102 protein-coding genes and 4 pseudogenes (2 of these 106 cut by a window edge) are annotated in these 113,370 nt (G+C 66.3%); 45 read left to right on the forward strand and 61 right to left on the reverse strand.

From position 1 onward, the window contains the following. From LMA02_RS34345 to LMA02_RS34375, 7 genes are all read right to left on the reverse strand, one after another. Window positions 1-247: the 5' end (the start) of a GntR family transcriptional regulator gene (locus tag LMA02_RS34345; protein ID WP_228910319.1), read on the reverse strand. The gene continues 434 nt to the left of window position 1, outside the view; 247 of the gene's 681 nt are visible here — the first part of the coding sequence; its start codon is at window positions 245-247; its stop codon lies beyond the left edge, outside the window. Window positions 248-740: 493 nt separating this feature from the next. After that, on the reverse strand, window positions 741-2,063 hold the full coding sequence (locus LMA02_RS34350) for an MFS transporter (protein ID WP_228910320.1): 1,323 nt from the start codon (window positions 2,061-2,063) through the stop codon (window positions 741-743). Between the two features lie 55 nt (window positions 2,064-2,118). Further along, window positions 2,119-3,333, reverse strand: coding sequence for a tricarballylate utilization 4Fe-4S protein TcuB (gene tcuB, locus LMA02_RS34355; RefSeq protein ID WP_324251324.1), 1,215 nt, complete (start codon window positions 3,331-3,333; stop codon window positions 2,119-2,121). After that, window positions 3,320-4,729: an FAD-dependent tricarballylate dehydrogenase TcuA gene (gene tcuA / locus LMA02_RS34360; protein ID WP_228910322.1), complete on the reverse strand. Its 1,410-nt coding sequence runs from the start codon at window positions 4,727-4,729 to the stop codon at window positions 3,320-3,322. Before tcuA ends, tcuB begins: the two co-directional genes overlap by 14 nt. A 74-nt stretch (window positions 4,730-4,803) precedes the next feature. Continuing rightward, window positions 4,804-5,745 (reverse strand): LysR family transcriptional regulator, encoded by a 942-nt coding sequence (locus LMA02_RS34365; RefSeq protein WP_228910323.1) that lies wholly within the window; start codon window positions 5,743-5,745, stop codon window positions 4,804-4,806. A gap of 130 nt (window positions 5,746-5,875) precedes the next feature. Next, window positions 5,876-6,679, reverse strand: coding sequence for a hypothetical protein (locus LMA02_RS34370; RefSeq protein ID WP_228910324.1), 804 nt, complete (start codon window positions 6,677-6,679; stop codon window positions 5,876-5,878). Between the two features lie 93 nt (window positions 6,680-6,772). Beyond that, window positions 6,773-7,639, reverse strand: coding sequence for an NmrA family NAD(P)-binding protein (locus LMA02_RS34375; RefSeq protein ID WP_228910325.1), 867 nt, complete (start codon window positions 7,637-7,639; stop codon window positions 6,773-6,775). 223 nt (window positions 7,640-7,862) lie between these two features. Here LMA02_RS34375 and LMA02_RS34380 point away from each other — a divergent pair, with 223 nt between their 5' ends. Further along, entirely contained in the window at window positions 7,863-8,795 is a 933-nt protein-coding gene (locus LMA02_RS34380; protein ID WP_228910326.1) for a LysR family transcriptional regulator, read from the forward strand. Between the two features lie 29 nt (window positions 8,796-8,824). Here LMA02_RS34380 and LMA02_RS34385 read toward each other — a convergent pair whose 3' ends face one another. Further along, window positions 8,825-9,211 carry an MAPEG family protein gene (locus LMA02_RS34385; RefSeq protein WP_228910327.1) on the reverse strand — a complete coding sequence of 129 codons (387 nt, stop codon included), beginning with the start codon at window positions 9,209-9,211 and terminating at the stop codon, window positions 8,825-8,827. Between the two features lie 382 nt (window positions 9,212-9,593). Then, complete coding sequence (gene abaF, locus LMA02_RS34390) at window positions 9,594-10,973, reverse strand: fosfomycin efflux MFS transporter AbaF (RefSeq protein WP_324251325.1); 1,380 nt, start codon at window positions 10,971-10,973, stop codon at window positions 9,594-9,596. Between the two features lie 590 nt (window positions 10,974-11,563). On the opposite strand from abaF, the gene LMA02_RS34395 reads away from it, so the two are divergent. Beyond that, window positions 11,564-12,505, forward strand: coding sequence for a dihydrodipicolinate synthase family protein (locus LMA02_RS34395; protein WP_105830193.1), 942 nt, complete (start codon window positions 11,564-11,566; stop codon window positions 12,503-12,505). Between the two features lie 290 nt (window positions 12,506-12,795). Here the strand turns inward: LMA02_RS34395 and LMA02_RS34400 are convergent, their stop codons facing one another. After that, window positions 12,796-13,050 (reverse strand): hypothetical protein, encoded by a 255-nt coding sequence (locus tag LMA02_RS34400; protein ID WP_228910328.1) that lies wholly within the window; start codon window positions 13,048-13,050, stop codon window positions 12,796-12,798. 269 nt (window positions 13,051-13,319) lie between these two features. Here LMA02_RS34400 and LMA02_RS34405 point away from each other — a divergent pair, with 269 nt between their 5' ends. Continuing rightward, entirely contained in the window at window positions 13,320-14,372 is a 1,053-nt protein-coding gene (locus LMA02_RS34405; protein ID WP_228910329.1) for an RNA-guided endonuclease InsQ/TnpB family protein, read from the forward strand. 123 nt (window positions 14,373-14,495) lie between these two features. On the opposite strand, the gene LMA02_RS34410 is transcribed toward LMA02_RS34405, so the two are convergent. Beyond that, window positions 14,496-15,206: a TetR/AcrR family transcriptional regulator gene (locus LMA02_RS34410; protein WP_228910330.1), complete on the reverse strand. Its 711-nt coding sequence runs from the start codon at window positions 15,204-15,206 to the stop codon at window positions 14,496-14,498. A gap of 52 nt (window positions 15,207-15,258) precedes the next feature. On the opposite strand from LMA02_RS34410, the gene shc reads away from it, so the two are divergent. Continuing rightward, window positions 15,259-17,313 carry a squalene--hopene cyclase gene (shc, locus tag LMA02_RS34415; RefSeq protein ID WP_228910331.1) on the forward strand — a complete coding sequence of 685 codons (2,055 nt, stop codon included), beginning with the start codon at window positions 15,259-15,261 and terminating at the stop codon, window positions 17,311-17,313. A gap of 24 nt (window positions 17,314-17,337) precedes the next feature. Here the strand turns inward: shc and ampC are convergent, their stop codons facing one another. The 3 genes from ampC to LMA02_RS34430 all read right to left on the reverse strand — a co-directional run bounded on the left by ampC (window position 17,338) and on the right by LMA02_RS34430 (window position 20,093). Next, complete coding sequence (ampC, locus tag LMA02_RS34420; RefSeq protein ID WP_228910332.1) at window positions 17,338-18,507, reverse strand: class C beta-lactamase; 1,170 nt, start codon at window positions 18,505-18,507, stop codon at window positions 17,338-17,340. A gap of 185 nt (window positions 18,508-18,692) precedes the next feature. Next, window positions 18,693-19,505: an alpha/beta fold hydrolase gene (locus tag LMA02_RS34425; RefSeq protein WP_228910333.1), complete on the reverse strand. Its 813-nt coding sequence runs from the start codon at window positions 19,503-19,505 to the stop codon at window positions 18,693-18,695. Window positions 19,506-19,634: 129 nt separating this feature from the next. Next, window positions 19,635-20,093 (reverse strand): hypothetical protein, encoded by a 459-nt coding sequence (locus LMA02_RS34430; RefSeq protein WP_228910334.1) that lies wholly within the window; start codon window positions 20,091-20,093, stop codon window positions 19,635-19,637. Between the two features lie 410 nt (window positions 20,094-20,503). Here LMA02_RS34430 and LMA02_RS35365 point away from each other — a divergent pair, with 410 nt between their 5' ends. After that, window positions 20,504-20,638 (forward strand): hypothetical protein, encoded by a 135-nt coding sequence (locus LMA02_RS35365; protein WP_006750603.1) that lies wholly within the window; start codon window positions 20,504-20,506, stop codon window positions 20,636-20,638. A 123-nt stretch (window positions 20,639-20,761) separates the two neighbouring features. On the opposite strand, the gene LMA02_RS34435 is transcribed toward LMA02_RS35365, so the two are convergent. From LMA02_RS34435 to LMA02_RS34450, 4 genes and pseudogenes are all read right to left on the reverse strand, one after another. Then, complete coding sequence (locus LMA02_RS34435) at window positions 20,762-21,949, reverse strand: YncE family protein (RefSeq protein ID WP_228910335.1); 1,188 nt, start codon at window positions 21,947-21,949, stop codon at window positions 20,762-20,764. Window positions 21,950-22,154: 205 nt separating this feature from the next. After that, window positions 22,155-23,414, reverse strand: coding sequence for a saccharopine dehydrogenase family protein (locus LMA02_RS34440; protein ID WP_228910336.1), 1,260 nt, complete (start codon window positions 23,412-23,414; stop codon window positions 22,155-22,157). Between the two features lie 25 nt (window positions 23,415-23,439). Next, a pseudogene (locus LMA02_RS34445) lies at window positions 23,440-24,344 on the reverse strand (acetoacetate decarboxylase). Between the two features lie 216 nt (window positions 24,345-24,560). Beyond that, the gene (locus LMA02_RS34450; protein WP_228910337.1) at window positions 24,561-25,391 is read right to left on the reverse strand and encodes an SDR family oxidoreductase; all 831 of its coding nucleotides are present in this window, start codon (window positions 25,389-25,391) and stop codon (window positions 24,561-24,563) included. Between the two features lie 109 nt (window positions 25,392-25,500). Between LMA02_RS34450 and LMA02_RS34455 the strand changes: the two genes are divergently transcribed. Continuing rightward, complete coding sequence (locus LMA02_RS34455; RefSeq protein ID WP_228910338.1) at window positions 25,501-26,454, forward strand: AraC family transcriptional regulator; 954 nt, start codon at window positions 25,501-25,503, stop codon at window positions 26,452-26,454. A gap of 147 nt (window positions 26,455-26,601) precedes the next feature. Here LMA02_RS34455 and LMA02_RS34460 read toward each other — a convergent pair whose 3' ends face one another. The 5 genes from LMA02_RS34460 to LMA02_RS34480 all read right to left on the reverse strand — a co-directional run bounded on the left by LMA02_RS34460 (window position 26,602) and on the right by LMA02_RS34480 (window position 32,106). Next, window positions 26,602-27,849: an MFS transporter gene (locus LMA02_RS34460; RefSeq protein WP_228910339.1), complete on the reverse strand. Its 1,248-nt coding sequence runs from the start codon at window positions 27,847-27,849 to the stop codon at window positions 26,602-26,604. A gap of 264 nt (window positions 27,850-28,113) precedes the next feature. Continuing rightward, a complete protein-coding gene (locus tag LMA02_RS34465) occupies window positions 28,114-28,443 on the reverse strand; it encodes an H-NS family nucleoid-associated regulatory protein (protein ID WP_006750598.1) in 330 nt (109 codons plus the stop codon). Between the two features lie 363 nt (window positions 28,444-28,806). Further along, window positions 28,807-30,156: a reverse transcriptase family protein gene (locus tag LMA02_RS34470; protein ID WP_228910340.1), complete on the reverse strand. Its 1,350-nt coding sequence runs from the start codon at window positions 30,154-30,156 to the stop codon at window positions 28,807-28,809. Window positions 30,157-30,580: 424 nt separating this feature from the next. After that, a complete protein-coding gene (locus tag LMA02_RS34475; protein WP_228910341.1) occupies window positions 30,581-31,531 on the reverse strand; it encodes a dTDP-4-dehydrorhamnose reductase family protein in 951 nt (316 codons plus the stop codon). 161 nt (window positions 31,532-31,692) lie between these two features. Then, a complete protein-coding gene (locus LMA02_RS34480) occupies window positions 31,693-32,106 on the reverse strand; it encodes a DoxX family protein (protein WP_011660963.1) in 414 nt (137 codons plus the stop codon). A 299-nt stretch (window positions 32,107-32,405) separates the two neighbouring features. On the opposite strand from LMA02_RS34480, the pseudogene LMA02_RS34485 reads away from it, so the two are divergent. Then, a pseudogene (locus LMA02_RS34485) lies at window positions 32,406-32,881 on the forward strand (error-prone DNA polymerase); the annotation flags it as partial. 306 nt (window positions 32,882-33,187) lie between these two features. Here LMA02_RS34485 and LMA02_RS34490 read toward each other — a convergent pair. From LMA02_RS34490 to LMA02_RS34515, 6 genes are all read right to left on the reverse strand, one after another. Beyond that, the gene (locus LMA02_RS34490) at window positions 33,188-33,487 is read right to left on the reverse strand and encodes a type II toxin-antitoxin system RelE/ParE family toxin (protein WP_228910342.1); all 300 of its coding nucleotides are present in this window, start codon (window positions 33,485-33,487) and stop codon (window positions 33,188-33,190) included. Next, entirely contained in the window at window positions 33,477-33,722 is a 246-nt protein-coding gene (locus LMA02_RS34495; RefSeq protein ID WP_175662181.1) for a type II toxin-antitoxin system ParD family antitoxin, read from the reverse strand. Before LMA02_RS34495 ends, LMA02_RS34490 begins: the two co-directional genes overlap by 11 nt. A gap of 319 nt (window positions 33,723-34,041) precedes the next feature. Continuing rightward, complete coding sequence (locus LMA02_RS34500) at window positions 34,042-34,524, reverse strand: hypothetical protein (RefSeq protein WP_175676112.1); 483 nt, start codon at window positions 34,522-34,524, stop codon at window positions 34,042-34,044. 268 nt (window positions 34,525-34,792) lie between these two features. Beyond that, window positions 34,793-35,251, reverse strand: a complete 459-nt coding sequence (locus LMA02_RS34505) for an MEKHLA domain-containing protein (RefSeq protein ID WP_228910343.1) — start codon at window positions 35,249-35,251, stop codon at window positions 34,793-34,795. A gap of 241 nt (window positions 35,252-35,492) precedes the next feature. Next, window positions 35,493-36,518 carry a lysozyme inhibitor LprI family protein gene (locus tag LMA02_RS34510; protein ID WP_228910954.1) on the reverse strand — a complete coding sequence of 342 codons (1,026 nt, stop codon included), beginning with the start codon at window positions 36,516-36,518 and terminating at the stop codon, window positions 35,493-35,495. A 206-nt stretch (window positions 36,519-36,724) separates the two neighbouring features. Beyond that, window positions 36,725-37,609: a LysR family transcriptional regulator gene (locus LMA02_RS34515; protein WP_166721721.1), complete on the reverse strand. Its 885-nt coding sequence runs from the start codon at window positions 37,607-37,609 to the stop codon at window positions 36,725-36,727. Between the two features lie 127 nt (window positions 37,610-37,736). Between LMA02_RS34515 and LMA02_RS34520 the strand changes: the two genes are divergently transcribed. Both LMA02_RS34520 and wrbA read left to right on the forward strand, forming a co-directional pair. Continuing rightward, entirely contained in the window at window positions 37,737-38,462 is a 726-nt protein-coding gene (locus tag LMA02_RS34520; protein WP_228910344.1) for a pirin family protein, read from the forward strand. Between the two features lie 66 nt (window positions 38,463-38,528). Then, the gene (gene wrbA / locus LMA02_RS34525; RefSeq protein ID WP_228910345.1) at window positions 38,529-39,131 is read left to right on the forward strand and encodes an NAD(P)H:quinone oxidoreductase; all 603 of its coding nucleotides are present in this window, start codon (window positions 38,529-38,531) and stop codon (window positions 39,129-39,131) included. A gap of 120 nt (window positions 39,132-39,251) precedes the next feature. On the opposite strand, the gene LMA02_RS34530 is transcribed toward wrbA, so the two are convergent. The 3 genes from LMA02_RS34530 to LMA02_RS34540 form a co-directional block, all read right to left on the reverse strand. Further along, the gene (locus LMA02_RS34530) at window positions 39,252-39,581 is read right to left on the reverse strand and encodes a hypothetical protein (protein ID WP_228910346.1); all 330 of its coding nucleotides are present in this window, start codon (window positions 39,579-39,581) and stop codon (window positions 39,252-39,254) included. A 244-nt stretch (window positions 39,582-39,825) separates the two neighbouring features. Beyond that, window positions 39,826-40,560, reverse strand: a complete 735-nt coding sequence (locus tag LMA02_RS34535) for an LrgB family protein (RefSeq protein WP_012372191.1) — start codon at window positions 40,558-40,560, stop codon at window positions 39,826-39,828. Further along, window positions 40,557-40,928, reverse strand: coding sequence for a CidA/LrgA family protein (locus tag LMA02_RS34540; RefSeq protein ID WP_228910347.1), 372 nt, complete (start codon window positions 40,926-40,928; stop codon window positions 40,557-40,559). Before LMA02_RS34540 ends, LMA02_RS34535 begins: the two co-directional genes overlap by 4 nt. 400 nt (window positions 40,929-41,328) lie before the next feature. On the opposite strand from LMA02_RS34540, the gene LMA02_RS34545 reads away from it, so the two are divergent. The 4 genes from LMA02_RS34545 (at window position 41,329) to LMA02_RS34560 (ending at window position 44,593) form a co-directional block, all read left to right on the forward strand. After that, entirely contained in the window at window positions 41,329-41,610 is a 282-nt protein-coding gene (locus tag LMA02_RS34545) for a hypothetical protein (RefSeq protein WP_228910348.1), read from the forward strand. A gap of 75 nt (window positions 41,611-41,685) precedes the next feature. Then, on the forward strand, window positions 41,686-42,357 hold the full coding sequence (locus tag LMA02_RS34550; protein ID WP_228910349.1) for a cupin domain-containing protein: 672 nt from the start codon (window positions 41,686-41,688) through the stop codon (window positions 42,355-42,357). A gap of 2 nt (window positions 42,358-42,359) precedes the next feature. Beyond that, window positions 42,360-43,553, forward strand: coding sequence for a flavin monoamine oxidase family protein (locus LMA02_RS34555; protein WP_228910350.1), 1,194 nt, complete (start codon window positions 42,360-42,362; stop codon window positions 43,551-43,553). Then, entirely contained in the window at window positions 43,550-44,593 is a 1,044-nt protein-coding gene (locus LMA02_RS34560; protein ID WP_228910351.1) for an alcohol dehydrogenase, read from the forward strand. Before LMA02_RS34555 ends, LMA02_RS34560 begins: the two co-directional genes overlap by 4 nt. A 27-nt stretch (window positions 44,594-44,620) precedes the next feature. On the opposite strand, the gene LMA02_RS34565 is transcribed toward LMA02_RS34560, so the two are convergent. The 3 genes from LMA02_RS34565 to LMA02_RS34575 all read right to left on the reverse strand — a co-directional run bounded on the left by LMA02_RS34565 (window position 44,621) and on the right by LMA02_RS34575 (window position 48,344). Continuing rightward, on the reverse strand, window positions 44,621-45,529 hold the full coding sequence (locus tag LMA02_RS34565; protein ID WP_228910352.1) for a LysR family transcriptional regulator: 909 nt from the start codon (window positions 45,527-45,529) through the stop codon (window positions 44,621-44,623). Between the two features lie 31 nt (window positions 45,530-45,560). After that, window positions 45,561-46,826 (reverse strand): MFS transporter, encoded by a 1,266-nt coding sequence (locus LMA02_RS34570; RefSeq protein WP_228910353.1) that lies wholly within the window; start codon window positions 46,824-46,826, stop codon window positions 45,561-45,563. Between the two features lie 195 nt (window positions 46,827-47,021). Next, window positions 47,022-48,344, reverse strand: coding sequence for a tetratricopeptide repeat protein (locus tag LMA02_RS34575; protein WP_228910354.1), 1,323 nt, complete (start codon window positions 48,342-48,344; stop codon window positions 47,022-47,024). Between the two features lie 167 nt (window positions 48,345-48,511). Here LMA02_RS34575 and LMA02_RS34580 point away from each other — a divergent pair, with 167 nt between their 5' ends. Beyond that, the gene (locus LMA02_RS34580; protein WP_228910355.1) at window positions 48,512-49,357 is read left to right on the forward strand and encodes an AraC family transcriptional regulator; all 846 of its coding nucleotides are present in this window, start codon (window positions 48,512-48,514) and stop codon (window positions 49,355-49,357) included. Window positions 49,358-49,379: 22 nt separating this feature from the next. On the opposite strand, the gene gcvA is transcribed toward LMA02_RS34580, so the two are convergent. Continuing rightward, window positions 49,380-50,291, reverse strand: a complete 912-nt coding sequence (gene gcvA, locus LMA02_RS34585; protein ID WP_228910356.1) for a transcriptional regulator GcvA — start codon at window positions 50,289-50,291, stop codon at window positions 49,380-49,382. 266 nt (window positions 50,292-50,557) lie between these two features. Between gcvA and LMA02_RS34590 the strand changes: the two genes are divergently transcribed. Together LMA02_RS34590 and LMA02_RS34595 are read left to right on the forward strand one after the other, a co-directional pair. After that, on the forward strand, window positions 50,558-51,331 hold the full coding sequence (locus LMA02_RS34590) for an SDR family NAD(P)-dependent oxidoreductase (RefSeq protein ID WP_228910357.1): 774 nt from the start codon (window positions 50,558-50,560) through the stop codon (window positions 51,329-51,331). 68 nt (window positions 51,332-51,399) lie between these two features. Continuing rightward, window positions 51,400-51,744, forward strand: coding sequence for a carboxymuconolactone decarboxylase family protein (locus tag LMA02_RS34595; RefSeq protein WP_228910358.1), 345 nt, complete (start codon window positions 51,400-51,402; stop codon window positions 51,742-51,744). A gap of 81 nt (window positions 51,745-51,825) precedes the next feature. Here LMA02_RS34595 and LMA02_RS34600 read toward each other — a convergent pair whose 3' ends face one another. Both LMA02_RS34600 and LMA02_RS34605 read right to left on the reverse strand, forming a co-directional pair. Continuing rightward, window positions 51,826-53,259: an amino acid permease gene (locus LMA02_RS34600; protein WP_228910359.1), complete on the reverse strand. Its 1,434-nt coding sequence runs from the start codon at window positions 53,257-53,259 to the stop codon at window positions 51,826-51,828. A gap of 310 nt (window positions 53,260-53,569) precedes the next feature. Next, complete coding sequence (locus LMA02_RS34605) at window positions 53,570-54,808, reverse strand: MalY/PatB family protein (RefSeq protein ID WP_228910956.1); 1,239 nt, start codon at window positions 54,806-54,808, stop codon at window positions 53,570-53,572. A gap of 310 nt (window positions 54,809-55,118) precedes the next feature. Between LMA02_RS34605 and LMA02_RS34610 the strand changes: the two genes are divergently transcribed. Next, complete coding sequence (locus tag LMA02_RS34610) at window positions 55,119-56,972, forward strand: ABC transporter ATP-binding protein (protein WP_228910360.1); 1,854 nt, start codon at window positions 55,119-55,121, stop codon at window positions 56,970-56,972. A 42-nt stretch (window positions 56,973-57,014) separates the two neighbouring features. Here the strand turns inward: LMA02_RS34610 and LMA02_RS34615 are convergent, their stop codons facing one another. The 9 genes from LMA02_RS34615 to LMA02_RS34655 all read right to left on the reverse strand — a co-directional run bounded on the left by LMA02_RS34615 (window position 57,015) and on the right by LMA02_RS34655 (window position 67,570). Further along, a complete protein-coding gene (locus LMA02_RS34615; RefSeq protein ID WP_228910361.1) occupies window positions 57,015-58,505 on the reverse strand; it encodes an aldehyde dehydrogenase in 1,491 nt (496 codons plus the stop codon). Window positions 58,506-58,535: 30 nt separating this feature from the next. Next, on the reverse strand, window positions 58,536-59,951 hold the full coding sequence (locus LMA02_RS34620; RefSeq protein ID WP_228910362.1) for an amidase family protein: 1,416 nt from the start codon (window positions 59,949-59,951) through the stop codon (window positions 58,536-58,538). A 46-nt stretch (window positions 59,952-59,997) separates the two neighbouring features. Then, complete coding sequence (locus LMA02_RS34625) at window positions 59,998-60,378, reverse strand: cupin domain-containing protein (protein WP_175696085.1); 381 nt, start codon at window positions 60,376-60,378, stop codon at window positions 59,998-60,000. 75 nt (window positions 60,379-60,453) lie between these two features. Beyond that, on the reverse strand, window positions 60,454-61,746 hold the full coding sequence (locus LMA02_RS34630) for an NAD(P)/FAD-dependent oxidoreductase (RefSeq protein WP_228910363.1): 1,293 nt from the start codon (window positions 61,744-61,746) through the stop codon (window positions 60,454-60,456). A gap of 26 nt (window positions 61,747-61,772) precedes the next feature. Continuing rightward, on the reverse strand, window positions 61,773-63,347 hold the full coding sequence (locus LMA02_RS34635) for a DUF3138 family protein (RefSeq protein ID WP_228910364.1): 1,575 nt from the start codon (window positions 63,345-63,347) through the stop codon (window positions 61,773-61,775). A 21-nt stretch (window positions 63,348-63,368) separates the two neighbouring features. Further along, complete coding sequence (locus tag LMA02_RS34640) at window positions 63,369-64,301, reverse strand: ABC transporter permease subunit (RefSeq protein ID WP_228910365.1); 933 nt, start codon at window positions 64,299-64,301, stop codon at window positions 63,369-63,371. After that, window positions 64,298-65,281: an ABC transporter permease subunit gene (locus tag LMA02_RS34645; protein WP_228910958.1), complete on the reverse strand. Its 984-nt coding sequence runs from the start codon at window positions 65,279-65,281 to the stop codon at window positions 64,298-64,300. Before LMA02_RS34645 ends, LMA02_RS34640 begins: the two co-directional genes overlap by 4 nt. Window positions 65,282-65,291: 10 nt before the next feature. Further along, window positions 65,292-66,437: an ABC transporter ATP-binding protein gene (locus LMA02_RS34650; RefSeq protein WP_324251326.1), complete on the reverse strand. Its 1,146-nt coding sequence runs from the start codon at window positions 66,435-66,437 to the stop codon at window positions 65,292-65,294. An 11-nt stretch (window positions 66,438-66,448) separates the two neighbouring features. Next, window positions 66,449-67,570 (reverse strand): polyamine ABC transporter substrate-binding protein, encoded by a 1,122-nt coding sequence (locus LMA02_RS34655; RefSeq protein ID WP_228910366.1) that lies wholly within the window; start codon window positions 67,568-67,570, stop codon window positions 66,449-66,451. Between the two features lie 241 nt (window positions 67,571-67,811). Between LMA02_RS34655 and LMA02_RS34660 the strand changes: the two genes are divergently transcribed. Then, a complete protein-coding gene (locus tag LMA02_RS34660) occupies window positions 67,812-68,645 on the forward strand; it encodes a helix-turn-helix transcriptional regulator (RefSeq protein WP_228910367.1) in 834 nt (277 codons plus the stop codon). Window positions 68,646-68,797: 152 nt separating this feature from the next. Beyond that, on the forward strand, window positions 68,798-69,970 hold the full coding sequence (locus tag LMA02_RS34665) for a porin (RefSeq protein WP_228910368.1): 1,173 nt from the start codon (window positions 68,798-68,800) through the stop codon (window positions 69,968-69,970). Between the two features lie 76 nt (window positions 69,971-70,046). Here the strand turns inward: LMA02_RS34665 and LMA02_RS34670 are convergent, their stop codons facing one another. The 4 genes from LMA02_RS34670 to LMA02_RS34685 all read right to left on the reverse strand — a co-directional run bounded on the left by LMA02_RS34670 (window position 70,047) and on the right by LMA02_RS34685 (window position 72,986). Next, the gene (locus LMA02_RS34670; protein WP_228910369.1) at window positions 70,047-70,520 is read right to left on the reverse strand and encodes a hypothetical protein; all 474 of its coding nucleotides are present in this window, start codon (window positions 70,518-70,520) and stop codon (window positions 70,047-70,049) included. Window positions 70,521-70,674: 154 nt separating this feature from the next. Beyond that, on the reverse strand, window positions 70,675-71,142 hold the full coding sequence (locus LMA02_RS34675) for a sodium:proline symporter (RefSeq protein WP_228910370.1): 468 nt from the start codon (window positions 71,140-71,142) through the stop codon (window positions 70,675-70,677). A 37-nt stretch (window positions 71,143-71,179) separates the two neighbouring features. Continuing rightward, the gene (locus LMA02_RS34680) at window positions 71,180-71,839 is read right to left on the reverse strand and encodes a hypothetical protein (RefSeq protein WP_006749736.1); all 660 of its coding nucleotides are present in this window, start codon (window positions 71,837-71,839) and stop codon (window positions 71,180-71,182) included. A 127-nt stretch (window positions 71,840-71,966) separates the two neighbouring features. Beyond that, window positions 71,967-72,986: a LysR substrate-binding domain-containing protein gene (locus LMA02_RS34685; protein WP_228910371.1), complete on the reverse strand. Its 1,020-nt coding sequence runs from the start codon at window positions 72,984-72,986 to the stop codon at window positions 71,967-71,969. 57 nt (window positions 72,987-73,043) lie between these two features. On the opposite strand from LMA02_RS34685, the gene LMA02_RS34690 reads away from it, so the two are divergent. The 3 genes from LMA02_RS34690 to LMA02_RS34700 all read left to right on the forward strand — a co-directional run bounded on the left by LMA02_RS34690 (window position 73,044) and on the right by LMA02_RS34700 (window position 76,097). After that, window positions 73,044-73,940, forward strand: coding sequence for a DMT family transporter (locus tag LMA02_RS34690; RefSeq protein ID WP_228910372.1), 897 nt, complete (start codon window positions 73,044-73,046; stop codon window positions 73,938-73,940). 612 nt (window positions 73,941-74,552) lie between these two features. Next, the gene (locus LMA02_RS34695) at window positions 74,553-75,707 is read left to right on the forward strand and encodes a branched-chain amino acid ABC transporter substrate-binding protein (RefSeq protein ID WP_006749739.1); all 1,155 of its coding nucleotides are present in this window, start codon (window positions 74,553-74,555) and stop codon (window positions 75,705-75,707) included. An 87-nt stretch (window positions 75,708-75,794) separates the two neighbouring features. Further along, window positions 75,795-76,097, forward strand: a complete 303-nt coding sequence (locus LMA02_RS34700) for an XRE family transcriptional regulator (protein ID WP_175697514.1) — start codon at window positions 75,795-75,797, stop codon at window positions 76,095-76,097. A gap of 253 nt (window positions 76,098-76,350) precedes the next feature. On the opposite strand, the gene LMA02_RS34705 is transcribed toward LMA02_RS34700, so the two are convergent. Both LMA02_RS34705 and LMA02_RS34710 read right to left on the reverse strand, forming a co-directional pair. Beyond that, on the reverse strand, window positions 76,351-77,181 hold the full coding sequence (locus LMA02_RS34705) for a thioesterase II family protein (protein WP_228910373.1): 831 nt from the start codon (window positions 77,179-77,181) through the stop codon (window positions 76,351-76,353). Between the two features lie 38 nt (window positions 77,182-77,219). Beyond that, the gene (locus LMA02_RS34710; RefSeq protein WP_228910374.1) at window positions 77,220-77,846 is read right to left on the reverse strand and encodes a hypothetical protein; all 627 of its coding nucleotides are present in this window, start codon (window positions 77,844-77,846) and stop codon (window positions 77,220-77,222) included. 512 nt (window positions 77,847-78,358) lie between these two features. On the opposite strand from LMA02_RS34710, the gene LMA02_RS34715 reads away from it, so the two are divergent. The 11 genes from LMA02_RS34715 to LMA02_RS34765 all read left to right on the forward strand — a co-directional run bounded on the left by LMA02_RS34715 (window position 78,359) and on the right by LMA02_RS34765 (window position 87,612). Then, a complete protein-coding gene (locus LMA02_RS34715; protein ID WP_228910375.1) occupies window positions 78,359-78,781 on the forward strand; it encodes a DUF4902 domain-containing protein in 423 nt (140 codons plus the stop codon). A 64-nt stretch (window positions 78,782-78,845) separates the two neighbouring features. After that, window positions 78,846-79,451, forward strand: coding sequence for an acyl-homoserine-lactone synthase (locus tag LMA02_RS34720; protein ID WP_228910961.1), 606 nt, complete (start codon window positions 78,846-78,848; stop codon window positions 79,449-79,451). Between the two features lie 79 nt (window positions 79,452-79,530). Continuing rightward, window positions 79,531-80,391, forward strand: a complete 861-nt coding sequence (locus tag LMA02_RS34725; protein ID WP_228910376.1) for an alpha/beta fold hydrolase — start codon at window positions 79,531-79,533, stop codon at window positions 80,389-80,391. Continuing rightward, window positions 80,388-81,905 carry an amino acid adenylation domain-containing protein gene (locus LMA02_RS34730; RefSeq protein ID WP_228910377.1) on the forward strand — a complete coding sequence of 506 codons (1,518 nt, stop codon included), beginning with the start codon at window positions 80,388-80,390 and terminating at the stop codon, window positions 81,903-81,905. Before LMA02_RS34725 ends, LMA02_RS34730 begins: the two co-directional genes overlap by 4 nt. A 16-nt stretch (window positions 81,906-81,921) precedes the next feature. Then, window positions 81,922-82,170, forward strand: coding sequence for an acyl carrier protein (locus LMA02_RS34735; RefSeq protein ID WP_105784895.1), 249 nt, complete (start codon window positions 81,922-81,924; stop codon window positions 82,168-82,170). A gap of 78 nt (window positions 82,171-82,248) precedes the next feature. Further along, a complete protein-coding gene (locus LMA02_RS34740) occupies window positions 82,249-83,175 on the forward strand; it encodes a chlorinating enzyme (RefSeq protein WP_228910378.1) in 927 nt (308 codons plus the stop codon). 18 nt (window positions 83,176-83,193) lie between these two features. Then, a complete protein-coding gene (locus LMA02_RS34745) occupies window positions 83,194-83,514 on the forward strand; it encodes an acyl carrier protein (protein WP_228910379.1) in 321 nt (106 codons plus the stop codon). 47 nt (window positions 83,515-83,561) lie between these two features. Next, window positions 83,562-84,383, forward strand: coding sequence for a hypothetical protein (locus LMA02_RS34750; protein ID WP_228910380.1), 822 nt, complete (start codon window positions 83,562-83,564; stop codon window positions 84,381-84,383). Next, the gene (locus LMA02_RS34755) at window positions 84,383-85,432 is read left to right on the forward strand and encodes a succinylglutamate desuccinylase/aspartoacylase domain-containing protein (RefSeq protein ID WP_228910381.1); all 1,050 of its coding nucleotides are present in this window, start codon (window positions 84,383-84,385) and stop codon (window positions 85,430-85,432) included. The genes LMA02_RS34750 and LMA02_RS34755 overlap by 1 nt, the downstream gene beginning before the upstream one ends. 24 nt (window positions 85,433-85,456) lie before the next feature. Then, a complete protein-coding gene (locus LMA02_RS34760) occupies window positions 85,457-86,278 on the forward strand; it encodes a hypothetical protein (protein WP_228910382.1) in 822 nt (273 codons plus the stop codon). Window positions 86,279-86,409: 131 nt separating this feature from the next. After that, window positions 86,410-87,612 carry a PLP-dependent aminotransferase family protein gene (locus tag LMA02_RS34765; protein WP_228910383.1) on the forward strand — a complete coding sequence of 401 codons (1,203 nt, stop codon included), beginning with the start codon at window positions 86,410-86,412 and terminating at the stop codon, window positions 87,610-87,612. Window positions 87,613-87,680: 68 nt separating this feature from the next. On the opposite strand, the gene LMA02_RS34770 is transcribed toward LMA02_RS34765, so the two are convergent. Continuing rightward, window positions 87,681-88,925, reverse strand: a complete 1,245-nt coding sequence (locus tag LMA02_RS34770; protein ID WP_228910384.1) for a cation:proton antiporter — start codon at window positions 88,923-88,925, stop codon at window positions 87,681-87,683. 211 nt (window positions 88,926-89,136) lie between these two features. Beyond that, complete coding sequence (locus LMA02_RS34775; protein WP_228910962.1) at window positions 89,137-89,979, reverse strand: LysR family transcriptional regulator; 843 nt, start codon at window positions 89,977-89,979, stop codon at window positions 89,137-89,139. Window positions 89,980-90,199: 220 nt separating this feature from the next. On the opposite strand from LMA02_RS34775, the gene LMA02_RS34780 reads away from it, so the two are divergent. Further along, entirely contained in the window at window positions 90,200-90,799 is a 600-nt protein-coding gene (locus tag LMA02_RS34780) for a LysE family translocator (protein WP_006756557.1), read from the forward strand. A gap of 584 nt (window positions 90,800-91,383) precedes the next feature. Then, a complete protein-coding gene (locus LMA02_RS34785) occupies window positions 91,384-92,070 on the forward strand; it encodes an autoinducer binding domain-containing protein (RefSeq protein WP_228910385.1) in 687 nt (228 codons plus the stop codon). A gap of 222 nt (window positions 92,071-92,292) precedes the next feature. Here LMA02_RS34785 and LMA02_RS34790 read toward each other — a convergent pair whose 3' ends face one another. Further along, the gene (locus LMA02_RS34790; RefSeq protein ID WP_228910386.1) at window positions 92,293-95,352 is read right to left on the reverse strand and encodes an FAD-binding and (Fe-S)-binding domain-containing protein; all 3,060 of its coding nucleotides are present in this window, start codon (window positions 95,350-95,352) and stop codon (window positions 92,293-92,295) included. 153 nt (window positions 95,353-95,505) lie between these two features. On the opposite strand from LMA02_RS34790, the gene LMA02_RS34795 reads away from it, so the two are divergent. Then, complete coding sequence (locus tag LMA02_RS34795) at window positions 95,506-96,396, forward strand: LysR substrate-binding domain-containing protein (RefSeq protein ID WP_228910387.1); 891 nt, start codon at window positions 95,506-95,508, stop codon at window positions 96,394-96,396. A gap of 24 nt (window positions 96,397-96,420) precedes the next feature. On the opposite strand, the gene LMA02_RS34800 is transcribed toward LMA02_RS34795, so the two are convergent. Further along, window positions 96,421-97,272 (reverse strand): LysR substrate-binding domain-containing protein, encoded by an 852-nt coding sequence (locus LMA02_RS34800; RefSeq protein ID WP_228910388.1) that lies wholly within the window; start codon window positions 97,270-97,272, stop codon window positions 96,421-96,423. A gap of 111 nt (window positions 97,273-97,383) precedes the next feature. Between LMA02_RS34800 and LMA02_RS34805 the strand changes: the two genes are divergently transcribed. Then, window positions 97,384-98,031, forward strand: coding sequence for a LysE family translocator (locus LMA02_RS34805; protein WP_228910389.1), 648 nt, complete (start codon window positions 97,384-97,386; stop codon window positions 98,029-98,031). 31 nt (window positions 98,032-98,062) lie between these two features. On the opposite strand, the pseudogene LMA02_RS34810 reads toward LMA02_RS34805, so the two are convergent. Continuing rightward, window positions 98,063-98,209, reverse strand: a pseudogene (locus tag LMA02_RS34810) (epoxide hydrolase); the annotation flags it as partial. Window positions 98,210-98,299: 90 nt separating this feature from the next. Continuing rightward, window positions 98,300-99,085: a sulfite exporter TauE/SafE family protein gene (locus LMA02_RS34815; RefSeq protein WP_105830247.1), complete on the reverse strand. Its 786-nt coding sequence runs from the start codon at window positions 99,083-99,085 to the stop codon at window positions 98,300-98,302. Window positions 99,086-99,363: 278 nt separating this feature from the next. Between LMA02_RS34815 and LMA02_RS34820 the strand changes: the two genes are divergently transcribed. Further along, window positions 99,364-100,707 (forward strand): PLP-dependent aminotransferase family protein, encoded by a 1,344-nt coding sequence (locus LMA02_RS34820; RefSeq protein ID WP_228910390.1) that lies wholly within the window; start codon window positions 99,364-99,366, stop codon window positions 100,705-100,707. An 84-nt stretch (window positions 100,708-100,791) separates the two neighbouring features. Here LMA02_RS34820 and sfnG read toward each other — a convergent pair whose 3' ends face one another. After that, window positions 100,792-101,895, reverse strand: coding sequence for a dimethylsulfone monooxygenase SfnG (gene sfnG, locus LMA02_RS34825; RefSeq protein WP_228910391.1), 1,104 nt, complete (start codon window positions 101,893-101,895; stop codon window positions 100,792-100,794). A gap of 29 nt (window positions 101,896-101,924) precedes the next feature. After that, entirely contained in the window at window positions 101,925-102,485 is a 561-nt protein-coding gene (gene msuE, locus LMA02_RS34830; protein WP_228910392.1) for an FMN reductase, read from the reverse strand. Window positions 102,486-102,997: 512 nt separating this feature from the next. Between msuE and LMA02_RS34835 the strand changes: the two genes are divergently transcribed. From LMA02_RS34835 to LMA02_RS34865, 7 genes and pseudogenes are all read left to right on the forward strand, one after another. Next, window positions 102,998-104,134 (forward strand): sigma-54 interaction domain-containing protein, encoded by a 1,137-nt coding sequence (locus tag LMA02_RS34835; protein WP_228910393.1) that lies wholly within the window; start codon window positions 102,998-103,000, stop codon window positions 104,132-104,134. A 455-nt stretch (window positions 104,135-104,589) separates the two neighbouring features. Next, the gene (locus LMA02_RS34840; RefSeq protein WP_228910394.1) at window positions 104,590-106,308 is read left to right on the forward strand and encodes a dihydroxyacetone kinase family protein; all 1,719 of its coding nucleotides are present in this window, start codon (window positions 104,590-104,592) and stop codon (window positions 106,306-106,308) included. Window positions 106,309-106,775: 467 nt separating this feature from the next. Next, complete coding sequence (locus tag LMA02_RS34845) at window positions 106,776-107,792, forward strand: AraC family transcriptional regulator (RefSeq protein ID WP_228910395.1); 1,017 nt, start codon at window positions 106,776-106,778, stop codon at window positions 107,790-107,792. A gap of 496 nt (window positions 107,793-108,288) precedes the next feature. After that, window positions 108,289-109,977, forward strand: a pseudogene (locus tag LMA02_RS34850) (tannase/feruloyl esterase family alpha/beta hydrolase). 383 nt (window positions 109,978-110,360) lie between these two features. Next, window positions 110,361-111,719 carry an MFS transporter gene (locus tag LMA02_RS34855; RefSeq protein WP_228910397.1) on the forward strand — a complete coding sequence of 453 codons (1,359 nt, stop codon included), beginning with the start codon at window positions 110,361-110,363 and terminating at the stop codon, window positions 111,717-111,719. An 81-nt stretch (window positions 111,720-111,800) separates the two neighbouring features. Further along, window positions 111,801-112,565 carry a nitroreductase gene (locus LMA02_RS34860; RefSeq protein WP_228910963.1) on the forward strand — a complete coding sequence of 255 codons (765 nt, stop codon included), beginning with the start codon at window positions 111,801-111,803 and terminating at the stop codon, window positions 112,563-112,565. A gap of 14 nt (window positions 112,566-112,579) precedes the next feature. Then, window positions 112,580-113,370 carry the beginning of an AMP-binding protein gene (locus LMA02_RS34865; protein ID WP_228910398.1) on the forward strand. Its footprint extends 862 nt past the window's final position, so only the first 791 of its 1,653 coding nucleotides appear in the window; it begins with the start codon at window positions 112,580-112,582; the stop codon falls past the right edge of the window.

Here is a 113,370-nt window from a genome sequence, read left to right on the forward strand (position 1 = left end):
TGTCCTCCGGGGACAGCTCCGAGACGATCGCGCCCTTGTGGGGCAGGATCTTCACGAGCCCTTCGCTCTCGAGTTGCACGAGTGCTTCGCGCAGCGGGATGCGGCTGATGCCGAGTTCGGTCGCCAGCGCATCCTGGCGAAGCTGGTAGCCGTCGACATACTCCCCTGTCAGGATACGGCGGCGCAATTCGTTCGCTGCGGCTTCGGCGCGCGTGGCGTAGACAAGAGCAGGGCGTTTCTCGTTCATGTTGCGGTTCGGACTGGGGGAAGGCGGGCAGGCACGCGCCGGTGCGGCGGCGGCGGATATTGCATATTTTCTACAATATTAGCAGAGCGGTCTTGGGGGGCTGCAGAGGACGCAGAGTGTCGCGCCGCCGTGCCCCTTCGGTCAGACAACAGAAGGTTTCTCCGCGGAATTCGGCAGATGTCGCTTGCCGCCCCCCTACCAGTCGTTCGAGAGTCGGCGCCTTCAATGGCGACTTTGGGCTTTCAGCCCATACCAACAAAGGCCGGAAGCCGCGATCAGCTTGGGCATCGAGCCGATGCCCACCTCCTCGCGGATCAGATGCCAACGGACTTCATCGTTCGATACTTCGATGCGCACACTCAAAGGCCGCTACAGACTCGCCGCTGCAAGCGAGAACAACGCCTCGTACGAGTGGCGCGGGAAATGGCCTACCAACAGACCATCGTTCGCCGCTTCGAGCGCGGCCTCATCGAGTGTGGCCAGCGGATGATCACTATCGGGCCGAGGATGCCACCGACGGGTTGCTACCCGCACGGCGGCGGTACAGTCCGAGCGTCGCGCACAAACCGCAGAACGCAGCGAAGCTCAGCCAGTAGCCGGGTGCGGCCTTGTCATGCAGGACCTGAATCAGATACGTCGATACCGCTGGCGTAAAACCGCCGAACAGCGCCGTCGCGAGACTGAACGCCAGCGAGAAGCCCGCGACGCGCACTTCGACCGGCATCACTTCGGTGAGCGCGGCGACCATCGCGCCGTTATACATGCCGAAGAAGAACGAGAACCACAGCAGCACGATCAGCATCCGCGCGAAGCTCGGTGCGTCGGCGAGCCAGGACAGCGCCGGATAAGCTGTGAAGATCGCCAGCACCGAAATGGCGAGCAGCAGCGGCTTGCGGCCGATGCGATCGGAGATCATGCCGCCGATCGGCAGCCAGACGAAATTCGATGCAGCCGCGAGCAGTGTCACCATCAAGCTGTCGGAGGTGGACAGCTTCAGCACCGACTTGCCGAAGGTCGGCGTATAGACCGTGATGAGATAGAAGGTGGTGGTAGTCATTGCCGTCAGCAGCATGCCGCCGACGACGATGCGCCAGTTGCCGAGCAGCATCGCAAAAATGTCGCGCGTCTGCGGATGATGCCGCCGCGCTTCGAACGCCGCGGTCTCCTGTAGCGAACGGCGCAACACGAACAGGAACGGCACGATCGCGCAGCCGATAAAAAACGGCACGCGCCAGCCCCATGCGGCGATCTGCTGTGCGGACAGCCACTCGTTCAGAGCGTAACCGATGGCCGCCGCCATGACGATGGCGACCTGCTGGCTCGCCGACTGCCAACTCGTGTAAAAGCCTTTGTTGCCGGGCGTCGCCATTTCCGCGAGATAGACGGACACGCCGCCGAGTTCGGCTCCCGCCGAGAAGCCCTGCAACAGACGCCCGAGCAGTACGAGCGCGGGGGCGAGCAGGCCGATGGTCGCGTACCCTGGCACGCAGGCAATCAGAATGGTGCCGCTCGCCATGATGGACAGCGTAACGATCAGCCCGGTGCGCCGTCCGACCTTGTCGATATACGCGCCGAGAAAGATCGCCCCGAGCGGACGCATGAGGAAACCCGCGCCGAACACGGCGAAAGTGAGCATCAGCGACGCGAATTCGCTGGTGGAAGGGAAAAAGATCCTCGAGATCGATGTCGCGTAGAAACCGAACAGAAAGAAATCAAACTGCTCGATGAAGTTGCCACTGGTCACGCGCAACACGGCGGCGGCCCTTGTCATGGGCGAAACGCCGGACGAAGCGGCGATCGGTTCGATACGGTTCATTGTGTCTCCTGCTTGTTATCCATGGTAATGCGCGCCCAAGGCGCCCTGGTGACTGCTAATCCGAACCGAGGTTCAATGTGTTGCGTTGCCGCTTCTCGATCGACGACTTGAGCAGCGCTGCAGAACGGAAGATGCCGTGCGCGAATTTGCCGTAAGGCAGCGTGACGAACAACGCCATCACGATGCCGAGATGAATCGCAAGCAGCGACGGCATTGCCGAAGTCGTGCGGAGCGCGAGCAACGCGAGACCGGATGCGCTCGTCAGCAGCAGGAGCGCGATGAAGCCGCGGTCCATCGGGCGCTGACGAGCATCGCCCCGCTCCGGAACGCGTTTCAGGTTCAGCCAAAGCAGTCCCGCCGGCCCCGCAATCAGTCCGATGCCGCCCGCCGTTCCCAACAGCACCGGCACGCTCAGAAACGGATACGGCGCTTCCAGACCGAATGCGTAGTGATAGAGCGTCGCGACCGCGGTTGCCGCAAAGCACAGCATGAAGCCGTAGAACGTCAGGTGATGGAAACGGCGCCGCGCCAGCGTGAAGGCATCGTTCTCTTCGTTGCAGCCGTCGCCGTGGCCGCCGTCCAGGTACTTGAGCGTCAGCGCATGCTTGGCCGCTTCCGCGACGGCTGGCGCGCTCGCCCTCTCCGTTCCTGCCGACACGTCGCGCCAGAAACGCGTGACGCCCAGTCCGAGCGCGAGACTGGCGAACAGGAAAACGATGCCGAACATCGCCGCGAGCAAGTTGTGCGGGAAGATCACGTAGAAGTTCGCTGGCGCGACATCGCCCGACACGCCGCCGCGCAACGCCGTGCCGAGCAGCAGAAACAGCGCGAGTCCGGCCGCCAGCGCAACCGACAAAGTCAGGCCGTTGCGCTTGTACAGCGCGCCGAACGAAGCAGGAAATGCATACTCGGTGTAGGTCTCGAGCCGGACTTCAGCCATCGCTTTCGGCACGTTCACGCCGAATTCGTGCGGCGGCGCGTATTGGCACGCGTGATAACACGCGCCGCAGTTGTGGCAGAGATTCGCCAAGTAGTTGACGTCGGCCTTGCCGAACTCGAGGCGACGCATCATCGCCGGGAATACGGCGCAGAATCCTTCGCAGTAGCGGCACGCGTTGCAGATCTGCATCTGCCGCGCCACTTCGGTTTCGCTGGCGCTCATCGGCACAATGGGGATCACGCGGGCCGTGCCGCCGTGTGAAGCTTCTGTCGCATCGCGCGATAACGTCGTGCGCGTGCTTTCGGGTGCGAGCGCGTCAGACTGTTGCACTGGTTGTCTCCGTTGTTTTGAGTGCCGCACGCGCGGCCTGCGTCCCGGCAATGCGCCCGAAGGCCGTGCCGATCGACATGCCGACGCCCGCCGTATAGCCCTTGCCGAGCACGTTGCCAGCCATCATTTCGCCAGCCACGAACAGGTTCTCGCTGGCTTTCCCGCCGAAGTGGACCTGCGCGCGATCGTTGGTTTCGAGACCGAGATACGTGAACGTGATGCCCGGCCGCAGCGCATAACCGTAGAACGGCGCCGTATCGATGCGCCGCGCCCAGTGCGTCTTGGGCGGCACGAGGCCCTCGGTGTGGCAGTCGTCGAGCGCGGTGTGGTCGAAGGTGCCGTCGCGACACGAATCGTTATAGCGCGTGAGCGTTTCCATGAAGCGCGCTTCCGGCAGCCCGAGCTTGCGCGCGAGTTCCGGCAGCGTGTCGGCCTTTTCGCCGGGAAACACCGGCGGCATGAAGCGGCCGCTTGCTTTCGAGTCGATGATCGAATAGCCGATCTGTCCCGGTTGGTGCGCGACGAGCCGTCCCCAGATTGCATAGCGCTTCGGCCAGAAATCCTCGCCTTCGTCGTAGAAACGCTCGGCATCACGATTCACCACGACGCCCAGCGACACGCAGTCGATGCGCGTGCAGATGCCGCCGTCATACAGCGGCGCGCGTGCATCGATGGCGACGCAGTGCGACTGCGACGGATCGCCGATCATGTCCGCACCGGCATCGGTCATGTGCTTGATGAGCACGCCCTTGTTGAAGCGCGTGCCGCGAATCAGGAAGTTGTCGGCAGGCCATTCGCCGCGTGCGTTTTGCCCCCACGCTTCGCGCAGCCATTCGCGATTCGATTCAAAGCCGCCCGCTGCCAGCACGCAGGCGCGTGCCTCGAAGCGCCGGCTGCCGCTGCGCGCCGCGATGAAGCGGCTGCCGTCGAGTTCGAGCGAATCGACTGGTGTTTCGTAGCGGATATCGACGCCGAGCGCTTCGGCGCTGCGGTAGTACGCGTTGACGAGCGCCTTGCCCCCGCCCATGAAGAACGCATTGGTGCGCGCTACGTGCAGCGCGCCGGAGAGCGGCGGCTGGAAGCGCACGCCGTGCTTCTGCATCCACGACCGGCACGACGACGACGCGCGGATCGTCAACCGCGCGAGATGCTCATTCGTGATGCCGCCAGTGACTTTCAGCAGGTCCTGCCAGAATTCCTCTTCCGGATAGGCATCGACGAGAACGTCTTGCGGCACATCGTGCATGCAGCGCAGATTGCGCGTGTGTTGCGAGTTGCCGCCGCGCCATTCGCGCGGCGCGGATTCGAGAAGCAGGACGGAGGCGCCAGCTTCTCGCGCCATCAATGCGGCGCACAGCGCGGCATTGCCTCCTCCAATTACGAGCACATCGACCATTAGACTTGTCTCCTTTCAGACGCATCGTAAAGATCGAGTGCCCGCTTCGCTACCAGCCGGCCATCAACGGGTCTTCATCTTTTGTGAACACCAGGGTCCCGCAGTCGCGCACCGGGCCAGCGGCCTTCCTGCACGAGTTGACGGGCGACATCGACGAGCACCACGCGCGCGGCGAGACCGGCGGGAGACAGCTCGTCGTCGGAGATGCTGGCGAGCATGTTGGGCCGCGTGGCGTATTTCTCCGCGACGGGAACGCTCTTTAGTATTACGTTCGCGGGCCTTGCGAGCGCAGCGCCCGGCTGTATCGTCGCGCCGATGCCGGCGCGGACGAAGTCCATCAGCAGCGCCAGGCCGTCGACTTCGGCGACGATGTTCGGCTGATATTCGGCGCGCTTGAACGCTGATAGCAGCTGCGAACGCAGCCCGTGCGTGCCGCTGGGAAGAATGAGCGGAAGCTTGCCGAGATTTTTCAGGCGGACGGATGTGCTGGTCGGCATGCCATCCAGATCGCTCGCGCCGATCAGAAACAGCCGCTCGTCCAGCAGCGGCAGCACGCTCCAGCGTTGCGCGGGTTCCTCGCGGAACAGCACGGCGAGATCGATCTGACGCGCGCTCAGCATGGATGCGAGATAGCCGGAGAGACTTTCGACCATGTGCAGCCGCACGTCGGGATAGCGTGAACGCATGGCCTGCATGAATGCGACACCCAGCACGCTCGCCGTGCTGGGCGCCATGCCGACGCTGACGTGGCCTGACAGACGTGCGGAGCGGGCCGCGAGCGCTGCATCGTCGATATGACGCAGCGCGAGCTGCGCCTGACGCCAGAACGCCAAACCCGCGTCGGTCGGAACGACGCCGGCCGAGGTGCGTTGGAGCAGACGCGTGGATAGTTCGCCTTCCAGACGGCTGATCTGCTGACTCAATGCCGAGGTCACCACGCCGAGCTCCAGCGCTGCCTTGCCCATGCTTCCGTGTTCGACGACGCTGAGAAAATAGCGTAATTGTCTGAGTTCCATTTCGCGCTCGGTCAAGGGGATCACATAGGCGCCATAACGCGTCCCGCCTGACGCGTCAATGGACTACCGCCCAACGGACTACCGCTCATCATCCATCCCCCGCCGACACTCGGCCTCCCGTCGACATCACTTAGGGCGTCCCCTCTCCTTCCCTGGCCCCCATAGCCGCAACCAGGCGACCTTGCACAGCAACGAGTTGATCATCCGTAGTCGCCACCAGCCACAGACGCGCCTGCTCCTCGATACGGCGGTTGTGGTCTTTCAACGGGCCCATCGTGGCAGCGGCCTTCCAGACGACCGGGCCGATTCGGCTTTTCCTGCCCGATGGCGCGCCGACCAGCAGGCAGTAAGGTCCCAGCGGCAGCGACACGAACGGAAGTGCCGGACTCGCGGATACGCGCCAGTCAATGAAGGGCGTATCGCCGATCAGCAGCGGCATCGGCAAACCGTAGAGCACAGTAAAATCGTACAGCGCAAGTTGCTCGCGCATGCCGACATAAACACGCCGGATGTCGTCGACAACCGCCGCGCGGATCTCGTCGTCGAACATGGGTTCCTGCGCGTATCGCGCAAACGCCTTGCGAGCCTCCCCTTGATACGCACTGAACAGGCCGATCTCCACGCAGTCCTGCACTGCGCGCTGCACCTCCGCTACAGAACCGGCTTCTTCCGGCTTACCCAACTGCGCAGCCCGCAAAAACCGGGCAAGTCCGGCCTCCTGAATTGCAGGGCCATCCACAGACGCATCGTCTTCAGTGCCGTTGCCAAGCGGCACATAGATATATTTCTCCGCTGCGAAATGCGATTTCTTGCCTTCATCAAACTTGATTTCGCAGTCAACGCAGTCCAGATAGCGCGTCCCGATTCGGCCATGCTCCCAAACCCAATTTTTCAGGAACGGACGTAGCGGATGCAGTCTGTCGTGATCAGTCATGGAACCCTCCAGGTTGCCCCAGTATAGTTCCAAGTTGTCGATTGCTCCGTGCAGGACATGGCGATCGATCAATCCGACGGATCGAGGCTCCGCTCAGACCGCACGCGACACTAGCTCGCGCAGCACTGTCTCCAGTTCGACGCGGCCACGCACGATTTCGTCAGGATTACTTTCGAAATCGATCCAGCCTTCGTTGAAGCCGTCCAGCATGCGCATCCGGGGCAGAGGATGCTTCATGCCCTGGCCGCGGAACAGCGCTTCCCACGTCTGCCTGTCGACAACTTCCGCACGTACCTGAGCGCCGAGCACGCGGGCGAAGGCCAATGCGAGATCATTGGGACTCACCCGGCGCGAGCCCTCGAGCTCGACCACACGCACACCGCGCCACGTCTGCTGGAGCAGTTCGGCCGCAACGCGGCCTACGTCCGCGGTAGCGACCATCGGCACGGGTTTGTCGAGCGGCTGCAGGTAACTGGCAATGACGCCATCGTCGCGCGCGGACGCGACATCCCATGCGGCGTTTTCCATGAACCAGCCAGGCCGCAGGAATGTCACCGGCATCGGCATCTCGCGCAGCGCCTGCTCCATCAGCGTGCGTTGAGTGAGCAGATTGATCTCGTCTGCCTGTGCGCCGATCGTCGACAGGCAAACGACTTTTTCGGGCCGCGCCTTCAGGAGCGCTGCGGATACAGCCTCGAACACCTTCTGCGCTTCGGGAAACCCGGGCGCCGGATCGAACTCCGAAGGCGGCAGGATGAAAACGCCGGTCGCGCCTTCGAACGCGGCGGCCAGCGACGAAGCGTCTTCCATGAAGGCCGTCGCGATCGCGCAACCTCGCTCTGCCCACGACGCTGCCCGCGTCGCGTCGCGCACGACCGCGCGCACCGGCTGACCACTGGCCAGTAGCTCGCGGGCCAGTGCGCCGCCGACCTTGCCGGTGATTCCTGTTATTGCATACATTGCTCGTTCTCCATATGTGGATACATCGGGTGGCTCGGTGACACGCATTCTGGACAAATGCCGACCAAAACAAAATGACATGGATGGCATCAGATCAGTGACAACGAGTCATCAATGCGGCAAGATCGACAGCGTTGTCCTGCGCTGCTGCATTGCGCAGCATTGGCGTGTTGGTCTTCGGTTGGTCGGTCGCGATCCACCGCCCGCATTCACTCGAGCAATCATGAGATCCAGTAGCGAGAAGCTGTCCGGCAGCATTAGCGTGTTCGCCGCCGTGGTGGACATGGGGACGTTCGCGGCCGCTTCGGAAGTCATAGGAATGACGCCGCCGGGCGTCAGTCGCGCGATTGCGCGGCTGGAAAAAAAGTTGAACATCCGGCTCTTCAACCGAACGACGCGCTCCGTCTCGCTGACTGAAGAGGGCCGCCGCTTTTACGAGCAGGTCATGCCCCATCTCGCCGGGCTGGAGGAAGCAGCCGCAGCAGCAGCAGGTAGCGCCTCCGCGGTGCGTGGAAAGCTGAGAGTCAATCTGGATCCTGTCGTGTACCGGACCATTCTCGGGCAACAACTCGATGCGTTCATGGACGCGCACCCCGAACTCGAAATCGAGCTCATCGCGCGAGACAGTCTTGGCGACCTCGTGATGGATGGCTTCGACATCGCCGTGCGATTCGGCGAGCCCCGAGCCTCTACGCTGATCGCGAGAAAGTTGCTCGATACCGGCATTGTTACGGTCGCGTCGCCCTCGTACGTCGCTCGCTGGGGACGGCCCGCAAAACCCGAGGACCTGGAAAGCCGAAGCCACCGATGCATTGAATTTCGCAACCCCGAGACAGGCAAGCCGTTCGCGTGGGAATTCCATCGCCGGCGAAAACGCATTGTGGTTGATACTCGAGGACGCCTCACGGTCAACGATCCGGGTGCCCTGCTCAACGCATGCCTCGCCGGTTCCGGAATTGCGCAGATGTTGCTGCTCGGTGCCGAGCCCCTGATCGCGAACGGCCAATTGATCAATCTGTTTCCCGAATGGACAGACGAGCGATTTCCCTTATACGCGTACTACCCATCCCGGCATCACCTGCCGGCAAAGACGCGGGCTTTTCTTGACTTCGTTGTTGAACTGATGGGCAACCACGAGCGCGTCGGCACGCGCTAAGCACACGCGATCTCGTCGTCAGTCGCATCTCAAAGCAGCAGCGACACACATAGCGCCATACCGGTCAGGTAGGTGCCCAGTGCGCCGACGAACCGGAACGGGTTGAACTTTGCCATCGTCGGCCATGCGATCAGCCCGACGACGAGCAAGCAGCGGCACGCGGTTGCCGCGACCATCAGCGACACCGTCGCCGTCGAAGGCGATCGTGCGCCAAGATAGAGAAACAGCAACGCGAGGAACGGCGCGTATTCGGCCGTGTTGGCATGAGCCCGGACGAGCTTGTGTAGCAGGTTTGCGGGGTCCGGCTTGCAGCCTGAGGCGGCGCCTTCGCGGAAACGCATCACCGAGATGGACAATCCGAGGCCGAACAGGAGTAGCCCTAGAACTACCACGCATGCGAGAGCAACGTTGTTCATTTGAACGAGCCTCCTTCGCAGGGGTCAACGAGCGCCGGTTTGGTGGGGTAAAGCTGGCATGACGGTCTGTCGATTACGATGCGCCCGTTTGCAGCGGATAGCACCGGAAACGCCATTTGAAGGCCCTGGCAAAGCCAGCGACCGCGAAGAAAATTGCAACCGGGTTGCTTATCCGGAAAGGGTGCGGCTCCGGCCGTGACTACCCGAGCGCAGTGTTCATGACTTGATGCGGATTGTCGATCATCCGGACGCGACTGTCGAATGCCTCTTCCTGGCCAAGCGCCGTCGTTCTCGCCCGCACTCCCCCAGACCCTGCGATACACCACAAAAAAGCCACCCTCCCGGGTGGCTTCCCATCAGCGATCACGCGATCACCCGCGCTTCAAGCATCCGTACGCCGGCTCGCCTCCGCATCCACATCGCGCAGCGACTTGCCGCGCGTTTCCTTCGCGACGCCCACGCACACGATCGAAATCACGGCCGCGGCAACCAGATACAGCGCGATCGGCGTCGACGAGTGATAGCGCTCGAGCAGCGACAGCCCGATCAGTGGCGCGAGCGAGCCGGCCATCAGCGGCGCGACCTGGTAGCACAGCGACAGCGCGGTATAGCGCACGTTGGTCGGGAACATCTCGGTCATCAGCGCCGAGTACGGCGAGTACGTCATCGATTCGATGAACAGCCCGAGCACGATCGCGGCCATGATGATCCAGTCGTTGCCGGTGTCCATCATCGGGAACGCGACGAAGCCCCAGCCGGCGGTCAGCACCGCGCCCGTCAGGTACACGGGCTTGCGGCCGACGAAGTCCGATAGCAGCCCCATCAGCGGAATGAAGAAGAAGTGGATCGCGTTGGCCGCGAACATCAGCTTCAGGATCCGCGTGGTGTCGGCCCCGACCACCAGCTTCAGGTAGGTCAGCGAGAACGTGACGACCATGTAGTACAGGATGTTCTCGGCGAACCGCGCGCCGATGCCGATCAGCACCTGCCGCCAGTGGTACTTCAGCACGTGCACCACGCCAAGCTGCTTTTCCTGCTTCTGCGCGCGGCGCGCCTGCGCTTCCTTGAAGATCGGCGCATCGTCGACCTTGCGGCGAATCCAGAAGCCGATCAGCACGACCACCGCCGAGAACCAGAACGCCGCCCGCCAGCCCCACGACAGAAAGTCGGCCTCGGACAGCGAACTCGACAGCACCAGCAGGATGATGGTCGCGACGAGGTTGCCGGCCGGCACGCCGGCTTGCGGCCAGCTTGCCCAGTAGCCGCGGCGGTTGTCGGGGGCGTGTTCACTGACCAGCAGGATCGCGCCGCCCCACTCGCCGCCGAACGCGAAGCCCTGAATCAGCCGCAGCGACACCAGCAGCACCGGCGCCCAGTAGCCGATCGCATCGAAGGTCGGCAGGCAGCCCATCAGGAAGGTCGTGATGCCGACCACGATCAGGCTGACCTGCAGCAGGTACTTGCGGCCGAACTTGTCGCCGTAGTAGCCGAACACCAGCCCGCCGATCGGGCGCGCGGCGAACCCCACCGCATACAGCGCGAACGCGGCGAGCAGGCCGTCGATCGGGTTGCCCGTCTTCTTGAAGAAGTGCGTGCCGAACACCAGCGCCGACGCCGTTCCATACAGGAAGAACTCGTACCACTCCGCCACCGACCCCACCATCGACGCCGCGACGACCCGCTTCAATTCCCGTTTCGACGCCGTGTCCTGCACGGCTGCTGCACTACCAGGCGAGACTGCCTCGCCGACCTGACTTGTCATCTCCGTATCTCCTCTCGTTGTCTTCCATTTCCCGTGACGGGGCGGTTCGCGAGTAAGCGCGCCGAAAGATTTTATACAATATCCAATACGCAATCCACGCAATCTCAAAAATGCTTTCGGCACAAATAAGACACGCCTAGCGGCGTCCGCCGACCGGGACGGAAGCCAGCGAGAGGAATGTTTTTGGTCGGAGGAGAGCGCGACGGGGACAAGCCTGCGGGACGCCAGTCGGGCTACCAAAGCCAGCAGGCGGAGCCGGAACGCGGCGTCGCCCAGCTTTGTCTAGTGCGCCCACCATCCTCGCCGAAGGCCGCCACGACGCGGTTCTCCACCCTCCCCCGCGCCCCGAAACGACGCCCCGCGTCACGCCCTTTTTATTTTATATTGTATAAAATATGCGAACTGGCTAGAATGCACTCGTCGATGGCTGACTCTCGGTCGAAACCGGAGGCAACGTTTCGGCACCGAGGCAAACAAGAGGCGGCCAGCCGCCGTCCGGGTGACGTGAAGCACCCACGAGACGGCGAGCGCGCGTACAGCCCAGGTTGCCAGCAATGGCAGTTGACCCTATCTGAATGTGAGGAAACGAGATGAGCGACAACATTTTTACCGGCACCATTCCGGCCCTGATGACTCCGTGCACCGCTGATCGTCAGCCGGATTTCGACGCGCTGGTAAAGAAGGGCAAGGAGCTGGTGGCACTCGGCATGCGCGCGGTGGTCTACTGCGGCTCGATGGGCGACTGGCCGCTGCTGACCGAAGCGCAGCGCCAGGAAGGCGTCGCGCGTCTGGTCGAAGCCGGCGTGCCGACGATCGTCGGCACCGGCGCGGTGAACTCGAAGGAAGCCGTGTCGCACGCCGCGCATGCCGCGAAGGTCGGCGCGCACGGCCTGATGGTGATTCCGCGCGTGCTGTCGCGCGGCGCGTCGCCGGCCGCACAGAAGGCCCACTTCGCCGCGATCCTGAACGCAGCGCCGAAGCTGCCGGCCGTGATCTACAACAGCCCGTACTACGGCTTCGCGACCCGCGCCGACCTGTTCTTCGAACTGCGTCGCCAGCACCCGAACCTGATCGGCTTCAAGGAATTCGGCGGCGCCGCCGACATGCGCTACGCAGCCGAAAACATCACGTCGCAGGACGACAGCGTGACGCTGATGGCCGGCGTCGACACGCAGGTGTTCCACGGCTTCGTGAACTGCGGCGCGGCGGGCGCGATCACCGGCATCGGCAACGCGCTGCCGCGCGAAGTGCTGCAACTGGTCGACCTGTGCAAGAAGGCCGCGCAAGGCGATGCCGTGGCGCGCGTGCGTGCGAAGGAACTGGAAGCGGCGCTGGCCGTGCTGTCTTCGTTCGACGAAGGCTGCGACCTCGTGCTGTTCTACAAGCATCTGATGGTGCTGAACGGCGACAAGGAATACACGCTGCACTTCAACGAAACCGATGCACTGAGCGACGCGCAACGCAACTACGCGGAAGCGCAGTACACGCTGTTCCGCAACTGGTACGCGAACTGGTCGAAGACCATCGCGTAAGCCGTGCGATACGCGGCCGTGACACGGCCGCGTGCATGAGAAAGGCAAAAGCCACGGAGCGATCCGTGGCTTTTCCTTTATCCGCGCACACTCGACAGGCGCTTGCCGAATCAGTGTCGCTGCACGGCCGCCCCGCTCGCGCGCTCCTGTTCCGTGATCTCCGTGCAGCCAATGGCCGATCGCATACAACGCACCGGCCGCGGCGAGCGCCGGCACCGCAATCAGGCTGAACACATCGCCGCAGCGCCAGCCGAGTCCTATCACGACATGCGCGGCGCGCGCCCGCACAGTCAGGGCTTCACCGTCCCCCGCCGCGCCTCGATCCCGTCGATTTTCGCGAGCAGCACGTTGCCGAGTTTCGTCACGTGGCGCGGCATGCCCGGAATCGCGAGCAGCACCTCGATCCGTGCGCGCCAGTAACCTGGACGACTCACGCGCATCGCGTACGGCATCGCCGCAGCGCCGGTATCCGCATCGCTTTCGAGCAGCGCGACCATTCTCTCGATATGAGACAGCTCGCGCTCCACGTAGTCTCTTGTCAGCATGTGATTGACACTCCCTCGTAACACCGCAGCCGGCCTGGCGTCGTCGGCGTGCCGCCGCATGGGCTATTGGCTCGACACGTCGTCGTTTCCCGTCACGGTACGCGCGTCGTGTGTCAGGAAATCGCCGGCACGCGCGAGGGTTCTCTTCATCAGAATTTGCTCCGAGAAACCCCGCCATTTCCCCCAAGGGGACTTCCTTCGGGGCGGATGGCGGGAAGGAAAGGAGTGCTGTTGACAGGCAGCTTCTTCCACGGGTTAGGATCACCTGCATGATTCTTGTCTACCGCTACCGCGTGAAGTCGCTCAACGGACTGCTCAACAAGCAGAGCCGTGCGGTGAACTACGTCTGGAACTTCTGCAATGACACGCAGAAGCACGCGCTCAAGTGGAGCAAGAAGTGGCCGACGGGATTCGATCTGAACGTGTTGACCACCGGCAGCAGTAAGGAACTCGGCATCCACTCCGGCACGATCAACGCGACGTGCGAGCAATATGCGAAGTCGCGCAGCCAGCACCGTCGGCCCTACCTGCGCTATCGCGGCAGGAAATCGCTGGGCTGGGTGCCGCTGAAGGGCCGTGACCTGAAGCGCGAGGGTGACGCGTTCCGTTTCGCCGGCAACACGTTTCGGGTATTCCACAGCCGGGCGCTTCCCGAAGGCAAGATCAAGGATGGCACCACCTTTGCGCAGGATGCACGTGGCAACTGGTTTCTGAACATCGTGATCGAGATGCCCGATGTGCAGGCCCGCCCGGTCCGTTCCGGTGTTGGCATCGATCTCGGCCTGAAAGACTTCGCCACACTCTCGACCGGCGAAAAGCTGCCCAACGACCAGTTCGGCCGACGCGCGGCGGAAAAGCTCGCGAAAGCGCAACGGGCGCGAAAGCACAAGCGGCATATCGCGAAGCTGCACACCAAGGTGGCGAATGCCCGCGCCGATTTCCAGCACAAGCTCGCCCTCGATCTGGTGCGACGGTTCGATTACATCGCGGTCGGCAACGTGTCGGCCGCGAAACTCGCCAGAACCAGGATGGCGAAGAGCGTCTACGACGCATCCTGGTCGTCCTTCCGAAACACGCTCCGTTACAAGGCGATCGCGCACGGAGCCACGTTCGAGGAAGTCGACGAAAGCGGTTCTACCCAGTCCTGTTCGGCGTGCGGATCGAAAGACAGCACGACGCGGCCGAAAGGTATCGCGGGACTGCGAATAAGAGAGTGGGCCTGCGATGGCTGTGGTGTCGTGCATGATCGTGATATCAACGCTGCGCTGAACATTCTCCGATGCGGACGTGCATCGCCAGGTGTGGGAATCACCTGCTTTTAGGCGGGTGAGGACGTCAAATCGTCGGATCTATGTCGCGCTGCGCAGCCGGTGCCACGTCCATGGCGACGACGACCGTCAGGCGGGATCGCCGAGTTCGTCGGGAAGTTGAGCGGCTGAACGCGCTCAGCCGCGTCGGCCGCGCGCGCTCGCGCGCTTCCCCGTGCCCGCCGGCGACTCACCCGCGCTCATCCGGTCCAGCTGCCGGACGATCTCCGCGCGCAGCTCGGCCGAAATCTCCACGCTGTCGAGCAGCTCCGAGATCCACAGCCCGTCGGCGGCCAGCCGGCAGATCATCAGCGTCGCCGCCTGCTCGAGCGGCACCGGGTCCGGTCGCGTCCACTCGCGCATCGGCACCGACCAGCGCGCGCGCGTCTCCTGCTCGGTGATCATCGACGCGACCAGCACGCGCAGCACGTCGGTGCTCGCGGCCGGTTGCGCGGTGTCGAGCACCGCATGCAGATACGCACGCGCCGCCGCGCCGTCGCCGTGCGAATCCGCCGCCCGGCGCGCGGCCATCTGCGTCGCGAAACGTTCGGTCGCCTGCCCGAACAGCGCATCGAGCAGGCCCTGCTTGTTCGCGAAGTGATACTGCAGCGCGCCTTTGGTCACGCCCGCGCGCTCGGCGACCGCGTCGAGCGTCAGCGCGGCCACGCCGTGACCAGTCGCGATTTCCGACGCGGCTTCCAGCAGCTGCGCGCGCACCTGCTCCGGCGCTTTTTTCCGCCGCACGCCGGCGACGGGCGTGGGCTCGGGCGCGTCCCGTGCGTCGGCCGGTCCAGCCGTGTCGACAGGCGCGGCGGTAGCGCGCGAAGCAGGTTCGAGGCGTTTTTTCATGGGGGCGATGGTAGCACCCGCGGTCTCGATATAAACATTCCGGCCGGATGGTATGATCCGCCGCATGAACAAACCCGCCCCCTCCCCCTGGTCCGCGCTCGACACCGCGATCGCCCGTGGACGCGACGCGCTGATGCGCCTTCAGCAGCCCGACGGCAGCTGGTGTTTCGAACTCGAATCCGACGCGACGATCACCGCGGAATACATCCTGATGATGCATTTCATGGACAAGATCGACGACGCGCGCCAGGAGAAGATGGCGCGCTACCTGCGCGCCATCCAGCGGCTCGACACGCACGGCGGGTGGGACCTGTACGTCGACGGCGACCCGGACGTGTCGTGCAGCGTGAAGGCGTACTTCGCGCTGAAGGCCGCCGGCGACAGCGAGCATGCGCCGCACATGGTCCGCGCGCGCGACGCGATCCTCAAGCTCGGCGGCGCGGCACGCTCGAACGTGTTCACGCGGATCCTGCTCGCGACGTTCGGCCAGGTGCCGTGGCGCGCGGCGCCGTTCATGCCGATCGAATTCGTGCTGTTCCCGAAGTGGGTGCCGATCTCGATGTACAAGGTCGCGTATTGGGCCCGCACGACGATGGTGCCGCTGCTCGTGCTGTGCTCGCTGAAAGCACGTGCGCGCAACCCGCGCAACATCGCGATTCCCGAGCTGTTCGTCACGCCGCCCGACCAGGAGCGCCAGTACTTCCCGCCCGCGCGCGGAATGCGCCGCGCGTTCCTCGCGCTCGACCGCGTGGTGCGCCATGTCGAGCCGCTGCTGCCGAAACGCCTGCGGCAGCGCGCGATCCGACATGCGCAAGCGTGGTGCGCGGAGCGCATGAACGGCGAAGACGGCCTCGGCGGGATCTTTCCGCCGATCGTGTACAGCTACCAGATGATGGACGTGCTCGGCTACCCGGACGATCATCCGCTGCGCCGCGACTGCGAGAACGCGCTGGAGAAGCTGCTGGTCACGCGGCCCGACGGCAGCATGTACTGCCAGCCGTGCCTGTCGCCGGTGTGGGACACCGCGTGGAGCACGATGGCGCTCGAGCAGGCGCGCGGCGCGGCCGTGCCGGAAGCCGGCGTGCCCGCGAGCGCACTGGACGAACTCGACGCACGCATCGCGCGCGCGTACGACTGGCTGGCCGAGCGCCAGGTGAACGACCTGCGCGGCGACTGGATCGAGAACGCGCCCGCCGATACGCAACCGGGCGGCTGGGCGTTCCAGTACGCGAACCCGTACTACCCCGACATCGACGACAGCGCGGTCGTCACCGCGATGCTCGACCGCCGCGGCCGCACGCATCGCAACGCGGACGGCTCGCATCCGTATGCGGCGCGCGTCGCGCGCGCGCTCGACTGGATGCGCGGGCTGCAATCGCGCAACGGCGGCTTCGCGGCCTTCGACGCCGACTGCGACCGCCTGTACCTGAACGCGATTCCGTTCGCCGATCACGGCGCGCTGCTCGATCCGCCGACCGAGGACGTGTCGGGCCGCGTGCTGCTGTGCTTCGGCGTCACGAAGCGCGCGGACGACCGCGCGTCGCTCGCGCGCGCGATCGACTATGTGAAGCGCACGCAGCAGCCCGACGGCAGCTGGTGGGGCCGCTGGGGCACGAACTACGTGTACGGCACGTGGAGCGTGCTGGCCGGGCTCGCGCTCGCGGGCGAGGACCCGTCGCAGCCGTACATCGCCCGCGCGCTCGCATGGCTGCGCGCACGTCAGCACGCGGACGGCGGCTGGGGCGAGACGAACGACAGCTACATCGACCCGGCGCTCGCCGGCACCAATGCCGGCGAAAGCACGTCGAACTGCACCGCGTGGGCGCTGCTCGCGCAGATGGCGTTCGGCGACGGCGACGGCGAATCGGAATCGGTCAAGCGCGGCATCGCGTATCTGCAATCCGTGCAGCAGGACGACGGCTTCTGGTGGCACCGGTCGCACAACGCGCCGGGCTTTCCGCGCATCTTCTACCTGAAGTATCACGGCTATACCGCGTACTTCCCGCTGTGGGCGCTCGCGCGCTATCGGCGCCTGGCCGGCGGCGCGTCGTCGGCCGGCGCGCACGCCGTGCCCGCGTCCACGGCGGCGGACGCCGCGCTCGCCTGAGCGCGGGCGCGGGCACGACGCAGGTTACGGCTTGCCGTTCAGCGACTCGACGATCCGGTACGCGGCCTTCACGCGATCCTCGATCGGAAAATTGCGGTTCGCGAGCATCACGATCGCGATCCGCTTCGCGGGGACGAACGCGACATAGGTGCTGAAGCCGTTGGTCGAGCCGGTCTTGTTGATCCACGTGTCCGGGCGCGGCGCGAGCGGCGGCTTGAGTGCGGTCGCGAGCGTCGCGTCGTGGAGCATCGGCGGCCCGTTGCCTTCGAGCAGCGTCGGCAGCGCAACCGGATACGGATACTGTTCCCAGATCAGGTCCTGCGTGAACGGCCCCGCGCGGAAATAGCCGGTGTGCGTGCGCTCGAGCGCGCGCTGCAGACGGGGCGCCGTGTCGACCAGCCCCATGTTCGCCTGCACGAAGCGCAGCAGGTCGGCCGCCGTGGTCCGGACGCCGTACGCCGGCTGCCACAGCATGCCGCCCGTCATCCGGATCGGCTTGCCGTCCTGCGTATAGCCCTGCGCATAGTCGCCCTGGCGCGCGGCGGGCACGTTGATGTAGGTATGCGTCATCCCGAGCGCGGGGAACAGCCGCCGTTCCATCAACGCCGCGAAGTCGCGGTTCATCGCCTTCGCGGTGAGTTGCCCGAGCATCCCGATCGCGACGTTCGAGTACGTGCGGCGCGTGCCCGGCGCGTACGCGGGCCGCCACGCATCGAGATAGCGCATCAGGTCCGCGTCGTCGCGGATGCTGTCGGGCACCTGCAGCGGCATCCCGCCCGGCGTGTGCGTACCGAGCTCGAGCAGCGTCACGCCGCCGAACGGCTTGCCCTGCAGCGCGGGCAGATACTTGGCCGCAGGATCCGATAGCGACAGCTCGCCGCCCTCCTGCGCGTCGGACGCGAGCGTCGCGGTCAGCGTCTTGCTGACGGAGCCGATCTCGAACAGCGTGTCGCCGGTCACCGGCTTGCCGGTTTGCGTCGACATCACGCCATAGTCGAACACGTAGGGCTTGCCGTCGGCGACGACGCCGATCGCCATGCCGGGAATGGCGAACTGCTTCATCAGCGGCGCGACGTTGCGGGTCACGGTGTCGTGAATCTCGTCGGGCGTGGCGGCGGCCGCGGGGCCGGCCGTGACGGCGGCGCACGCGGCGACGAACAGGGTCGCGGCGATGCGTATCGCGTTGAATCGCATGGTTGCTGTTCCTTCGATTTTCTGATGGTTGTGTGGACAACAGGTCCGGCCGCGCCGCGCGGAGACTGCTGCAGCCGGCCGGTCGAAGCAGGACTATCCGCCACCGGCCGCCGTCCAACAATCGATGATATTTTGCGCGAGCCTAAAGAAAATCTTATGCAACGCATGCACCGGCCATGCCGATGTCAGTCAGGCAACCGGTCGAGAAAGGCCAGCATCGCGGCATTGAAGCGCGCCGGCCGCTGCAGCGGCGCGAAGTCGCTCACGCCGGGCAGGATCGTCAGCGTCGCGCACGGAATCGTGCGCGCGAGATATGCCGCATGTTCGGGGCGGATGAACTCGTCGTGCTCGCCCTGCACGATCGCGACCGGCACCGCGATCGCCGCGAGGTCGGCCGCGCTGTAATCCGGTTGCGTGCGCATCATTTCGCTGACGGCCGCGACGAACGCGTCGAACTGGTCGGGCGTCGCGGACAGTCGCGCGTAGTCCTTGCGGTGCCGCGCGAAGCAGCGGTCGATCAGCGGGCTCGGCACCATCTCCTTCGTGCCGCCCGGATCCATGTTGCACGCGAAGAAGAACACGCCCGCCGCGCGCTGCGGCGCGCGGGCGGCCAGCACGAGCGACACGCACGCGCCGTCGCTCCAGCCGACGAAGCGCGCGCGCCCGATGTGCAGCGCGTCGAGTACCGCGAGCACGTCGGAGGCCATGCGTTCGTACGAATAGGGGCGATCGTCGCGCGTGCTGCGGCCGTGGCCGCGGCTGTCGATCACGATCGCGCGGTAGCCGGACGCGAGCAGCGCCGGCACCTGGTTGCCCCAGTTGCCGCCGTGGCCGAGGCCGCCGTGCAGCAGCACGACCGGCGGGCCGTGGCCGAACGACGCGTACCAGATACGCGCGCCGTCGTGGTCAAGCCATCCTTCGGTATCGACCGCGGGCAGCGGCGTGCCGCCTTGCGCGTCGAAGCGGACGAGGTCGTCGTCGGCGAATTCCGCAGTCATCGTTCTGCCGTCCTTTCGAGGGAGACGAGCTTGCGATTGTAATGCGCGAGGTGACGTGCCGCGGCGCGTTGGCGTGCTGTGCTGTGCTGTGCTGGGCGGCGCGGTGCCGTGCCGTGCCGTGCCGTGCCGTCAGGCCTGCGTCGATACCAGGCCGCCGGACGTCGAGCCGCCCGACTTCTGGATGGCCTGCGCGAGCTGCGCGATCGCCGTCGACAGCGCACCCGAGATCGTGCTCGCTTCCGCGCTCAGCGTCTGCTGCTCGACCGCTGCGGCCGGGTCATCCTTCGCGCGCTGCGCGGCAGCCGCCATTTGCTGCTGCAGTTGCGCGAGTTGTTTCTGCAAGCGCTCGATGAGCTGTTTGAGCTGCGAGACCGCGGGATCGTCGGCCGAAGATCCCGACGCGCCCAGCATCTCGCCCGCGTCGCCGGACGGCGCGGCGCCGCTCGCCGACGTCTTCGTTGCGCTGCCTGTAGGCGACGACGCAGCCGCCGTGGCCGTGGCCGCAGCGTCCGTGGGGGCGGACGGGTTGGCGGCTGCGTTGCTGGTGGCTAGGGGGGTCTGCGCGGCGGAAGAGAGATCGATCTGCATCGTGTCGGTCCGTAATGAGTGTTTGCGACTCGGGTCGGTTGAACAGGGAATCCTTGCAACCGGTTTACGGTATTCGTCGGACAAAACTTTAGTCCCGCCCTCGACGCGGCGCTGACGCGGCCGCGCAGCCGGTGCCGCGCGCCATATCGTGGGCAGGTTGCCGATGGTCGCGAAGGGGCCAGAATGACCGGCCGTCCACGCTGGTAAAATCGCCTACTGGCCTGCCGCTGCAGTACACCGGCTGCTTTCGGCAAGACTTGCGGGCTACCCCCGCACCGGCGCCCGCTCGATCGGGCGCGACACGCGACGCCGTCCGGCGCCGTCGCTGCGCGAGCGCCGCGCCCGAAGCGACACGACGACGCGACGGCTTCGGCGCACACCCCTTCATCACGCATTTCGAGGAAATTACGATGGCCCGCATCGGCGCCTTCTGCCTGACCACGTGGCTCGCGGCCGCGATTCTCTATTTCGGCCAGCATTCGGTCGCGATGATTGCGCTCAGCGGCGTGGTCGTGTTCGGCGGGTTCGATTTGCTGCGTCCGTAGCAGAGCGCCGGTTCATCGCAGGCGCGGCCCGTCACGAGCGCCGGCGCCGCCCCTCGCACACCCTCAGCCTGCCCCATCCGGATCGCCGACGGCGAACCGCGGCCGGCTCACCCGCGCCTCACGTCAGCGCGGCAACGTCCGCAACGACGACGGCCCGCCCGACAGCGCAATGCGCTTGCCCGTATCGCGCAGCTGGCCGCCTTCCACCGCATACAGCGCGAGCTGCCGCTCGACGTTGAACTGCACGATCACGTGCCGGCTGTCGGCGGTAAATACGATGCCCTGCGCGGCTTCGCCGCCCGGCACTTCACTCGTCTGCACCGCGCGGCCGTTGCGGATCTCGAACAGCACGACCTTGCCGAGCTTGTGGCGGCCCGGGTTGTCGGGCGTGAGGTTCGTGCCGTCCATCGCCTGCACGGCGATCCACTTGCCATTCGGCGAGATCGCGACGCCTTCCGGCAGCGATGGCACGTTCAGGTACTGAACCGTGCGGAACGGCGTGCGCGACACGTCGATCAGCGCGACCGAATCGGCATCGCCCGCGAGCGTGCCCGTATAGCCCGGCAGCCCCGCGAGCCCGACGTTGCTGACGACGGCCCAGTGATTGTCGCTCGACACGTCGATCGTGTAAGGCGCGACGCCCGTGCTCAGCCGCGTGCCGCTGTCGGTCACCTTGCCGTCGTCGACGTTCAGCACCGCGACGCCCTGCTCGTCGCGCAGCGACACGAGTGCATGCTTGCCGTCGTGCGTGAAGCTGATCCCGGCGAGCCGCTTCTTGCCGATCTTCAGGTTGCCGTCGAGCGTCACCTGCGTGCCGTCGATCCGCAGGATCGACACGCTGCCGTCGACGTTCGCTACGAGCGCGAGGCGACCCGACCGGTCGATCGCGATCCCCTGCGGGTGCGCGCCGAGGTCGATGCGCGTGATCGCCGCTGGCGACGCATCAAGATTCACAACCTGCAGGAACGTGTCGTACACGAGCTGCTTCGCGCTCGGGTCGTAACGCGTCGGCGCGCCGACCAGCGCGAGTTTCGCGTCGGGCGTGATCGCGACGGCCTGCGGCGGCCCCTGGATGCCGTTCTCGACGTCGACCTGAAGCGCGACCTTCGGCGGGAACACGCTCGCGTCGAGCAGCGTCAGCGTGTCGGCGGGCGGCGATGCGGGAAAGGTGTCGCGCCCTTCGACGCGCTGGTACTTGCCGTCGTTGCCGGACACGATCCAGTCGGCCGCGTGCGCGGCGACGGCGGTGGTGGCAAGCGTCAGCGCGGCGAGCAGACGGGCGCGACGAAGGCGAAAAGGATTCGAATGCATGACGGACGGTTCTCCGGATCGGTTGCGGACGCAAGGAATCGCACGACCCCGCTGCTCGACGGGTCGATGCCATCGCATCATGCACTAAAGCGCGCGAAATCGGCGTTTTGCGCCAGCCGCGGACAATCCGCCCAAGCACGGATGCGTTCTGCATCGATCGCGACCGATCGCACTGCCCACACCGCGCGTCCGACGCACGCTCGGCTCACGCATCCGGCAGCAGTTCGAAACGCAACCCGGCATGCCGCTCGAGACGTTCGATGAAGCGCGCATCGAACATCGTCGCGGGCGTCCAGAAGCCGCCGCCGCGCCCGGTCTTCACACCGTCGCGGGTGCAATCGAGCGCAAGGCTGAGCGCCGCCTGTCCGAGCATCTTGCCGGTCGAGCCGTAACCGGGATCGCGATCGCCGGTGACTTTCACGCGCAGCGTCCGCCCGTCGTCGGCTCGACCGAAGAAGCGCAGGTCGTAGCGGCCGGCCAGCTGCGCCGCGACGCTCGGCCCCTCGCCGGGCTTCGGCAGCAGGAAGCGCTCCATCAGGCCGCGCACCGGCGGGATGAGCACGCCCGCCATGAACGCGCCGAGGCCGGCCACCATCGTCAGCGCGGCGAGGCGGCCCTTCAGGCCCGTGCCCGTGATGACCGCCTCGTCATAGGCGAACCGGCTACCGTATGCGTCGTCCGCGAGCGCGTTCGAGCGATGCACGACGCGCTCGTTGACGGCCGCCATCACGAACGGCGCGATCCACGTGCCGCCGTCGCGATCGAATTCCGCCGACCGGACCGCGTGCTGCCGCACCGTGAAGCGATGATCCGCCGGGCACAGCGCATACGGATCGAGCAGTTCGCGGCGCAACGCAGGATCGGCCGCGGCTTCGCGCACGACGTTGATCACGCTTGCGACCGTTCCGCCCGACGCACCGCCCTTCAGCGTCTTCACGCGCATCTTCACCTGCGTGGCCGGCACGCCCCACTGCCGCCGTGCGTGCTGCTGCAGGAACAGCACGCCGATGTCCGACGGCACCGAATCGAAACCGCAGCAATGCACGATGCGTGCGCCCGATTGCCGGGCTGCCGGCTCATACCGTTCGATCATCCGCTTGATCCACTGCGTCTCGCCGGTCAGATCGCAGTAATCCGTGCCGGTTTGCGCGCAGATCCGGACCAGCGGTTCGCCATACAGCGCGTATGGACCAACGGTCGACACGACGACGCGCGTGCGCGCGCACAACGCCTGCAATTGCGTGTCGTCGGCCGCATCGGCGACGATCATCGGCAGCGTCTGCCAAGCGGCGCCGAGTGCCTCCCTGACATGCCGGAGCTTCGCCTCGGAGCGGCCGGCGATCGCCCAGCGTAGCGTTTCGCCGCTGCCCGACAGGTATTCGGACAGGTAGCGCGTCAGGATCTGCCCGACGAAGCTGGTGGCACCGAATACGACGAGATCGAGATCATGGGTCGGCTGGGTCATCGACGCTTCCTTTGAAAGGGGTTGGCTAACGGCAGCCGGGCTCATCGAACGCCTTCAATGGCGTCGGCAGGTTCAGCACGAGCTGCGCATCCTTGACCACGTCGAACCGCACGATGGTGGACACGCCCAGCCCGTCGAGCAGCTGGCTCAGCGGGCCGCCATGCCGCACCAGCTCGACGCCGCGCGGCAACACACGCTGCGCGAACGATAGCGTATGGGTCTGCACCGAACTCTGGTGCCATACGCCGTCGACGAGATTGATCATGATATTCGTGCCCATGCGCGACTGGGAAGGCACATCGGTCAGCGCGGGCGTCGGCGCGTTCAGCGTCAGGTCGGGCCGACCGTCCGGCCCGGCAATTCGCGCGCTGACGCGTGCGCCGATGCGCATGTCGATATCGGCGAGCCATTTGGGCAACTGATAGCCGCGCACCCGCGCGATTTCCGTCGTGACGGGCAGCGCCAGCACGTGCGCGAAGAAGCTGCGGCGCCGCATCGCGTCAAGGAGTTCGAGCGGATGCGAGCCGCGTGCGCCCGGTCGGCGAATCACCACCGCGACGGACACCTCGTCATACGGGTCGTTGTCGCAGACCGAATACGAAAAGAACGTCAGCGCGACCAGGCCGTAGCCGGAAACCGCCCGCAGCGGTTCGAGCGGCACCGGCAGCATGGTGCGCAGGCGTTCGAGCGGCGCGAGAAACAGCAGCTGGATGCTGCTGGAGCGATAGTAGAAGTTCGGCGCCCAGGTCGGCCCCACGCGCGACGCGACCTGACGCTTCGGAATCCGACGGAAAAAATCGATGTTGCCCGCGGCGGGATCGCGGGCCACCTCGCGAGATCCGGATTCATCCGGAACCGGTCGTAGTACCCGCCTTCGGGCACGTCGACCGTGTGCGGCCCGAATTCGACCTGTGTAAAGCGCCTGTCCATGTGCGTTGCCTCTCGTTGCAGATAGGTCGTGGCGGGCAACCTTCGCGGCTTGCCGGTTCCTGCCGTCAACAGGCACTCTAAGATTCAACCCGACTTCAAGGTCAAGGCCCTGACTCGTGCATGGAGACACTATCGAAGCGGGCGCGCCTGCCGCATGAGCCGGTGGTCCCCGGCCATCGGCACATCTCGCGGAGCAATCGCACAAGGACGCATGCTTCAGGCCCAGTGCGACTTGAACTCCCGCGCATACTGCTCGAAACGAATGGGCGCCTTCCCGGTGATACGCCGTACCTCGTCAGTGATGTGCGCGGCATGACCGGCCTTGAATTCCTGCAGGAGGACCAGAAGCAGTTCCGTGTAGTCCGCCGACAGGCCCGCGTTCAGCAGTCCATCACGCATCTCGTCTTCGGCGATATCGGTATAGGCGATCGTGCGCCCCGTCACCTTCGAGAGAATCTCGGCCACCTGCGCATGGTCCAGTGCCTCGGCACCGGTCAGGTCGTGCGCCGTGCTCAAGAAGTCGTCGCTGCTCAGCAACCGCGCAGCCACCGCCGCGACATCGCGCGTGTCGATAAAGCTTCCCTTCGCGGTTCCCGCGGGCACGAAGATCTGGCCTTCGGTCTGGATGCCATGCAGCCAGTAGGTATGGAAGTTCTGCATGAACCAATTCGGCCGGATCGCGTTCCAGGCCATACCCGAGCGCTCCAGATGCAATTCCGCCCGACGCAGCGGGATGTTGTCGTCGGCGTCGACACCGAGGGCCGAAAGAAGCAGCACCTTGCGTACGCCCGCTGACCTGGCTGCGTCGATGGCGGGAATCAGCAATTCGTCATGGTTGGCGAAACCGGGAGGCGGCATCAGGAACAGTTGATCGGCACCCGCGAGCGCCTGCGTCAATCCCGCACCGGTCGCCAGATTGACCAGGATTTCGCCGGGCCGCGACGCTCGGCCGGTAGCACGGCGCACGTCCTGACCTTGGGCAGAGAGTTGAGACGACAGCGCGGAGCCAATTTGGCCGCTGGCGCCGATTACGAGCGTGGTGGTCATTGAAAACGCCTTGGAGACGGTTGGAGAGCCTGCAGTGTGCCCACGGGGAAAACGGACTAACATGCATGCAAGTCCAAAATTCATGTCCAAGCGTCTTCGAAATTTCTAAATGGACCTCCTTTCAGACATTCTTCATGTGGCCGGACTGCAGGGCCGCCTGCTCGACATGCACGCGCTTGCGCCCGGTGACGCGCTGCGATTTCCCTGCGAGCGTAGCTTCGGCCTGCATATCGTGACGCGTGGCCAAGCCTTCGTACACGCGCCCGAACTCGATGAGCCACTCGCACTACAGGCGGGGGATATGGCGCTCATGGCGCGCGGCAGCGTTCACCTGCTCTCGGTCGATCGTGAGCCGCCCGCATGCAGTAGTGCCATACCCGTCGTGGACTTCGTAGGCGCCGAGCGCAGACCCGTGCCTGCGCCCGGTAGCACGCTGGTCATCTCTGCCGCCTATCAACTCTGGCACGCGCCACTGCATCCATTCCTGCGAAGCCTGTCGCCATGGTTCGTCATCCGCGGCAACACACTGCAGCAACCTTCGGCACTACCACTGACCCTCGGTTTGCTCGATCGCGAACTCGGCGATCAGGCGCTGGGCGCAACCTCGGCCACGCATGGCCTGCTGGATGCACTGTTCGTCTTCGCGCTGCGCGAGATCGCTGAGCGAGCGAACCCGTCGGGCGCGCCAGGCTGGCAACACGCGATTGCCGACCGGTCCATCCGCCAGGCACTCACGCTCATGCACGGCAACCTCAGCCATGGCTGGACGCTGGAAGAACTCGCCCAACAAACCGGCCTGTCGCGCTCGGCTCTGGCCGAACGCTTCCGCAATGCACTGGGCGACACTCCGCTCAACCATTTGCGTACCCTGCGCATGCAAAAGGCCATGCAGTTGCTCTCCGACACCCAACAGTCACTGGAGCAAATTGCGCAGGCCGTGGGTTATCAGGATGCGTTCGGTTTTTCTAAAGTGTTCAAGCGATCCACCGGTCAATCGCCGAGCCAATTTCGCAAGCAGGACGCGTTGGAGAAACTGACCTCCGAGCGTTTCCAGCCGGACTGAGCGCTCGAGCGGAGGCATAGGCCCCGATCCCCTCGCGCGCTCGACGCTCTGCTCTATCCGCGTATGACCGGGCCCGCGAAGATGATCGGGAATCTCGGAAGCCGGGTCGCATAACGATGACCGTGCGCCCCCGACCGCCGCCCATCGTCATTCGAGTTCGACGCCCTTGAGCTCGGGGATCAGGAACAGCGTCGCGACCATGTCGAGCACGTAGAGGCCGGCGAGCAGCGCGATCGCCGTCTGGAACGAGTAGCGCGCGGCCAGCGCGCCGACCGCCACCGGCCCGAAGCCGCCGACCGCGCGGCCGATATTCCACAGCACGTTCTGCGCGGTCGCGCGCGCGGCGGTCGGATAGCCCTCCGACATCAGCGTCCCGTAGCCGCCGACCATCCCGTTGACGAACATCCCCATCAGCGCGCCGGCCCACAGCATCGCCGTCGGGTCCGACAGCCGCGCATACGCGACGACCGTCACGACCGAGCCGAGCTGGTACAGCAGAAACGTCGGCTTGCGGCCGAACCGATCGGCGAGTTGCCCGAACGTCCAGACGCCGATCATCATCCCGACGACGGTCGCCGCCGTCCACAGCCCCGACTTCGTCAGCGAAAAGCCCATCTGTTTCGACAGGAAGGTCGGCAGCCAGATCATGATCCCGTAGTAGCCGAAGTTCTGGACCGAGCACAGGATCACGATGCCGAGACTCGTGCGCGCGGTGCGGGCGTCGGCGACGAGCATCCGGAACGCATTGGCGCGCGGCTGCGTCGCGCGCTGCACGAAGACTTCCGGCTCGTGCAGCCGGTTGCGCAGCACCCACGCGAGCAGCGCGGGCAGCACGCCAACCACGAACATCCCGCGCCAGCCGATCTGGAGCAGCAGCAGCGGCGTCAGCAGCGCGGCCAGCAGCACGCCGGTCTGCCAGCCGAGCGCGACGTAGCACGACACGCGCGCCCGCTTGCTCGCCGGCCACGCTTCGGCCGCGAGCGCCATGCCGATCCCGAACTCGCCGCCGAGGCCGATGCCCGCGATGGTCCGGTAGACGAGCAGATCGTGGAAGCCTTGCGCGAACGCGCACAGGCCGGTGAAGACCGCGAACAGCATGATCGTCCAGGTCAGCACCCGCACGCGGCCGTAGCGGTCGCTCAGGGCACCGAACAGAATGCCGCCCGCGACGGCGCCGATCAGCGTCCACGTGACGAGCGCGCCGCCCTGCCCGGGCGTGAGCTGCAGCGCCGCCGTGATCGCGGGCAGCATGAAGCCGAGGATCAGCAGGTCGAAGCCGTCCATCGCGTAGCCGATCGCCGAGCCGGCCAGCGCCTTCCACGCGTACGACCCGACCTGCTCCGCGCGCGGCGCCGCCGGATCGCCGAGCGCCGAAGATTTCATGTTTGCCGCCATGGTGTCCTGCCGGAAATGTCCGGGCGACATTCTAAAGCCTGTTCTGGGGCAAGACGGACCGACGGACGTGCGCACGCAGAAAGCGCCGCGCGCGCCCGCTTCCGGGAACGGAAACGGGCAGCGGCGGTAATGAATTTGAAAGATATCGAAGCCGGAGATCCCGCAATCAGGCGGGACACCGAAGAAAGGGATGAAGCGGGTGTGGCGCGGCCGGCGTCGCCGCCGGCGCGGGTCGAACGGCACCTTGGCGGTGCCGGTGCGGCATCAGCCCTGGTCGTCCCCAGGCCACCAGGTTCTGGCCTCGCGGTCGACGAGCAGCGTGTCGAGATCCTTGCCTTCGAGCCATTTGGGTCGCGGGCCGCGGCCCGACCATGAGCGGCCGGTCGTCGGATCGTAATACTTGGCAGGCGCCTTGCGTTTGCGCTGGACGATGTAGCCGAGGGCGCTCAGCACTTCCTGCTGCGTGATGCCCAACAACTCGACCTGCTCCTTGAATGCCGCGAGTGCGGCTTGCTTCTCCTTCTGCTTGGCGTCCGACAACTTGATGTTCAGGTCCCGAAGTTGTGCTTCGAGTTCCTGCAGGGCCTGGGTCATGTATTCATCCTCTTTGGGTATGTTTTTATTCAAAAAACCTCCGATGGCCGAACCTATCACGAAGTTCCGCCAATCTGTGTTGCGATGTGTGAATTCGCCCGGACCTGCAACGCTTTCGCAGTATGCCGCAGGCAACGCGATCGTCGAAAGCCGCATGGCATCGGCACGCAACACGGGGCGCGTCGCGTTCGAACGCGACGCGCGCCGTCGGTGGCGACCTCCTCGCCACCGGGCGCCGTACCCTTGCACGGGCGCGGCATGGCGCGAATGATAGCAGTGCACATCCCTCGTGTTTGCGGACTTTTGCGGCCCGGCGCACCCCGGGCTTCGCCCGCCCGCGAGCGTCGGCGCCGGCGCGGCGATTTACGCGCCGGAACTGCACCCGCCCCACGCGATCCGTGCGAACAGCGCATGCAGCTTCGCGCCGCGCGCGGCGTTCAGCGCGCGTGCATGGGCGACGCGTCCGGCCAGGTATGCGCGGAAATCCGGGTGCGCGGCACGATTCTGCGATGCCGGTCCGTGGCGGATGCAGTTGGTCAGGATGGCCTTCAGGACATCGAACTCGTCGCGCGCGAGATTCGGATGACGATTGACGACCACACCGGCCAGTTGCTGCCGCACGCCGCGCCGCATCACGCGCGTCTTGCGCAACTGCAGCGCGAAACCTTCCTCGAGCGCGATCGCGGCGACCCGCGCCTGCAGCCGCCCGGCCTCCCGCGCCAGTGCGCCGCCGCCCGAGAACGCGAGATCGTCCGCATAGCGCGTGTAGGTCGCGTCGAGTGAACGCGCGAGCGCGGCGAGCCGCATGTCGAGGCGGAACGCGCACAGGTTCGCCAGCGCCGGCGAGGTCGGCGCGCCCTGCGGCAGGTGGCGGTTGCGGTAGCGCTGGCGGCCGGTCCAATCGAACCGGTCGCGCAGGTCGGGCTCGAGCAGCCGCGCCGACGGCACGCGGTTGGTGCACAGCGCGGTGAGCGTGCGCGCGACTTCCGCCGGATAGCCGAGCGTCATGAACAACGCATGAACCCGCGCCGCGCGCACCGACACGAAGAAATCCGCGAGATCGAAACGGACGACGACGTCGCGATCCGCATGCGGCGCCGCGAACGACACGATCCCGCGTCCCTTGCGAAAGCCATGCGTCGCGTCGTGCGGCGGGATGCGATCGAGCAGCCCGTGCAGGATGCGGCGCTGCGCTTCACGCAACCGGCCCTTCGGGATCTCGATCAGGCGGCAGCCGCCGCGACGCTTGTCGTAGCCGGCATACGTGTAGTGATGCAGCGGCGAGTCGCTGCCGCGCGCGTCGATGCGCCAGCGCTCGGACAACCAGTCGAGCTCGGGCGCACTCACGCCGAGCCAGCGTGCCAGGTCGCCGCACGTCGGCCATTGCGGCACGTCGGCGCCGGCGAGCCGCGCCGGCAATGGCCGCTGCACCGGCGGCCGGCGCACGATGCGCATCACGACCGGCCGATCACGGCCGTACCACGCGATCATGAACGCGGACGTATCGGCCAGCGCGCTGGCGAGCAGATCGGTATCGACGTCGGCCCAGTGCGTGCCGAAGTGCGCGATCGCGTGATCCACGAGCTCATGCGACCACGACGGTGCGGCGCCGAGCACGGTCGCGACGCGCTCGAGCACGCCGCCACGTTCGGGCGGGCCGGCCAGCATCGCTTCGGCAATCATGCGGGCTGTATCGAACCGGGATGCGTGCATGGCAAGGAATGGGCGGGACGATGAGTCAACGTGACAGGTGCTGCGAGAGCCGTCGTTGCGCAACGCGCAACCTGCGCTCTTGCGACGCATCGGGGTGTCGATCTCATCCACGGGGTAGCCCCGTGGTCCTGGAACATCGGCTGCCTGTTCCGGGGGGTGTGCTTGACCCACCGCCCCGCGACGCGACTTTAATGGCCGCGCGCGCGGGGTGTCAAATGGCGGCTCGCGCGGCGCTCATGCCCGTCACGCGAAAAACTCGCCGAACGGTATCGGCGACACGCGGACGCCGACCATGTCGTTCAGCATCGTCGCTCAGGCCGCGTGTGCGATCGAGGCCGGTACGAAGACGTGTCCGCATGGGCCCGCTCTTGCTCCGCGGGTTGTTCGAATGCGTCAGCGCATCGGCGAGCCTGACGCGCCGTATTTACGGAAGCGGCAGCGGCGGCGCGTTGCGCAACACGGTTTGCAGCCCGGTCGCGAACGGTGTCGCATGCTCGATCCCGAGCGCGCGCACACGCGCCGCATCCAGATGGCAATCGTACGGACGCGGCGTCGCATCGGCCGGCGTGTCGATCCGCGCGAGCGCTGCGTCGATGCCGAGCGCGGCCACGATCCGCTGCGCGATGTCGTACTTCGTCATCGGTTCCTCGCCCGACCAATGCCGGATGCCGGTGACGGGCGAACCCGCGAGATGGCGCAGCGTCAGGTCGCGGATGACCGCCGCGACGTCGGGCGTGTAGGTCGGATAGCGGATCGCCCACGCGTCCATGCCGACCGGGTCCGCGCCCGGTCGTGCGGACGCGACGATCGCCGGCACGAGGCTCGTGACGGCCGACTCGCGCCAGTCGACGATCGGACCGTAGAGCAACGGCAGGCGCAGCACGCAGGCAAGCGGCGACGCGGCGAGCAACGCGGCCTCGCCTTCCAGCTTGGTGCGGCCGTAGATGTTCAGCGGGTTCGGCGCGGCGTCTTCGCGGTACGGCGCGGCCTTGCCATCGAACACGTAGTCGGTGGAAATGCCGAGCGTCCACGCGCCGTAGCGCGCGGCGAGTGCGCCGATGCGGGCCGGCGCGTCGACGTTGATCGCGCGTGCAGCCGCGGGGTCGCGTTCGCAGACGTCCGGGCGCCGCTCGGCGGCGCAGATGATCACGGCGGCCGGTCGCCGGGTGTCGAACAGGTGTTCGAGCGCCGGCTGATCGAGGACGTCGAGTCGCGCGATATTTTCCGGCGGCAACGCGAGGCGGCGTGCGCCCGCGGTGTCCGGGTTCCGGATGGTGGCGACCTGCGTCAGCGACGATACGCGGGACAGCGAAGCGGCAACCGCACGGCCGAGCAGGCCGGACGCGCCGATGAGAAGGATAGTCGGGTGCGACACGGTAGCCAACGACGAAAGGGGATGAGGGGCCCCAATCTATACGAGAACCGGCACCGATGTCGATTTCGGTCGCACGTCGACGACATGCGTGTGATGAAGCGAGGCCCGGTGCGCGATTGCGCGCACCGGGCCCGTCGTGCAGCACGAAGTCTCGCGCTCGCTTACTTCCGGTCGAACGAATACCGCCCCGGCCCGGTGACCGCGAGCAACAGCAGCCCGCCGATGATGCTGATGTTCTTGTAGAAGTTGATCATCGCGAGGTACTGGTCCATGCCCTGCAGTGCCCAGTAGCGATGCCCGATCAACGCGGTCGCGAGCGTATAGACCGCGAACACCAGCGCGAGCGGACGCGTGTAGAACCCGACCGCGATCAGCGCGCCGCCGACCAGCTCGACCGCCACCGCGATCACCGCCGACAGCTCGGGCGACGGCGCCCCCGTCGACGCCATGTACGCGACCGTGCCCGAGAAGCCGTTCAGCTTCTGCCAGCCGAACAGCACGAACAGGATCATCATCAGCACGCGACCCGCCAGCAGCAGCTCGTCCTTCTTCGAATCCAGCGAAACGTAACGCATAGCAATCACCTTGAATGGATGGTTTGACGCATTCGGTGCCGACATCCGCCGCAACGGCGAACCCAAAGATCGACAACGAACCCTCCTCGCACGATCGAACCGCGGGCCGGTCGGCCCGCTGCCGAAGAATCCGTCCGGTCGTGCCGTCCTGGCACGCTGCGGATCGGTTCTGGCGAAGCACGGGTGCAGTCTACTGTCTCACCGGAAATCATCAATCCTTCTAAACAAGATTAGTTGTCTCGCTTGAGTGGACAATTGTCACGTAACAAACGCGTCGTACGCGCCGAGGGAGCATCGCAAATCTACTGCGCGGCACCGAGCGCGACGACGCGGTGCCGGCGCTGCCGCAAGCATCGGAGGGCAAGGAGATTGTCACCGACTATCGCGCGATGGGCTTCACCCTCGGCCGGCATCCGCTGGCGCTGCTGCGCGATCGGCTGGCTCTTGATCGCCTACAGTCGGCCGAGCAGCTGCAGCCGTTGCGTAGCGGCCAGCTCGCGCGCTTGCGGACTGGTCGCGGTACGGCAGCGGCCGGGCACGGCGAACGGCGTGCTGTTGATGACGCTCGAGGACGAGACTGACCAGATCAACGTGATCCTCTGGCCCGGTCTGCTGGAGAAGTTTCGGAAGGAAGCGCTCGGCGCTGCGCTGCTCGCCGTCTATGGCGTATGGGAGGCCGAAAGTAAAGTGCGGCAGGCATCTGATGGCTAGCAAGCTCGTCGACCGGACCGAACTCCTCGCGGCGCTGCCGACGACTGCACGGCAGTTTTGCTGAAAAGACTCGCGGGTGTCCCAAGTTTGAATAGCCTGCAGCGTCACCGTATCGGGGACCGGCACGGTGCTCGGTGGTGGCGAACTCGTCGCCATCTTGGTTGCCCATCACACTACCGTTCTTTTCCCGGCCACGCGCCGGCTGTCGGGTGCTTCACGCCATCGCGGCGATCTGACTGGTTCCGACGCCACGACCTTACAGGGGCCAGATGGATTCGTCACCTCGAGCACCGTTAATGTGAGCAGGCCCCGCCCTAAGCGGATCGACCGGCGTTTTCGCGCGTCACGGCCCGTGGCAGGTCGGCGTCCTCTACAGGTGCCGGTCCACGTCCATGCGTTGATGCAATACCCGAATCACGTCCAGGCTCTCGGCCGTTTCCCGATAGAACACCACGTGGGAACCGACCATGTAGCGCCAATAGCCGTTGCCCGCACGACTCGGTCGCCCTCTCCACTCGCGCCGCGCGAGACGCTCGAACGCCGAGGCGAGCTCGCCCACATAGTGCTCGGCCTGCTCAAGCGACCAGCGTTCGAAGGTGTAGGTCCAGATATCCTCGAGATCGGCCTCGGCCAGCGGCGTCAGCCGCACCAGACGCGCCTCAATCGGCATGCTTTTTCCGCATCCGCTCCAAGAACGCCTGGCTGTCAAAGGCAGTCGGCTCGCCCGAGGCCTCGCCGGCCTTCAAGGCCTCCTGCAGGGCCCGCAACTCGGTTTCCTGCGTTTCGAGCAGGCGCAGCCCCGCCCGCACCACGTCGCTGGCCGAGCCATAGCGACCGGACGCGACCTGCGTGTCGACAAACTGCGTCAGGTGGTCTCCCAGCGAGATTGAAGTGTTCCGTGCCATCGTGCACCCCCTCATGATGGCACCATCATATACCAAATTTTGGTATCGCCCATTGGTCCCGCGGCATCGACGGATCTGCCATGAGGCGTTATCGGATGCAGCATTTCTGGCCTCCTGAGTGCCAGCCGGCGTCGACCATGAAAAACCCGGCGGAAGCCGGGTTGTGAGATACGTGACCGTAGGTGGTACGGGCTATTTCGCAGAACCGCTCAGCCACGCTAGCACTACGGTGCTGGCCGCTCGCCGGTCGGCTCCGCGCGCCGCGATCTGTGTCACTCCGGCAGCGTGGGCGAGCGGCAGTCAGGCGGTCCGATCGCCCTCAGGCGGGCGGCCACGGCGAAAGCACGCTGTCCCAGTACTCGAACGTCAGTTTGCCGGCGACTTCGTCACCGACGTAATCCAACGTATAAGCGGTGGCCAGGCTCAGCACGCCTTGGTCGGTGCCGTTGTCGTCGACCACCCAGGTCCTGGCCTTATCCAGCGTAACAATCGATACCTGGGTGCCCTGGCCGAGCGCGGTCTTGGTAAACGAGAAGCGCGCGTGATTGAGGGTATTGTCATCCGGCGGCTCAACCGCTGAATATGGGATCAATTTCGTCGGATCGTCCAGGCTTTGCATGATCCAGTTGCCCTCCACATCGCTAAATACCCCCATCGTCGGATTCATGGTGAACATGCAGAACGCATCCGGTGTGTCTTTGCACGCCACGTAACAATCTCGACCGTAGAAGCTAGTAACCAGCGATATCCACTTTTTGTTGTACACCGACCTGAACGCAATGCCCTGCAGAGACGATCCCATGCTTGCCACTCCTCGTAATGATCAGTAATCGGCAACACGCTCCGCCGCGGACGTGGGCTCTTTTCTAACGCGAGCGCGGAGAAGACTCGGCCCTCGATTGCCGAACGCTCAATATAGATGATTCGGCGCGAATTCATATGACGAAAACCGCGTCTTCAGCTTGCTTGGTTACGTTAATGCGCAAGGCCGTGTCCCACGTGGTAGCCCAAGATGTCGATCCAGGCGTCACACTGGCCAAGGTTCAGGACTCGCGTCAGCGTCGCGGAAACTAACCAATGGCGCGCACCTCCGGAATCATCGCTGCCTGACCGCAGTAATTCCCGGCCGGATCGGTGAGTTGCCACACCGTCGCGTGATCGATCCAGAAGCGTGTGCCGGACTTCGTGATGCGTATCCCGCGATATCCCGACACGAAGCCGTCTCGCGCCACTTGCTCGAGAAACGACTGGCGTTCGCTTCGCTCCATCGGCTCCGCGGAGAACCGTGAAGGCAGTGCCGTCAGTTCATCCCAGTCATATCCGAAAATGGCCTGCGCGCGCCTGTTGCCGTAGACGAACACGGGGTCCACCGCTACATCGTGCGCGAGAATCCCGAAAGGCGCTTCCTCGTACAGCCATCTCGCGGCTTCGGACGTGCTCATCCCGGCGGGAACGAGGGACTTGTCGAGCAGTCGCTGGTAGCTGTCCGCAAGGACGCGGAAGAAGTGAACGTCGATGGGCGATGACATTGCAGAAAGCTCCGGAGAAGGATGTCGAACGACAATGGTATGACGATTCCAGGCGCACCATCATATTGCTCGCGACCCGCCGCCGTCGTCCGATCAGGATGCCCTCTGCCGGTGCCGGCGACATGTTGCGCGGGACAAATTCAATTGCCACTTGGAAAAACCGAACGGGCAAGAAAAGCCATAAAAAGCTCGATTTACCAACAGTCAGCCAACACGTGTATCGGCCCGCCGTCCCGCCCGATCACATCAGGTCGATCGGAAGCGTCTTGTCGAGCTTGTCATGCCACGCGCGAATGGTCTTCGGCACGGTCTTTTTCCACGCCGGCACGTTCGAGTAGTAGCGCATCCGCACCTGGTCATGCGCATCGAACACGAGCAGCCCGATCCACAGATCGGTGCCCCGATGCATCACGATCGCGGCGTTCGTCGTCGCGATGCCGCGCACCCAGTACGCCGTCGCGTTCGCATTCAGGCCGTCGAGATCCTTCTCGTCCGCGCTGACGTTGATCATGTCGACGAGCGTCTGATAGTCGGCGCCGAGCAGCTTGTGCGCGACCGCGTTCTGCCGCGCGTCGGTCAGCACCTTCAGGGTCACGAGATCCGCCGGCGGACGCGCCTGCGCCTCCGATGCCGTCACGTAGTCGCCCGCATACGTCACGCCGGAACCGGCGCCGCAATCAACATCGCCGCCCTGCTGCGCGACCTGCATGCGTCCACCCTTGCGGCTGAAATCGAGCCGGCATCGATCCTGGCGAAACGTGCCGCGGTCGCCGTGCAGCTCGATATCGCCGCTGAGTCCGCCGGTATTCGCACCGTTGTTGCCGCTCAGTTCGAAGTGAAGACGCGGCGCCGTGCCGGTGAACGTCAGTACGCTGGCGAACGACGGGTTGTCGCTGTCGCGATACCACGTCTGCTGCCAGCGGTCGGCTGCAAGCGAAGCGCCATTCAGGCTCGCGAGCCGCTCGCGATAGCGATCGCCGACGCACAACACGTCGTTGCCGCACCGGTCGCGCTGCTTGAGCCATTGCAACTGCGCGGCCTTCAGCGCGGCCGTATCGCCGCCTTTCGCAAGCGCCTTCTTCCACGCCGCGGCCAGCTGACCGTCGAGTGACGACAGCCCGGGATCCGCGCAGATCGCCTTCTCGGTCGGCGAAGCGGCTTTCGTGCAGTCGAAGCCGGCCGCGTGCGCGGCAATCGGCGCTATCGTCAGGACTGCCAAGATCATCGCGGATCGCAGGTTCGCGCGCCGCGCATGCCGGCCGTGCATCACGGTTTGCCCTCGCTCGCCGGCGCGAGCATTCGATCGGTTTTTCATTGTCATTGGACTCGTCGTGGATCGCAGCGAGTAGAAGCTACGTGCTCGATGCGACGTGAGGTAAAAACGCCCGGCCCGGCATGCACTGCGGACCGTCGGCCCCGTCGAAGCCTAACGCGAATGCACGCCGCCGATCAATCGCGCCCGCCCCCCGCCCTCTACCTCCGCACGCCCAGCCGCTCCGCCAGAAATCCGATGAACGTGCGCAGCGTGACGAACCCTTCCCGATGCTGCGGAAACACCGCGTTCAGCGTGATCGGCGACGGCGCATACGCGTCGAGCACCGGCACGAGCGCGCCGCTGTCGAGCGCCGCGCCGACGATGAAATGCGGCAGCAGCGCGATGCCGAGCCCCGCGATCGCCGCATCGCGCACGACTTCGCCGTTGTTCGCGACGAGCGGCCCCTGCACGTCGAACGTGCGCGCCGCCCCGTCGATCCGGAATTCCCAGCCGACGCGCCGCTCGCGGCCGTACAGCAGGCACGTGTGCCCGGCGAGATCGGCCGGCGTTTCGGGCGTGCCCTGCCGCTTCAGGTAAGCGGGGCTCGCGCACGCGATCATCTTCCACGCACCGAGCGGGCGCGCGATCAGCGTCGAATCCTCGAGCGCGCCGATCCGCAGCACGAGGTCGAAGCCCTCGCCGATGAGATCGACGCGCCGGTCGGTCAGGTCGAGGTTCAGCCGCACGGCCGGATGCGCGGCCAGGAATTCGGCGATCAGCGGCGACACGTGCGTGATTCCGAACGACAGCGGCGCGCTGATCTTCAGCGAGCCGTGCAGTTCGGTGCTGCGCACCGACATCGCCTGCTCGGCGTCGGCGACCTCGGCGAGGATCCGCTGCGCGCGCGCATAGAACTCCTGCCCCGATTCCGTTACCGCGAGATTGCGCGTGTTGCGATGCAGGAGCCGCACGCCGAGCGACGCCTCCAGCGCCATCGTGCGCCGGCTCACGAACTGCTTGGACAGCATCAGTTGGTCGGCCGCCGCCGTGAAGCTGCCCGCATCGACGGTCGACACGAAGATCCTGAGGTCGTTGAGTTCCATATTGTCCACCTGAAAGTGACAGTCATTATCTCCACAACCATTTATTTGTCAAATCGATTGACCTAAGATTCATCTCAACGAACGGCCGGGCCCACTTTCGAGGTCCGGCGACATCCAGGACAAAATCATGATCGAGACTCGTGCAGCAAACCAACGTGGCCAAGCCGAGCATGGCTGGCTCAGCTCCCGTCACACGTTTTCGTTCGCGAACTACTACGATCCGAAGCAAGTCGGCTTCTCCGACCTGCTGGTGATCAACGACGACCGCGTCGCACCGGGCCGCGGCTTCGGCACGCACCCGCACCGCGACATGGAAATCCTGTCGTACGTGCTCGACGGTGCGCTGGAGCACAAGGATTCGATGGGCACCGGGTCGGTGATCGTGCCGGGCGACGTCCAGTTGATGAGCGCGGGTACCGGCGTGCGTCACAGCGAGTTCAACCACTCGCACGAAACGCCCGTCCACTTCCTGCAGATCTGGGTCGGACCGTCCGAGAAGGGCGCCGAGCCGCGCTATCAGCAGACGAATGTCGCGGAGGCCGACAAGCGCGGCAGGCTCACGCCGATCGTGTCGCCCGACGGTAACGGCGGTTCGCTGAAGATCCGCCAGGACACGCGGATCTACGCGGGCCTGTTCGACGGCGACGAGCGCGCCACGCTCGAACTGGCACCGGGCCGCTTCGCCTACGTGCATGTCGCACGCGGCAGCGTGACGGTCAACGGGGTGACGCTCGGCGAAGGTGACGGCGCACGCATCCGCGACGAACAGGCGCTGACGTTCGCCGACGGCAAGGATGCCGAGGTGCTGGTATTCGACCTGCGCCCGGTCGAAGTGACGGCCGAGTGGGCGTGACACCCGTTCGGAAAACCGGGCCCCGCTGACCGCGGGGCCTTACCTTATCAATCGGAGATTCGCATCATGGCCAAGGTACTCGTTCTTTACTACTCGTCCTACGGGCACGTCGAAACGATGGCGCAGCACATCGCGGAAGGCGCGAAATCGGTGCCCGGCGTCGAGGTCACGCTCAAGCGCGTGCCGGAAACCATCCCCGCCGACCAGGCAAAGGCCATCGGCGTGAAGGTCGACCAGGCCGCGCCCGTCGCCACCGTGGACGAGCTCCCGAACTACGACGCGATCATCTTCGGCACGCCGACCCGCTTCGGCAACATGGCCGGCCAGATGCGCACGTTCCTCGACCAGACCGGCGGCCTGTGGATGAAGGGCGCGCTCGTCGGCAAGATCGGCAGCGTGTTCGCGTCGACCGGCACGCAGCACGGCGGCCAGGAAACGACCATCACGTCGTTCCACACGACGCTGCTGCACCAGGGGATGGTGATCGTGGGCGTGCCCTACGCCTGCAGCGGGCTCGTCAACATGAGCGAGATCACGGGCGGCACGCCGTACGGCGCGACCACGCTCGCGGGCGCGGACGGCAGCCGTCAGCCGAGCGCGAACGAGCTCGACATTGCGCGCTATCAGGGCAAGCACGTCGCGGAACTGGCCACGAAGCTCGCGTCGTAACACGGGTGCCGCCGGCCCCGGCAAGCCCGGGACCACGGCGCGTGCCGCCTGCGCGGGACGCATACGAACGAACGGCGCCGGTCGAACCGGCGCCGTTCGTCATTGCGCGAACGCCGGCCGTTACTGGCCCGATGCCGGCGCGGCAGGAGCGGGGGCGGGAGCCGGCGCCGGCGCCGCCTTCGTCGCGGGCGCCTTTTCCACCGCGTTCTGCGGGTAGTTGCTCTGGTCGTTGGTCAACCGGTAGCCGCTGCCCGTGCCGATCGCGTTCAGGTCCTTCGCGTGGCGCGCGCGGGCTGCCTTGCGGGCAGCCTTCTTCTGCGCCTTGTCGAGCTGCTTCTGCGTCGGCGCGGACGCCGGATCCTGCGCGTATGCCGCCGGCGCCGCGGTCAACAGCAGACCGAACGACGCCGTTACTGCCACTGCCACCGAAACCACGCGAAACTTCGTCATCGCCGGTTCTCCTTGTCGATTGTTGGATGTGGGTCAAACGCCGACACGCACGCGACGGGTGTCGGCGTGCGACGAGGGCGCCGATGCAACGTTAGCCGATCGCCGCACGAATGTCCGTGCCGGTTCCTGAATTCTCCTGATAACGGCAGCAATACGTGCGCGGCAGGCGCCCGGCCGGCCGGCGCGGCGCACGCGGCCATCAGGGAAACCGATAGCCTCGCGCGCGGCCGGCGCGCGCCGCCGCTCAGATCCAGCGCGACAGCACCGGCAGCAGGATCGGCACGACGAACGCGGTCAGCACGCCGTTCAGCCCCATCCCGAGGCCGGCGAACGCGCCGGCCTCCTCGCTGACCTGGAACGCGCGCGCGGTGCCGATCCCGTGCGACGCGACGCCGAGCGCGAAGCCGCGCACGGCCGGCTCCTCGATACGCAGCGCGTTCAGGATCCCGCGTGCGCACACGGCGCCGAAAATCCCGGTCGAGATCACCAGCACCGCGGTCAGCGACGGAATCCCGCCGATCGCCTGCGCGACGGCCATCGCGATCGGCGTGGTCGCGGATTTCGGCGCGAGCGACGCGATCGTCTGGTGCGACGCGCCGAACAGCGCGGCGATGCCGACCGCCGACACGATCGCGGTCAGCGAGCCCGCCAGCAGCCCGACGAGCAGCGGCACCGCGGCGCGCCGCAGCTTCGACCACTGGCGGTACAGCGGCAGCGCCAGCGCGACGGTCGCCGGGCCGAGCAGGAAGTGGACGAACTGCGCGCCCTCGAAATACGTCGGATACGGCGTGTGCGTGATCGTCAGCAGCACGACGATCAGCGCGACCGCGATCAGCACGGGGTTCGCGAGCGGGTTGAAGCGTGCGCGGGCATAGACGGCCTGTGCAATCAGGTAGGCGATCAGCGTGATCGTCAGGCCGAGCAGCGGGGTCGCGGCGAGGTAGACCCAGATCGCGCCGAGTTTCGGGAAGGCTGTCATGGCGTGCCCTCCGCCGCGCCGGGCCCGCGCCGCTGGCGGCGCAGCAACGCGCGCGTGACGAGCGCCGTCACGGCGATCGCGAGCGACGTGCTCACCGCCAGCGCGACGACCACCGCGAGCGCATCGCCGCGCACGCGGTCGGCCGATACCATGATGCCGACGCCGGCCGGCACGAACAGCAGCGACAGATGGCGCAGCAGCTCCAGCGCGGTCGGCTCGATCGCGTCGGCCACCCGCGGGCGCAGCATCACGAAGCCGAACAGCAGCAGCATGCCGATCACGGGGCCCGGCACCGGCAGGCCGAACAGATAGGACACCCCTTCCCCGAGACACTGGAAGGTCAGCAAGACCGCGAACGCCTGCAGCATGAACCGCTTCTCCCGAACGTGGCCGCGCTACCGTGCAGGCGCGCGGACGATGAGCCGGCGGCGAGCGACGACGCCGGCATGGACGATACGCGCGATCGTACCAACATTGAATGCCGGGTGGCCGGCGGGACGTCATCGAGCCGGTGCGCAAGGCGGTCACGATTGCTTGATCCCCTCGCCATGCGCCGAGCCGCGCGCCACCGACACCGCCCGCGCCGACGCGCCGCGACAAACATTTTCTTTACCCCACGGACACTTTATCTCGCTTGTCGGGCCGCAGCGCCGTGCCAAAAATGGCACTCACGTTGCGGCGTCGCCGCACGTGACGAACCGGCGCCGGACCCGCGCCCCTTGCCATTCCGGCAAGCGCGGGCCCGGCGCGCCGAACAAGGAGATTCAGATGTTCTATCTGCAGATCACGCTCAGGATCGCGGCGGCCAACCGCGCGGCGGCCGCACGCGTCTACCAGGAATACAAGGCGCCGTTCCTCAACACGATCGCGGGCGCGCGGTCGAAGGAACTGCTGGTGCGCGACGAGGACGTGCAGGTCCTGCACGGGTTCGACAGCGAGGCCAACGCGCTCGGCTACCTGTCGAGCGACCTGTTCGAAACGGACGTGGTCGGCGCGCTCAAGCCGCTGCTCGACGCCGCGCCGGACGTGCGCGTCTATCAGGTCGCGTAACGCGACGCCCTCCCACGCGCCGCCGTGACCGGTTCCGCTCGGCCGGAGCCGGCCATCGCGGCGCACGACCCAAGCATGATAGTCAACGCAGATTTTTCACGCCGCGTCACCGTTCGCGCCGACGAATACCGGTGGATCGCCTCCCCGCAGACGGGTGTCGAACGCATGATGCTGGACCGCACGGGCGGAGAACAGGCGCGCGCGACGAGCGTCGTGCGCTATGCACGCGGCGCGTCCTTCCCGCGTCACGCACATCCGGGCGGCGAGGAGATCCTGGTCCTGTCCGGCGTCCTTTCGGAAGGCGACCGGCACTACCCGGCCGGCTGGTACCTGCGCAATCCGCCCGGCTCGTTCCATCAGCCGTCGAGCGCCGGCGGCGCAGTCATTTTCGTCAAGCTGCGGCAGATGACGTCGGACGAAACCCGGCCGACTCGCGTGGACACCCGCGCGCCGTCGTCGTGGCATCGCACGGGCCTTCGACTGGTCTGCCCGCTGTTCGAAAGCGGCGCGGAAACGGTCGCGCTGCATCGCCTCGCGCCCGGCGAACCGCTGTTGCGCAATGCCGCCGCGCACGGCGTCGAGCTGTTCGTGCTGGCCGGCGTGCTCGCGACGCCTCGGCGCACGCAGGTGCGCGGCGCATGGATGCGCTTCCCGGCCGGCACGACGCCGGAGATCGTCGCCGGCGAGTCCGGCGCGACCGTCTACCTGAGGACGGGCCACCTGACCCATCTCGAAACGGGAGCCTGACCATGCCGACACCACGCATCGCCATCGTCGGCGGCGGACTGAGCGGACTCTACGCCGCCTACCTGCTCGAGCAGCGCGGCATCCGGGATTACGTGCTGTTCGAGGCACGGGAGACGCCGGGCGGACGCATTGCGTCCGTCGGATCGCCTGCGCCATCGAGCGGCGGCACGGCGGGCCGGAGCGATTCGGTCGACCGGTTCGACCTCGGCGCGACCTGGTTCTGGCCCGAGGTTCAGCCGCAGCTCGACGCACTCGTGCGCGAACTCGGCCTTCGGACGGTCGAGCAACCGGCCACGGGCGACATGAACGTCGAGCGATCGCGCGACGATGCGCCCGTCCGGATGCGCGGCTATGCGAACTACCCCGCGTCGATGCGGCTGGTCGGCGGCATGTCCGCGCTGGTCGACGCGCTGGCCGGCCAACTCGATCCGGCCCGCGTCCTCACCGGCGAAACGGTACGGCGGCTGCGTTGCACGGAGGCCGGCATTGACGTCGACAGCGAAGATGCCACCGGCCGGGCGATGACGACACCCGTCACGCATGTGCTGCTGGCCGTGCCACCGCGCATCGCCGAGCAATGCATCGGGTTCGCGCCGGCGCTGCCCGCGCCGCTCGCGCGGCAGTGGCGCGACACCGCAACGTGGATGGCGCCGCACGCGAAGTATGTCGCGCGCTATCGCACGCCGTTCTGGCGCGAGCACGGCCTGTCCGGCGAAGCCCGCAGCGCATGCGGCCCGCTGGGCGAGATCCACGATGCGTCGATGGAAGGCGGCGCCGCCGCGCTGTTCGGCTTCTTCGGCATCCCGGCAAGCGTGCGCGCCCGTGTGCCGGACGACGTGCTGCGCGCGCATTGCCGCACGCAGCTGGCGCGCCTGTTCGGTTCGCCGGCCGCGCTCCCGGAAGCCGACTTCATCAAGGACTGGTCGCGCGACGCCCATACCGCGACGCCCGACGATCGCGACGGCGACGCGGGGCATCCAACGCCGCCAGCGCCCGGCGCACCGTCCGGTCCGTGGCACGGGCGCCTGACCGGCATCGCCAGCGAATGGTCGCGCGCGTTTCCCGGCTACGTCGCCGGCGCCGTCGATGCCGCCGCGCACGGCATCCGGTTGCTCGAATCGTTCGGCATGCAGCCCATCGATATGGATAACGAATCTTCCCTTCCTGCTCCACTCCACCTGGACGACAAATCATGAATCAGACAAGCTATCGCGCGATGCAGATCACCCGGCCGGGCGTGCTCGAACGGGTCGAGCGGGCCGTCCCGACCCCGGGCCCCGGACACGTGCTGATTGCCGTCGACGCCTGCGGCATCTGCGGTGCCGATGCACGCGACATCGAGCACGTCGACCCGGCTGCCCGCGGGTCGCGCATACCGGGCCACGAAGTGGTCGGACGCATCGCCGCGCTCGGCCCGGACGTGCCGCCGCTGTGGACGATCGGTCAACGCGTCGGCGTGGGCCGGCTCGGCGGCCACTGCAACGCGTGCGCCCCATGCCGGCAAGGCAACTTCCAGCTGTGCGAGAACCAGCCGGTGGTCGGCTCGACCTGCGACGGCGGCTACGCGGAAATGATGCTCGCGCGCAGCACCGGCCTCGTGTCGATTCCCGACGAACTGGATGCGGAGGAAGCGGCGCCGATCCTCTGCGCCGGCATCGCCACGTTCAACGCACTCCGGAAAAGCGGCGCCGAGCCCGGCGACGTCGTCGCGATCCTCGGCATCGGCGGACTCGGGCACATGGCCGTGCAATACGCGTGCCGCATGGGCTTCAAGGTCGTCGCGATCGGTCGCGGCAGCGACATCGCCGCGGATGCGATGGCGCTCGGCGCGCACGTCTACATCGACAGCCGCGCGGAGGACGCCGCGGCGCGGCTGCGGCACCTCGGCGGCGCGCGCGCGATCGTGTCGACCGTCGCCGATGGCGACACCGTCTCCGGCCTGTTCGCCGGACTCGCGCCCCAGGGCCGCCTCGTGCTGCTGGGCGCGGGCAAGGATCCGCTATCGGTGTCGACGGGGCATCTGGTCGGCGGCGAACGCAGCATCGCGGGCTCGCTCACCGGAACGCCGTACGAAAGCGAGAAGGTGCTCGGGTTCAGCGTGTTGTCCGGCGCGCGCCCGCGGATCGAAGTGATGCCGCTCGAGCAGGCGAACGCCGCCTACCAGCGGATGCGATCGGGCGACGTCAAATTCCGCATGGTCCTGTCGATGGCGCGTACGGAACGTCCGGCCGGCTGAGCGGCTGAGCGGCTCGCTCGGGCCGCGTCATCCGGCGTCCTGACCGGCCCCGAGGCCCGCATCGCGGGCCAGTGCGAGAAATCCCGCGATGTAGGCGATCTCCTCGTCGCCCCGCCGGACCCCGAGATTGATCTGCTTGCGGATGCCCTCGGGGCCTAGCCGCACCGTGCGCACCGGGAACGGCGCGCCCTCCTCGACCACCAGCCAGTCCGGCAGCACGGCTACACCGCGCCGCGCGGCGACGAGTTGCAGCATCAGGTCGGTCTGCTCGGCGGTCCGGTGAAACTTCGGCCGGCAGTGCCCGGGCACGAGAAAGCGCGTGTAGATGTCGAGCCGCTCCTTGCCGACCGGCACCGTGATCAACTCTTCGTCAAGCAGGTCGCGCGGCAGCGCGAACTCGCGCGCCGCCAGCGGATGCGCGTCGTGCACGACGAGCACCAGTTCGTAGTCGATGATCGGCACGAACGCGAGTTCCGGCAGGTCGACCGGATCGGGCGTGATCAGCAGGTCGATCTCGAAGCCGAGCAGCGCGGCGACGCCGTCGAAGCGGAATGCCGTACGGACGTCGTAGTCGACATCCGGCCATGCGGCGAGGTACCGCGATGTCAGGCGCGTCAGCCATTTCTGGCAGGGATGGCATTCCATCCCGACGCGCAGCGCGCCGCGGCGCCCTTCCGCGAAATCGACGAGCGTGCGTTCGGCATGCTCGATCTGCGGCAGCACGCGTTCGGCGAGCGACAGCAGGTACTCGCCGGCCTGGGTGAACCGCAGGCCGCGCCCGTTCTTCGTCCAGAGCTTGACGCCATGCCGCTCCTCGAACTTGCGGACCATGTGCGACAGCGCCGATTGCGTCACGTTCAGCCGCTCCGCCGCGGCCGTCACACTGCCCAGCCGCTCGACTTCCATCAGGATCGACAGGTACTGAAGGTCTAGCATGCGCGGTCTCCGTTCGTTGCACGCGGCGGCTTCATGCCGCGCTCCGGGTGCGCCGCGCGGCGCTCGACATCAACGCGAACGACGCCAGCCCGAACAGCGGCCCGGGCACCAGCAGCCACGTCGCATCGAGCCCGACGTGCTCGAGCAGCGTCGTCGTCGCGGCGATCGACACGACCGTGACCGCGAACCCGATGGAGTTCTGGATCGCGAGCGCGCTGCCGACCAGCGCCGGCGGGCACGCATTCGCGGCGAGCGCCGAGAATTGCGGCGAATCCGCGACGACCGACGCGCCCCAGACGATCAGCAGGATCGCCATGGCCGCGGGCGGAAGAAAACGCCACGTCGCTGCGAACGTGAGCGCGCAGAGACCGGACACGGTCAGCGCGCCGATGGCCACTTTCGCGCTGCCGATACGCGTGGACAGGCTGCCGCCGATCAGCGAGCCGAGCGCGCCGACACCGATCACGCCGAACGCGACGCCGGAAACGCCGGCGTGCGCGACATGCGACGCGATCGACGTGCGCGCGACGAGCAGCGGCACGATGGTCCAGAACGTGTAGAGCTCCCACATGTGGCCGAAGTAACCGAACGTCGCCGCGCGAAAGGCGCGGATCCGGAATGCCTGCGCGACCGAGGGCGGCGGATCCGTTGCGGCGCGCCCGTCGGCGCACGGCGTGCGACGCCGCGTATGCGCATGCGGCCCGTCGCCGAGCGTGGCGATCACGCCGGCGCCGATCAGCGCGAGGATGGACGACGCGGTGATCACCCATTGCCACGGCAGGCCGGTGCCGACGACGCGCATCGCGTGCGGCAGCGCGGTGCCGAGCGTGAGCATCGCGACCAGTTGCGCGAGTGCCGGCCCGGCCCGATCGGGCACCCAGCCGACGATCAGCTTCATGCCCATCGGATAGATGCCCGCCAGGCATACGCCGACGCCGAACCGGAACACGGCGCCCGAAACCAGGCCACCGGACAGCCACGCGAAGCCGACGTTGAGCGCTGCGCCGACGATCGCGCTGCACACGAAGATCCGGCTCGCCGGAAAGCGGTCGGCCGCCCCGCTCAACGCGATCGTCAGCGTGCCGAGAATGAAGCCGAGCTGCACCGCGTTGGTCAGCCAGCCGATGTCGGCCGCGCTCGCATGCCACACGCGCATCAGATCCGCGGCCGCGCTGTTCGCGCTGAACCAGAGCGCCGTGCCGAACAGCTGCGCGATCGAAATCGCCGCGACCGGCCCGATTCCGCCGACGAGCCCTCTGCGCGGCGCGGCACGCTTCACCGTATCACCAGAATTCATTGCACTTCCTTGACCGCGCATCGGGCCAGGTACGGCGGCAGGGGTTCGCCATCCCGCCGTACCTTTCGGCATGAATGCATCACCGGAAAATTGATAAGTAAAACTATTTAATTCGACCAAACTGGCGCACTGCTTTCGCCGTGCGGTGTCAGCCGGCGCGCGAAGTCGATCCGGAATCCGACGTAGGCGGCCGCGTCAGGCGCCGCCGAGCTGGCCGAGCCAGCGCGTGTCGCGCGGCGACGGGCGGCACCGCAGCCGCTCGGCAAGAAGCGCGCGAGCCTTCTCCACGTTGCCGCTTCGCATCCATGCGACCAGCAGCGTGTCCTGCACGATCTCGCGCTGCGCGCCGCTGCCGCCGATCCGCGCGACGTCATGCGCGACGGGCTCGAGCAGTTCCGCGCAGCGCGCGGGCTGGTCCTCGGCGAACGCGAGCGCGGCCCGGCAGATCGCGGGGACGACCGGGCCGGCCGGGAGCGTCGCGGCATCGACGAGCGTCGTCAATGCGTCCACGCGCCGCTCGAGCGCCGCCTTGTCGCCGACGGCGGCGGCAATGAGCGCCATGTGCACGTCCGCGAACGCAAAGCCGGCCTGCGGGAAATAGCCCGATGCATATCGCGCCGCGTCGCCCCACATCCCGTCAGGCACGGTGTGGCCGTATGCCTGCATGCGCCACAGGAACGACGCCGTATCGCTGACCACGTTGATCGGCACGCCCAGCGACACCGACGGCGCGACGTGGGCGCGGTAGATCGCCAGCGCACCGTCCGTATCGCCGCGCTCCAGTGCGATCAGCGCGGCATGCCACGCGATGTGGCCGTGCAGCACGCCGCTGCGGTCGTATTCTGGCAGCCAGCCGGCAATCATCGCCTGCGCATCGTCGTTCGCGCCGGATTCGTACAGCACGTGCGCCACCGCATGCGCGGCGTTCACGTTGTGGCGCCGCAGTTCGAGCGCGCGTTCGGTCAGCGCGCGCCCGAGCCGCACGTCGCCGTTCTCGCCATGTGCCCAGCCGCGATAGGTGAGAAACCACCAGTCGTCCGCGTCGAAGTGGCGCGCATGGCGTTCGCACAGATCCACCCGCGCCTGGTCATGGTCGGCCATGCCGGAGAACGCGAACAGGCCGAACGCGCCGAGCGGCAGCGACAGGATCAGGATGTCGCGCGGCCACGTGTCCGCATGCGCGAGCGCGGCGGCGAGCGCTTTCGCCGACTGGCCGTTGATCGCGAGCGACAGTATCGCGACATGGCTGCGCTCGCGCTCGGTGCCGTTGCGCTCGACGAGTTCGAGCGCCGTGGCGATCTTCGCCCGTGCGTCCGTGACTTCCGCGCGAATCGCATGCAGGCGGGCTCGGGCGGCATGCGCGAGCGCGAAGTCGGGATCGGCCGCGATCGCCGCATCCAGCGTTTCGGCGGCGCCCGGCCACAGCGACAGCAGCAGATCGATGCCCGCACGATAGCGCTCGGCCGCGAGGTCGGAAGTCGTCGAGAGAGGCAGGCTGTAGCGGTCGTGACGGGCCATGAAGCAGATTACTCCGGTGGAATTCGAGGGCGCCGGGCGGCGGCGGTGCGGGGTTGCCGATCCCGTGCGACGGAACGGCAACCAGGCTCATTAGACCAATTTTCCCGATGTCGGTATTTCGATTGATTGCCAACGTATATAGAATATCTGCCAATCGGAGGACGACCATGACGTGGGAGACAATCGAGCCGCCGGCAGGCGTGTCGCCCCCTGCGCCGCTCAAGGTGCGGGCGCAGGCCATCCCGCCGCGGCACGGCTTTGCCGAGCATGCGCATCGCTGGCACCAGGTGGTCTATGCGATTTCCGGCGCGCTCACGGTCATCGTCGACGGCAAGTCGTTCGTCATTTCGCCGGAGCAGGCGGTGTGGCTGCCCAGCGGCCTGCGCCATCGCGTCGGCTCGCTGCTCGGCGCCGAATTCCGCAGCCTGTGGATCGCGGAGGCGATCGGACAGGCGCTGCCGACCGAGCACCCGACCGTGTTCGCGGTTTCCCCGCTGTTGAAGGCGCTCGTCATCGAGGCAACCGCGATCGACGGCCAGCCTGATCGCGATGGCTATGCGGGCCGCATCACCCACCTGATCCTCGACCAGTTGCGCCGCGCGCGGACGCTGCCGGCGGCGTTGCCCTGGCCGCAGGGCGGCGCGCTCGCCACGCTGTGCGAGGCGCTCTACACCGACCCCGCCGACCCGCGCGGGCCGGAGGAATGGGGGCGGATGCTCGGCATGTCGGCACGCACGCTCGCGCGCCGCTTCGTGGCCGAGACGGGCATGAGCCTGCGCAGCTGGCGCCGGCGCATGCGGCTGTTCCGCGCGATCGAGCTGCTGGGCGGCGGCCTCGGCGTCACGCGCACCGCGATGGAACTCGGCTATGGCTCGACGTCCGCGTTCGTCTACGCGTTCCGCATCGAGCTCGGCAGCAGCCCGCAGGCCTACATGCGAGGACGCGCGGACGAAGCGGGCATGCACGGGCCGCTACTCTCGACGGAACCCGCCGGCGTGCCGGACACCTACTGACGCGCACGCCTCACGCGCACCGCTACGTCGCGGCCTGCGCCAGCAACCAGTCGCGAAACGCCGCGAGCTTCGCCATGCCCGCGCACTCGGGGCGGTAGACGACGTAGTACGCGAGCGGCGACGCGAAATCGATGTCCGGAAACAGTCGCACGAGGCGCCCCGCCGCGAGGTCGTCGCGCGCCATCACGCTGCGTGCGAGCGCGACGCCGTGCCCGTCGATCGCCGCCTGCAGCACGGCCGCCGAGTTGTTGATCTGCATGCCGCGCGACACGTCGACATCCTTGACGCCCGCCCGCTGCAGCCACGTATCCCACGCGGGAAAACCGGTCTGGGTGTCCATCGACAGATCGTGGATCAGCGTTTCCCGCGCGAGGTCGGCCGGCCGCCGCAAGCGGCGCCGTTCTCCGGCCAGCTTCGGCGAGCACACCGGATAGACCTCCTCGTCCATCAGCTTGTCGGCCGCGAGCCCCGCCCAGTGCCCGGTGCCGTAGCGCACGCCGATGTCGATCCGCTGCGCGACGAAATCCACCGGTTTCAGATTGGTGTCGAGCCGCACGTCGGTGTCGGGCCAGCCGGCCTGGAAGCTCTCGATGCGCGGCAACAGCCATTTCGCGGCAAAGGCCGGACTGACGGCCACCGTCAGCACGCCGCTCGCCGATCCCTCCTTGAGCACCTCCAGCCCCAGCGCGAGCGTGTCGAAGCCAGTTCGGATGTGCGGCAGCGCGCGCTCGGCGGCTTCGGTCGGCACGAGCCGGATCCGGCCGCTCGTGCCGCGATGGAACAGCGGCGTGCCGAGCCACTCCTCCAGCGTCCGCACCAACTGGCCGACCGCCGCCGGCGTGACGTGCAGTTCGGCGGCCGCCGCGGAAAAGCTCTGGTGGCGGGCACTCGCCTCGAATGCGCGCAGCGCGTTGAGATGGACCGGTGATTTCATCGATGTAAAGATTTTCTTTCGTTGCCGAACACTTTATCTCGTTTGTCGAGAGAACTGAATAGGCGAAAAATCCGCATCAGATCGAAGGCTGACGCGATTCCCGCACCACGGCTCACAGGTCCCGCTTGATATCGGGACAGATGGTTTTTCTATCAGCTGACTTCCTCCGATCGCCAAGCATGGCGTGGGCGCGAACGACATCGTCGCGCGCTGCCGTTCTTCAACCGCCGCCTGTCGATCGACGGGCGGACACGGAGTTTTTCAACATGAGCAACGCATTCAACGGCAGGAAGCTGCTGGTCGTCGGCGGCACCAGCGGCATGGGGCTGCAGACGGCACGGACGATTCTCGCCGCGGGCGGCAGCGCGGTGATCGTCGGCAATCGCCCGGCGAAGACCGAGGAAGCGCGCAAGGAACTGGCGTCGCTCGGCGACGTACACGCGCTGACCGCGGACCTCTCGGACGACGCCGGCCTGGCCGCCCTGCTCGCACGCATCGACGCGGAGCATGCGGACGTCGACCTGCTGGTCAACGCGGCCGGCGTGTTCTTCCCGAAGCCGTTCCTTGAACACCAGGAATCCGACTACGACCAGTACATGAAGCTGAACAAGGCGACCTTCTTCATCACGCAAAAGGTCGCGGCCAACCTGGTGGCGAAGGGCCGCCCCGGCGCGATCGTCAATATCGGTTCGATGTGGGCGAAACAGGCGATCGCCGCGACACCGTCGTCCGCGTATTCGATGGCCAAGGCCGGCCTTCATTCGCTGACGCAGCACCTCGCGATGGAATTGGCGCCGAAGGGCATTCGCGTCAACGCGGTTTCGCCGGCGGTGGTGCAGACGCCGATCTACGAAGGCTTCATTCCGAAGGCCGACGTGCACGCGGCGCTGCAGGGCTTCAACGGCTTCCATCCGATCGGCCGCGTCGGCACGCCGGAGGACGTCGCCGAAGTCGTCGCGTTCCTGCTGTCGGACAAGGCGGGCTGGGTCACGGGCGCGATCTGGGACGTGGACGGCGGCGTGATGGCCGGCCGCAACTGACCCGCGCAGCCGATCACGCCGGCGGCCAGCCGCCGCCGGGAATTCCCTACTGAACAGGTGCAACAATCATGATGCAAGACTGGAACCTCTACCGCGAAGCGCTGCTGCAGCGCGTCGGTGACTATGCAAAACAGAGCGGAGACGTGATGCGCGGCCTCGCGACGATCGAGAACGCGGCAATCAAGACCGGCCAGCTCGAGCCGAAGATTCATGAACTGATCGCGCTGGCGGTGGCCGTCACCACCCGCTGCGACGGCTGCATCTCCGTGCACACGAAGAAGGCCGTCGAGCATGGCGCGACGCTCGCCGAAATCTCCGAAGCGCTGGGCGTCGCCATCTCGCTGAACGCAGGCGCCGCGCTGACTTACTCGGCACGCGTGCTCGAAGCGCACGCGCAACTGCCGACCCCCTGAGTCGACCGCGGTCGCGATGAAGCTGGCAGCCCCGATGGTTCGGGGCTGCCCGCGCGCGGCGCACCGGCAGACCGACGTCCGTCAGGCCGGCACGTCCGTCGGATCGCGCGCCGCATCGCGCAACCCGTCGCGTGCGCTCTCGTGCCGCGTGTGGATCCTGTACGCGACGAACACCACGCCGACCCACACCGCCGAGACGATCAGCGACATCCGCATGTCCGGCAGGATCGCGATGCAGATCATGACCGCCGCGACGAACAGCAGCGCCAGGTAGTTGCTGTACGGATAGAACGGCATCCGGTACGCGATCTTGTCCGCGTCGCCATTGCGCATCCGGATCTTGCGGAACTTCAGGTGGCTGATCACGATGGAGCCCCACGCACACACCAGCGCGAACACCGTCACCGACGAGAACAGCTCGAATGCCTGCTCCGGCATGATGTAGTTCAGCAGCACGCCCGCGAACATCGTTGCGAACACCATCAGGATCGCGCGATGCGGCACCTTGCGGTGGTTGACCACGCCGAGGAATGCCGGCGCATTCTTCTGCAGCGACAGGTTGTAGAACGTGCGGCTGTTCGTGAACACGCTCGCGTTCACGGCCGACAGCACGGCCATGATCACGACGAGATTCATGATGCTCGCCGCCGCCGGAATGCCGATCTTCGTGAACACGTCGACGAACGGGCTGCCCCTGGTCGTCAGCGACGTCCACGGAAACACCATCAGCAGCACCGCGATCGCGCCGACATAGAAAATCAGCAGGCGCCAGAACGTCGAGTTGACGGCCTTCGGCATCGTCGTCTTCACATCCTTCGCTTCGCCGGCCGCCAGCCCGAGATTCTCGACACCGCCGAACGAGAACGCGACCATCACGATCGCCAGGAACGTGCCGCCCAATCCCTTCGCGAAGAAGCCGCCGTGCGCGACGAGGTTGTGATAACCGATCGGCACGCCGTTGTTGCCGATGCCGAACAGGATCATGCCGGCGCCGAACAGGATCATCGCGACGATCGCCACCACCTTCACCAGCGCGAACCAGAACTCAGCCTCGCCGTATATCTTGACGCCGATGATGTTGACGCAGAACATCAACGAGACCGCCGCACCCGCCGTCACCCAGATCGGAATCGCCGGGAACCAGAAATGCACGTAGTTCCCCAGCGCGTTCAGGTCCGCGGCACTCGTCGCGAGCAGGAAGATGAAGGCGTTCCACCCGTTCAGGAAACCGGCGAACCGGTGAATGTAGCGGTTCGAATACGACACGTACGAGCCCGACACGGGCTCCTCGACGGCCATCTCGCCAAGCGCCCGCATCACGAAGTAGATCGCGATCGCCGCGAGCGCATAGACCAGCAGGATGGCCGGCCCGGCCGTGCGGATCGCCCACGACGAACCGTAGAACAGCCCCGTGCCGATCGCGCCGCCAATCGCGATCATCTGGATGTGCCGGTTCGATAGATCACGTTTCAGGTCTTCCCGTTCGTATGCCGGGGTCTGGTCATCTTGCTTCATGTCGCCTCCATGGGGGTTGTCGTGTATTCGTATGGGTATGTCCGGCCGATGGTCTTCATGACCACGCCGTCCGCGCGAGGATGTCGCGGTGCGGATGCCGGGTAATTCCGCATCCCGCTGCTTTAAAATTCGCAGTACTGATATAAATGTCCGGTTCCATCGCGATCAGCCCGCTTCATCGTCACGTTTGCTGCGCGGGCCAGTCGGCCGTTATCGCGGCGCGATGCCCGTCGGCATCGCACCGGATAACCCGTGTCCCGTCAGCCGCTGTTGCGGACGTTCCCGTCGGCGCCGCCGCGTGCGACGCGGTTCAAAGCGCGGCCAGCGCGTTGGCGAGGCGATCGATCGCGTCGTCGATCACGGCGCGCGGGCACCCGAGGTTCGCACGCATGTAGCCGTGCCCGTCGAGGCCGAACTTCTGTCCCTTGTCCAGCCAGATCCGGGCCTTGATCAGCATGAACCGGTTGAGCACGTCGGCATCCATGCCGAGCCCGCGACAGTCCATCCAGGACAGGTAGAGCGAGTCCGCGGGAAGGACTTCGATCCTCGACGTCATCCCGTGGATCGCATTGCGGAAATGGGCGTGGTTGTCGCGAAGGTACGGCAACAGCGCGTCGAGCCAGGGCTCGCCGTGCGTATAGGCGGCCTCCGCCGCGACCATGCCGAGCGTGTTCACCGACTGATACATGTTCCGGTCGAACTGCCGCCGCAACGCGTCGCGCACGCGGCGGTCCGGCACGAACAGGTTCGCGCTCTGCAGGCCCGGCAGGTTGAACGTCTTGCTCGGTGCCGTGCACGTGATGCTGTTGCGTGCGAACGCGTCGCCGAGCGATGCGAACGGCACATGCCGCTTCGACGGATTGAGGATCAGGTCCTGGTGAATCTCGTCCGAGATCACCAGCACGCCGCGCCGCGCGCAGATTTCGCCCATCGCGCGCAGTTCGCCTTCGCTCCACACGTTGCCGGTTGGGTTGTGCGGATTGCTCAGGATGAACAGCCGCGTGTCGTCGCGGATCGCGGCCTCGAACGTCTTCTCGTTGAAACGGTAAGCCGTTCCGGCACGCTCGAGCGGCGCGAGCGCCAGCCGACGCCCGTTCAGCAGCACGTCGTCGTGAAAATGCGCATAGACCGGCGGCTGGATCAGAACGGTCTCGCCCGGCGCGGAAAACGCCTGGATGGCCGTCTTCAGCGCCGTGATGACGCCGCTCGACTGCAGCACCCATTCCGGGTCCACGTGCCATCCGAACCGCTTTGCCTGCCAGTCGACGACGGCGCGTACGTAGCTGTCGGTCGCGCCGCACGAATAACCGAAAATGCCGTATTCGACCGCGTCGTGCAGCGCATCGATGACGGGCTGCGGCGCGCGAAAATCCATGTCCGCGACCCACATCGGCAACGGATCGGCCGCGTGTTCGTCGGCGGCGAGGAGCCGCTCGCCGAACGCCCATTTCAGGGAATTGGCGTGCCTGCGCTCGACGACTTCGTCGAAGATCGACGCCGCGTTGCCGGTCGCGGCACCACGACCGGGCCATTCCAGATGTGCCTGCATGCTCGATTTCACTCGCGATAGGACGGCCCGCCGACGGCGTGGCTTCGTATGGCGACTAGAGTAGCAGCGCGAATTTCCGGGCAACAATGGTATCTTTTCATGATGCAGTGAGCGCTGCTCATGGATGGCCGCACGCCTCCCCGGGCCCTGCTTTTCAGATCGCCGGCACCGCCCGGAAACGGGAAGCCTCGTTGTACGCGGCCACCGTCGCCATCGCCTCCACGAGCCGTACCGGCAAATTCGCACCGCTCATCGAATCCGCATGACCGGCCGGGTCATCCAACCCGCGCCGCATCGAGGAGAAGTTTGAATGTTTTCGTGGTTTGAACGGCGTTTGCCGACATTCCCGCTCGAGGATCCCGCCACGCCGCCGAAGGGGTTCTTCTCGTTCGTCTGGGCATGCACGAAAGGCGCGCGCGGCTGGATCCTGCTGATCGCGCTGACCTCCGCCGCACTCGCCGCGTACGAAGCCGCGCTGTTCGCAATGATGGGGCGCGTGGTCGACTGGCTTTCAGCCGCGACGCCGGCCGACTTCGGCAGCCGCCATGTCGGCACGCTCGCCGGCTTCGCGGCGATCCTCGCGTGCAGCGCGCCGCTGATCGCGCTGCATACGATGGTCAAGCACCAGGTGCTCGCGATCAACTTCCCGATGCGGCTGCGCTGGCTGTTTCATCGGCTGATGCTCGACCAGAGCCTGTCGTTCTATGCGAACGAATTCGCGGGCCGCGTGACGACCAAGATCATGCAGACCGCGCTCGCGGTGCGCGACGCGCTGTTCATGTCGGTCGACGTCGTGATCGGCGTCGCCGCGTACCTGATCGGCATTCTCGCGCTCGCGGCCAGCTTCGACTGGCGGCTGATGATTCCGCTCGTGCTGTGGGCGCTCGGCTATGGCGCCGCCTGTGCGTTCTTCGTGCCGCGCCTCGGGCGCGTCGGCAGCCAGCAGGCGGATGCGCGCGCGCTCATGACCGGCCGCATCACCGACGCCTATTCCAACATCACGACCGTGAAGCTGTTCTCGCACACGCGCCGGGAAGCCGATCACGCGCGGCGCGCGATGGAGGCGTTCAAGGCGACCGGCGATGCGCAGATGCGGCTCGTCAGCGCGTTCGAGGTCGTCAACCACGTGCTGTCGACGCTGCTGCTGGTCGGCTCGAGCGGCCTCGCGCTCTACCTGTGGATGCGCGGCGAGGCGAGCGCGGGCGTGGTCGCGGCCGTGATCGCGATGGCGCTGCGCCTGTCGAGCTATTCGCACTGGATCATGTGGGAGATGACCGAGCTGTTCGAGAACGTCGGCACGATCCAGGACGGCATCAATACGCTGACGAAACGGCGCAGCGTGGTCGATGCGCCGGACGCGAAGGCGCTCGCCGTGCAACGCGGCGGCATCGTGTTCGACAACGTGCGCTTCGCGCACGACGACAACGACACGCCGGTGTTCGACGGGCTGAACCTGACGATCCGCCCGGGCGAGCGGATCGGCCTGATCGGCCGCTCGGGGGCCGGCAAATCGACGCTCGTGAACCTGCTGATGCGCTTTTACGACGTGGACGGCGGCACGATCCGGATCGACGGGCAGGACATCGCGCACGTGACGCAGGACAGCCTGCGCGCCGCGATCGGGATGGTCACGCAGGATACGTCGCTGCTACACCGGACGATGCGCGAGAACATCCTGTACGGCCGCCCCGACGCGACCGAACGCGAGATGCACGACGCAGCGGTGCGCGCGGAGGCGTCCGACTTCATCGACCGGCTGCGCGACCGGCACGGGCGCAGCGGCTACGACGTCGAGGTCGGCGAGCGCGGCGTGAAGCTGTCGGGCGGCCAGCGGCAGCGCGTCGCGATCGCGCGCGTGATGCTCAAGGACGCGCCGATCCTCGTGCTGGATGAAGCGACCAGCGCGCTCGACTCCGAAGTCGAAGTGGCGATCCAGCGCAGCCTCGACAGCCTGATGAGCGGCAAGACGGTGATCGCGATCGCGCACCGGTTGTCGACGATCGCGGCGATGGACCGGCTGATCGTGCTCGACGAAGGGCGCATCGTCGAGGAAGGCACGCACGCCGAACTGCTGCAGGCAGGCGGCATCTATGCGGCGCTGTGGACGCACCAGAGCGGCGGGTTCCTCGGTGAGACGGCGGATGCGGAAGGGGCGGCGCAGTAATGCGCAAGGGGCAGGCGACCGCCCGCCTGCCCCCCGCCCGCATCACAACCGCACGATCGTCGATTTGAGCTCGGTGTATTTTTCGAGCGCGTGCAGCGACTTGTCGCGACCGTTGCCCGACTGCTTGTAGCCGCCGAACGGGAAGTTCATGTCGTCGCCGCCGTCGCCGTAGCAGTTGACCCATACGGTGCCGGCACGCAGGCGCCGCGCGACCGTGTGTGCCGTCGCGAGGTCGGCCGACCACACGGCCGCCGCGAGCCCGTACTCGGTATCGTTGGCGATGCGTACGGCCGTATCGACGTCGTCGAACGCGATCACCGACAGCACCGGCCCGAAGATCTCCTCGCGCGCGATCGTCGCCTGCGCGTCGACCTCGAACACGGTCGGCTCGACATAGAACCCGCCCGTGTCCTCGCGCACACGCGCACCGCCCGTCACGAGGCGCCCTTCCTCCCGTCCGATGCCGATGTAGCGCATCACGCGCTCGAGCTGCGCACGATCGACGATCGCGCCCATCGCCACCGCGGGATCGAGCGGATGCCCCGGTGCGAAGCGCCGCGACGCGGCGACCAGCCTGTCGACGAACGCATCCTTGATGTCGCGATGCACGAGCAGGCGCGAACCCGCCGTGCACACTTCCCCCATGTTGAAGAAGATCGCATCGGCCGCCGCCTGCGCGGCGCGATCGAGGTCCGGGCAATCGGGCAGCACGAGGTTCGGCGACTTGCCGCCCAGCTCGAGCCACACGCGCTTCAGGTTCGATTGCGCGGCGCACGCCATGATCTGCTGCCCGGTGCGCGCCGAGCCGGTGAACGCGATGCAGTCGACGTCGCGATGCAGCGCCAGCAGCCGTCCCGGCTCGGCGCCGCCGGGCACGACGCTGAACACGCCGGGCGGCACACCGGCGTCGCAGGCGAGTTGCGCGACGCGGATCGCGGTCAGCGGCGACTTCTCGGACGGCTTGAGCACGACGCTGTTGCCGGCCGCGAGCGCCGGCGCGAATTTCCACGCGGCCATCAACAGCGGAAAATTCCACGGCACGACCGCCGCGACGACGCCGATCGGCTCGCGCGTGACGAGTCCGACGAGATGACGGTCGGCCGGCACGACCTCGCCGCCGACCTTGTCGATCGCCTCGGCGTACCAGTCGACGCAATGCGCGGCGGCCGGCACGTCGATGGCCGTGGTGTCGGCAATCGGCTTGCCGGTGTCGAGCGTTTCGAGCAGCGCAAGTTCGTCGCGATGCTCGCGCATCAGCGCCGCCCAGCGCTGCAGCACGGCCTTGCGGGCACGCGGATTCATGCCGGCCCACGCCTGCGCGTCGAACGCGCGGCGCGCGGCCGCCACGGCCGCATCGACGTCGTCGGCGCCGCAGTCGGCCACGTGCGCGAGCACGCGGCCGTCGATCGGACTCACGCACGCGAAGGTCGCTCCGCTGTGCGCGTGGCGCAGGTCGCCGTCGATGAACGCGCGCGCCTCGATCCGCAGCACGGCCGCGCGGGCCTGCCAGTCTTCAAATGTGGATGGATTCATGGGTGTTCCTTTCCGGTCAATGGTCGGTCATCACGATCCGGTCACCGGATCGATCGGCGTGAACGTGCCGGCGCGCGCCTCGATTGCCTCGCCGGCGGCGAGGCACAGCGCCTCCTGGAAGCGCCCGGCGACGAGTTGCACGCCCGTCGGCACGCCGTCGCGCACGCCGGTCGGCACCGACAGCCCCGGCAGCCCGAGCAGCGCGGTCGCCAGCAGCGGCCCCTGCATGGCGACGATGTGGCGCATCGCGTCATCGCCGTGTTGATCGGCATCGATCGCGAACGGCTGCGCACACGACACCGGCATCAGCAGCAGCGGGTAACGCGTGAAGAACTGCTGCCAGTCGCGCAGCAGCGCGGTCCGCCGCGCCAGGCCGTTCATGTAGCCGGCGAGGTCGAGCGGCGACGCGAGGCTGCGCTGGCTCGCGAACGCGGTCCGGATCGCCGCGTCGCCGTGCTGCATGATCACGTCGCCGAGCCCGCCGCGCGCTTCGTTCGTCACGAGGTCGAGCCAGAGCGCGCACGCTTCGGCGACCCGCGGCGGTTGCGCTTCCTCGACGACGCAGCCCGCCTCTTCCAGCCAGCGCGCGGCCTGCCGGACCGCTTCGGCGACCACCGGGTCGGAGGGCACGCCCGGCAGCGCCGGACACACGGCAACCCGTACCGGGAACGTCGCGTCGCGACCGGCCGGCGCGACCGGCATCCACCACGCATCGCGCGCGTCGCCCACCGCCATCGCGTCGAGCGCGAGGCGCAGGTCGCCGATCGTGCGCGCCAGCGGCCCTTGCACGGACGCGAGCTGCACGGCGAGCGTACGGTCCTTCGATTGCGTCGGGTTGTAGGCCGGCACGCGGCCGGTGCTCGGCCGCAACCCCGCGACGCCGCATGCGTAGGCCGGGTAGCGGATCGAACCGCCGAGATCGTTGCCGTGCGCGATCGCGCCGATGCCGGCGGCGACCGCGGCGGCCGCGCCGCCGCTGGAGCCGCCCGGCGTCAGCGACGGATTCCACGGATTCGACGTGCGGCCGTGCAGGTCGTTGTCGGTGAACCACCGATACGAAAACGCCGGCGCATTGCTGCGCCCGATCACGATCGCACCGGCGTTGCGCAGGTTCGCGGTCACCGGGCTGTCTTCCTGCGCGAGCAGACCGGCAAATGCACGCACCCCGTTCGTCGTCGCGCGGCCGGCCGTGTCGACGTTGATCTTCACCGTCACCGGCACGCCGTGCAGCGGGCCGACCGGCGCGCCGCGCGCGATCGCGGCATCGGCTTCGGATGCCGCCTGCAACGCGCTGTCGGCCAGCACGTCGACGATCGCGTTGATGACGGGGTTCACCTGCTCGAGCCGCTGCAGGCAGCTGTGCACGAGTTCCGTCGACGACACGTCGCGCCGCGCGACGTACGCGGCCATCTCGGCCGCGCTCAGACGCCACAATTCCTGGGTCATGGGATGCTCCTCGTTGATGTTTCGATCGAATGGATTCAGCCTCGCGCTACGCACGCGACGGCTCGGCCTGCGGCGCATGCGACGCGTAGATCTTCCGGCACGTCTCGACGACCTCCCACGTGCCGCGAAAACCCGGCGGAATCACGAAGCGGTCGCCGGCGCGCAGCACGCGCTCGCCGCCGTGCGCATCGCGCACGATCGCGACGCCGCTCAGCATCTCGCAGTACTCCGACTCGTCGTAGTCGATCGTCCAGCGTCCGGGCGTGCATTCCCAGATCCCGCAACTGAACTGCCCGCACGGGCTGATGTAGTGATGCGACAGTGTCTGCATCGGATTGCCGTCGAGCAGCAGCCCGGCCGGCACGCGGCTTTGCGTGAGTCGGGCCGGCGCCTGCATCAGGTCGACGAGATGGGTGACGTGGGTCATGAATGCCTCCAGCGCATGAATGAATGGTTCAAAACGATTCGTTGCCGTGCGGTCGAGCAAGCCGCGCCGCACGGGTCAAAGCAGATCCCTCGTCCGGTGCCACGCCATCGCGAGCGCCAGCATCGGCGTGCGCAGCGCGCGGCCGCCCGGAAAGTCGCGATGGCGAATGCGGCCGAACAGGTCGAAACGCGCAGCCTGTGCGTCGATCGCTTCCGCGATCAGCCGCCCCGCGAGACCGGTCACGTTCACGCCGTGTCCGGAGAAACCTTGCGCGAAATACACGGTCGGCTCGAGCCGCCCGAAATGCGGCGCGCGATTCATCGTCGCGTCGATCAGGCCGCCCCACGCGTAGTCGATCCGCACGTCGGCGAGCTGCGGGAACGTCTTCAGCATGTCGTGCCGCATCGCCTTCGCGAGATCGCGCGGGGTGCGCGTCGAGCTGCTCGCCTTGCCGCCCCACAGCAACCGGCGATCGCGCGTCAGCCGGAAATAGTCGAGCGCCGAATTGCAGTCGCTGATCGCCGCGTCGGCCGGCATCGTTTCGGCCGCGCGTGCGTCGCCGAGCGGCTCCGTCGCGATCACGTAGGTCGCCACCGGGATGATCTTGCGTGCGAGCGCCGGCGCCAGCTGCCCGAGGTACGCATTGCCGGCCAGCACGACGTAGCGGGCGTCCACGTGGCCGCGCGCGCACCTGACGCGGTGGTACGGCGCGGCGCGCTCGAGCGCGAGCGCCGGCGTGTCCTCGTGGATCGTCACGGCGGCCGCGCGCGCCGCGCGTGCGAGGCCGAGCGTGTAGTTCAGCGGATGCAGGTGGCCGCTGCCTTCATGACGCAGGCCGCCGACGTAGCGGTCCGAAGCGACGAAGCGCCGCATGTCGGCACGTTCGACGATGTCGTAGCCGCGATAGCCGAAGCGGCTCGCCGCGGTGTCGCGCCATTTGCGCAGCGCGTCGATGTGGCGCCGCTTGTTCGCGGCCGTCAGATAGCCGATGGTCAGGTCGCAATCGATGCCGTGGCGCGCGACCCGCTGCCGGACGAGATCGACCGATTCGAGCCCCATCGCCCATATCTGCCGCACGTCGTCGTCCGGCAGATAGGCCGAGAACGTATCGATGTCGCACGAGTACCCGGCGATCAACTGGCCGCCGTTGCGACCGCTGGCGCCCCAGCCGATCCGCGACGCCTCGACGAGCACGACCGAATGGCCGCGCTCGGCGAGATCGAGCGCCGCGCTCAGGCCGGTGAGCCCGCCGCCGATCACGCACACGTCGGCCGACACGGCGCCGTCGAGCGACGGATGGCGGGTTCGGTCGTTGGCGGTATCTGCATAGTACGACTGAATATGTTGCTGATTTTCGAACTTGAGCATGAGTGACAATCGCTAACGGCGTCGCGTCAGAACGCGTAGATGAGTTGGGTCGCGAGCAGGTCGTTCGACTTCGCGTACGACCCGTCGTGACGCAGGAATACCTTGTTGCTCGCCCAGTCGTGCCGATACTCGACCTTGACCGTCACTTGCTGGGTCGGATAGAACAGCAGGTCGAATGCTGCCGCCTGCCGCGTCGCGCCCTTGCACTCGAAGCCGACGCCGCCGTTCGCCTTCGACATCGCGAGGCAGTCCGCGTCGATGCCGAAGCCGTTGTACGGATCCATCCCGTTGCCGTTCAGGCCGATCGACGATCCGCCGCCGCCGTTCCTGCGGTTGACGAGCAGGTCATAGCGCAGCGTCGCGCCCATGCGGCCGACCACCGGCACGTTGAACTTGCGATGCGCGAGCAGCGACAACCCGAACCACTGCGCAAGCCCGCCGTTGAACGCGCCGTGCTGCTGCTGGCCGTAGTCGAACTCCGCGTTGTACTGCGCATCGGCGAGCGTGTAGGTCGCATCGGCTTCCGCGAAGAAAAACGTGCCGTATGCGCCGGGCGCATTGCCGCCCACGCCGTAATGCACGTTGCCGGTGGCCGGGTCGATCGCGCTCGGCAGCGTCTGGCGGCCGATGTTGATCGACCCGCCGATATCGAGCGCGCTGCCGCGCATGTAGTCGACGCGCGCGGTGAAGGTGGGCACCTTGTTGCTCGTCGTGATCGGATCGCCGAGTGCGTTCACGCCGGTCTGCGTGACGGCGCCCGCGCTGCGGAACTGCTCGTTGCCGACGAAGAACTTCCACGCCCACTGCCCGCTCGGGCTCAGGTAGTTGATGCCCGCGCCGATCGACGAACCCGGATCCGAGAAGTCGTACAGCAGGTTGTGCGTGAGCGTGAGCATCTGGTTCGACTGCTGGTACTCGTAGCCGCCGAAGCCGAGCACCAGCCCGCCGATGAACGCGGTCGTGCCCGACAGCGGCACCGTGACAACGGCCGTGTTCACGATGTCGAGACCGCTCGCGCCGCTGCCCGTCATCATCGACAGGCCGGCGCCGCGGTTCGGCATCAGCGTGATTTCGGCGGACGGCGCGCTCGGCCCGACCCCGAACGTCTTCTTGATGTCGAGGAAGACGTCGCCGAACGTGCTGTTGTAGTAGGTGTACGCGCTCTCGTGGTTCGCGAACTGGAACGACGACGTGCCGGCGCCCCGGTTGTACACGTAGGTCGGATCGAGGTAGCCGGTCACCGACAACCCGGCGATCGGGCCGGTGCGCGCGGCGTCGGTGAGCGAGTCGACCTTCAGCTGCTGGTTCGCGACCTGTTGACGGATCTCGGTCACGTCGTCGTTGGTCAGCACCGCAGGCGCGTGCCCGTAGCCGGACGCCGACGGGTCGGCCACGGGCGTACTCGTCGCCGCAGCCGACGAAGCCAACGAAGGCGGCGCGGCCGCCGGTTTCGCGGCGAGTTGCGATTGCAGCGCGCTCATCTGCCGCTGCAGCACGGCGAGCTGCTGTTGCAGCACCCTGATCTGCTCGGCGCTCGAACTCGCGACGGCCAACCCCGGCAACGCACCGGCAATCAGCGCGCACAGCATCTTCTTTTTCATCCAACGTCTCCTTGTCGTTCTTCACTTCACGGGATGCGGTGCGGGATCGCGGCGCGCGTGCACGGCCGACGTGCGAGCGGGCGGCGACACCGCCGGTGCAGACGGTGCGTCCGGCGCGCAGGCCGCGTGCCACGCACGGGCGTCGCGGGCTTGCCGTCGCTCGCGGGCCAGCATCGAGCGGTTCACGACGACGACGCCGATCGTCACGACCGTGATGAACACCGTCGCGAGCGCGTTCATCTCCGGGTTCAATCCGAGCCGCACGCGCGAGAACACGACGAGCGGCAGCGTCGTCGAACCGGGGCCCGACAGGAAGGCGGAAAGAATGACGTCGTCGATCGACACGGTGAACGCGAGCAGCCAGCCGGACACCAGCGCCTGCGCAATCAGCGGCAGCGTGATCACGAAGAACACTTTCAGCGGCCGGGCACCGAGGTCGAGCGCGGCTTCCTCGATCGAGCGATCGAGCTCCTTCACGCGCGACTGCACGATCACCGCGACGAACGACAGGCACAGCATCACGTGGCCGATCCAGATCGTCAGCCAGCCGCGCCCGGCGGGCCAGCCGAAGGTCTGCTGCATCGCGACGAACAGCAGCAGCAGCGAGATGCCCTGGATCACTTCGGGAATCACCAGCGGCGCGTTGATCATTGCCGCATAGAGCGTGAAGCCGCGAAAGCGCCCTATGCGGGCCAGCACGAAGCCGGCCCAGGTGCCGATCGCGACCGACGCGGTCGCCGTCAGCACCGCGATCTTCAGCGACAGCCACGCGGCGGTGAGCAGCTCGTCGTCATGCAGCAGCGCGCCGTACCAGCGAAACGAGAAGCCGGACCACACCGTCACGAGCTTCGACGCGTTGAACGAATAGACGACGAGGCTCGCGATCGGCACGTACAGGAACAGGAAGCCCACGCCCAGCACGCAGGCGAACAACAGGCGATTCGCGCGGGTCATGAGCGCCCCTCCGCTTCGGCCTGGCTGTAATGGAGCAGCGCCATCGGCACGAGCAGCAGCGCCACCATCGTCACCGTCACCGCGGACGCCATCGGCCAGTCCATGTTGTTGAAGAACTCGTCCCACATGACGCGGCCGAGCATCAGCGTGTTCGCGCCGCCGAGCAGTTCCGGGATCACGTATTCGCCGACGGCCGGGATGAACACGAGCAGGCTGCCCGCGACGATCCCGTTCCGCGACAGCGGCAGCGTGATGCGCCAGAACGCGGACCACGGCGTCGCGCCGAGATCGTGCGCGGCCTCGAGCAGCGTCAGGTCCAGCTTCACGAGGTGCGCATAGAGCGGCATCACCATGAACGGCAGGTACGAATAGACCATCCCGACGTAGACGCCCGCGTCCGCGTGATAGAGGCGCAGCGGCGCAGCGATCACGCCGAGCGCCACCAGCGCGCGATTCAGCAGGCCGTCGTCCTTCATGATCCCGACCCACGCATAGACGCGAATCAGGAACGACGTCCAGAACGGCAGCATCACGGCCATCATCAGCAGGTTGCGGCGTGCCGGCGCCGCGCGGGCGATGCAGTACGCGATCGGATAGCCGGCGAGCAGGCACATCAGCGTCGACGCGGCGGCCATCTTCAGTGAACTGACGTAGGTTTTCAGATACAGGTCGTCCTGCAGCAGCAGCGCGTAATGCTTCAGCGACAACACGAGCTGGACCGTGCCGGCTTCCAGCCGTGCGAGCGCGGTATACGGCGGAATGCCGAGCATCTGGTCCGCGAAGCTGATCTTCAGCACCAGCACGAACGGGAGCGCGAAGAAGATCGTGAGCCACAGGAACGGCACGCCGATCGCGACGTTGCGGCCCGACGGCAGGAAGCGCGACAGCGCGGCGAAGCGGCCGCGGCGCCTCGACGCCGGTGTCGCGGCGGCTGCACCGGCGGAAACCGGCGCGGACGGAGTGGAAGCGGAGGTTCTCATCATGTCGTCCTCACTGCGTCAGCACGACGCCGCTGGCCGGCGACCACGACACGAACACGTCGTCGTTCCACGACGGCGCGCCGTCGTGCAGCAGATGCGAGCTCGACAGGTTCGATACGACCGTCTTGCCGCTCGGCAAACGCACGTGATACAGCGAGTAGCTGCCCATGTACGCGATGTCGGTCACGACGCCGCGCGCCCAGTTGTGATGCGAGCCGGGTTTGTCGCGCGACACATGCACGCGCTCGGGCCGCACCGAGATGCCGACGGGCATCCCCAGCGGCCCGGTCACGCCGTGGCTCACAACCATGCGCGCTTCGAGATCGTCGCTTTCGACGAAGATGTGATCGGGCTCGTCCTCGACCACCCGTCCTTCGAACAGATTCGTCGAGCCGATGAACTCGGCCGAGAAGCGGCTGTTCGGGTATTCGTACACTTCGCCGGGCGTGCCGATCTGCACGATCTTGCCTTCGCTCATCACCGCGAGGCGGCTCGCCATCGTCATCGCCTCTTCCTGGTCGTGCGTGACCATTACGCAGGTCACGTCGACCTTCTCGATGATGTTCACCAGTTCGAGCTGGGTCTTCTGGCGGATCTTCTTGTCGAGCGCGGACATCGGTTCGTCGAGCAGCAGCAGCTTCGGGCGCTTGACGAGCGAGCGGGCCAGCGCGACGCGCTGCTGCTGGCCGCCGGACAGCTGGTGCGGCTTGCGCTTCGCGTACTTGCTCATCTGCACGAGCGCGAGCGCGTCGGCCACGCGTTCCTTGATCTCGTTCTTCGGCGTGCCTTCCTGCTTCAGCCCGAACGCGACGTTCGACTCGACCGACATGTGCGGGAACAGCGCGTATGACTGGAACATCATGTTCACCGGGCGGCGGTACGGCGGCAGCGACGCGAGGTCTTCACCGTCGACGAGGATCTTGCCGGAGGTGGCCGTCTCCAGCCCGGCGAGCATGCGCAACAGCGTCGACTTGCCGCAGCCCGAGCTGCCGAGCAGCGCGAACAGCTCGTTCTTCGCGATCGTCAGGTTCACGTTGTCGACGGCGGTGCTGTCGCCGAACTTCTTCACGACGTTTTCGATGCGCACGAACGTGTCGTGCGCGGGCCGGCTGCGATGGCCGGTGGCGGCCGGCCGGGCGTATGCGATGGAGTCCATGATCGTCGCCCTCAACCGCCCGACTTCAGCTGCAGCCACAAACGGTTCTGCATCCGCGCGATGTCGGCGCTGCGCGGCATCGCAAGCGACGTCTTCGCGAGCGTGCCGTCCGGCAGGTAGATGCCCGAATCCTGCGCGATCGCCGGCGTCACGAACGATTTCGCGGCCTTGTTCGCGCTCGGATAGAAGATCTCGTTCGTGATCGCCGCGTTGGTCTTCGGCTCCTCGATGTAGTTGATCCACTTCAGCGCCGCTTCCGGGTGCGGTGCGTCCTTCGGAATCGCCATCACGTCGAACCACAGCAGGCCGCCTTCCTTCGGATTCACGTAACGGATTTCGTACGAGCGCTTCGCGTCGAGCGTGCGCCGTCGCGCGACGCTGACGTCGCCGGACCAGCCGAGCACGACGCACACGTCGTTGTTCGCGAGATCGTCCGCATAGCCGGCCGAGCTGAACTGCGTCACGTACGGGCGGATCTTCTTCAGCACGTCGTAGGCGGCCTGGTAGTCGGCCGGATTCTTGCTCTCCGGATCCTTGCCGAGGTACTGCAGCGCGGCCGCGAACGCGGCGTCCGGCGCATCGAGCAGCGAGATGCCGCAGCCTTTGAGCTTCGCCGCGTTCGCGGGATCGAACAGCAGTGCCCAGCTGTCGGTGGGCGCGTTCTCGCCGAGCCGCTTTTTCACTGCGTCAACGTTGTAGCCGATGCCCGTCGTGCCCCAGGCCCACGGCACACCGTACTGATTGCCCGGATCGGCCTTCGCGATCATCTTCATCAGCACCGGATCGAGATTCGCGAGATTCGGCAGCTTCGACTTGTCGAGCTTCTGGTACACGCCGGCCTGGATCTGCTGGGCGAGATAGTTCGACGTCGGCACGACGATGTCGTAGCCCGAGCTGCCTGCGAGCAGCTTGGTCTGCAACGTGTCGTCGCTGTCGTAGCTGTCGTAGCGCACCTTGATGCCCGTCTGCTTCTCGAAGTTGGGCACCGTGTCGTTCGCGATGTACTGGGACCAGTTGTACACGTTCAGGTTGGCATCGCCCGCATGGGCAGGCCGGCTGGTCGCGAGGGCCAGCCCCGCGGACGTGACGAGCGCGGTGCACAGGGCCGCGCGACGACGGGAACGGATACGCATGGGGATTCTCCTTGTGATGGGTATCGGCCCTGGCGCCATGTCCGGGTCCGGACTCGCGTCAACGCCGTCAAGCGGTGTTCAGCACAAGGGTCAATGTAGAGATCGCGGCCCGCACCGTCAGTCGTGAAAACCGGGACAAACGTCATCGCCGTTCGCGGTCGTTTGGGTAGATTCCCGCGTAGGCAGTCGAAATTATTCGTGATACCTGTAGCGCCACCTGACTTCTTCGACATCCGACGCCATGAGCGCTGCGCTTTCCACTCCCGATCTCCCGCTGAGTCACGTCGCATTCGTGACGGATACGCTCGGCGATATCGCGCAAGCGATCGGGACGCCGCAGTTCATGCGCGCCGTGTACGACACGCTCGTGCGCTACGTCGATTTCGACGCGGTGCACCTCGACTACGAACGAAGCGCGGCGTCGGGCCGGCGCAGTGTCGGCTGGATCGGCAGCTTCGGCCGCGAGCCGGAGCTCGTCGCGCAGGTGATGCGCCACTACTACCGAAGCTATGCGAGTGAGGACCTCACGTATGCGGCCATCGACAGCGAAAGCGACACGCAGTTGCTGCAGGTGTCGTCGCAGCGGGTCGCAAGCGAGCTGCGGCACCTGTTCTTCGACGCCGGCGACATTCACGACGAATGCGTGATCGCGGGCGTGACGGGCGGCACGCGCTACTCGATTTCGATTGCGCGGTCGCGGCGGCTGCCGCCGTTTTCGCTGAAGGAACTGAGTGTGCTGAAGCAGCTGTCGCAGGTCGTGCTGCCGATGGCGTCCGCGCACAAGCGGCTGCTCGGCGCTGTCTGCGCGGACGAAGGGCCGCGCGACGAACTCGATCTCGACCGCGTCGCGCAATGGCTTCCGGAACTGCAGGAACGGCTGACCGCGCGCGAGATGCATGTGTGCGCATCGTTCATCCAGGGCATGACGTCGGCGGCGATCGCGCAGTCGATGGGGCTCAAGACGTCCACCGTCGATACCTACGCGAAGCGCGCGTTCGCGAAGCTCGGCGTCGATTCGCGCCGGCAGCTGATGGCGCTCGTGCTCAGGAATGCATCGCGTCGGCACGATGCGTGAGGGCCCGGCGGGCACGCCGCCTGACGGTTGCGCACGCATCCATCGCGGCCCCGCCTCATAACGATCCGACAATTTATTGGTTCCCTTGACGATGCGCCGTCCGTATCGTTCACCGACTCGTCAGACCTATCGACCAACGGGGGAATCCAACCATGAAACGAATCCGGACATTCGCGCTGCTCGCCCTGCCGGCCTCGCTCCATGCCGCCGGCGCGCACGCGCAAAGCAGCGTCACGCTGTACGGCATCGCCGATGCGGGTATCGCCTACGTGCACAACGTGCAGAACGCAAACGGCAGCAACGCGTCGAACCTCGTCAGGTTCAGCAGCGGCAACCTGTCCGGCAGCCGCTGGGGGCTGCGCGGCATCGAGGATCTCGGCGGCGGGCTGTCCGCGCTGTTCCAGCTCGAGAACGGCTTCAACCTCGGCACCGGCGCGCTCGGCCAGGGCGGGCGCGAATTCGGCCGCAAGGCCGTCGTCGGCCTCGCGAGCAACACCTACGGCACCGTGACGCTCGGCCGCCAGTACGATCCGGTCGTCGATCTCGTGCAGGGCCTCACCGAGGACAACTACTTCGGCGGCGTATTCGCAACGCCGGGCGACCTCGACAACTACGACAACAGCCTGCGCGTCAGCAACTCGGTGAAATACACGAGCCCGCTGATCTCCGGCTTCCAGTTCGCCGCGCTGTACGGCTTCGGCGGCGTCGCGGGCGCGACCGGCAACGGCCGCACCTACAGCTTCGGCCTGAGCTATGCGAACGGCCCGCTGTCGCTCGGCGCCGGCTACTTCTTCGCGAACGGCGGCTCGACGGTCGCGAGCGGCGTGCGCACGTGGTCGAGCAGTTCCGACACGCTGTTCAACACCGTGATCAACCAGGGCTTTTCGAGCGCGAAGTCGATCCAGATCGTGCGCGTGGCCGGCCAGTACGTGGTCGGGCCGGCGACCTTCGGCCTCGCGTATTCGAACACGCAGTACGGCGCGGACACGCTGTCGGCCTTCACGCAGAACGCGAAGTTCAACAACGGCTCGGCGTTCTTCAACTGGCAGTTCTCGCCGGCGCTGCGCGCGGGTGTCGGCTACAACTACACGTCGCTGACGGGCCCGGCCTCCGCGCACTACAACCAGGTGAACCTCGGCGCGGACTACGCGCTGTCGAAGCGCACCGACCTGTATGCGCTGGTCGGCTATCAGAAGGCGAGCGGCAATACGCTGAACGCGAGCGGCGCGATCGTGAAGGCCGCGGCATCGGTCGGCTCGTATGGCGTGAACTCCGGCACCGATACGCAGGAACTCGCGATCGTCGGCATCCGCCACAAGTTCTGACGGCGCACGTCGCCTCGTGCCGAGCCGGCGGACGCACGTCGCAGTGTGCGTCCGCCGCGCGCCGTGTTGCTCAGGTCTAATGCCGCCGCATCCCGCCGAATCCGTGGCCGCCGCCTACGAAGGCCGGGCCATGGTGAAAGCCCGCGCCCATCGGAACGCCGACGTGGCCGTGCCCGACCCCGTCGACGTGACTGAAGTGACCGAAGTGGTCGAAGTGATGGCGATGATGGAAGCGGTCGATGAAGACGAAACTCACGCCCGTGCCGACGAAAACCGCCGGCCCCCAGTACCACGGGTCGGTGTACGGATAGGCGGTGTCCGGATACCACACGATGCTGCCGTCCGGGCTTTGCACCATCTGCCAGGTGCCGTCGCTTTGCCGGCACGCACGCCCGACGATCTGCTGTTCCGTGCCGTCGATTTCCGCCTGCGCGACGACCGCACGGCAACGGGCGCCTTCGTCCGGCGAGTCGTCGTACGTTTGCGCAAGGACGCACACCGAACACCCGAGACAGACCACGCCCATCCCGAACCGAAACAAGTTGCACATGATCGGCTCCTGCATTGTTGCCCCCGACCATTCGACCCTTGGCGTCACGCACGGCGCCGGCTTCGTATAGGGTCACCCGACGATTGAACGACTGGGCACGGCGAATTATTCCAGGGGTCGTGATGCGAAAGCGCGACGCGGCAACCGCCGTCGATCAGGCGCGCGGCGAGCGCCGCACGATGCAGTAGACGCCAGCGGCGGTCACGCCGAAGGCCAGATGGGCGACCAGCGTGATCGCGCCGCGTACCGGAACGAACCACGGAAAGATCGCGGTGAACGCGTGCAGGTTGACGCCATAGAGAACGAGTCCGAACACGCCGCCCGCGAGCAGCGCGGCGCCGAGCGACAGGTTGCGGACCAGCTTCGCCAGCACGGCCGCATAGGCAAGCGACAGCGCGGCATGCACCAGCGTCGCCACGCCCATGATCAGCGGATCGAACCCCGAGGACGCGCCGAGCACGGCTCGCCCCATCACGATGGCGGCCGTCAGGCGCGCATCGCGGAGCAGGTTGTGAATCGCATCCTCGCCGGCGATCGGCCAGAGCATCAGCTCGATGACGGTCGAGCCGACCGCCGCGCCGAACGCGGCCCACAGAATCGGCACCGGACCGTTCCGTTTCAAGCGCCCTCCGCGATGGCCACTCGCCGCAAGGCGGGGCCTACAACGGACGTTCGCAGTCCGTCCAGTACGCGAACGGATCGCGATGCTTCGGATAGTGCTCGTCGAGCCATTTCAGCAACGTCGCACGCGCGTTGTCCATGTCGGCCTTCGACGACGACGTCGTCAGTTCGTGCACTTCGACGGACTTTTCCCGATCCATCACGTAGCAGTTCCAGTCCGGGCCGTCGCCATCCGGATCGTCGGACGCCTTCGACGACTTGCCCCAGCCGAACCCCTTGCGCGCATCGATGTAGTAGCGCGGATGCACTTTCAGATACGACATCTCGCCGCCCTGCAGGCTGCTTTCCGCGCGCAGCACGTCGCGCTCGTCGACGATCTGCGTGACGTCCGGAAGCCGGCGCGAGCGCCAGCCGGCCGGCAGCGTCGCCGTCGCGCGAACCGCGTCGTACGCGCCCCACGTGAGGCCCCAGGCTTCGGCCATGCGCTTCATGAACGCATCCGCGCCCGGATAGCCGCGCAGCTGGATCCGCGTCGACAACGTGACTTCGACCCGGCCGTCGGGGCCGGCGGGGTCGCCTGCCGCTTCGAACGGGTTGCCCGGACGCGACGCGCGCTGCTGCGCGTCCGCGGGCGCCATGCCCGAAAACAGCTGGTCGAGCGCCGCGCGCGCTTTCGACGACTTGTCTGGTCTATTCATTACTCACTCTCTCCCTCTGCATCCGTACGTCTGCAGAAACTGTCGATTCTCATTCATTATCGGATTTCGCGTTTTTCCGCGATCGCATTGTCAATCATCCGGCATCCCAGGTCGAGCCGCGGCGACGTCAGGCGCCCTTCGACGCGCGCGCCGGCGGCTGCACCGCCTGCCCCAGCGCCGCCCGCATCCGCTCCATCAGCGCGAGCACCTCCGGACGATTCTCGCCCTTCGCATGCACGAAGTGATACCTGAGCGGCGACTCGACCTCGTGCCGGCTCACGCGGACCAGCGCGCTGCGCTCGAGATACGCATCCGCGAGCGGCATCCGCGCCAGCGCCACGCCGAGCCCCGCTTCGGCCGCCGCGAGCACCAGGTTGTAATCCTCGAAGCGGCGATCCTGCGCGCGCGGCTTGAACGGGATGCCGAGCGCGTCGAACCAGGTGCGCCAGCCGGTCACGTCGGAATCGTGCAGCAGCGGCATCTCGAGCAGCGCGGCATCACCGCTTCGACGGCGCAGCGCGGCCAGCTGCGCGGCGAGCCGCGGATGCGCGACCGGATGGAGCGTCTCCGGCATGAACTCGCGGGTTTCGAGCTGACGCCAGTTGCCGCGCCCGTAGCGGATCGACAGATCGGCCTCGCCGGCGGCGATATCCACGTTGCGCACTTCGATGCCGAGCTCGATGCGCAACGCGGGCGCTTCGCTCTCGAGTGCATGCTGCCGCTCGAACAGCCAGAGCTGCGCGAATGCCGGCACCACGCTCAGCTTGACGAGGCGCGGCGCACGCGGCGAGCGCCACTGGTCGGCCGCGCCATCGATGATCGTGAACGCCTGTTCGATCCGGCCGACGAAGCGCTGGCCGTCCGGCGTCAGGCGCACGCCGCGCGCATGGCGTTCGAACAACGCCATGCCCAGCCAGTTCTCGACGGCGGCCACGCGCCGGCTGATCGCGCCGTGCGTGACGCCGGACACATCGGCGGCCGCCAGAAACGAACCGTGGCGCGCCACCATGCAGACAGTCTCCAGGCTCGCCAGCGGCGGCCGCGAGCCAGATGCCGGCGTGACGGCCGACAGCGCATCCGCCACACGCCGAGGCGTGCGTGCCGAGCCGTCGGCCCGGCGCCGCACCGAGCTGTGAGCCATATTCATATTCGGATGTTGATCTGTGCGCTAGCTTAACATCTCGCCACACCGCACCATTGTCGCATGAACACCCTTTCCTCCTCGTCGCGCAGCGCGCGACAGCCGCTCGTCGCGGCCGGCGCGGTGGCGTTCACGATCGTCTCGTGGGCCTCCGCCTTCCCGTTCATCCGGATCGGCCTGCACGGGCTGGCGCCGCTGCAACTCGCGGCCGCACGCTTCGCGACCGCGGCCGTGCTCGTGATCGCATGGCTGGCGTGGCGGCGGCCCGCGAAACCGTCGACCCGCGACGCGTTGCGCTTTCTCGTCTGCGGGTTTCTCGGCATCGCGCTCTACAACGCGCTGCTCAATACCGGCGAGCAAACCGTGTCGGCCGGCGCGGCGAGCTTCATCGTGAACACGCTGCCGATCTTCACGGCACTCCTGGCCGCGGTGTTTCTGCACGAACGCTTCAATCGCTGGGGATGGCTCGGTTCGCTGATCAGCCTGGCCGGCATCGCGGTGATCGCGCACGGACAACCCGGCGGGCTCGTGCTCGGCTCGGGGAGCACGCTGATCCTCGGCGCGGCGCTGTGTTCGGCCAGCTATTTCGTGCTGCAGCGGCGGTTGATTCCCGTGTACGGTGCGTTGCCCTGCGCCGCATACACGCTGCTGGCCGGCGCGCTCCTGCTCACGCCATGGTTGCCCGGCGCGCTCGTGTCGCTCGGCGGCGCGTCGCATGACACGATGCTGGCCGTGCTGGTGCTCGGCGTCTTTCCCGCCGCGCTGGGTTACGCAACCTGGACTGTCGCACTCGGCTACTTCGGCGCGGCGCGCGCCGCCAATTTTCTCTATCTGACGCCGGCGGTCGCGACGGCGTTGTCAATCGTGCTGACTGGCGAGCGGCCCGGCATCGAGACGGTGTGCGGCGGCCTGCTGGCGATTGCCGGCGTGATATTCGTCGCCTTGCGCGGACGGACGTAGGCTCGCGATTTCGTCGAACGGCAAGACCGATCCGAGGAACGATCCGGCAACGGTCCGGCCATACCGAGCCCCGTTATCTGCAAAGCCGAACGCTGCAAAGCCGAACGCATATGCCGCTCATATCGACCCGCACCAATTCGCCGACGCGGCCGGGCTAGACCGTTAGTTGCATCAAACCGAGCGCGATGAAAGTGTGCAGACAAATCGACCGAACAGTTCGCGATTGATTGCATCGCACTGTCCATGGTCATCGGCATCGGCCCGGTCGAATAATCGGAGCAATCGACAGCGGCGCGGGACGGCCACGAACCTGCACGACGGGCCGGCGCAACAATCGCGCGATCGCTTCACATTTGCGCAAGGCTACGCAATTCGGCGCAGCGGGCGCATACGCGTTCGGATATATTCATACCAATTGCGTGTCGTCTGACGAAAGCATCCCGCTCGCTCGGGAACCGCTCGGCGCCGGAGTTTTCCGTCGACGTGGAGAGCTGGGCGGCATGCAAGCCGGCCCCCTCACGGGTCATGGAGATTCGTCCGGCACGCCGACGCCTCACAAGGGCGCGCGAGCGGCCGGACGGCACTAGAAATATCAATCAACGGAGATGGCAGATGGAACGAAGCACTGTCGGCATGCGCTGCAAACCCCTGATCACCGTCGCACTGGCAGCCGCCGCATTCGCGGCCGCGTCGGGCGCGATGGCCGACCAGGTCGTGAAGATCGGCAGCGTCGAACCGACGACGGGCGGCATTTCGCACCTGGGCAAGGACAACGAGAACGGTGCGCGCCTCGCGGTCGAGGAAATCAACGCGAAGGGCCTGACAATCGGCGGCAAGAAGATCACGCTGCAGCTCGACGCGCAGGATGACGCGGCCGACCCGCGCCAGGCCACGCAGGTCGCGCAGAAGCTCGTCGATGACAAGGTCGTCGCCGTCATCGGCCACCTGAACTCGGGCACGTCGATCCCGGCGTCGAAGATCTACAGCGACGCGGGCATCGTGCAGATCTCGCCGTCGGCCACCAATCCGACCTATACGCAGCAGGGCTTCAAGACGACCTACCGCGTGGTCGCGACCGACGCGCAGCAAGGTCCGGCACTCGCGAGCTACGCGCAGTCGAAGGGTGTGAAGAGCGTCGCGGTGATCGACGATTCGACCGCGTACGGCCAGGGCCTCGCGAACGAATTCGAGAAGAAGGCGAAGGCGCTCGGCCTGAAGGTGCTGTCGCACGACGCGACCAACGACAAGGCCGTCGACTTCCGCGCGATTCTCACGAAGGTCAAGGGCGAGAACCCGGACGCGATCATGTACGGCGGCATGGACGCCACCGGCGGCCCGCTCGCGAAGCAGGCAAGGCAGCTCGGCCTGCGCGCGAAGATCCTGTCCGGCGACGGCGTGTGCACCGACTCGCTGGCCGATCTGGCCGGCCCGGCGGCCGACAACGTGCTGTGCTCGCAGGCGGGCGCCGCGCTCGAGAAGATGCCGGGCGGCGCGGCGTTCCTCGCGAAGTACCAGAAGCGCTTCAACCAGGGCATCAAGTTCGATGCGCCGTTCGCGTACGACGCGGTCTACATCGCGGTCGACGCGATGAAGCGCGCGAACTCGACCGACCCGGCGAAGGTCCTCGCCGCGATGCCGTCGACGAAGTACGAAGGCGTGATCGGCACGACGACGTTCGACGCGAAGGGCGACCTGACGCACGGGATCATCTCGATCTACGGCTACAAGAGCGGCAAGAAGACCTTCCTCGACCAGGTGAAGATGTAACCCGCCGCGACGCCGGCACGACGGGCACGCCACCCGTCGGCGCCGGCGCCGCCCGGGTCGATTCGCGTTTTGCGGAGATGAAGCAACATGTGTGCAATGGCGTATACGGAATTTCAACAGGAGTTGAAGAAGGCGCAGTTGACGGCGCGGGAATTCGCCCGTCTGATCCGGATGAACGAAAGTTCCATCACGAACTATTCGAGCAAGGGCACCGTCCCCTCCCACCTCGCGGTCATCGCGACCCTCATCGGCGCGCTCGCCGCGCACGAGATCGATTTCCGGCACGTGATCGGCAACACCGCGATCGAACCGAAACGCCCGCGCGGCGTCGGCGCGTTTCCGGCGCCGGGCAGCACGCCGGCCGGGAAAAAGAATCGCGGCGCGTCGTGATCGGCCGGGCCTGACAGCGGCGCGCTCGATCGACGCCGCGACATCCGGCGCTGCCTGGGGCAAGTGAACGGCGCTCCATGTTTGCGCGCCGCGCGCGGCCCGCATCGCAATGCGTCCCCGTCAGGCAGCGGTCTGATCCTTCTCGAGCAGCGCAGCCAGCGCTGCCCGTTCCGACCAGTTGCTGCGACCATCGCGTCTGATTACCGGCGATGCCGCTTGCATCGTCTCCACGTGTCGTCTCCTGGGTTGTCTTCTAGGCGATCCGTTCGGCGGTTGATGTCGATGCCCGCTTCACCGCACCGCCGCCGGGCGACGCCGGCGGCTCGCCGAGGATTTCGCGCAGATGCGCAAGCACCTCCGCGCGATGCGAGTCGATGAAAAAATGCTCACCGCCGAACACGCGCACGCTCACCGGCAACGACGAATACCGTTGCCATTCGCCCAGATCATCGAGTGCGACCAGCGCATCGTCGGCACCGGCGAGCACATGGATCGGGACCGGCACCGCGCGAATCGCCGCACGCCAGGTTTCCCGGCACTCGAGGTCCGCACGGATCGTCGGCAGGAACAGATCGATGAAGGCATCCGCATCGAGCATCCCCGCAGGCAGCCCTTCCAGCAGATTCAGTTCCTGCACCAGTTCGTCGCGGGGCAAATCGTGCAGCCGGCGCCGGCGTCGCGACGGCAGATGCGGCGCCGCGCATCCGGACACGGCAAGGGCCGATGGGGGCATGCCGAGGTCGACGAGCCGGCTCGCCAGCTCGAGCGCCAGCGCGCCGCCCATGCTGTGTCCGAACAGCACGACGCCCGCGTCGTCGAGTGGAAGCAGGCTTGCCATGACATGGTCGGCGAGCGCGCCCATCGTGCGCAACGGCGGCTCGCGGAACCGCGCGCCGCGCCCGGGCAGCTCGACCGCGCACACTTCGACGTCGTCCGGCAACCCGGCATGCCAATGGGCGTACGCGGAAGCGTTGCCGCCGGCGTACGAGCAACACACGAGCCGGATACGCGGCGCGCGGACCGGCATGAAGACTTTCAACGCTGCGGTGGGGGTCATGAGTGTCGGGGTGGGAGTCGGGTTCATCGGTCGGTCACGCGCCGGTCACGCGCCGGACGCGTACGTCAGGCAGGCGAGCCGGTATGCCGGCGCGCTTCCCACAGCGCTTCCATGCGCGCGGTAATGGCCGGGAGCTGATCCCGCGTCACGCAATACCTGACCGTACGCAGCGGCGTGCGCAGGATCGGCAGATCGAACACGCCCTCTCCTTGCGCATCGATGCCGAGCCGCGTCTTGACCCGATTGGCGCCCACGTTGTCGGCCGGCGACTCGAACCGGATCGAATCGAGCGAGAAGCGCGCGAAGAATGCCGCCATCGCCTTCACGTACGACACGATGCCGATGCCGAGACGCCGATGTTCCGGGCTCCAGATATGCGCGTGCATGACGCCGCTGACGTACTGCCCCGGCGCCGCCCCGGCGCGCGGTTCGAGATGCGTGAGTTCGTGCACGCCCACGGTCTGTCCTTTCAGCGCGACGCTCAGGATCGCGTTGCGCGGCATGTCGGCGCGCGTGTCCCGCTCGATATTGAGCGCGAGCATGTCGCGCATCTGACGGCGGCCGGGCAGCCGCGCCGGATCGACGCCCATTTCGATCATATGGCTGTCGCCGCTGTCGTACCAGTACGCGATGAAGCCGTCGATGTCGGTGCTGTCAAAATCTCGTACCTCAATATCCGCTACGTCGATCACGCCACACTCCATTTGTCGCTTCGCCGCGGTCGACCGGGCCCTTCGTGCCCGCGTCGGGCCATGCCGTGAAGCGGCCGGCCAATCCGTCTGTCGCGATGATGCAGATATCCGGCACCGACCGTCAGCTGTAGTTTTTTGCAGGATGAAACGAATTGCACGTCGCCACGGTTAGTCGCAGAATGTCTTCCAAATCCGGCCATTCATGGCATCGAGTCCGCAGAGTTGCATCACAGCGGATGGCGCGGCCTCATGGCCTTTTTGGTATCCGAACCAATCCCGTCCGGATCACCGCGATTCAGCCGGATCACCTCCGGCATCACACCGCACATCGTCGCGCCAACGGCTACTTCCCGCCGCGCGATCCGATCCGTTCCGTATCGATGTTGTTCCGCTTCCGGCCTGCCGTGGCGACGCCGCGCGGCCAGTCGTCCGCCCATGTTTGAAGGTAACGGTCGTCATTCGCGCGCGATGCGCGCATCGGCCGGGACACACGCCAAACAAGGAGGTTGCTCGTGGATCTGAAACCGGACGGACATGCGGTGCCGGCTTACTTCGACACGTGTTCACACGACGGATACGTCCGCGTGTCCGCTACGCAGCTCGCATCGGTCACGCTCGCCCTGCTCTATGCAGCGCGCGACGAACGCGTACTGAGCGACGCATGGGATCTCGGCCTTCCCGCGTGCCACGCCGGCCATTGCGAATGGATCGATACCAACTGGCGCCCGCCGATGACCTTCGGCTGGTCCTGGTTGACGGATCGCGATCGCACTTGCCGAATGTTTCCGAACAGCGTGACCTCCAACGTGATGATCGTCTGCGCAAGAGGCTACGACGTCGGGCCCGACCACACCCGCTCGCTGCTCGCGGACTGGATCAATACGCTGCCGTGGACCGCGAGTGTCCGCACGCATCTCGCACTGCCGGTCCTGTAGAAAATTGCAGTTTCGACGCGTCCTCCATTTCGCATTTAATGCGTACGTCAATTGGAGTTCGCACATGCACCAAACCACTATCGGAAACGCGTCGCAACTGTCCGCTTCGAACCTTGCGGCACTCGCGTCGTATCGACACGCAATCTTCATCGATAAACTCGGCTGGCAGCTTCCGGTAGTCGATCAGCAGGAGTTCGATCAATTCGATCGACCGGACACGATCCATATCTTCGGTCGCGAGGACAGCGGCGCGATCTGCTCGTGCGCCCGACTGCTGCCGACGACCCGACCGTACCTGCTGAGCGAGATTTTTCCCGAGCTGATGGGCGCGGCACCGGTTCCGAATGCGCCGGATATCTGGGAGCTCTCCCGCTTTTCGTCCTACATCCTCGGTGCCGATTCCAGCGGCCTCAAGCGCGCGCATGCGAATACGCGCAGATTGCTGGCGGACGTCGTGGGTTTCGCGCGGTTGAACGGCGTTCGACGGCTCATCACGGTGTCGCCGCTCGGCGTCGAACGGCTGCTGATGCGTCTGAAGGTTCACGCGCACCGTGCCGCGCCCCCGCAGATCATAGACGGAAAGCCGGTGTTCGCGTGCTGGATCGAGATCGATGAAATCACGTGCGCGTCGCTGGGCATCGAATGTCCGCGCACGACGACGCCAAGCTGAAATCGAGCCGGCCGCGGTCCAAAGGCATGCCGTCCCGCGCGACGCGGCGACGCCCTTCCTTCCCTACGATATTCGCCCCATGCAGCGAGAGACCATTCCGGCCTTCGACGGTCGGCCCCTGCGAGTGTTTCATACGGAGCGCTCGACCGGCCGACGCAACCTGATGCTCGTTTTGCCGTTCGGCGTGCGTCATGCGATGGTCGAACGACTGTGCAACGCGCTCGAGCCGCACTTCAATGTGATCACGTGGGAATCGCGGTTCGTGCTCGACCTGCAGGATGATGCGACCGACGACGCATTCGACGTCGAATACCACGTGCGCGATCTCGTGACGGTCGCCGCGCATGCGAACGACTGCGTCGGTCACGACGGCCCGATCGATGTGATCGGTTATTGCTCCGGCGCCGGCGTCGGCCTGCTCGCCGCCGCCCGCTACCCCGACAGCGTCCGCCGGCTCGCGCTGGTGTGCGGCGAATTCATGCTGAAGCCGTCGGTCTGTCCGGCGAGCAGGTTCCAGCGCGAAGTGGACGTGCTCCTTCCGGTCGCGGCGACGAGCAAGGAAATGGCCGGCATGCTGTTCGACAAGATCTCGTCCGGCCGCAGCGCGCCCCAATCCGAATTTCATTCGTTCATCTCGGTGCCGTTCTCGAGCGCGGCGCACCTGCACCGCTACGGACTGAACTACGTCGCATACCGGCGCACCGACTTCCTCGGCGAAGCCGGCACCGTGACGCAGCCCACGCTCGTGATCGCGACGCGAAGTGATCGACAGGTGCTCCCGGAAAGCGCACACATCATCGTGGCGCACCTGCCGGACGCGACCGGCGTGCACGAATTCGACGGCGACCACTACGAGCTGTGTCGCGCGCAGCCGGCCATGACCGACACGCTGCTGCAATTCTTCGGAACGCAAGCCAACCGATCGGAACCTGTTCAATGAACCACTCGACCATCGACGGCCGCTTCGCCGAGCAGGTGCGCCGCACGCCGGAGCGCATCGCACTGGAGGGAACGGCGCACGCGGCGCCGCTCACCTACCGCGAACTCGACCGGTGCGCGAACCGGCTTGCCGCGGTGCTTGCCCGACATGGCGTCACGCAGGGCGCGCCCGTGCTGCTGATGTTGCCGCGCTGCGCGAACGCCGTGATCTCGATGCTGGCGATCGTCAAACTCGGCGCGACCTTCGTCCCGCTCGATCCGAACTACCCCGCTGCGGCCAAGCACGCGTACGCACGTGACGGTGCGGCGCGGCACGCGATCGCGGCCGTCGGCGACGACACGCTGCGCGAGTCGGGACTGTCGGTCATCCACGTCGCCCTCGCGAACGACAGATCGGCCGAGGATGCCGAAGATGCCGACGCTCCGCCGCCCGCCGCCTCGCACGGTGGCGACGCGCCGGCCTACGTGATGTTTACCTCCGGAAGCACCGGCAAGCCGAAAGGCGTCGTGGTGCCGCATCGCGGCGTCGTGCGGCTCGTCGATCGGCCGAACTACATCGCGATCCAGCCGGACGATGCCTTCCTGCTGCTGTCCCCGATCACCTTCGATGCGTCGACGTTCGAGATCTGGGGCGCCTTGCTGAACGGCGCGCGCCTCGTGGTGTACGACGGCGCCATCTTCGATCCCAATGCCGTTTCGCAGCTGATTCGCGAACAGCGCGTGAGCGTGATGTGGCTGACCGCCGCGCTGTTTCATCTCGTCGTGCGCCGCTATCCGGCCATGCTGACCGGCGTGCGTGTGCTGCTGGCGGGCGGCGACGTGCTGCATCCGGACGCGGTCAATGCCGCGCTCGATGCGTTCCCCGGCATCACCGTCGTCAACGGGTACGGCCCGACCGAAAACACGACGTTTACGTGCTGCCACGTGATGACGCGCGACAACCGGCCTGACGGCATCGTACCGATCGGCTCGCCCGTGACCGGCACGTCGGTGCATGTCGTGCGCGGCGACGGCGATCTCGCGTCCGTTCCCGACGGGCAGGAAGGCGAGCTCTACACCGGCGGCGACGGCGTCGCGCTCGGCTATCTGAACCAACCCGACGCGACCCGCGCGGCCTTCGTGCCGGATCCGTCCGGGCCCGGCCGGCTCTACCGCACCGGCGACATCGTCCGGCGCCGTGCGGACGGCACGCTCGAATTCGTCGGTCGGCGCGACCGGCTCACGAAGATCCGCGGCTACCGCGTCAGCCTCGACGAGGTGCAGCAACTCGTTGCGCGCTTGCCGTGCGTCGAGGAATGCGTCGTCCAGGTTCGCGAAGACCCGAACGGCGAAAAGTCACTGGTCGCCACGGTCCAGACCAACGAACAGCGCGACAACATGCCTGCGTTCATTCGCGGCGAACTGCGCAAGCTGGTGCCTGGTTTCATGATTCCCGACGCCATCGCCGTGTGCGCCGAACTACCCGTCAACGCGAACGGCAAGGTCGATCGGGTTCGACTCGCAAGTCCCATCTGAAAATCCGGAGAACGTAATGACTGAAAAAACTGTTGCCATCCCCGACATGATCGCCTCGACCTGCCGGGACACGCTCGGCTTCGCCGACCTGCGCGGCGACGAGGATTTCTTCGACCGGGGCGCCAGCTCGCTGACGATCGTCGAACTGCAGATTCAGGTCGAAACCCGGCTGCAGGTGCGGGTGCCGACCAGCAAGCTGATGGCTGCGCCCACGATCGACGGCTGGGCCGGCATCTACGAAGCAGCGGCCGCCGAACTCGCGTAAGCGCGTGCGTCATTTCCCGAACACCGCTTCGTCCCTTCGAAGCGGATGCATTTAATCGATTCGACCAGGAGCACCTCCATGCAGAACTTTCGACTGACGCCCGAGGAAATCGCCACTTTCCGCGCGCAAGGCTATATCGGCCCGTTCACGCTGTATTCGCCCGAGGAAGCGCGCGAGCGCTACAAGACGATCCGCGCGCAGCTGTTCGATCGTGAATACGCGGTCTACGACCTGCCGCCGACGAGCCCGATCGCCAATTACGATCGCCACCTCGACGTCAATCTGCTGAGCGAGCATATCGGCCGGCAGGAAATCGTCCAGCGGCTCAACTCGATTCTCGGGCCCGACGTCATCTGCTGGCGTTCGGAGATGTTCCCGAAGTATCCGGGCGACGAAGGGACCGACTGGCATCAGGCCGACACGTTCGCGCATGCGTCGGGCCAGCCGCAGATCGTGTGGCCGGGCGACCAGCGGTTCGGCGGCGCGATCACGGTATGGACGGCGCTGACCGACGCGACCGAGCAAAACGGCTGTCTGCGGTTCGTGCCGGGCACGCATGAAGAGATGTTCTACGACGAGTCGCGGAAGATGCAATTCGATCCGTCCAACATCAATGCCCTCGAGAAGGACGGCATCAAGCGCGGCTTCTTCGGCTACGACTATCGCAGCCTGCAGAAGGATCCGGACTGGAAACCGGACGAGAGCAAGGCCGTGTCGATCGTGATGAAACCCGGCCAGTTCGTGATCTTCTGGTCGACGCTGATGCACTCGTCGTTTCCGAACGCCACGGTCGACCAGACCCGGCTCGGCTACGCGAGCCGCTACGTGCCGGCCGCGGTCAAGGTCTATCCGGACACCGACACCGTCGACGAATACGGCAGCAAGATCTCGCTCGACAAGTTCGGCGTCGTGCTCGTCTCCGGCGAGGATCGATTCGGGCATAACCGCCGCGTCGAGCGCAACGCACGCGGCGTCAGCTTCGCGCAGCAACCGTCCTACGCCTGACCGACCGCACCCGCGGCCATGAAACCGGCGAACGGCGCGGCGCGCCGTTCGTCATTCGACCGGTGCCAACCCATGATCCAGCCTATCGAGATACCTCATGTCCGGCGCGTCGACCACGTCGTCGCGTCCGTCGTGGCGAGCGTCCTCGGCCGCGACGCCGTGACGCCCGACGACGACTTCTTCACGATCGGCGGCTCGTCGATTTCCGCCGCGCTGGTGAGCACCCAGCTCGAGCGGCAGCTCGGCCACGACGTGCCGGTGCGCCTGCTGTTCGAATATCCGTGTCTTCGCGTCTTCAGCGAAAAACTGCTCGAATCCATGAGTGTGGCCGCACGGTAGTCCCGAGATCACTGTCCTGAATCGCCTTCTCCTCGGAGGAATTCGCTTTGAACAAGCACTATCGCGCCGAAATCTACGATTTCGACAAGCAGGTCGAGCGCGCGGATCTCACGCTCGCCGATGCCGCATTGCTGATTCGCGATCGCAAGGCCGCCGCCGTCCTTGTCGATCTGGTCGACCCGAGCACGCTCGACCGATGGTGGGACGATCCGGCCTTCCCGCCGGTCACGCAGCACCAGAGCTTCGCCGGCGCCGGCAAGTCGGGGCTCGCGATCGGGCCGACCCAGCGGCTGGTGAAAGAGCAGCTGATCCCCGGTCTGATCGACTACTTCTCCTATGCAGGCCGCACGAATGCGGCGCTGCGCGACACGGAATTCGTCAAACTGTGCGCCCGCGAACTCGGCGCGGGTTCGGTTCGGGTCGGCGACTGGGGCGAACTTCCGCTCGTGTCCAAACGCGAATACCAGCCGGTGCCCAACGGGCTCTACAGCGTCCCGCCGCATTGCGACGCGATCCACTTCGGCCGCGAACCGCTGAACTGGCCGATCAAGGACGGCTACGACGAAGGCTACGATCAGATCTCGCTCTTCCTGTCGGTCCAGGACGCGGAAAACAGCGCCGGCCTCGTCATGTGGGACTACCGGCCCGCGACGCGCGCCGAGCTCGACGAACTGATGAGCGAATTCGCGCAAACCCGGCGCATCAACCGGCTGGACCGCGTGCGCAGCGTCACCATCAACGGGCGGCCCGGGCAACTGAACATTCTCAACACGCGCGTCATGCACGCTGTCGAGCAATGCACGACCGTGCGCCGCACGCTCGGATCGTTCCTGGTCTGGCATGACGGTCAATGGCGGATGTTTCACTGATGACAGCCATCGCTTCAACGGCGGGCGGCGATCCCGCGCGCAGTCGGCTCGACGCGGAGATCGCGGTGTTCGAACGGTTCGCCGCGTCGAGCACGATCGGTCGCGCCCGCGTCGAGCGGGTCGAGCGTTTCGGCTTCGTGATCCATCCGCCCCACGCGAACGCGGCACACGAGCCGCGATTCGACCTGTTGTTCATCGCGCTGACGCACGGCAACGAATACGCCGGACTCCCCGTGCTCAATGCGCTTTGCCGCTACGTGGAGGCCGGCGTGCTGGCGCCGTCGGTGTCGATCGGCTTTCTGCTGGGCAACGTCGAGGCCGCACGGCGCGGCACGCGCTTCGTCGAACGCGACTTGAACCGCACGTTCGGTCGCGCCGGGCGCGACACGGCCGACGACCGGCGCGCGCGCGAGATGGAGCCGGTGATGAGGCGCGCCCGCTTCTGCGTCGACCTGCATCAGACGATCGAGCCGTCGGAAGCGCCGTTCTTCGTCTTCAACTACCACCCGACGAGCCTGCAACTGGCGCACGCGATCGCACCGGACACGCCCGTCGTCACGCATTGGGGCAGGCCCTTTTCCACCGCGTCCGCAGGCGGCTGCACGTCGGACGAATTCATCCAGCAGGGCGACGGCGTTGCGCTGAGCATCGAGCTTGGCCAGAAGGGCTTCGGCCTCTATCAGATCGCGGCGGGTGTGCGCGTGTGCCTGGACGCGATCACCACCGTCAGCGCGGTCGTCGACGGCGCTTCGCTGCCGCCCGTCGACGCGTGCGCGAATCCGATCTATACGTGGGCGCACATCGTCCCCTATCCGGACGGCGAGGTCAGGCTCGACGCGGGCTTGCGAAATTTCCAGCCGATCCGGGCCGGGGATCGGCTCGGCATGCGAGACGGCGCGCCGCTCGTCGCCGGCACGAGCGGCCTGCTGCTGTTTCCGAAATACCGGCGATCCGAATCCGAGCCGAAGCCCGCGGAGCTTTACCGTCTATTGAGGCAACCGGCATTGTCCGAACTGGGCAAGGGCGACTGCCTTATGCCGCAATCCTAATCATTCCGCATACGTGGAGGCATCATGCAGCATACCTACCCAGCTCAACTGATGCGCTTCGGCATCCCGGCGCGCGCCGAGCGCATGACCATCGCCGCGGCGGTTCACGCGCTCGATGCGGACGAGGCCGATGCCATCGTCATGGACATCGTGCCCGACGGCGAGCGCGACGCGTGGTGGGACGACGAGGGCTTCTCGAGCTCGCCGTTTACGAAAAACGCCCACCACGCGGGTATCGTCGCCACCTCGGTGACGCTCGGCCAGCTCCAGCGCGAACAGGGGGACAAGCTCGTTTCGAAGGCGGCGGAGTACTTCGGGATCGCCTGTCGCGTCAATGACGGCCTGCGTACGACCCGATTCGTTCGCCTGTTTTCGGATGCGCTGGACGCGAGGCCGCTGACGATCGGGCACGACTACGAAGTCGAGTTCCTGCTGGCGACGCGACGCGTCTACGAACCATTCGAGGCCCCGTTCAACTTCGCGCCGCACTGCGACGACGTGAGCTACGGGCGCGACACCGTGAACTGGCCGCTGAAGCGATCGTTTCCACGGCAGCTCGGCGGGTTCCTGACCATTCAGGGCGCCGACAACGACGCAGGCATGGTGATGTGGGACAACCGACCGGAATCCCGCGCCGCCCTCGACCAGATGCATGCCGAATATCGTGAAACCGGTGCGATCGCCGCGCTCGAACGGGCCGCGAAGATCATGCTGAAGCCGCAGCCCGGTCAATTGACGCTGTTCCAGAGCAAGAACCTGCATGCGATCGAGCGCTGTACGTCGACGCGACGCACGATGGGCCTGTTCCTGATCCACCAGGAAGACGGCTGGCGCATGTTCGATTGAGCGACGGCAATCGTGCTTCGTGCGCGATTCGCTCGACACGCTTCCCATCCGCCGGCCGGTTCGACGAACCTGCCGGCCTTTTTCACTTCCGGCGGCCGTGAGCGCCGGCATCTTCGACAACAGGCACCTCCATGAACGACATCGTGCTGGCCATGCGCGCGCGTGGCATCAAGTCCTCCGCAGTGCGCGAGCTGCTGGAGTTCAGCAAGAATCCGGACGTGATCTCGCTGGCCGGCGGCATCCCCGCTTCCGACCTGTTCGACATGGACGGCATCGACGACGCACTCGGCGCCATCCTGCGCGACGAGCACCGCGACCTCTTCCAGTACGGCCTCACCGAAGGCGAAGCGGGCTTGCGCCAACAGATCGGCAACTGGGCCGGCACGCTCGGCATACCGGCTTCGCCGGAATCGATGCTGATCACGTCCGGATCGCAGCAGGGGCTCGATCTCGTCGCGCGCGTGCTGTTCGACCAGGGCGACCGCGTACTCGTCGAACGGCCGACCTATGTCGCCGCACTGCAGGTATTCCAGTTCATCGGCGCCCGGATCGACGGCATCGACGGCGGCCCGGACGGGCTCGATCTCGATCAGGTCGAACGCGAACTGAGGCGCGGCGGCGTCAAGGCGATCTACCTGACGCCGAATTTCGCGAATCCGACCGGCTACACGATGCCGCTCGCGCAGCGTGTCCGCCTGATCGAACTCGCGCAGCGTCACGGTTGCGCGATCATCGAGGACGACCCCTACGGCCAGTTGCGCTTCAGCGGCGAAGCGATCCCGAGCCTGCTGTCAATCGCTTCGCAGCAACCGGGCGGCAACCGCACCGTGTGCTACCTGTCCACCTTGTCGAAGGTCTTCTCGCCCGGCGTGCGCGTCGGATGGATCGTGCCGCCCTCGGCGCTTCGTCCGCCGATGGCGGTCGCCAAGCAGGCATTCGATCTGCACACGTCGACGCTGACGCAGAACATCGTCGCGCGTTATCTCGCGTCGGGCCGCCTGGCGTCCCGCATCGAGGTGCTGCGGACCGCCTACCGCACGCGACGCGATGCGCTGACGAAGGCATTGCGCGACGCATTCGGCAACGACCTGTCGTTCAACGAACCCGAAGGCGGGATGTTCCTGTGGTGCCGCTTCGCGCGGCAAGTTCCGGCGGAAAAGGTGCTCGAAGCGGCCATCCGCGAAAAGGTCGTGTTCGTGCCCGGCAACGCATTCTATGCATCCGATCCGGAACGCGACACGCTGCGCGTGTCGTATTCGATGCTGGGAGAACAGAGTGCCGAAGAGGCCGCACGCCGGTTGAAGCGTGCGTGGGACGCCGTCGTTCGCGGTTGACGCAGTCGACGCTGTCGCGGCGTGGCGCGGCGCGCATCCGGATACGCTTCACGGTGCGCGCCGCCCCGTCACTCGCCGACGATCTGCATCGCCGGGGCCGAACGCGAATGCGCGCGCAGCGTGAGCCGCACGAGCGGCGCGGTCAGCGCCGTCGTCACCAGCGCGAATATGACGAGGATCGTATAAACGCGGGTCGGAAGAATCTGCATCTGCAGCCCGATCGACAGCACGATCAGTTCCATCAATCCGCGCGTATTCATCAACGAGCCGACCAGCATCGCATCGCGCGGCGCAAGCCCCGTCACACGCGCACCGACGTAGCTGCCGCCGAACTTGCCCGCGAACCCGCCGGCGAGAAACACGCCGAACCACAACCATGAAGACGCATCGTCGATCATCCCGATCGACGCGTGCAACCCGGCGTACGCGAAGAACACCGGCATCAGCACGAGCTTCACGAAGCCCTCCACATTCTCGCGCCACTCCACGTCCAGCCCCGGCACGCGACGCACGAACAGCGCCGCCGACAGCGCCCCGAATGCGCTATGGAAACCAATCAGCGACGTTGCGACCGCCGACGCCAGCACGAAGCAGAACAACACCGCCAGCCGGTCGCGCGTCGCGTGCGCCGTTTGCGCCAACCGCATGAGCAGCGGGCGAACGACGAAGCGCGCAAGCAACGCACTCAGCGCCAGAAACACGAGCAAGCTGGCGAGCATGCGCGCGAAGGCCCAGCCGGGCCCGTTCGACAGCGACGCGATCGTCGCCAGCAACATCCAGCCGAGCGCATCCGTCAGCATCGCCGCGGACATCGCGTGCCGCGCGCCGCTCATCGCGCCGAGCCTCAGATCGTCGACGATGCGCGCCATGACCGGCACGGCCGACACCGCGAGCGCGACACCGCAGAAGAGCACGTACGGCAGCCACGGTGCATCGATCGCAAGCGTGTCCTTCGACACGATCGCGATGACCATGCCGATCGCGGCCGGTATGCACAAGCCACCGATCGCGACGGCGACGGGCACGCGCCACCGGCCGCCGCGCAACGTGACGCCGAATTCCATGTGCAGCCCGAGCTGGAACATCAGCAACACCAGGCCGATCTCACCGACCTGCGCCATCGCCGACGGCGCGTGCGCGCCGAACAGCACATCGTAGAAATCCGGTGCGATCGCGCCGAACAGCGAAGGGCCGAGCAGGAGCCCGGCCGCGATTTCACCGACGACCGCACATTGGCCGAGCCGCTCGGCAAGACGGCCGCAGACGTTGCAGCACGCGATCACGAGCATGAGTTGCAGCAACCAGATAGTCATGGAATGCCTCGGGAAAAATCGACTGGCGGAAACGGGGAAGCGGCGCAAGGCCGAAGTGTGGTCGAACGCGGTCGCAATGCGTGCAGTACGCACGCGTCGCGATGCCGTCAACCGAATCTCGGCATCGATCCTATAGGGCGGCTACGCGCAGCGATACTGGAAGGACCTACAGGCGGGCGGCGTCCGGCGACGGCCACATCCGAACGCGCGCTCAGGCCGCGCGATCGGCCGCACCGGACAACCTGCCGTCGCCAACGGACGGCGCGTCGAGAAAACCGTTTCGAATGAAGTTCGCCATTTCCTCGACCAGCGGCGTCGTGCCGGATGGCGGCAGATGCAAGGTCACGGCGAAATCCGGCAACGTGGGCAAACCCTGCGCCGGTCGCAGCATCTGCAGATCGGAGGGGACCGTCGACGCGAGCCATGCGGTCACCGCCATGTCCATCCGGACGGTTGCCTTCGTCGCCTCGATGTCGCCGTTTTCGAACACCGTCCGCCACGCGATCTCGTGCTGCGTCAACGCGTCGAACAATGCCGGGCGGAACACGCACGCGTCGCTGACGATCGACACCGCCAGCGGCCGCTTCACGTGCGCGCTGCCTCCGACCGCGCCGACCCACGCGAGCGGCTCGATGCGCAGGCACTCCCCGCCCGGCTCGCTCGCCGGCTGCTCGATCACCGCGATATCGACTCTTCCATCGAGCAGCGCGGCCGACAGTTCGACCGACGCAAGGTTGACGAGCACGATCTCGACGTGCGGATAGTGGTGAGCAAACGCCTTGAAAATGCCGGCGAGATAGGTGCCGACCAGATCGGACGGCGCCCCGACGCGCAGCACGCCGGCAAATACCGGCTCGCTCATGTCGTCCCAGATGCGGTCGTTGAGCCGCACGAGCTGCTCCGCCCGCTCGAGCAGACGTTCGCCCGCGGCAGTGAGTTTCAGTCGCCCCTGCGACCGATCGAACAGCCGCTGGCCAAAGCACTCCTCGAGCCGCTTGATCTGCTGGCTGATGGCACCCTGGGTCAGATGCAGCGCGTGCGCCGCCGCCGTCATGGTCGAACGACGCGAAACGGTGACAAAGGTGCGCAACAGACTCGTATCGAGATTGCGGGGCATGGGGGCAAATAGAGTATTAGCAACGCTAATAGGCTCATTATAAACATTCCATACCCTAGCTTGCGAAAGACTTTTAGAGTTTGTCAGGCACCCGATCCCATTCGCGCCAAGACGGATTCCAAAGCCGCCGCAGCTCTTCATACGAGGTTGTCCAACCATGTCCCAGACGCTGTTCTCCCTGATCGTGTTCGTCATCGTCGCCACCATCACGCCGGGCGGCGCGACCACGCTCGCGACGGCGTCGGGCACGCAGTTCGGGTTCAGGCGCAGCGTGCCGCTGCTCGGCGGCATCGCGCTCGGCCTCGCATCGCTCGCGGCCATCGCGGCGGCCGGGCTGGCCGGGCTGCTGCACGCGGTGCCGGCGCTGCAACTGATCATGAAAGTGCTGGGCTCCGCCTATCTTCTGTGGCTCGCGTGGAAAATCGCGTCGAGCGGCGCCCCCAAGAATCACGTGAATGCATCGCAAACGCCGACCAGCTTCATCGGTGGTGCGCTGCTGCTGTGGCTCAATCCGAAAGGATGGACGATGGCGCTCGGCGCGGCCGCGTCGTTCGCGGCGCTGACGCCCGACCCGATGCACCTCGCCGTGATACTCGGTATTGCATTCGGCATCGCAGCGATCTTCTCCCTCGTGCTGTGGTGTACGGCCGGCGTGCTGCTCGGCCGCACGCTGCGGACCGACCGTCATTGGCGCATCGCAAACGTTACGCTGGGACTCCTGCTCGCGCTTTCGATCGTGCCAATCTGGATTGACTGATCGTGCAGGCATGCCGTACCGCATGAAAGAGGCGACGTGCGCGCAGCACACGAGATGCGCGTAGCCAACAAGAACAAACGGCGATTCGTCGTACCGCGCCGTCGACAACGCTCGACTACACCACGATCGAGCGCTTCGCTGGAGATTCGATTCGACGCTTGACGGATCGTCTGCCGGCCGGACGCCGGTGGGGTCGTCGCCCTGCCTCGACGACGCAACCGGGTCTGCATGACGCACGTGCGAAGCATCCGTGCGTGCAGCCGGCGAAAGCATTCTTGAAGCACTTCAGGCGCCGGGGTCAGCGCGCTTTCCAAAACAACAAACACAACAGCATCCGGTCGGAACCGGGTGCATCACGTCGGTGGCACTCGAAGGGCTTCACGCTTCTTCCCCGACTGATTCAGCCAGTCGATATCGACACGCCGCGGAAACCTCCTAGATCACTGTGTTGCGCGAGGGCTCGAGCTTCCCGGCTCCATGCGCAGCGAACATGTCGTCCGCGCACGCGGCCTGGTCATCGACCGCGTGCGTTTGACACTACACGCTATTTGGAGATTGTTGTGGATGCATGGAGAGAAGACGTCATGACGACGTTGTCGCGCGCGCTGAGCTTCGACGATGTATTCGAAATCGTTGCCGCCCAGGCACGCGCGCTCGATTTTGAAATGTGCGCCTATGGCGCACGCGACCCCTTACCCGTGACCCGGCCCACGTTCCGTACACGCAATACCTATCCCGAATCCTGGCAACAGCGCTACCTCGAGGGAAATTATTTCGCACGCGACCCCGTCGTCCGTTACGGGCTGATCTATACGTCACCCCTTGTATGGCCCGTCGACGCACGTGCCGATGAACCATTCTGGGAAGAAGCGAAGGCGCATGGTGTTGCGCACGGCTGGTCCCAGCCCATCCGCGACAAACACGGGCGCATCGCGATGTGGAGCGTCGCGCGCAGCGCGGACCCCATTTCGGATCTGGAACTTGCCGCCACGGAAAGCCGGCTGATCTATCTGGCGCACGCCGCTCACGCGGTGAATTCGCGCCTGGTTGACGCGCCCGCGGCCGCGATGCAAATGGGCCCGTTCACCACGCGCGAAAAGGAAGTACTGAAATGGGCCGCTGACGGGAAGACCGCACTGGAAATCGCTTCCATTCTTTCGATATCGGAGCGAACCATCACCTTCCACATGCAGAACATCATGGAGAAACTCAACTCGGTCAACAAGACACAAGCCATCGTCAAGGCCGTGTTGCTCGGCATCATCTACTAATTACCGGCGGCGCGATTCGGCCTCCCGTATCGGTTGCCGTCACAACGGCATGCGTGCCTGAAGCGCGTGCATGCACGCTGCAGGTCCAGCCGCATGCGGAACCCGTCCGCCGCCCCGGTGTCCGGCCTCATGCCGGCGCCGGCCATGCCGAACGCAGATGCACCGTGCTCCGCACACTGCCGCAGGCGCCTCTCGCCCCCGCATCGACGATTCGACCGGCCGTCAAAGCCCATGACGCACGTGATCGAGCAGCGCCTGCAGCGGATGGCGCACCTGCCGCGCGGACATGCGCTTCACCTGGCTGCGGCACGAATATCCGGTCGCCAGCACTTCGCCATGCGCTTGCGGCGCATCGACATGCGCAGCCCACGATTGCGCATAGATCGTCTTCGATGTGTGCAGGTTGCGCGCCTCGTGCCCGTAGGTCCCCGACATCCCGCAGCATCCGGTCGCCTGCACCGCCAGGCGCAGCCCGCGACGCGCGAACACCTGCGCCCACTGCTTGCCGCTGTCCGGCGCGTTGGTCTTCTCGGTGCAATGCGGCAGCAGCCGGTACGCTGCCGCTGGATCGCCGGCGCCTACGCCCGCGCCGGCTTCCGGCAGCGCGTGCAGCAGCCACTCCTGCGGCAGCGCGACCTTCGGCACGTCGGCCAGCCCCGTCACCTTCAGGTATTCCTGCCGATAGGTGAGCGTCATCGCCGGATCGAGGCCGACGAGTGCGACGCCCGAGCGCGCGAGCGCGGCCAGTTGCGTCGCGTTGCGAATCGCCGCCTTCTCGAACGCGCGAAGAAAGCCCTGCACATGCAGCGCCTTGCCGTTCGGCGCGAGCGGCGCCAGCCACACCTGGAAGCCGATGCGCGCGGCCAGCTCGATCAGCGTCGCCAACTGCTCGGTGTCGAAATAGCGCGTGAACGTGTCCTGCACGATGACGACGCTGCGCACGCGCTGCGCGTCGCTCAGCGCGGCGAGCGCGTGCGGATCGGCCGGCCGCACGTTCCACTGCCGGATCACGGCCGCGAGATCGAAGCGGCTCAAGAGCGGGCTGTCGACCATGCCGACGTGCCGCTCGAGCAGCGTGCGCACCCAGCCGGCGCGCATCAGCCCGTTGTACAGCGCCGGCACGCGCGCCATCCACGGCATCGTGAATTCGAGCGAGCCGATCAGGTAGTCGCGCACCGGCCGCAGGTAGCGCTGGTGATACAGCTCGAGAAAGCGCGAGCGGAACTCGGGCACGTTGACCTTGACCGGGCACTGTCCCGCGCACGATTTGCACGCGAGGCAGCCGGCCATCGCGTCATACACCTCGTGCGAGAAGTCGGCTTCACCGTTGCGCGCGGCGCGGCTGTTGCGCCAGCGGGCCGCGAGACCGCGCAGGAACGGCTGCCGCGCACGCGCCGCCGCGACGACGTCGATGCCGGCCTGTCCTTGCAGGCGCAACCATTCGCGCATCAGCGACGCGCGCCCCTTCGGCGACTGCACCCGTTCGCGCGTCGCCTTCCACGACGGGCACATCGCGTCGTCCGGATCGAAGTTGTAGCACGCGCCGTTGCCGTTGCAGTGCATCGCCGTGCCGTAGCTCTGCCACACGCGCTCGTCGATCTGCCGGTCGTGGTCGCCGCGCGTGGGCACCTCGTCGATCTTCAGCAGCCGCAGCGTGTGGTCCGGCGGCGTCGCGATCTTGCCCGGGTTGAACTGGTTGTGCGGATCGAACGCGGCCTTCAGTTGCTGCAGCGACGGATACAGCTCGCCGAAGAACGCCGGCGCATATTCGGAGCGCACGCCCTTGCCATGCTCTCCCCATAACAGGCCACCATGCCGCTGCGTGAGTTCGGCCACCGCGTCCGACACCGGCCGCACCAGTGCGGCCTGCTTCGGGTCCTTCATGTCGAGCGCCGGACGCACGTGCAGCACACCCGCGTCGACGTGGCCGAACATCCCGTACTGCAGCCCGTGACCGTCGAGCAACGCGCGGAATTCGGCGATGTACGCGGCCAGGTTCTCGGGCGGCACCGCGGTGTCCTCGACGAACGGCTGCGGGCGCGCCTCGCCCTGCACGTTGCCGAGCAGGCCGACCGCGCGCTTGCGCATCGCGTACACGCGCTTGACCGCATCGTCACCGGTCGCGAGCGTGTGGCCCAGGCGCTCCACGCTCGTGTCGGTGCGCAGATGCGCGACGAACGCACGCACGCGCGCATCGACGTCCTGCGCATCGTCGCCGCTGAATTCGATCAGGTTGATGCCGAGCGTCGGACGTGCTTCGTCCTGCGGGAAATACTCAGCCACGCTGCTCCACACGAAATCCTTCATCGCGAGCATCAGCACCTTCGAGTCGACCGTCTCGATCGACAGCGGCTTGAGCGCGAGCAGCGCGCGCGCATCGCGCAGCGCGTCCATGAAGCCGGCGTAGCGCACGTTCACCAGCACCGACACCTTCGGGATCGGCAGCACGTTCAGCTTCGCCTCGACGACGAAGCCGAGCGAGCCTTCGGCGCCGCACAGCACGCTGTTCAGGTTGAAGCGGCCGTCCGGTTCGCGCAGGTGCGCGAGATCGTAACCGGTCAGGCAGCGATTGAGCTTCGGAAACTTCGCGTCGATCAGCGCGGCTTTTTCGTCGCTGATGCGGCGCGCGGTGCGATAGACCTTGCCGACCCGGTCCTGCCGCGCGCAGCGGCGTTCCAGCTCGTCGTCCGCGAGCGCGTCGCTGTGCAGCTGCTCGCCGCCCATCAGCACGAAGTCGAGCGCCAGCACGTGGTCGCGCGTCTTGCCGTACGTGCAGCTGCCTTGCCCGCTCGCATCGGTGTTGATCATCCCGCCGACCGTCGCGCGGTTCGACGTCGACAGCTCCGGCGCGAAAAAGAGGCCATGCGGCTTCAGCGCGGCATTGAGCTGGTCCTTGACGACGCCTGCCTGCACGCGCACCCAACGCTCGTCGGCGTTGATTTCGAGGATCCGGTTCATGTTGCGCGACAGGTCCACGACCACGCCGTCGGTCAGCGACTGCCCGTTGGTGCCGGTGCCGCCGCCGCGCGCGGCCACCGCGACGTCGCGGTGCGCGGGGTCAGCCAGCAACCGCGCGAGGAGCCGCACGTCCTCCGCATGCGCGGGACAGATCACCGCCTGCGGCAGACGCTGGTAGATCGAGTTGTCGGTCGCCTGCACGGTCCGGTTCGCATGGTCCGCGAGGATTTCGCCGGCGAATCCGGCGGCCTGGAGGGCGGCGAGAAAGTCGCGGTAACGGACCTCGGGCGGGCTGACGGGACGGGGCAACGGAGCGATCGACATGGGATGAAAGCGCGAGGTGGATGAGGCCGGTGCGCTGTCTCGATCAGAAACATGAGTTTTGAGCAAGATTCCACGCAACGCGGAAATCCAGTATCTTGCGAATCAGCGCGAGAAACAAACGAATTCTCCCCCGGCAAAACTTGCATAAAACTCATGAATTACCGTCGCCTGACCCCGTCCATGTCGCTGTTGCTGGTGTTCGAGGCCGCCGCGCGCCACGAAAGCTACACACGCGCCGCCGACGAGCTGTCGTTGAGCCAGAGCGCGATCAGCCGGCAGGTGCAAACGCTCGAGGATCAGCTCGGCGTGCCGCTGTTCCGGCGTGAGGGCCGCTCCGTGAAGCTGACGGAAGTCGGGCGGCGCTACTTCGTCGAGCTGAGCGGCGCGCTCGGGCGCATCCGCGGCGCGACGCTGCAGGCGATGTCGCGTCAGGCCGGTGCCGGCACGCTGCGGCTCGCGACCTTGCCGACCTTCGGCTCGAAATGGCTGCTGCCGCACCTGCACGACTTCTACGCCGCGCATCCGGGCGTGACCGTGCATCTGCATTCGCGGATCGGCGGCATCGACTTCCATACCGACGATCTCGACGCGGCCATCACCGTCGGCGCGGGCGACTGGCCCGGCCTGCACGCGCACCGGCTGTACAACGAGTTCCTGATCGCGATCGCGAGCCCCGATGCGGCCGGGCGCCGCAAGGCCGGCCCGCGCGCGCCGGCATGGGCGGTCGGGCAGACGCTGCTGGGCGTGACGAGCAATCAGCACGCGTGGGCGGAATGGTTCTCGCACTTCGGCCTCGATCATCGCGAGATGCGGATCGGCCCGAGCTTCGAGCTGACGTCGCACCTGATCCAGGCCGTGCGGGCCGGCATGGGAATCGGCCTCGTGCCGAAGGTGCTGGTCGAAGACGAACTGAGCCGCAACGAGCTCGTATCGATCGGCGACGCGATCACCAGCCAGCGCAGCTACTACCTCGTGTACCCGCCGGAAAACGACACGCTGCCGTCGCTGGTGGCGTTTCGGGAATGGCTGCTGAAATCGTGCTGACGCGCCGCCGGACGAACCGCGCGATCACGCGCGCCATTCATCGAGAATCTGCTCCGCCAGGTAGTCGCACGGCGGCCGCGCCGACTTGGCGCTGCGCGCCAGCACGACCTCGAGTTCGCCGAGCGGCGGCAGCCCGTGGCTTTCCGAAAGCTGCACGAGATGATCGGGAATGCAGCAGCGCGCGAGCGGCGCGACCGCGAGCCCGGCCTCGACCATGCTCAGTAGCCCGAGGTGGCTCGGGCTTTCGTAAGACATCCGGTACGGGATCTTCTGCCGGTTCAGCGCCTTGACCGCGTGATCGCGCGCCATGCTGCCACCGTGCGTGAAGAACGCGACCGGCAGCGGCCGCTCTTCCCACACGTTACGCTTGGGTGAGCCGACCCAGACGAGCGGCTCCATCCGGATCAGCTCGCCGGTCACGCCCTTGATGCGCGTGAGGCACGCGAGGTCGACCGTGTTGTCCTTCAGCATCGGCACGAGCGCGCTGCTCGGCTGGCCGATCACGCGCACTTCGACGCGCGGATGCATCGCCGCGAACTTGCCGAGCACCTGCGGCAGCAGCGACGAGATGTAGTCGTCGGGCACGCCGATCGTCACGCGACCGCGGATCTCCGGCCGCACGACCGACGCCCACGCCTCGTCGCGCATCGCCAGCATCCGGCGGCCGTATTCGGCGAGCACGCGGCCGTCGTCGGTGGCCGTGACGTTGCGCGTGTCGCGGATGAACAGCGGCTTGCCGAGCGCATCCTCCAGCGCCTTGATCTGCATGCTCACCGCCGACGGCGACCGGTGCACGGCCTGCGCGCCCTGCGCGAACGATCCGGATTCCGCGACGGCCACCACCATCGCGAGCACATCGAGGTCGAGCTTTTTCATGTGGATTCAGAAAAACTGATTAATCGATTCAGTTTATCCCGTTTTACTGTCTGCCTCCATGGTCGGACAATGAATCCCGTCAGCACTCATTCGATGCAGGAAGCGAACAACATGCATACGTCCGGATCGCTCTACGGGTTTCTCGTCATTGGCGGCATGCTCGCGGTCACGCCGGGGCCGAACATGGTCTACGTGATGTCGCGCTCGATCGCGCAGGGGCGTGCGGCCGGGCTCATTTCGCTCGCCGGCGTGATGATCGGCTACCTGTTCTACATGTTCGGCGCGGCGTTCGGCATCACGACGCTGTTCATGAGCGTACCGTATGCGGGCACGGTGCTCGGCGTGGTGGGCGCCGCCTATCTGCTCTACCTCGCATGGCAGGCCGTGCGGCCCGGCGGCCGTTCGCCGTTCGAGGTGCGGACCCTGCCGAACGAGCAGCCGCTGCGGTTGCTCGCGATGGGCGCGACCACCAGCGTGCTGAATCCGAAGCTCGCGATGCTGTTCGTGTCGCTGCTGCCGCAGTTCATCGACTACCGGCAGGGCAGCGTGTTCGGCCAGTCGCTGTTTCTCGGTTCGTTGTTGATCGCGGCGTTCGCTTCGGCAAACGGGCTGGTCGCGATCTGCTCGAGCAGCATCGCGAAGTACCTGCACGCTCGTCCGACGCTGCTGCTCGCGCAGCGCTGGGCGATGGGCGTCATCCTCGGCGGTCTCGGCGTGCAGATGGTCGTCGATGCATCGAAGATGGCCGGCGTGGCTTGATTCGGCAATCGCACTATCGAACGAATGCCGTTCAGCGCAGCGCGCGGAAACTCGCGCGCAGTTCTTCCGACAGCGCCTGAGGCTGTTCCCAGGTCGCAAAGTGGCCGCCCCTGGGCAAACGGTTGCAGTGGATCAGCCTCGGATACGCGTTCACCGTCCAACGTTTGGGCGCCGCGTATTGGCACACACGCTCCTGTTTGGCAGGTGATCTGCATCTGCACTATTGATTGGTTTGCATCCGTGGGAACCATGCGCCAGCGCGCCTGCTTCATGCGAGATAGCCGGAAATGCCGTCCCACAACAGTTTCACCGCGGTCACCGCCAGCAATCCATAACAGATCCGGTAGATCAGGCGTTGATCCAGTTTGCCGTGAAGACGCCAGCCGGACATCACGCCGGCCGGAATGGCGAGCACACACACGGCCATCAATGCCCAGACGTTCGCGGTCGGCCTCACGATCAGCATCCACGGCACCGCCTTGATCGCATTGCCCACGGTGAAGAACATGCTCGTCGTTCCGGCGTACATCTCCTTGCTGAGGCCGAGCGGCAGCAGATACATCGCGAGCGGCGGCCCGCCCGAATGCGCGACCATCGTCGTGACACCGGACGCAAGGCCGGCCGTGACGGCCTTCGGCGACGAACGCGGACGAACCGTCAGTGCCGCGCCGCCCCTCACCCACAGGCCGACGAAGATCAACGTGACCACTGCCATCAGAAGCTCGATGGCGCGATGGTCGAGGAAGCGGAATGCCAGATAGCCGAAGCCGATGCCGGTCACCAGCCCCGGCAGGAGCAGCACGAGGTCCGGCTTCGACCAGGTCGACGGCTTCCAGTAGCGCAGCGCGAACAGGTCCATTGCGATGAACAACGGCGCGAGCAGACCGCCGGCAGTCACCGGGTCCATCACCAGCGACAGCAGCGGAATACCGATGATCGCAAACCCGCCACCAAACGCGCCGCGCATGAACGCGATCACGAACACGCCGGCGAACGCGATCAGGATCGTGGTCAGCGTCAACTCCAGGCCCATTGCGGCCGGCGCGGCCATCATGACGTTCTCGCCGGTTCGAACCGCGGAGTGGCGGACAGCCGCGAAGCGGGTCGCGCCCGCGTCGTCGCCGCACGGTGGATCAGGGCTGCATGCATGCTGCTTCTCCATTGGGTGTGCCGGGGCGATGCGGTGCGCAAGCGCACAGCAGGCCGCATGGGCCGCGCTGGCATGTCAGCCCCGGTACAATCGAGTTGATGAAAACAGAATGCACCGCCGCAACACTCAGTGCAATCAAAACATTGACCTCAGTGCAATAATCATTGCTATCGGTGCAATTCATGTCGAAATCCGAGTATCTGCAGTTGGCCGACGCGATCGCCGCCCAGATTGCGGACGGCACGCTCAGGCCGGGCGACCGCCTGCCTCCGCAGCGCCGTTTCGCCGACCAGCATGCAATCGCCGCATCGACCGCGGGCCGGGTCTACACGGAACTGTTACGCCGCGGGCTGGTGGTGGGCGAGGTCGGCCGGGGCACCTTCGTCTCGGGTGAGACGCGGCGCGGCGCGGCAGCGCCGGGCGAGCCGCGCGGCGTGCGGATCGATCTCGAGTTCAATTACCCGACCGTTCCGGATCAGACCGCGTTGATCGCGAGAAGTCTGAGCGGATTGCACCGACCTGCGGAGCTCGACGCCGCGTTGCGCGAAGCGACGAGTACCGGAACCGCGGCTATCCGAAGCGTCGCCGCCGCGTATCTGGCGCACCCCGAATGGTCGCCGTCGCCGGAACAGCTCGTATTTACCGGCAACGGGCGGCAAAGCATCGCCGCGGCCGTTGCGGCGGTCGTGCCGACGGGCGGCCGCTGCGGCGTGGAGGCCCTGACCTACCCGTTCATCAAGGGCATCGCCGCCAAGCTGGGGATCACGCTGGTGCCGCTGGCGATGGACGAAGATGGCGTCCGGCCCGACGCCGTGCAAAAGGCACACCGAGAGGCCCGGCTCTCGGCGATCTACATTCAGCCGGCCATCCAGAATCCGCTGGGCACGACGATGAACGCCGCGCGCCGCGCCGATCTGCTGCGCGTGCTCGACAAGCTCGACATTCCGGTCATCGAGGACAACGTGTATGGGTTTCTCGACGACGAGCCGCCGCTGGCCGCGCTCGCGCCGGACGCCTGCATCGTGATCGACAGCCTGTCCAAGAAGGTCACGCCCGGCCTGACCCTGGGCTTCATCGTGCCGCCGCCGCGGCTGCGCGAAAGCGTAATGGCCTCGGTGCGCTCGGGCGGATGGACCGCGTCGGGATTCGCGTTCGCGGCCGCGCAGCGCCTGATGCGCGATGGCACCGTGGCCGAGCTGGCGAGACTGAAGCGCATCGATGCGAGCGCGCGTCAGGCACTGGCGATCGAGCGTCTGGCGGGTTTCGATATCCGGACCAACGGCAAGTGCTATCACCTGTGGCTGACGTTGCCGGCGCACTGGCGTTCGCAGGCCCTCGTCGCGGCCGCGGCCAGGCGCGACATCGGGCTGACGCCGTCGACCACCTTCGCCGTGTCGGCCGGCCATGCGCCGAACGCGGTCAGGCTCGCGCTGGCGGCGCCGACCATGGATCAGCTCGATGCCGGCCTGCGCACGCTGACCGCGATGCTGAACGGCCGGGAGGACGATTTCGACCTGACCGAGTGAGCGGCGCGCGGAGGCGCCGGCTCGCGCGCCCGCCCGGCTCGGCATCCGGACAGAGATCGAACCGTCAACGCGAGCCGGCGCGCATCACGCGGCCACCGCCTGCGGCCGCGCTTCGAGCTCGCGCACGAGCGGCAGCACGCGCTGGCCGAAGTACTCGACTTCCTCGATGAAATGCAGGAACCCGGCGAGCACGAGATCGACGCCGATCACCTTCAGCGCGACGATCCGCTCGGCGATCTGTTGCGGCGTGCCGATCAGGTTCGTGCGGAAGCCGTCGTTGTACTGCACGAGATCCTCGAACGTGGATTTCGCCCAGTTGCCCTCGCCTTCCGGCGATGCGCTGCCGGCCTGTTTCACTGCATCGCCGAACGCGTGCACGGCCTCGACGTGCGCGTGCCGGACGATGTCGTCGAGCACGGCTCGCGCCTCTTCCTCGGTGTCGCGCGCGATCACGAACGCATTGACGCCGATCCGCACGCGATGGTTGTTCGCCGCGGCCTTCGCGCGAATGTCGTCGATCTGCGCCTTCAGGTTCTCCGGCGTGTTGCCGTTCGTGAAGTACCAGTCCGACACGCTCGCCGCGTTGTCGCGCGCCGCACGCGAGCTGCCGCCCTGGAATATCTCCGGATGCGGCTTCTGCACGGGTTTCGGGCTCAGCGTGTAGTCGTTGAAGCGGTAGAAGTCGCCCTTGAACGTGAAGTTGTCCTGCGTCCAGATCCCCTTCAGCGCCTGGATGAACTCCTTCGAGCGCCGATAGCGTTCGTCGTGCTCGAGCCACGGCTCGCCGATCGCGGTGAATTCGCCCTTGAACCAGCCGCTGACGACGTTGATCGCGACGCGTCCGTTCGAAATATGGTCGATCGTCGCGAGTTGCTTCGCGACCACGGCCGGATGCCACGGCCCCGGCAGGATCGCGGCGAGCACCTTGAGCTTCGTCGTCGCGTGCAGCAGCGCCTGGCTGAACGAGACCGATTCGTGCTGGTATTCGGCGCCGTAGCCGGCCGTGAAGCGGATCTGGCTCAGCGCGTAGTCGAAGCCGGCCGCCTCGGCCGTGCGCGCGAGCTTCTGGTTGTATTCGAGACTCCAGTCGGTACGCTGCTCGATCGTGCTGACGACGAGGCCGCCGCTGACGTTCGGCACCCAGTACGCGAATTTGACGCCGTCGGCCGAAGGTTCGTGAATGCTCATGAAAGGTCCTGATGGAAGGGGAAAACGGGTTATGCAGCCACGGCGGCCAGTGCGCGCGGTCGCAGTTGCGGCACCGCACGGTCCACCGCGAGCGCGATGCGGGCGCGCAGCGCGGGGTTCGCGATCTCGTAGCCGTCGAAATCGCTTTCGGCCGCGTACACCCCGATCGGCAGCGTGCGCGCCTGGAAGAAGCTGAACAGCGGCCGCAGTTGGTGGTCGATCACCAGCGCGTGGCGCTCGCTGCCGCCGGTGGCCGCGAGCAGCACCGGCACATCGACCAGCGATTCGTGATGCACGAGGTCGAACAGGTGCTTGAAGAGGCCGGTGTACGACGCGCGATACACGGGGCTCGCGACGATGAGCGCGTCGGCCGTCTCGATCGCGCGGATCAGTGTGTCGAGATCGGGCGGTACCTGCGCGCGCTTCAGCGCGCCGGCCAGCCGGTTGCCGATCTCGCCGAGTTCGATCAGCCGCGTGTCGATCGGCAACGCGTCGCCGAGCGCGGCAACGATCGCGTTCGTCAGTGCCAGCGTGCGTGACGGTCGTTGCAGGCCGCCCGACAGGGCGACTACGTTGAGGGTGTTGCTCATGCCATGCGTTCCCGTGGTCGAGCTGCGCGTTGTCGCGCCGATACGGTGCCAGGGTCGCAAGGAGCGTGCCATTGTCGACGGTTGGGCGATCGTCCGATCATCTGCATCACGAAGTTTTCCTCGATCGCCCGCCGCGTATGGGTTCCGCGGCCAATTGAGCAGCCGTGGCAAGCGTTCCAGGAAGCGCCTCACATCGATATTCCCCAGCGAGATGAACCGGCGGAAACAGCGTTGCTGATGCGCTGCTGCTCAATCAGCAGTTTTGCGCGCGGCGCTCGTCCAATCGCAGCGGTCAGGCACCGTCGCATCGAACACGATGACGTCGCATCCGCTGTCACCGCAGCGCGCTCGCGCGTCGCTGCATCCTGCGCAGCAATGCCGCTTTCGTTATCAGAAATCGATGCTTCCCGCGCGACGCAAAACACGGAACACTCTGCTGACCACGCAGCAACCGGACCACGGCGCCCGTCGGCGCGGGTCCGCCCGTTCGAACGACTCACGCCTTCATCGCCATGACCTCCCTGTTTGCCACGCCGCGTCCGGTCAATCTTCGTATCGTCACCGCTCAGCCGGACGAATCGCGCACGCGGTCGCGCGGCGCACCCGTTCTCGCCGGCTCGGCACATCACGCGCCGGATCGCGCCCGTGCACACGTGTTCGTCGATCCGCGTTCGCTCGCGCTGCTCGAACGCGTGCGGCGCGTCGCGCCGAGCGACGCGAACGTGCTGATCGCCGGCGAGACCGGCACCGGCAAGGAATTGATCGCGCGCCACGTGCACGACGTCAGCCATCGCGGCGACGGGCCGTTCGTCGCCGTGAACTGCGGCGCGCTCTCCGACACGCTCGTCGACAGTGAACTGTTCGGTCACGAGAAAGGCGCATTCACGGGCGCGGTCGGCGCGAAGCCCGGCTGGTTCGAAGCCGCGAACGGCGGCACGCTGTTTCTCGACGAGATCGGCGACCTGCCGCTGCCGATGCAGGTCAAGCTGCTGCGCGTGTTGCAGGAGCGCGAGGTCGTGCGGCTCGGCTCGCGTACGAGCATCCCGATCGACGTGCGCGTGGTGGCCGCGACCAACGTCGACCTGCAGCAGGCGGTGGCGGCCGGACGGTTTCGCGGCGACCTGTTCTACCGGCTCAATGTCGTGCGGCTCGACGTGCCGACGTTGCGCGAACGTCCCGGCGACATCCTGCCGCTCGCGCGCCACTTCCTCGACACATACCGCGGCCGCCTCGGCCACGGGCCGCGCAGCATCGATCCGCGCGCGGCGCGCCGGCTCGAAGCGCATCCGTGGCCCGGCAACATCCGCGAACTGGAGAACGTGATGCATCACGCGCTGCTGGTGAGCCGCCACGATGCGTTGCAGGACACCGACCTGAACCTGTCGTCGTCATGCGCACCGGCCACGGCCGCAGGCGCGCGGGAAGCAGCGAGCCGTGCGCCCGCTCAGGAAGCGCTCGAACTGGCGCTGTGCGCGCTGTTCGACGACGCGCACGAGAACCTGTTCGAGCGTATCGAGGACACCGTGATCCGCGTGGCGTTCGACTTCAGCCACCGCAACCAGATCCAGGCCGCGAGACTGCTCGGCATCAGCCGCAATGTGCTGCGGGCGCGGCTGATTCGCGCGAAGGTGATCGCTGCCGTCAAGTAAGAGGAGGCGCGCGGCGACAAGCAGTGCCGCGCTTTCACGAGCGGCGAGTGCTCGTGCCGAGCCCGCGCCGCGATTCCCCTGCGTCGTCGACCGACGCAAGCTAGGCGGCGCGCGAAGCCGCCACGGCGAGCGGCGGTCAGCGAACCGAGCGGCGTCGGGCCGAGTCCCGATAACAAGCCAGCGAGCGGGCACGCGCCACCCGAACCGCTCGTCGCGCCAATCTCCGGCCCGTTCCGCACGGCCGTGCCCGAAGCGCCGGTGAGGCTCACGATGAGACCGGGAACGGGCGCGACGCTGTTATCGTTACATTCGTGCTACGACTGCACTGCCGTTACCTAACGTCGACAATGCGGCGCGCCGTTTCCGGTGAGCGTCGCCTATCGTTTACAGCACGCGGCCCGGCCGGCCGCACGCAGGTCCGCCGGCCTCCGTCCCACCGTCAGGAAACCGTCGCCATGAAAAAGCTCGTGAATCACCCGTCCGATGTCGTGCGCGAAATGCTCGAAGGCATCGCGCGACAGTCTCCGCATCTCGCGATCCTCGGCGACGAGCACGTGCTCGTCCGCCAGCCGCTGCCCGAGCCGTCGCAGCGCCCCGTCGCGATCCTGTCCGGCGGCGGCAGCGGCCACGAGCCCGCACACGGCGGCTATGTCGGCGAAGGGATGCTGAGCGCGGCCGTCTGCGGCGAAGTGTTCACGTCGCCGTCGACCGACGCCATACTCGCCGCCATCCGCGCGAGCGCCGGCCCGAACGGCGCACTGCTCGTCGTGAAGAACTACACCGGCGACCGCCTCAATTTCGGCCTGGCCGCCGAGCTCGCCCGCGCGGAGGGCATTCCGGTGGAGACGGTGATCGTCGCCGACGACGTGTCGCTGCGCGGCCGCGTCGAGCGCGGGCAGCGGCGCGGAATCGCGGGCACCGTGCTGATCCACAAGCTGGCCGGCGCGGCCGCCGCGCGGGGGCTGCCGCTTGCCCGCGTCGCGGCAATCGCGCGCGATGCGGCGGCCGAACTCGGCACGATGGGCGTCGCGCTCGACGGCTGCACGATCCCCGGCGCCGAGAAATCGGGGTTCAGTCTTGCCGATCACGAGATCGAGCTCGGCCTCGGCATCCACGGCGAAAAAGGCGTCGAACGCACCGCGCCGCTGCCGGCCGATGCGCTCGTCGACACGCTGCTGTCGAGCATCGTCGCCGATCTCGTGCTCGATCGCGGCGAACGTGTCGCGTTGTTCGTCAACGGTCTCGGCGCGACGCCAGATATGGAGCTGGCGATCGTGCTGCGCGCCGCGTACGACAACCTGAGCCGGCGCGGCATCACGGTCGCGCGCGCATGGGCCGGCACGTTCCTGTCCGCGCTGAACATGCCCGGCTGCTCGATCTCGCTGCTGCGGTTGAACGAAGAACGCGCCGCGCTGCTCGACGCGCCGACGCAGGCGCGCGCATGGCCTGGCGGCGGCGCGGTCAATGCGCAGATTCGCGTAGCCGCGGCGGCCGCTTACGATGAGCCGCTGCCGCCGCTCGACGCGACCGGTCGCGCGTGGGCCGCACGGCTGCAGCCGGCGCTGCATGCGGTCGCGCAAGCGTTGATCGACAACGAAGCGACACTGACGGAACTCGATATGGCCGCGGGCGACGGCGATCTCGGCGCAAGCATGCATCGCGCCGCGCAGGCGATCCTCGCGTTGCCGGAAGCCGCGTACGGCACGCCGGCCGGTGCGCTCGCGGCGCTGGGCGCCGCGTTGCGCCGCGCGATCGCGGGCAGTTCGGGGCCGTTTTATGCGACCGCGCTGGTGCGCGCGTCGCGACGCCTCGCCACTACCGACGATGCCGACGATACCGCCGAGCCGTCGGCGCGCGACTGGGCCGCGGCGTTCCGCGGCGCGGTGGAGGCGATCGGCGAACTGGGCGGCGCACGCGCCGGCGACCGGACCATGCTCGACGCACTGGTGCCGGCCGCCGACGCGTTCGACCGCGCACTCGACCATGATCGCGACCCCGCGAGCGCATGGGCGGCCGCAGTCGAAGCCGCGGAACACGGTGCGCAGCAGACGGCCGGCATGACACCGCGCGCGGGACGGGCGAGCTATCTCGGCGAACGCGCGATCGGCACGCCGGATGGCGGCGCGGTGGCGGTCGCGTGCTGGTTGCGCGCGTTGCTGCCGCATGTGCGGTAGGCGCCGATTCGGGCGATGCGCCGGGCCTGCCGGGTCGCCGCATCGTCGTCCACGCCACCGGGAAAACTCCGATCCCCACATCGTCCTATGACATCGGGCCTCGCTCTTTGGCGGGATGACGTTGATCCTCGTCGGCACCCGCCCGGGGCATGCTGATAGCGAGGATCCCTCACGCGATACGTGCCATCGTGGACTTCTGTTTCCACCGCCGCAGCCGTTCCGGACGAGACCGCTTCCCGCGGCGAGGAGCCGCACTGCCTGCCGAGGGCGATGCGCGTTGCAGGGGTACATCCGCTTGCCGCGCAGCGTGAGGTCGTTTCGCATGATCCACGGATACGGCAACTCGAGTCCCGCACCGCCCATCAGCACCACGCGCCCATACGGACGCACGGCCATCACGGGTAGCCGGTTTCGCTTGCGCCCGGCAGCGATTAACATCACTACACTTTGTGTGGGTGAGCCCGACCATGAATGATGCTCAAGACAAGGGCACAACCTCGATCAGCCTGGTACGTGAGGCCATTCTCGTAGCGACACAACGGAATCTCGATGTGTCGGCCGTTCTCCAGCACGCGGGGATCGCGGCAGAATTGTTGAATGCGCCGAGAGCCCGTGTGCCGGCGTTGGCCTTTTCGCGCCTGTGGGCGGCTCTGGCCGACTTGATGGACGACGAGTTCTTTGGTCTCGACAGCCACCCACTGCGCCGGGGCAGTTACGCGCTGATGTGTCACGCGGCGCTGCATTCGGACAATCTGGAACACGCGCTGCGTCGCATGCTGAAGTTCCTGCGTGCCGTTCTCGACGACATTCATGGGGAGTTGCGCTGCGAAGGCGAGCATGCGGTGATCATCCTGCATGACGATCGGCGCACACGCCGGCTCTTTGCCTACGGCACGTGGTTCATCCTCGTGCACGGTTTTGCATGCTGGCTCGCACGCAGACGGATTCCCCTGATCGAGATGAGGTTTCGCGCGTCCGCACCTATCGATGACAGCGACTACCGCATGCGCTTCTGCGAGGACGTGACGTTCTCCGCGGAGGAAACCCTGATCCGGTTCGATCGCAGTTTCCTCGACCTCAAACTGTCCGGCACGGAAGCGAGCCTGCGGGCATTCCTGGAGAATGCACCGGCCAATATCCTGGTCAAGTATCGCAATGAATCGAGCACGACGGCCCAGGTCAGGCGCCGGCTAAGAAACCAGGCCCCCGACGACTGGCCGGACCTCGACGCGCTCTCGCGGCTGCTGAATCTATCCGCAGCCACGCTGCAACGCCGCCTGCTGGCCGAAGGCACGAACTACCGGCAACTGAAAGACGAATTGCGCCGCGACATCGCCATCGAGTTGTTTTCCAGCACGTCTCTCACGGTCGCCGAAGTCGCTGCACGGACTGGCTTTCAGGAAGCCAGTGCTTTTCACAGGGCCTTCAGGAAGTGGACGGGCGCCAGCCCGGGAATGTACCGCCACGGCAAGGCGAACGCTTGATCGTACGTCCGAGCGGTCGACAGGCTCGAGCCTCGTTTCCAAACGAGCATTGCGCAAGAGCATGGCTGCCGAGGCCAGGCAAGGCAACGCCGTGCAACCGATGAATCGCCTATAGGCGGGCAGCGCCGCAGCAGCATCCCACTCATGCTCCCTCGAATGCTCGGGGTGATGGGCAGCCAACGCACGAAGCACAACGAAAACCCGGCGTGTCCACAGACCTCACGCAAACTGAGGTCGGCGGGCATGGATTGGCGTGCCGGCCAGGCTGACACTGCAATCGCGTTCGGCAAACCAGAACAAGCCTCGCGCCCGGTTGCGCGGCGGAACCGGAGTTGGCTCCGCGAAAGCCCCGCACTTGATAAACACCGCAAGACAAGCAATCACTTACTCGGGCCGCAGTTTTCCCTTCAACCCGCCACCCAATCAGCGGCGCGAAAAGAAAAATTGCCCTCGATGAGCAGCGCATTGCGGTAGCAAAAAATATATGGAGACGAGAATGACAACCCGGTTCAGAACCCGCCGAAGCCCGGCTATTTTGAGTGCGCTATTCGCGGCATCAGCCGTTGCCGTATCTGGCTGCGGCGGCGATGACGCGGCACCCGCACACGCCGTGGTCGTGACGGCAGCCGCGAAGTGCAGTGCGTTGGCTGGCACGACCGTTCCTGCCAGCTCGATCGGGTTGCCGACAACCGGTGCTACTGTCGTGTCCGCGACGCTCGTGTCCGATACCGATTCTGGTAACCGCAATGGTTAGTACTGCAAAGTGCTCGGCACCATTCACCCGGTCGATTTCAACGCACCCGATATTCGGGCGGAGGTGGATCTTCCGACCAACTTCAACGGAAAAGCGGTCCACTTTGGCGGCGGCGGATTTGACGGCACCATTGCCGATACCGAGGGTTCGCCCGCCGACGGGTTCCTGGCGGGGGCGGAGCCCGCGGGCGTCAGTACGCCGTTGCGCAGGGGCTACGTAACGATGGGGAGCGACAGCGGGCATGAGGGAAACGCCCTGGACGGTTCGTTTGCGGCAAACGACGAGGCACTCGCCAACTACGCAGGCGACCACATCAAGAAGACGCGTGATTTCGCAGCCTACCTTGCAAAGGCACGATATGGGTCGGACTTCGTGCACAGTTATTTCATTGGCGGCTCGAGCGGCGGACGACAAGGCTTGATCGCGGCGCAACGATTCCCGCACGACTACGACGGCATCATTTCGACCTTTCCCGCGTCGGGAATCACGGGACTGTGGCTGCAGATGGGCAGGATCTCGCGATCGCTGCTGGCGCCCGGCGGATACATCACGCCCGCCAAAGGCAAGGCCGTGCTCGCAGCGGTCATGAAGCAATGCGACGCGCTGGACGGCGTGACTGACGGCATTATCAGCAACCCTGCTGCGTGCGTGTTCGATCCAGCAGCGATTCGCTGCGCCGGCGGGGGCGACACCGGCGACAGTTGCCTGTCAGACGCGCAAATCAATACGATGACCACCGCTGGCACACCGCTCGACCTCAGCTTCGATCTGGCAAACGGAATTCAGACCTTTCCGGCATATAACGCGTTCGCCGGAGCGGACTTTTGGTCCACTCCCCTGACTTGGGGTAGCGCCGCCGCCGATGCGACGGTCGAGCCCGGGGTGATCGGCAAGACCGCATTTTTTTACGCGTTTCCAAATGACATGCTCCGGTTCGCGGTCGCTCGCGACGCTGCCGCCAGCATTCTGAATTTCAATCCTGCCAACCCGGGATCACTAACGTCGCGCGTCCAGGCGGTGAGCGCGCTCATGGACAGCACCGGCACCGACTTGAGTCAATTCCAGAGCCGCGGCGGCAAGATCATTCTCCAGCACGGGCAATCCGACCAGTTCATCCCGGCGCAATTGTCGATCGATTACTACAACAGGCTGGTATCCCGATTCGGGCAGGGGCCACTGGGTCAATTTCTGAAGTTCTACCTGGTTCCGGGTGCAGCCCACAGCTTCGGTGGACAATTCAATGGTTCATATGACGGTCTGACGGCACTGGACAACTGGGTGACGAAAGGAGTCGCGCCCAAAGATCTGACCATCACCGACCTGACTCCGGCAACAGCCGGACGTACCAGACCGATGTGCGAATACCCACAGTGGCCCAAATACATCGGGGGCGACCAGAATCTGGCGGCGAGCTTCTCGTGCTCGAATTAGTCCGGTTCGCCGTGCGCGCCAATCGGCTGTGCCGGGCGGTTGGCTTCCGGAATTGTCCGCGCTGACGCAACCGGGTCCGCACGTTCCAGCCCGATTCAAATCACTACCCTCGTTACGCGCCTACTCAAACGAATAGACGAATAGCCCCGTGCGATGCAGACCGTCGCACGGGGCACGGTTTGTCCGCGGGACTACGGCAATCCGTCGTCACGAGAAGCGATTTCTCCAACTGGCTGCCGCCAGTGGCGTAACGCCGCAAACATCGGTGTCCGATGACCTCATTCAGGTTGAAGTTCACGGACATGGACGGCCAATCGCGTCCGTCTGACACTGGTTGCAACTCGCGCGCATTTCAAGAACGACATTAAATCCAAGGAGACGACATGAACCAGATAGACGTGTACTCACTCGCCGGTCGGGCCAGATTCAATGGCTTTCATGCGCTTGTTCTGTTCTGGTGTGTCCTGATGTTGATACTCGACGGCTACGATCTTGCCGTCGTCGGCGCGGCGCTGCCGTCGATCATGAAGGACATGCGCATCGACGCGACCAGCGCGGGCATCATGGCCGGCTCGACGCTGTTTGGTGTCATGCTCGGCGCCATTTTCCTCGGCACGCTGGCTGACCGTTTCGGACGACCAACGATGATGTGCGTTTGCGTGGCCTTGTTCAGTCTGTTCACCGCGGCCGCCGGGTTGACGAGCGATCCCGTCAGTTTCAGCGTCACGCGCTTCGTCGCCGGCCTGGGCATCGGCGGCGTCTTGCCGATCGTCACCGCGCAGATGGCGGAGTTTTCACCCAATGCGTTGCGAACCCGATTGGTCACGCTGGTGTTCGCGGGATATTCGATTGGCGGGATTCTGGTGGCGCTGACCGCAAAGCAGCTTATCGGCAGCTACGGCTGGCAATCGGTCTTTTTCGCCGCGGGGCTGCCTGTCCTGCTGATCCCGTTCATCATCAAGACGATGCCCCATTCGATGGTCTTCCTGATCAAACGCGGCCGGCACGACAAACTGCGCGCGGTGCTGAAGCGGTTGGTGCCCGACTATCCGTTGAGCGGTCAAGAGCAGTTTGCGGGAGGTTCGTCAGACCAAGCCCAGGACGCATCGGTGCGACGCCTCTTCCAGGATGGGCGGGGCTTCAGTACCTCGATGATCTGGGTCGCGTTCATGACGGGCTTCTTCATGGTCTACGCGCTCAGTTCTTGGTTGACCAAGCTGATGGCCATGGCCGGATATAGCCTGGGCTCGGCCTTGAACTTCGTGATTGTCTTCAACGTCGGCGCCATCGTCGGTGCGATCTTCGGTGGTTGGCTCAGCGACAAGGTCAACATCAAGCGGGTGCTGATTGCGTTTTACGTCGTCGGGGCGGTGGCGCTGTCACTGATGGGCTACACGAAGTCGACCGTATCGTTGTTTGTCGTCGTATTCGTTGTCGGCGCATCGACACTCGGTACGCAATTGCTGGCCTACGCTTATGCGGGAGACTTCTATCCGCATGCGATCCGGTCTACGGGTGTTGGCTTTGCTTCCGGCGTGGGCCGGATCGGCGCGATCGTGGCTCCGGTGCTCATTGGTTGGCTCGTGTCCTTGAAGCTGCCGCTCGAACAGAATTTCATGGCGATCGGCCTGGCTGGCCTCATCGGCGCGGCGGCGGTGACGCTGATCAACCAGACACGTGCCGACTCGCATCGCTCGAACAGTGCGCCTGTCGTCGCGGTTCAGGGTAGCGCGGGCCGCTGACGCTTCTGCCATGGCAACTCAATCGCCGACATCCTTGCGAACAACACGGCTCGTATGAGCTCTACCCTCGACAAACGCCACATGGCTCAGTGCAAAGCATCTTTCAATGCCGGCATCGAAATGGACCGTCTCTCTCCTCCTCCGTTGAACTCGTTCGCCGACGTGACCCGAGCCGTCGATTGGGCGCTCGTCACGCGGCGCAGCGTCCGCGCTTTCCTGCCCACACCGGTTCCGCGCGAGCACATCGAAGCCATCCTTGACGTGGCTCGCTTCAGCGCAACGGGCGTCAACATCCAGCCTTGGCATGTGCATGTCGTGACAGGCGCGACGAAGTCCCGCCTGTCGGCCGCCATCAACGAGATCAATGACGATCCTGACCGCAGCGCCGACCTGGACGAGCCCTACGACTACTACCCGCGCGAATGGATCGCACCGTATGTGGATCGCCGGCGCGCGGTTGGCTGGAACCTGTACGGCTTGCTGGGCATCGAGAAGGGTGACAAGGCGCGGATGCACGTCCAGCACGGGCGCAACTACCGCTTCTTCGACGCACCGGTGGGCCTGTTCTTCACGGTTGACCGGGTCATGCGCGAAGGCAGTCTGCTCGACACGGGGATGTTCCTGCAAAGCGTCATGATCGCCGCCCGGGCGCGGGGCCTCGACACCTGCCCGCAGGCGGCCTTCAACAAGTTCCACCGCGTCATCGCCAACGAACTGTCCATTCCCGACAACCAGATGTTGGTGTGCGGAATGAGCCTGGGTTATGCGGATCACGGCTGCATCGAGAACACGCTGGTAACGGAGCGCAGTCCGGTAGGCGATTTCACTACTTTTTATAATGAATGAATGGAGACAACGTCATGAGTGCAACGGCCTATTCTCGTGGGCTCGAGAAGAACGCGGCAAACCACGTTCCATTGACGCCCCTGACCTTTCTCGATCGAACCGCCGACGTCTTTCCGAATCGAACCGCGATCATTCATGGCGACTTCCGGCAGACGTGGGCGGAAACGCGCGAGCGTTGCTATCGCTTCGCGTCGGCGCTCGTTCGGTTGGGGATCGAACCGGGCGACACGGTGTCGATCATCGCGCCGAACACCCCGGCCATGCTCGAGGCCCACTTCGGCGTCCCGCTCTCGGGCGCCGTTCTCAATGCCATCAATTGCCGCCTCGATGCCGACGGCATCGCATTCATTCTGCGCCACGGAGAATGCAAGCTTCTGCTCGTGGACCGCGAACTGGCTCCTCTGGTCGAGAAAGCATTGCAGTCGGTTCCGCATCCGCCGCGCGTGATCGACATCAACGATCACGAAGCACCCGACGGCCCGGCCATCGGGGAAACCGATTATGAGTCGCTGCTGGCGAGCGGGGACCCGGCATTTGCAGGCCGCCGCCCGGTCGACGAGTGGACGCCGATCGCGTTGAACTACACCTCGGGCACCACGGGCGATCCGAAAGGTGTCGTTCCGAGCCACCGTGGCACCTATGTGATGAGCCTGTTGCAAATGACGAACTGGCCGCTCCCGCGTGCGCCGATCTACCTGTGGACGCTTCCCATGTTCCACGCGAACGGCTGGTGCTTCACATGGGCGATTACGGCAGCGGCAGGAACGCATGTCTGTTTGCGCAAGGTGAATGCCGCGAATATTCT

Source organism: Burkholderia sp. B21-005, assembly GCF_020843965.1.
In the GTDB taxonomy this organism is placed as follows: domain Bacteria; phylum Pseudomonadota; class Gammaproteobacteria; order Burkholderiales; family Burkholderiaceae; genus Burkholderia; species Burkholderia ambifaria.

Excerpts from the sequence above, each read along its gene's own strand:
- LMA02_RS34350 (WP_228910320.1), bottom strand. The coding sequence starts at position 2,063 with ATGAACCGTATCGAACCGATCGCCGCTTCGTCCGGCGTTTCGCCCATG.
- tcuA (WP_228910322.1), bottom strand. The coding sequence starts at position 4,729 with ATGGTCGATGTGCTCGTAATTGGAGGAGGCAATGCCGCGCTGTGCGCC.
- LMA02_RS34365 (WP_228910323.1), bottom strand. The coding sequence starts at position 5,745 with ATGGAACTCAGACAATTACGCTATTTTCTCAGCGTCGTCGAACACGGA.
- LMA02_RS34370 (WP_228910324.1), bottom strand. The coding sequence starts at position 6,679 with ATGACTGATCACGACAGACTGCATCCGCTACGTCCGTTCCTGAAAAAT.
- LMA02_RS34375 (WP_228910325.1), bottom strand. The coding sequence starts at position 7,639 with ATGTATGCAATAACAGGAATCACCGGCAAGGTCGGCGGCGCACTGGCC.
- LMA02_RS34380 (WP_228910326.1), top strand. The coding sequence starts at position 7,863 with ATGAGATCCAGTAGCGAGAAGCTGTCCGGCAGCATTAGCGTGTTCGCC.
- LMA02_RS34385 (WP_228910327.1), bottom strand. The coding sequence starts at position 9,211 with ATGAACAACGTTGCTCTCGCATGCGTGGTAGTTCTAGGGCTACTCCTG.
- abaF (WP_324251325.1), bottom strand. The coding sequence starts at position 10,973 with ATGACAAGTCAGGTCGGCGAGGCAGTCTCGCCTGGTAGTGCAGCAGCC.
- LMA02_RS34395 (WP_105830193.1), top strand. The coding sequence starts at position 11,564 with ATGAGCGACAACATTTTTACCGGCACCATTCCGGCCCTGATGACTCCG.
- LMA02_RS34400 (WP_228910328.1), bottom strand. The coding sequence starts at position 13,050 with ATGCTGACAAGAGACTACGTGGAGCGCGAGCTGTCTCATATCGAGAGA.
- LMA02_RS34405 (WP_228910329.1), top strand. The coding sequence starts at position 13,320 with ATGATTCTTGTCTACCGCTACCGCGTGAAGTCGCTCAACGGACTGCTC.
- LMA02_RS34410 (WP_228910330.1), bottom strand. The coding sequence starts at position 15,206 with ATGAAAAAACGCCTCGAACCTGCTTCGCGCGCTACCGCCGCGCCTGTC.
- shc (WP_228910331.1), top strand. The coding sequence starts at position 15,259 with ATGATCCGCCGCATGAACAAACCCGCCCCCTCCCCCTGGTCCGCGCTC.
- ampC (WP_228910332.1), bottom strand. The coding sequence starts at position 18,507 with ATGCGATTCAACGCGATACGCATCGCCGCGACCCTGTTCGTCGCCGCG.
- LMA02_RS34425 (WP_228910333.1), bottom strand. The coding sequence starts at position 19,505 with ATGACTGCGGAATTCGCCGACGACGACCTCGTCCGCTTCGACGCGCAA.
- LMA02_RS34430 (WP_228910334.1), bottom strand. The coding sequence starts at position 20,093 with ATGCAGATCGATCTCTCTTCCGCCGCGCAGACCCCCCTAGCCACCAGC.
- LMA02_RS35365 (WP_006750603.1), top strand. The coding sequence starts at position 20,504 with ATGGCCCGCATCGGCGCCTTCTGCCTGACCACGTGGCTCGCGGCCGCG.
- LMA02_RS34435 (WP_228910335.1), bottom strand. The coding sequence starts at position 21,949 with ATGCATTCGAATCCTTTTCGCCTTCGTCGCGCCCGTCTGCTCGCCGCG.
- LMA02_RS34440 (WP_228910336.1), bottom strand. The coding sequence starts at position 23,414 with ATGACCCAGCCGACCCATGATCTCGATCTCGTCGTATTCGGTGCCACC.
- LMA02_RS34450 (WP_228910337.1), bottom strand. The coding sequence starts at position 25,391 with ATGACCACCACGCTCGTAATCGGCGCCAGCGGCCAAATTGGCTCCGCG.
- LMA02_RS34455 (WP_228910338.1), top strand. The coding sequence starts at position 25,501 with ATGGACCTCCTTTCAGACATTCTTCATGTGGCCGGACTGCAGGGCCGC.
- LMA02_RS34460 (WP_228910339.1), bottom strand. The coding sequence starts at position 27,849 with ATGGCGGCAAACATGAAATCTTCGGCGCTCGGCGATCCGGCGGCGCCG.
- LMA02_RS34465 (WP_006750598.1), bottom strand. The coding sequence starts at position 28,443 with ATGACCCAGGCCCTGCAGGAACTCGAAGCACAACTTCGGGACCTGAAC.
- LMA02_RS34470 (WP_228910340.1), bottom strand. The coding sequence starts at position 30,156 with ATGCACGCATCCCGGTTCGATACAGCCCGCATGATTGCCGAAGCGATG.
- LMA02_RS34480 (WP_011660963.1), bottom strand. The coding sequence starts at position 32,106 with ATGCGTTACGTTTCGCTGGATTCGAAGAAGGACGAGCTGCTGCTGGCG.
- LMA02_RS34490 (WP_228910342.1), bottom strand. The coding sequence starts at position 33,487 with ATGCCGATTGAGGCGCGTCTGGTGCGGCTGACGCCGCTGGCCGAGGCC.
- LMA02_RS34495 (WP_175662181.1), bottom strand. The coding sequence starts at position 33,722 with ATGGCACGGAACACTTCAATCTCGCTGGGAGACCACCTGACGCAGTTT.
- LMA02_RS34500 (WP_175676112.1), bottom strand. The coding sequence starts at position 34,524 with ATGGGATCGTCTCTGCAGGGCATTGCGTTCAGGTCGGTGTACAACAAA.
- LMA02_RS34505 (WP_228910343.1), bottom strand. The coding sequence starts at position 35,251 with ATGTCATCGCCCATCGACGTTCACTTCTTCCGCGTCCTTGCGGACAGC.
- LMA02_RS34510 (WP_228910954.1), bottom strand. The coding sequence starts at position 36,518 with ATGCACGGCCGGCATGCGCGGCGCGCGAACCTGCGATCCGCGATGATC.
- LMA02_RS34515 (WP_166721721.1), bottom strand. The coding sequence starts at position 37,609 with ATGGAACTCAACGACCTCAGGATCTTCGTGTCGACCGTCGATGCGGGC.
- LMA02_RS34520 (WP_228910344.1), top strand. The coding sequence starts at position 37,737 with ATGATCGAGACTCGTGCAGCAAACCAACGTGGCCAAGCCGAGCATGGC.
- wrbA (WP_228910345.1), top strand. The coding sequence starts at position 38,529 with ATGGCCAAGGTACTCGTTCTTTACTACTCGTCCTACGGGCACGTCGAA.
- LMA02_RS34530 (WP_228910346.1), bottom strand. The coding sequence starts at position 39,581 with ATGACGAAGTTTCGCGTGGTTTCGGTGGCAGTGGCAGTAACGGCGTCG.
- LMA02_RS34535 (WP_012372191.1), bottom strand. The coding sequence starts at position 40,560 with ATGACAGCCTTCCCGAAACTCGGCGCGATCTGGGTCTACCTCGCCGCG.
- LMA02_RS34540 (WP_228910347.1), bottom strand. The coding sequence starts at position 40,928 with ATGCTGCAGGCGTTCGCGGTCTTGCTGACCTTCCAGTGTCTCGGGGAA.
- LMA02_RS34545 (WP_228910348.1), top strand. The coding sequence starts at position 41,329 with ATGTTCTATCTGCAGATCACGCTCAGGATCGCGGCGGCCAACCGCGCG.
- LMA02_RS34550 (WP_228910349.1), top strand. The coding sequence starts at position 41,686 with ATGATAGTCAACGCAGATTTTTCACGCCGCGTCACCGTTCGCGCCGAC.
- LMA02_RS34555 (WP_228910350.1), top strand. The coding sequence starts at position 42,360 with ATGCCGACACCACGCATCGCCATCGTCGGCGGCGGACTGAGCGGACTC.
- LMA02_RS34560 (WP_228910351.1), top strand. The coding sequence starts at position 43,550 with ATGAATCAGACAAGCTATCGCGCGATGCAGATCACCCGGCCGGGCGTG.
- LMA02_RS34565 (WP_228910352.1), bottom strand. The coding sequence starts at position 45,529 with ATGCTAGACCTTCAGTACCTGTCGATCCTGATGGAAGTCGAGCGGCTG.
- LMA02_RS34570 (WP_228910353.1), bottom strand. The coding sequence starts at position 46,826 with ATGAATTCTGGTGATACGGTGAAGCGTGCCGCGCCGCGCAGAGGGCTC.
- LMA02_RS34575 (WP_228910354.1), bottom strand. The coding sequence starts at position 48,344 with ATGGCCCGTCACGACCGCTACAGCCTGCCTCTCTCGACGACTTCCGAC.
- LMA02_RS34580 (WP_228910355.1), top strand. The coding sequence starts at position 48,512 with ATGACGTGGGAGACAATCGAGCCGCCGGCAGGCGTGTCGCCCCCTGCG.
- gcvA (WP_228910356.1), bottom strand. The coding sequence starts at position 50,291 with ATGAAATCACCGGTCCATCTCAACGCGCTGCGCGCATTCGAGGCGAGT.
- LMA02_RS34590 (WP_228910357.1), top strand. The coding sequence starts at position 50,558 with ATGAGCAACGCATTCAACGGCAGGAAGCTGCTGGTCGTCGGCGGCACC.
- LMA02_RS34595 (WP_228910358.1), top strand. The coding sequence starts at position 51,400 with ATGATGCAAGACTGGAACCTCTACCGCGAAGCGCTGCTGCAGCGCGTC.
- LMA02_RS34600 (WP_228910359.1), bottom strand. The coding sequence starts at position 53,259 with ATGAAGCAAGATGACCAGACCCCGGCATACGAACGGGAAGACCTGAAA.
- LMA02_RS34605 (WP_228910956.1), bottom strand. The coding sequence starts at position 54,808 with ATGCAGGCACATCTGGAATGGCCCGGTCGTGGTGCCGCGACCGGCAAC.
- LMA02_RS34610 (WP_228910360.1), top strand. The coding sequence starts at position 55,119 with ATGTTTTCGTGGTTTGAACGGCGTTTGCCGACATTCCCGCTCGAGGAT.
- LMA02_RS34615 (WP_228910361.1), bottom strand. The coding sequence starts at position 58,505 with ATGAATCCATCCACATTTGAAGACTGGCAGGCCCGCGCGGCCGTGCTG.
- LMA02_RS34620 (WP_228910362.1), bottom strand. The coding sequence starts at position 59,951 with ATGACCCAGGAATTGTGGCGTCTGAGCGCGGCCGAGATGGCCGCGTAC.
- LMA02_RS34625 (WP_175696085.1), bottom strand. The coding sequence starts at position 60,378 with ATGACCCACGTCACCCATCTCGTCGACCTGATGCAGGCGCCGGCCCGA.
- LMA02_RS34630 (WP_228910363.1), bottom strand. The coding sequence starts at position 61,746 with ATGCTCAAGTTCGAAAATCAGCAACATATTCAGTCGTACTATGCAGAT.
- LMA02_RS34635 (WP_228910364.1), bottom strand. The coding sequence starts at position 63,347 with ATGAAAAAGAAGATGCTGTGCGCGCTGATTGCCGGTGCGTTGCCGGGG.
- LMA02_RS34640 (WP_228910365.1), bottom strand. The coding sequence starts at position 64,301 with ATGACCCGCGCGAATCGCCTGTTGTTCGCCTGCGTGCTGGGCGTGGGC.
- LMA02_RS34645 (WP_228910958.1), bottom strand. The coding sequence starts at position 65,281 with ATGAGAACCTCCGCTTCCACTCCGTCCGCGCCGGTTTCCGCCGGTGCA.
- LMA02_RS34650 (WP_324251326.1), bottom strand. The coding sequence starts at position 66,437 with ATGGACTCCATCGCATACGCCCGGCCGGCCGCCACCGGCCATCGCAGC.
- LMA02_RS34655 (WP_228910366.1), bottom strand. The coding sequence starts at position 67,570 with ATGCGTATCCGTTCCCGTCGTCGCGCGGCCCTGTGCACCGCGCTCGTC.
- LMA02_RS34660 (WP_228910367.1), top strand. The coding sequence starts at position 67,812 with ATGAGCGCTGCGCTTTCCACTCCCGATCTCCCGCTGAGTCACGTCGCA.
- LMA02_RS34665 (WP_228910368.1), top strand. The coding sequence starts at position 68,798 with ATGAAACGAATCCGGACATTCGCGCTGCTCGCCCTGCCGGCCTCGCTC.
- LMA02_RS34670 (WP_228910369.1), bottom strand. The coding sequence starts at position 70,520 with ATGTGCAACTTGTTTCGGTTCGGGATGGGCGTGGTCTGTCTCGGGTGT.
- LMA02_RS34680 (WP_006749736.1), bottom strand. The coding sequence starts at position 71,839 with ATGAATAGACCAGACAAGTCGTCGAAAGCGCGCGCGGCGCTCGACCAG.
- LMA02_RS34685 (WP_228910371.1), bottom strand. The coding sequence starts at position 72,986 with ATGAATATGGCTCACAGCTCGGTGCGGCGCCGGGCCGACGGCTCGGCA.
- LMA02_RS34690 (WP_228910372.1), top strand. The coding sequence starts at position 73,044 with ATGAACACCCTTTCCTCCTCGTCGCGCAGCGCGCGACAGCCGCTCGTC.
- LMA02_RS34695 (WP_006749739.1), top strand. The coding sequence starts at position 74,553 with ATGGAACGAAGCACTGTCGGCATGCGCTGCAAACCCCTGATCACCGTC.
- LMA02_RS34700 (WP_175697514.1), top strand. The coding sequence starts at position 75,795 with ATGTGTGCAATGGCGTATACGGAATTTCAACAGGAGTTGAAGAAGGCG.
- LMA02_RS34705 (WP_228910373.1), bottom strand. The coding sequence starts at position 77,181 with ATGAACCCGACTCCCACCCCGACACTCATGACCCCCACCGCAGCGTTG.
- LMA02_RS34720 (WP_228910961.1), top strand. The coding sequence starts at position 78,846 with ATGCACCAAACCACTATCGGAAACGCGTCGCAACTGTCCGCTTCGAAC.
- LMA02_RS34725 (WP_228910376.1), top strand. The coding sequence starts at position 79,531 with ATGCAGCGAGAGACCATTCCGGCCTTCGACGGTCGGCCCCTGCGAGTG.
- LMA02_RS34730 (WP_228910377.1), top strand. The coding sequence starts at position 80,388 with ATGAACCACTCGACCATCGACGGCCGCTTCGCCGAGCAGGTGCGCCGC.
- LMA02_RS34735 (WP_105784895.1), top strand. The coding sequence starts at position 81,922 with ATGACTGAAAAAACTGTTGCCATCCCCGACATGATCGCCTCGACCTGC.
- LMA02_RS34740 (WP_228910378.1), top strand. The coding sequence starts at position 82,249 with ATGCAGAACTTTCGACTGACGCCCGAGGAAATCGCCACTTTCCGCGCG.
- LMA02_RS34745 (WP_228910379.1), top strand. The coding sequence starts at position 83,194 with ATGAAACCGGCGAACGGCGCGGCGCGCCGTTCGTCATTCGACCGGTGC.
- LMA02_RS34755 (WP_228910381.1), top strand. The coding sequence starts at position 84,383 with ATGACAGCCATCGCTTCAACGGCGGGCGGCGATCCCGCGCGCAGTCGG.
- LMA02_RS34760 (WP_228910382.1), top strand. The coding sequence starts at position 85,457 with ATGCAGCATACCTACCCAGCTCAACTGATGCGCTTCGGCATCCCGGCG.
- LMA02_RS34765 (WP_228910383.1), top strand. The coding sequence starts at position 86,410 with ATGAACGACATCGTGCTGGCCATGCGCGCGCGTGGCATCAAGTCCTCC.
- LMA02_RS34770 (WP_228910384.1), bottom strand. The coding sequence starts at position 88,925 with ATGACTATCTGGTTGCTGCAACTCATGCTCGTGATCGCGTGCTGCAAC.
- LMA02_RS34775 (WP_228910962.1), bottom strand. The coding sequence starts at position 89,979 with ATGACGGCGGCGGCGCACGCGCTGCATCTGACCCAGGGTGCCATCAGC.
- LMA02_RS34780 (WP_006756557.1), top strand. The coding sequence starts at position 90,200 with ATGTCCCAGACGCTGTTCTCCCTGATCGTGTTCGTCATCGTCGCCACC.
- LMA02_RS34785 (WP_228910385.1), top strand. The coding sequence starts at position 91,384 with ATGACGACGTTGTCGCGCGCGCTGAGCTTCGACGATGTATTCGAAATC.
- LMA02_RS34790 (WP_228910386.1), bottom strand. The coding sequence starts at position 95,352 with ATGTCGATCGCTCCGTTGCCCCGTCCCGTCAGCCCGCCCGAGGTCCGT.
- LMA02_RS34795 (WP_228910387.1), top strand. The coding sequence starts at position 95,506 with ATGAATTACCGTCGCCTGACCCCGTCCATGTCGCTGTTGCTGGTGTTC.
- LMA02_RS34800 (WP_228910388.1), bottom strand. The coding sequence starts at position 97,272 with ATGAAAAAGCTCGACCTCGATGTGCTCGCGATGGTGGTGGCCGTCGCG.
- LMA02_RS34805 (WP_228910389.1), top strand. The coding sequence starts at position 97,384 with ATGCATACGTCCGGATCGCTCTACGGGTTTCTCGTCATTGGCGGCATG.
- LMA02_RS34815 (WP_105830247.1), bottom strand. The coding sequence starts at position 99,085 with ATGATGGCCGCGCCGGCCGCAATGGGCCTGGAGTTGACGCTGACCACG.
- LMA02_RS34820 (WP_228910390.1), top strand. The coding sequence starts at position 99,364 with ATGTCGAAATCCGAGTATCTGCAGTTGGCCGACGCGATCGCCGCCCAG.
- sfnG (WP_228910391.1), bottom strand. The coding sequence starts at position 101,895 with ATGAGCATTCACGAACCTTCGGCCGACGGCGTCAAATTCGCGTACTGG.
- msuE (WP_228910392.1), bottom strand. The coding sequence starts at position 102,485 with ATGAGCAACACCCTCAACGTAGTCGCCCTGTCGGGCGGCCTGCAACGA.
- LMA02_RS34835 (WP_228910393.1), top strand. The coding sequence starts at position 102,998 with ATGACCTCCCTGTTTGCCACGCCGCGTCCGGTCAATCTTCGTATCGTC.
- LMA02_RS34840 (WP_228910394.1), top strand. The coding sequence starts at position 104,590 with ATGAAAAAGCTCGTGAATCACCCGTCCGATGTCGTGCGCGAAATGCTC.
- LMA02_RS34845 (WP_228910395.1), top strand. The coding sequence starts at position 106,776 with ATGAATGATGCTCAAGACAAGGGCACAACCTCGATCAGCCTGGTACGT.
- LMA02_RS34855 (WP_228910397.1), top strand. The coding sequence starts at position 110,361 with ATGAACCAGATAGACGTGTACTCACTCGCCGGTCGGGCCAGATTCAAT.
- LMA02_RS34860 (WP_228910963.1), top strand. The coding sequence starts at position 111,801 with ATGGCTCAGTGCAAAGCATCTTTCAATGCCGGCATCGAAATGGACCGT.